We start from the raw sequence: 85,211 nt of genomic DNA on the forward strand, positions 1-85,211 counted from the left end.
AACAGGCCCGCCCCTTCAAGTGGACCAAGACCGCAGACCAGATCATCGACCGCATCTGCCGCTACTGCGACAGGATCTCCGGACCGGCTCACTAGCGCGCCATCTCCTCCTTCAGCGCCGCCAGGAACCGGTCCACGTCGTCCTCGGTCGTGTCGAAGGCGCACATCCAGCGCACGACCCCGGCGGCCTCGTCCCAGAAATAGAACCGGAACCGCTGCTGAAGACGCACGCTCACCTCGTGCGGGAGCCTGGCGAAGATGCCGTTGGCCTGCACCGGGTAGAGGATCTCCACCCCGTGCACCGACCGCACGCCCTCCGCGAGCCGCTGCGCCATCTCGTTGGCGTGACGGGCGTTGCGCAGCCACAGGTCCTTGGCGAACAGGGCCTCCAGCTGCACCGACACAAAGCGCATCTTCGACGCGAGCTGCATGGACAGCTTGCGCAGGTGCTTCATATGGCTGACGGCGTCCTGGTTGATCACGACGACCGCCTCGCCGAACAGCGCGCCGTTCTTCGTTCCGCCGAGGGAGAGGATGTCGACGCCGACCGCGTTGGTGAACGTCCGCATCGGCACATCCAGGGAGGCGGCCGCGTTGGCTATCCGGGAGCCGTCCAGGTGCACCTTCATACCGCGTGCGTGGGCGTGCTCGCAGATCGCGCGGATCTCGTCGGGCGTGTAGAGGGTGCCCAGTTCGGTGCTCTGGGTGATCGAGACGACCTGCGGCATGGCGCGGTGCTCGTCCTCCCAGCCGTACGCCTGCCGGTCGATCAGCTCGGGTGTGAGCTTGCCGTCGGGCGTGGGTACGGTGAGCAGCTTCAGGCCACCCATGCGCTCGGGGGCACCACCCTCGTCGACGTTGATGTGCGCGCTCTCCGCACAGATCACCGCGCCCCAGCGGTCGGTGACGGCCTGCAGCGCGACGACGTTCGCGCCGGTGCCGTTGAACACCGGGAACGCCTCGGCAGTGGAGCCGAAGTGGCTGCGGATGATCCGCTGGAGGTTATCGGTGTAGACGTCCTCGCCATACGCGACCTGGTGCCCGCCGTTGGCCACGGCCAAGGCGGCGAGCACCTCCGGATGGGCCCCGGCGTAGTTGTCACTGGCGAAACCGCGGACCTCCGGGTCGTGACGGCGACGCGCGTCGGTCTTGGGAGGGTTCACGGCTTCTCGGTCAGCCACAGACGTTTTCCGTTCACTTCCGCGGCGGGCTCGTCCCAGACGCCGGCGATGGCCTCGGCCAGGTCCTTGACGTCCGTGAAGCCCGCGAACTTCGCATTGGGGCGGTCCGCGCGCATCGCGTCGTGCACCAACGCCTTCACCACCAGGATGGCAGCCGCCGACGTCGGCCCCGCCTCGCCCCCGGCCTTGCGGAAGTAGTCGGCCATGGCCAGCGTCCACGCCTCGGCGGCGGCCTTGGCGGCGGCATAGGCGGCATTGCCCGCGGTGGGCTTGGTCGCGCCCGAGGCGCTGATCAGGACGTAGCGGCCGCGCTCGCTGCGCTGCAGCGCCTCGTGGAACGCGAGGGAGGTGTGCTGCACGGTACGCACGAGCAGGAGTTCGAGGAAGTCCCAGTCGTCGAGGCTGGTCTTGGTGAAGGTCTCGCTGCCGCGCCAGCCGCCGACCAGGTGCACCAGCCCGTCGACACGGCCGAAGTCCTTCTCCACATGGGTGGCCCAGTCGCGGGTGGACTGCAGATCGAGCAGGTCCACGGTGTCCCCGGTGACGGTGGAGCCGCCGAGCGCGTAGCGGGCCGCGTCGACGGCCTCCGCGAGCCGCTCGGGATCGTTGTCCGAGGCGACGACGGTCGCGCCCGCCTCGGCCAGCCTCAGCAGCGTCGCCCGGCCGGCGGCTCCGCCCGCGCCGGCCACCGCGATCACCGCGCCACTGAGTGGTCCGTTCCCGTTCCGCATGGTCCTCGCCTCCCGAACAGCGTCCGCTGCATCAGCCGTACCCACGGCGCGGGCGCTCACGCGGCGACTCGCTCGGCGGTCTCCGCGGTGATGCCCTTGGTGGAGGCGATCACGTTCTTCAGCTTCTTCTGGAGCGCCTCATAGAACATGCTCAGGGGAAACTCGTCCGGAAGCACGTCGTCCACGAGCTTGCGCGGCGGCTGGGTCAGGTCGAGGGCCTCGGGGCCCTTGGCCCACTTGGAGCCCGGATGCGGAGCGAGGTAGGTGGAGACCAGCTCGTAGGCGGCGAGCCAGTGCACGAGCTTGGGGCGGTCGATGCCGTCCCGGTACAGCGTCTCGATCTCGGCGCAGAGCTGGTTGGTGACCTGCGGCGCACGCTGCCAGTCGATGGAGAGCTTGTTGTCGGTCCAGCGCACCACGTCGTGCCTGTGCAGGTAGGCGAAGAGCAGTTGGCCGCCGAGGCCGTCGTAGTTGCGGACGCGCTCACCGGTGACCGGGAAGCGGAACATGCGGTCGAAGAGGACCGCGTACTGCACGTCACGCCCCTGCGGGAAGCCGTCGGCCTCCAGCGCCACGGCCTCCTTGAAGGCGGTGAGGTCGCAACGCAGCTCCTCCAGGCCGTACATCCAGAACGGCTGGCGCTGCTTGATCATGAACGGGTCGAACGGCAGGTCGCCGTGGCTGTGGGTGCGGTCGTGGACCATGTCCCAGAGGACGAACGCCTGCTGACAGCGCTGCTGGTCGTGCACCATCGCGGCGATGTCCTCGGGCAGTTCGAGGCCCAGGATGTCGACGGCCGCCGCGGTGACCCGGCGGAAGCGCGCGGCCTCGCGGTCGCAGAAGATACCGCCCCAGGAGAATCGTTCCGGCGCCTCGCGCACGGCGATGGTCTCCGGGAAGAGGACGGCCGAGTTGGTGTCGTAGCCGGCGGTGAAGTCCTCGAAGGTGATGCCGCAGAACAGAGGGTTGTCGTAGCGGGTGGCCTCCAGCTCGGCGAGCCACTCGGGCCACACCATGCGCAGGACGACCGCTTCGAGGTTGCGGTCGGGGTTGCCGTTCTGCGTGTACATCGGGAAGACGACCAGGTGCTGGAGGCCGTCCCGGCGGTCGGCAGCGGGCTGGAAGGCCAGCAGCGAGTCCAGGAAGTCGGGGACCTGGAAGCCCCCGTCGGCCCACCGGCGCAGGTCCTTGACGAGCGCCTCGTGGTAGGCGGCGTCATGCGGCAGCAGCGGCGAGAGTTCCTCGACGGTCCGCGTCACGACACTCACGGCCTCTTCGACGGCCGCGCGCTCGGGGGCGCCCTCGGCGGCGAAGTCGATCGAGCCGTCCTTGGCCTGCCATGGCCGGATCCGCTCCACGGCATCCTTGAGCACGGGCCAAGCCGGGTGGTCCACCACCACCTTGCCCTGCGGAGGAACATGCTCCTCCGAACCCACCTGCACAAGAATTTCCGTCATGACCCATCCTCCACGGGAGAACCTCAAGTAGGGACACCGTATGCGGGGAGTGTTTCTTCCAGCAAGAGGACGATCGGGAAATTATCCTGCCTTACCCTTCGGGCGCCGCTCTTTTTCCTGTCAGGAACCAACGGATGCGTGACATCCGTGAGACATCACCCGGACACCCGGGGGCCGCGACCCACCGTGGACAGCCATACGATTTCGGCCATCCCTGAGAGGCGGAGGGCGTCGGCGAGCGACCGGGAGCGACGGTCAACGGCCGTATGACGCGCCCACCCAGGGGTGACACCCGGCCGGCTCTGCCGATCCGGTTTCGCGCCGCGCCGTGCGCCCGTTGCCGTGTGTAGGACCGGGTTCACCGCACACCCGGGCCACTAGGCTGCGCCCTGCCGCGACGGAGCGGGAACCCCTCGCGGCAGCCGAGCCGCCGTCGACGGAAGCGAGTTGAACCTTGAACTTCCTCACCATCGGTCACCGCGGAGTCATGGGTGTCGAGCCCGAGAACACCCTTCGGTCCTTCGTCGCCGCCGAGCGCGCGGGCCTCGATGTGATCGAGCTCGATCTACATCTGAGCAAGGACGGCGCACTCGTGATCATGCATGACGCCGAAGTGGACCGCACGACCGACGGCACCGGGCCGATCGCCGAGAAGACCGTCGCCGAGCTGCGCGCGCTCGACGCGGGCCTCGGTGAGCGGGTCCCCGTCTTCGAGGAGGTCCTCGACGCGGTACGGACGCCGCTCCAGGCGAAGATCGAGGACGTGGCGGCGGCGCGGGCACTGGCCGAGGTCATGCACCGCCGGGATCTCGTCGGCCGCGTCGAGGTGTCGTCGTTCCACGCGGAGGCGGTCGCCGAGATCGCAAGGCTGGTGCCCGGTGTGCGCACCGCGCTGGTCGCCAGTCGCTACGGCACCGAGGTGGTGGAGGACGCTGTCGCGGCCGGTGCGCGGACGGTCTGCCTCAACATCCGCCGGCTGACCCTGGAGGTCGTCGAGCAGGCGCGCGAGGCGGACCTGAGGATCATCGGCTGGGTCGTGAACACCCTGGACCTTCTGCGGCTCGTCCGCGCGCTGGAACTGGACGGCGCGACCACGGACTACCCGGAGATCAAGCGCACCGGCCGCTTCACCGCCTGAGGTCCGCCCCGGTCGTGCGTACGGCAGCGGATCGATCGGTTCCACCTGCGCCCGATGCCGTACGACCTCCGCTTGACGCCGTACGACCCCCACTCGACGCCGTACGGCCGCCGTGGGCGACGTACCACCACGGACGCCGTACGGCCGCCGTGCGCCACGTACCACCACGGACGCCCCACGACCGCCCGCTCGTGCGGTGTCCGCCGTCGCCGCACGCCCGGCGCGCACATCGCCACGTCGCGCCGGGCACCGCGCCGGAGCTCAGACCAGCGGCTTGACCAGCAGCTCGAACCGAAGGTCGTCGCGCTGCGGGATGCCGAAGCGCTCGTCGCCGTACGGGAAGGGGCTCATCCGCCCCGTACGGCGGTAGCCGCGCCGCTCGTACCAGGCGATGAGGTCGTCCCGGACGGAGATCACCGTCATCTGCATCTCCTTCACACCCCAGACCTCGCGGGCCCAGCGCTCCGCCTCGGCGATCACCGTCTTGCCGAGGCCCTCGCCCTGGAGCGTCGGGTTGACCGCGAACATGCCGAAGTAGGCGTTGTCTCCCCGGTGTTCGAGCTGGCAGCAGGCGACGATCGCCCCGTCGCGCTCGACCGTGAGCAGCCGGCTGTCGGACGACTCGATGACCTGGAGAACACCCTCCGGGTCGGTCCGCTGGCCTTCCAGGATGTCCGCCTCGGTCGTCCATCCGGCCCGGCTGGCGTCGCCGCGGTACGCCGACTCGATCAGCGCGACCAGCGCGTCGACGTCGCCTTCGGTGGCGTCACGGAAGGTCAGACCGGTCGTGGCGGTGGCGGCGCTGTCCATGGGCTGCTTCTCCGATCAGTGGCGCGGCGCGGGCACCGATGAGCGTAACGCTCCCGCTAGGCTCCGTTTGCATGGTCCACGTACTGAACAGCCGCGTTCTGCTGCGCCCCACCGACCCTGAGCTTTCCCGTGCGTTCTACGGTGAGAAGCTCGGGCTCGCGGTATACCGGGAGTTCGGCACGGGACCGGAGCGCGGCGTCGTGTACTTCCTCGGCGGTGGCTTCCTGGAGGTCGCCGGCCGCGGTGAGGCACCGCCCTCCCCCGCGCTGAAGATCTGGATGCAGGTGCAGGACATCACGGCCGCACACGAGGAGCTGACCGGCGCCGGCGTGGAGATCGTGCGGCCCCCCGTCAAGGAGCCATGGGGGCTGATCGAGATGTGGATCGCGGACCCGGACGGCACCCAGATCGTGCTGGTGGAGATCCCCGCCGACCATCCGCTGCGCCACCGCCCCGGGATCTGATGCCGCCGGCCGGGCGGGGGCATAGCCTGCTGAAGGGGCGCATGGCGCGGGAGGACCCCATGAAGCTCGAGAAACCGGTGACCGGCGGACCCTGCTGGGCGGAGCTGGGGACCAGCGCTCTGGAGGCGGCCAAACGGTTCTACACCGAGCTGTTCGGCTGGCGTCCGGAGACGGACCCCCGGCAGGAGGCGGGCGGATACACGGTCGCCCGCCTCGGTGACGCGCCGGTCGCGGCCCTCGCCCCGCTGCACCAGGAGGCACAGCCGGTCGCCTGGAACGTGGCGTTCTCGGTGGAGGACGCCGATGCGGCGGCCGAGGCGGTGACGGCGGCGGGCGGCACGCTGATCCTGGGGCCGGTGGACGTCCACGAGGCGGGCCGTTTCACGGTCGTCCGCGATCCTGGCGGCGCGGCCTTCCAGATGTGGCAGCCGCGGGCCTTCGCCGGTGCGGGCCTGTTCAACGCCCCTGGTTCGCTCGGCTGGGTGGAGCTGCTGACCCGCGTCCCGGACCGGGTCACCGACTTCTACACGACGGTCTTCGGCTGGAGCGTGAACCCCTCCCCGCGCTACACGCAGTGGGGCATCGGCGGCGCCGATTTCGGCGGCATGCTGACCATGGGTGACGGATTCCCGCCCGAAGTCCCGTCGCACTGGCTGCCGTACTTCGCGACCGAGGACGTGGACGCCATGGCGTCCGTCGCGACGGGGGCGGACGGGAGCGTCCTCATGGAACCGACATCGCTGGCGGGCGGCCGGCGCATCGCCGTCCTGAGAGACCCGCAGGGGGCGCTGTTCGGCGTGTACGCGGCCGGTCACGAGAGCTAGGCGCACCACTCCCACGACGGGTCTGTCACGGGCCGGAGTCCCACGTGCAGGGCGTCGCCCGAGGCGGACGGTGTGAACCAGGTGCCGTCACCCAGCCTGGGTGGGCGGGCCGGTGACCGGCGGACGACGGGTAGGCGATCCGGAGGAGCCCACGCGTCCCCGCGGCGTCGACGAGCCGATGCCGGCCCTCACCCCGCTCCTCGTCGCCCTCGACGGTCGAGCCGGTCGGGGTCGTCTCGTCGAGGAAGCCGCCCGCCCGGTCCCGGCAGGGCAGCGCCTCGTCGTTGCCGGGCTCGGCACCGGGATGCCTGGGAACGGCGGTCCCGGCATCCCGCTCCGCGCCCTCCAGGACACGGCCGCGGGTGCCGCGCAGGGCCGGTGTGTCCTGGTCGTGGGTCACGGTGCGGTGCGCGCTCAGCCGCGTGAGGCGCCGAGCCGTCCCTCCAGTTGGGCCAGCAACTCTCCGAGTATCGCCGCGAGTTGGGACTGTTCATGGTCGTCGAGGCCGGAGAGGACCGCCGTCTCGTAGGTGAGCTGCTCGGGCAGGATGGCGTCGACCAGGTCGCGGCCCGCCTCGGTGAGACGGACATGGGCGACACGGCGGTCCCGGGTGTCCCCGCGCCGCTCGACCAGTCCGCGTTCGGTGAGCTGCTTGAGCCGCTTGGTGACGGCGGCGCCGGAGGAGAACGTCTCACGGGCGATCTCGCCGGGGGTCAGCTCGTGGCCCGTGCGCCGCAGGGTGCCGAGGACGTCGAACTCGGGCCGGGTGAGTCCGGCGCGGCGCAGCGGTGCGTCCTCGGCCTGCTGGAGCAGGGCGGCGCAGCGGTTGACCCGCCCGATGATCTCCATGGGGGCGGTGTCGATGTCGGGGCGGACGGCGTGCCACTGACGCACCACGGCGGCGACGGTGTCACTCGCGTGGCCGGGCCCGGCCGCGTTGCCGCCCTCAGGGCGCCCCACGGCAGCCGCGGCGGCTCCGGCCTGTGCCCCCGCCCCGACGGCTTTGCGTCCGCCCGCGCCCTCGCCGTCCGAGGCCGCCGCCCGTCCGTTCCCTGCCGTCATGCCCGTGTCCCTGCCGTCATGCCCGTGCGCCTTCCGAGGTGTGCAGACCCTGCCGCCGTACCGTCGCGGCGAGCGTACGGTGTCCGGCGTGTTCGGCGCGCAGCACGCGCTCCTCCGGCAGGGCGCGCTGCCACCACTCGCCGGCCGCCGCGTCGGCCGCCGCACGCAGGTCCACCACCGCGGCGGCGAGGCCCCGGCGCGCGGCCTCGAGGGCGCCCGGCTCGGGGTGCTCCGCGGCGACCACACCGGCCGCGCGCAGACGGGTCCGCTCCAGGGCGGCAAGCGCCTGTTCGATCCGGTCGCCGGCGCGCCGGTTGGTGACGGCGACCGCGGCGACGAAGCCGAGGAGCGCTCCGACGAGGGTGTCCAGGACCCGGTCGGCCATCAACGTGCCGGGCTCCTGGTAGCCGGCGAACTCGGTGATCAGCAGGGCCATCGGGGTCACACAGACGCTGCCGAGCCAGTAGTTGCGGCTGATCAGCGCCTCGGCGCCGAAGTTGAGGGCGAGGCCGCACAGCACGAGGGCCAGCCGGCTCTGGTGGGCGAGCGGCGCGATGGCCGCGAACAGCAGGACGCCGACCACGTTGCCGACGACGCGCTGGACGCCGCGGCTCCAGGTGAGGGTGACATTGGTCTGGTAGAGCGAGGCGGCGGTGACCAGGGCCCAGTAAGGGCGGCCGACGCCGAACGCGAGCGAGGCGTATCCGGCGAGGGCGCAGCCGATCGCGGTGCGCAGGGCGAGGGGGCCCAGCGGGCCGAGCCTGTGGTGCAGCGGGGGCGTCGGGCTGTGGAGTTCGGCCTCGACGCCGAGGAGTTCGTCGGCGGCCTCGCCGAGGTCGTCCGGCCGAGGCACCGGACCGGTCCCGCGCAGGGTGCGGGCCCAGACCCGCAGCCGCTCGGGGTCGCTGTCGGCGGGCGCCGCGAGCGCGACCTCGGCCCGGACGACGAGCCGCTCCAGGGCGCGCCGCGGCGCCGAGCGGGCCCCGGTGGACAGCAGCGACTGCCAGGCGGTGTGCACGGCGGCCGCGGCGCCGGCCCGGGCGGCGGCCGTACCGGTTTCGGTGAACGCGGCGGCCGCGCTCAGCGCGTGGGCGGTGGCCCGGCGCTCGGGTCCGTGGGGCCGCAGCAGGCCGGGGGCCATGCCGACGATCCAGGACCAGACACCCGCCGCGGCGGCGAGGGCGAGATGGCCGGGCACCTGACCCAGCGTCTGTGGGGCGAACAGGGACCCCGAGCTGATGAAGGCGAAGATCACGTTTCCCGGCGGCCCGATCCGAGTGGCGTCGCACAGCACCTTCTGTACGGCCGCGAGCAGGGCCCCGACCGTCACCAGCACCACCGCGTTCGCGGTGAGCGAGGCGGCGACCAGGGCGACGGCGAGTCCGCCGAGCATGCCGAGGACGACCAGGGCGAGGATGCGGGCGCGGGCCGCATACGGCCGGTTGTGCGCGTAGAGGGCGCAGAGCGCGCCCGCCATGGCGTAGACCGCGAGGTCGAGGCGGCCGAGGGCGAGCAGGATCAGGTTCGGCGGCGCGACCGCGACGACGACGCTCAGCGCGGGCTTGAACCAGATCTCCGACGGTCTGCCGAGGCGCAGCAGGCCGGACAGGGGAAGCGGGCGCACGCGGGGGGTTCTGGGGGTCGTCCTGCTCATGCCGATAAGTTTAGCAGGTGTTTTACTCGTAAAGGATATGGGGCTGCGGGGCCCCGGACCTGCGTCGCGTCCCCCGCGCTCCCCCGGCGTACCCCTGTGCGCTCGCTTGCGCACCCTCGGCGACGGGCATGCCCCCTGCGTCCGTCGCAGAGTCGAGCGGGGAGGTGCGCGATGCACGGACCGGCTTCGCCCGGCTGGCTGCTCGTCGCACTGTGCGCGGCGGCCGGGGCCTACTGTCTGCTGCGTATGCGCAGCGCCGTCGAGGAGCAGCGCCGGGCCGCGGGAGGCGAGGCGCTGATGGGGTTCGGCATGGCGGTGATGGCGGTGCCCGCGGCGGTCGCGATACCACCGCGGGGCGTCTGGATCGCCTACGCCCTCGTCTTCGGCGCGGCCGCCCTGCGCGCCCTGTGGGCGGCCCGGACGAGCGCCCATCATCTGCACCACCTGGTGGGTGCCGGGGCGATGGCCTACATGGCGGCGGCCATGGCGGCCTCGCCCGGACACCATGGCCACGGGGGCATTCCGCCGCTGACCGGGGCACTCCTGCTCTACTTCGCGGCCTATGTGCTGTGGTCGGGGGTGCGGCTGGTGCCGGTGGCCGCGGTGGCCACTGCGGCGGGTGCGCGACCTGTGGGCTGGAGCGACCGTCCCGAACTGGCCCGTGTGTGCAGACTGTCCATGGCCATCGCGATGCTGGCGATGCTCCTGACACTCTGAGCCACTCCGAGCCACACGCCGCGCGGGCGCACCGGCCCCGCGAGGGGCGGGCCCAACAAAACCGTGGCGTACGTCACTTTGCCGCGACAGTACGTATCCCGTGGCGCCGCCCGGCTCATAGGCTTCGGCCCATGATGGTCCCCGCGGCACTGTTGCTGCTCGGCGCCCTGACCGCCGTGCTCGCTCCGCGGCTGCTCGCCCGGGCGGACTGGCCGGACCGGGAACCGGTGGTCGCCCTGTGGGTGTGGCAGTGCGTGGTGGCGGCCGTACTGGTGTGCTGCGCGCTGTCGATGACCCTCAGCGCGGCCGCGGCCTGGGCCGCCGTACGGGGGCATGTCTTCGCCTCCGCACCGCACAGTGTCGTGGACGCCTATGCGCTGAGCACCGGAAGCCCGTGGGCCGCGACGACCGCCGTGGCCCTGGCGTGCGGCGGGGTGTGGACCGCGGCGATGCTGGTGCGGGAGGTCGTACGGGCACGGGCACGCCGTCGGCGCAGCAGGGCCGAACTGCTCGTGCGGGCGCCGCAGTTGCCCGGTGAGGAACCCGGCGGCGGCCGGCTGGTGGTCCTGGAGGGGGAGCGCCCGGACGCCTGGTGGCTGCCTGGAGCGACACCCCGGCTGGTCATCACCACGGCCGCGTTGCGCCGGCTCAAGGGCAGGCAACTGGAGGCGGTCCTCGCCCATGAGCAGGGCCACGCACGGGCCCGGCACGACTGGCTGCTGCACTCCTCGGCCGCACTGGGCTACGGGTTTCCGCAGGTGCCGGTCTTCGCCGCGTTCCGCGACGAGATGCACCGCCTGGTCGAACTCGCCGCCGACGACATGGCGTCGCGCCGCCACGGCCGCCTCACCACCGCGCTCGCGCTGGTGGAACTGAACGAGGGCCGGGGGGTGTTCGGGCCCTGCGCCACCCCGGAGGCCCATGTGCCGCAGCGTGTCCACCGCCTTCTCACTCCCCCGGACCGGCTGCCGGCGGCGCACCGGCTCAGGCTCACCGCGGCGGCGGCGCTCGTTCCGGTGATTCCGGTGCTGGTGGCGTTCGTACCGGGGCTGCGGGCCCTGGGGTAGCCAACGGTCGCGTAGACCGGGCAGCGGTTCCGAGTGGCGGGCGTACGTACGGCGCAATGGCCTCGTAGGCGTGGCGGCAGGGGCCCACCGAGCGCCCCGCTCCACCTGAGTGCGGTTCTTGACCCGCGCGGGCCGGTCACGAAGGATCGGCCCCATGGCGATCAAAGGTGTGCTCTTCGACTTCTCCGGGACCCTTTTCCGTATCGAGTCGACCGAGTCGTGGCTGCGCGCCACGATCACGGAAGCCGGACTGACCCTGCCGGAACCGGAGTTGGTCCACGTGGCCGCGCGGCTGGAGTCGGCGGGCGCGCTGGCCGGCGGCGCCCCTCCCGCGGCTCCCCTGCCGGACGACCTGGCCGCGCTGTGGGCGGTCCGGGACCGCAGCGCCGAGGCGCACCGGGCCGCGTACACCGGCCTCTCACGCCAGGTTCCGCTGCCGGACCCACGGCTCCACGACGCCTTGTACGACCGCCATATGACGCCTGCCGCCTGGCGGCCCTATCCCGACACGGGCGAGGTGCTCGGCGCGCTGCGCGAGCGGGGTGTGGCCGTCGGCGTGGTCAGCAACATCGGCTGGGACCTGCGCCCGATCTTCCGCGAGCACGGGCTCGACCGCTACGTGGACACATACCTGCTCTCGTTCGAACACGGGATCCAGAAGCCGGACACCCGGCTGTTCGCCCTCGCCTGCGACGCGCTGGGGCTGGCTCCGCAGCACACGCTGATGGTAGGGGACGACCGCCGCGCGGACGGCGGCGCGGCGGATCTGGGCTGCGCGGTCCACTTCGTCGACCACCGCCCGGTGGCCGAGCGCCCGGACGGGCTCCGTCCCGTGCTCGACCTGATCGCCTGAGCCGGCCGCCCGGCAGCGCTCAGCTCTCGTAGTCCTCTACCTGCGACGCCGGGCGGACGCGGGCGTCGTCCGGGTTCTCACCGAACTCCGCCTTGGCGCGGCGCTGGCGCAGCAGGTCCCAGCACTGGTCGAGCGCGCGTTCCAGTTCGGAGAGCCGCTCATGCTCCGTCGCGCTGTCGATCCGACCGGACTGCAGCGCGTCCCGCAGGCCGCGCTCCTCCTCCACCATCGCCGAGATCCGGGTCAGGATCTGATCTTGGTCCATGTGGGTACGCCTCCTCTGGGACTCGTGCCCACTCTAGGGACCGTTGGGCGCCACTGCGACACTTGTGCGAGGCCGCGACGCCGCGCACGAGTGCGGGGTAGGAGGCGCGAGTTCCGGTGTTGGTCGGGCGCGGGCGGGCGTGGCCGGCAGCGGGCTTGGCGGCACTCGGCGCGCAGGCACGGTCGGCACTCCGCCTGGATGCACGGTGGGCACTCGGCGCGGAGGCACGGTCGGCACTCGGCGCGCCGGAAGACTGTCCTCGAGGGACGCCCGGCGGATCGCGGACGTGGAGCGGGGGCACGAGGGCACTGGTGCCTGCCCTGGACCATCCCCCGTGTGGCCCAGGGCAGACGCCTCCGGAACCGGCCCGCACCGCCCGGGGCGCGGTCCGGATGCGCTGAGTATAGTTGGCTGACAGCCAGTCAACGCAGGAGTCCAGGATGTCCCCGCGCAGCGCCTCGGTCAATGAAGAATTGCGGCGGCGTTCCCGCGAGCGGCTTCTGCAGGCCGCGGTCGAGCTGGTCAGTGAGCGCGGCTACGACGCGACGACACTCGGCGACATCGCCGACCGCGCCGGTTCCGCCCGCGGCCTGGTGTCCTATTACTTTCCCAGCAAGCGGCAGCTCCTCCAGTCCGCCGTGCACCGCCTGATGCACCGCACCCTGGAGGAGGCCCTGGAACGCGAGCCGCGCACCGAGGACGGCCGAGAGCGGATGGCGCGGACCATCGACGCGATCCTCAGCCTGACGGTTCATCACCCCGTGCTGATGCGCCAGCACATGGCGGGGATCCTGCAGGCGGAGGGGTTTGTGCAGTGCCCTGAGCAGCAGCGGCTGGCGGAGCTGTTGCGGGACACGGTCGCCGGGCACGGGTCGCAGGACCCCGGCGCCGACTACCCGAAGCTACGGGCCCTGCTGATGGGCGCGGTCTACGCGGCTCTCGTGCCGGGAGCGCCGATGCCGCTGCCGGTACTGCGGGCCGAGTTGTTCCAACGGTACGGACTCGACTGGCGGACGGGGACTCCGCCGGACGCCGGGGGCGCGCGCGAGCCGCACGACAAGGACCTGTCGCGGTTCTTCGCGACGGAGAGCCGCGCCCCGGAGAAGAACGGCCCGGACGGCTAGCGGAGCAGCCCGGCCATGCAGCCTGTTGCCGCCGAACCTCCCCGCTCAGCGGCGACTATGACGCGGAGTCAGGAAACCGGCGTCGCGCGCCCCGCCGATCAGTTTCAGCGAGCCGCGGCGGCTGCGGCCCGTCGCGGACATCACCGCGAGCACCGGGTCGGTCCCCCGCCCTTGGGCCGCGAGGTACTCCTCGGCGACGAGACGCATCCCTTCGGCGCCGGACGGCCAGGCAGGGCGGTCACGGGCCGCGAGCGTCCCGGCGGACTCGGCCCGCACGTCGGCCCGCACGGCGGAGTGCGCGGCGCATGCCTCGAGCAGGGGTTCCTCGATCCAGTCGGCGAGCGCCGTCAGATCGTCGAGGGACAGGGGCGGCTGCGCCCTCACCTCCTCGATCTCCACGCATCCGCCGGCCGCCACCGCGAGGACGTCCACCCGTCCCCCTTCGGGCAGATCGAGCCGGACCGCGAACCACGACGTGACACTCCCGCACTCCTGCACTTCCCAGGCGGGCCACACGGACACCGGCCCATCCGAAGGGAAGTCGGATCGGAAGTGATCGGAAAAATCCCCGAAGGACGCTTCCAACATATACGCAACGTAAGCGAGCGATCACATACCATGCGAAGAGCCACGCACGGCAGGAATCCGCTCCGCACTCCGTCGGCCCAGTGCCACCACGTCCCTCCCCTCCCGTCGCGCGCGGTGCAATGCTGGAGCCACCAGCGATCTCCTCAGCGAGGGAGTTCCGCCGTGCTGAATGTCGCCGTCGTCGGCTCCGGGCCGAGCGGGGTCTACACCGCCCAGAGCCTCGTCCAGCAGGACCCAGAGGTACGCGTCGACGTCCTCGACCGGCTGCCCTGCCCCTACGGGCTGGTGCGCTACGGCGTGGCGCCCGACCACGAGAAGATCAAGTCGCTGCAGAACAACCTGCGCACGGTCCTGGAGCACGAGCGGATCCGTTTCCTCGGCGGTGTCGAGGTGGGCGCGGGCGGGGTGCCGCCCGCCCGGCTGCGCGAGCTCTACCACGCGGTGGTCTACTGCGTGGGTGCCGCGACCGACCGGCATCTGGGCATCCCGGGCGAGGAGCTGCCCGGCAGCTGGTCGGCGACGGAGTTCGTGTCCTGGTACAGCGCGCACCCGGACTCGGCCGCCGACGGCTTCGTGCTCGGCGCGCGGACTGCCGTGGTGATCGGCGTCGGGAACGTCGCGGTGGACGTGACCCGGATACTGGCCCGCGGGGTGAGGGAGCTGAGCCCCACCGACATGCCGCAGGCGGCGCTCACGGCGCTGGCCGCCAGCAAGGTCACGGAGGTCCACATGGTGGGCCGGCGCGGCCCCTCGCAGGCCCGGTTCACCACCAAGGAACTGCGCGAACTGGGCACTCTGCCGGACACCGAGGTGATCGTGGACGAGGAGGAGCTGGCGCTCGACCCGGCGTACCTCGACCCCTCCGGGCTGCCGGCCGCCCAGCGCCGAAACATCGAAGTGCTGCGCGCCTGGGCCGCGACACCGCCGCGCGGTGCCTCCCGCCGGATCCGGCTACGGTTCTTCCTGCGGCCGGTGGAGCTGCTCCCCGCCGGGGGCGCCTCCCCCCTCGAGCGAAGCCCGGAGTCCGGGGAAGGCCGGGTGGGCGCGGTGCGCTTCGAGCGGACTGTGCCCGACGGAGCCGGCGGGGTCAAGGGCACCGGGCGCTACGAGGACCTGGAGGCCCAGCTGGTGCTGCGTTCGGTCGGCTATCGCGGGGTGCCCCTGGAGGGGCTGCCGTTCGACGCGAAGAGCGGCACCGTGCCGCACTGTTCGGGACGGGTCCTGCGGGACGGGGCCGTCTCGCCGGGCGAGTATGTGGCCGGGTGGATCAAGCGGGGCCCGACCGGTGTGATCGGCACGAATCGCCCCTGCGCCAAGGAGACGGTTTCCTCGCTGCTCGAAGACGCCTCCGGGCTCATGGGGCGTGAGGTGCCCGAGGATGCGCTCCCGCTGCTGTGGGCCCACGGGCTCACCCCTGTCGAGTGGCCGGGGTGGCTGGCGATCGAGCGGGCGGAGGCCGAGCTGGGAGCGTCGCTCGGCCGGACGGTGGTGAAGCTCCCGGACTGGCGGTCCCTCATGACCGCCGCGCGGTGCGACGCACCTGTGACCGCCGCGCAGCACGACGCGCAGCGGCAACCGCCTCGAGATCAACAACCGGCTTAGACCGCCTGGCGTCCGGGGGCCGGCGCGGCGCCGGGCGCCGCAGCGGGTGCGGTCGCCGGGCGGCGTCGGTCGCGGTTCCGCACGGGGCGCGGGCGGCAGGTGCGGTCGCGGCACGCGTCGGTCGCGGTTCCGCACCGGGCGCACGGCAGGTGCGGTCGCCGGGCGGCGCCGGGCGCGGCAGCGGGTGCGGTCGCCGGGCGGCGCCGGGCGCGGTTCCGCACCGGGCGCGGGCGGCAGGTGCGGTCGCGGCACGCGTCGGTCGCCGCGGGCGGCGGTCCCCTCGCATCAGTCCGCGACCACGGGGCGGTCCCGCCGCGTCGGCCCGCCCGGGGCCCCGACCGTACCCGCCGCCGGGCCGGGTCAGCCCGTTGTGCGGCCCCACATCGGGCCGAACCGCGCCCAGGCCGCGTCCCACTGCGCCATGCGGCGCCGTTCCAGGCGCTCGCGGGCCATGCGTCCGCCCAGATACGGAACCGCCGCGACGCTCGCCCCGACCAGCACGCCGACCATCACCGCGCGCATTCGCGCCTCGGACCGGGAGGCGGGCCGGTTCACCAGAGAGCCGCTGCCGTCCGTCCACACGGTGACGGCCGCGCCCGTCCGGCTGCCGGCGGCCACACGCGCCTCGCCCGCATGGGAGCGGCCGTCGGTCCCGGTCCAGCGCACATCCGCCCACACACGTCCCCCACCGGACGCGGTCGCGGCCGTCGCCTTCGGCGCGTCCCGGGTGAGCAGGGCCACGACCGGGCGCCCCTCGGCCCGCTCCCGGGCCAGGCCGTGCTCCACGGAATGCGTCGCCGCCAGCCCCGTCAGCAGTCCCCCCACCACGGACACCACCCACACAGTGAGCAGGACCCAGGCCTCCAGCGTGTCGCTGCGGCGCCGCAGCGGGTTGCGCCGCCACCGCCACCACCACACCCTCGGACCGCGGAACGCCGTCATCGATGGCAGCCGCCTCATCGACGCCCTCCTTCTCACGCACGCACGGATACCCCCGAACGCCCTCCCCATACGGAAGCCGGGCCGCCGCTGCTCACACGACGTCCGCGGTGCCCGGGTCCATCTTCGGGCTCAATCCCTCTCCGTGGTCCGCCAACACGGCAGATGACCTGCGCGAACAAGGCGTCTCAGGGTGAGTGTCAGTGCCTGGGTGCAGACTGGCCCATGTCTGGGACAACGACGTTTCGGAGGTGGTCGGCATGGCCGAGGTACTGCTCACCGTGGGCACACGCAAGGGACTGTTCATCGCGCGGCGACGGGGCGGCGCATGGGAGTTCGACGACAGTCCGTACTTCAACGCGCAGGCGATCTACTCGGTCGCCATCGACACCCGCGGTCCGGCCCCGCGCCTGCTGGCCGGAGGGGACAGCTCGCACTGGGGGCCGTCCGTCTTCCACTCCGACGACCTGGGCCGCACCTGGACCGAGCCGACCCGGCCCGCCGTCAAGTTCCCCCCGGACACCGGCGCTTCACTGGAACGCGTGTGGCAGTTGCACCCGGCGGCCGCGGAGCCGGACGTCGTGTACGCGGGCACGGAGCCGGCCGCGTTGTACCGCTCGGAGGACCGCGGCGAGAGCTTCGAACTGGTGCGTCCTCTGTGGGAGCACCCGACGCGCGGCAGATGGGTACCGGGCGGCGGAGGCGAAGGCCTGCACACGGTGGTGACCGACAAGCGGGACCCGAAGGCCGTGACGGTCGCCGTGTCGACGGCCGGGGTGTTCCGGACCCGCGACGGCGGCGCGAGCTGGGAGCCGTCCAACTCCGGTGTGTCCGCGGTCTTCCTGCCCGATCCGAACCCGGAGTTCGGCCAGTGCGTACACAAGATCGCACAGGACGCGGCGGTCCCGGACCGGCTGTATCTGCAGAACCACTGGGGTGTCTACAGAAGCGACGACGGGGGCGCGCGCTGGACGGACATCGGAGGCGGACTGCCCTCCACGTTCGGATTCGCCGCGGCCGCCCATCCGCACCGCGGCGACACGGCGTATGTCTTCCCCATCAACGCGGACGCGGACCGGGTCCCGGCCGGCCACCGATGCCGCGTCTTCCGGACGGCGGACGCGGGCAGGAGCTGGGAGCCGCTCACATCCGGCCTGCCCGACCAGGACCACTACGGCACGGTGCTGCGCGACGCCCTGTGCACGGACGACGGGGATCCAGCGGGCGTGTACTTCGGCAATCGCAACGGCGAGTTGTACGCGTCGGCGGACGACGGCGACAGCTGGCAGCAGCTCGCCTCCCATCTGCCGGACGTGCTGTGCGTACGGGCGGCGGTGATCGCCTGATCCGGCACGGGCAGACGGCGATCCCTGAGACGGCCTCCCCGACGGCAGGTCGATGACACCCGAAGCGACCCTTGGCTGGAGAGGAGTACCTTGCGCTCGGTCAGATCCGCCCGCGCCCTGCGCGGTTCGTGACCTACACGATCATTCCCGGTCACCCTCGGACCACCGGTTGATCGCCGGTGTGCGCCCGGCAGTAGGGTGACGCCCGTGGCACCACGACCGTTGCATGAGATCGTCGAACCCGGCTGGGCGAAGGCCCTGGAGCCCGTGGCCGGAAGGATCGCCGAGATGGGCGACTTCCTGCGCGCGGAGATCGCCGCGGGGCGCACCTATCTCCCCGCCGGACCGAACGTCCTGCGGGCCTTCCAGCAGCCCTTCGACGACGTCCGGGTCCTGATCGTCGGGCAGGATCCCTACCCGACCCCGGGACACGCGGTGGGACTGTCCTTCTCGGTCGCCCCGGACGTCCGTCCGCTGCCGGGGAGCCTGATCAACATTTTCCGCGAGCTCAACACCGACCTGGGCCTGCCCCAGCCGTCCAACGGCGATCTCACGCCGTGGACCCGGCAGGGCGTGCTGTTGCTCAACCGGGCACTGACCACGGCCCCGCGCACTCCCGCGGCACACCGGGGCAAGGGCTGGGAAGAGGTCACCGAGCAGGCGATCCGGGCGCTGGCGGCGCGCGGAAAGCCGATGGTGTCCATTCTGTGGGGCCGTGACGCCCGCAATCTGCGGCCCCTGCTCGGCGAGTTGCCGTCGGTCGAGTCCGCGCATCCGTCGCCGATGTCGGCGGACCGGGGCTTTTTCGGCTCACGCCCGTTCAGCCGCGCCAACGACCTGTTGCTCAGGCAGGGCGCTCAGCCGGTGGACTGGCGTCTGCCGTAACACCTTCTTGCTTCCGGGGCGTGGGGCTTGGGGTGCCTGCGTACACGGGCGGAGGCGCTGTCCGCCCCGGGTGTGCCCGCGTGCGCCGCCACGTGCCCTGCTCCGGCGGCCCCCGAGTCGCCCTGACCGGTGGCCCGTTCCGCATGGGCGACCCGACGCACGGCGTCGTACGCGACACCGTGCCGGGCGCCGCGGCGGGGCCTCGCACTCGCACCCGTGTAAACCTGCTCAGACTGCCGTACGGCGAACAACTGCCGTACGCCGCGACCTGAACGGGCGTGTGATCCCCCTTGCCGGAAGTGAGCTGATGCTCCGGGTGCACGACGGGAAAGTCACACGGTATCGATCACTTCTCATCCGTACGTAACTCATCAGACAAAACCGGACGGATACCGCTCACCTGCACCCTCCCCGAACAGGGGAGCCCACAAAGCCAGTAGCATGCGGCGCCATGAGCTCCCCCACTGGGCCCGCGTCTGGCCTGCCTGTACGAATGCCGCGACCCCGCCAGCCAGGGCGGCACCGCCGCCCCGAACCGCTGGCGGCTCCCGAAGGCGCGCCCGCGCTCGTCCTCGCGGTGCCGGGCACGCCCAGTGCCGCGACGCGCAGCCTCGCCGAGGAGGTTGTGAGCATCGCGCGTTCCGAGCTGCCTGGTCTCGACGCGCGGATCGGTTACGTGGACGGGGACGAGTCCGAGTTCCCCACGCTGCAGTCCGTGCTCGCCCAGACCGCCGAGGAGCGCACCGCCCGCTATGAGCAGGCCGTCGCGGCCGGCGTGGAGGCGAAGGCGCCCGAGGGCCCCGTCGCCGTCGTGGTGCCCCTGCTGGCCGGTCCGGACAGCGCGCTGCTGCGCCAGGTCCGCCAGGCCGTGATGGACAGCCGCGTCGCGGCCGACCTCACCGACGCGCTCGGCCCGCACCCGCTGCTCGCCGAGGCGCTGCACGTGCGCCTGTCGGAGGCCGGCCTCGCCCGTGCCGACCGGGCCCGTCTGTTCACCGTGGCGACGGCCGCGGACGGCATCATCCTCGCGTCCGTGGGCGGCGAGGAGGCCGTGCAGGCGGCCGGGATCACAGGCATGCTGCTGGCCGCGCGGCTCGCCGTGCCGGTGATGGCGGCCGCGCTGGACCAGGAGGGCTCGATCGCGGCCGTCGCCGAGCAGCTACGCTCCTCGGGTTCGCAGCAGCTCGCGCTCGCCCCGTATCTGATCGGCCCGGAGCTCGAGGCCGGTCTGCTGAACGCGGCCGCCGAGGAGGCGGGCTGCCCCGCCGCCGAGGCCCTGGGCGCGTATCCGGCGATCGGCAAGCTGGCGCTCGCCAAGTACACGACGGCGCTCGGTATCGCCCCGCAGCAGCCGCAGGGCGCGCCGGTCCGCTGAGCCCCGCACACGAGCACCTGTACGTCCAAGGGCCCGCCTCCGTCACGGACGCGGGCCCTTTGCCTCACCGGCCCAGGACGGCTGCCGAAGGGCAGAGGAGAGACCGGGTCAGCCGAAGGCGACGCAGGAGGCCGCCGGCGCCTCCACCGACCCGCCGCGCCGCGGCAGTCCGGTCTCCCGGTCCAGCGCGAACCAGGTCACCTCTCCGGACCGTTCGTTGGCGACGTAGAGGAACTCCTCCGGCATGCCCTTCGACAGGGCGATCGCACGCGGCCAGACGCCCCCGCACGGCACCGCGGCCACCGGCCGCAGCCCGTCGCCCTCGACGGCGAGCACGGACAGCAGATCCTGTCCCCGGGTCGCGGTCCAGACGAAGCGCCCGTCGGGTGAGGCGACGATGCCCGACGGATAGGCGTCGCCCGTGGGCGGGTCCGGCAGCACCGGCGTCTCGGTGACCGGTTCGAGGAGTCCGGCCGCAGCGTCCCAGCGGCAGACGGTGATGGTTGGCGTCAGCTCGTTCAGAACGTAGGCGCGGTCGCCGTCCGGATGAAAGGCCAGATGGCGCGGGCCCGACCCGGCGGGCAGCGGCGTCTCCCGGTACAGCCGCAGGATCCCGTCCTGAAGTGCGCAGACGCGGACGGAGTCCGTGCCCAGGTCGACGCTGACGACCCAGCGGCCGCTCGGGTCGGGCTGCACCTGATGGGCATGGGGGCCCTCCTGCCGCCGCGGAACGGGCCCCGAGCCCTCGTGCCGGAGCACACCGGACGCGCTCTCCGCCAGAGCGCCCCCGGCGCGCAGGGGAACGGCGGTGACGCTGCCGGAGCCATAGTCGGCGGTCAGGACATGGCCGGCGTGCAGGCTCAGATGCGTGGGTCCGCCGCCGACGCGGACCGGTGGACCGGCGGGTTCGAGCCGGTCGCCGTCGAGACGGTACGCGGCGATCGCGCCGTCAGGTGTCTCGCTGACCGCGTACAGCATGTCCCCGGACAGAGCCAGCCAGGACGGGTCGGGCCGCCCCTTGTGCGCGCCGAGGACGGTCAGCGCTCCGTTGTCCGGATCGACGGCCGCCGTGAGGATGCCGCGCCCTCCCGCCGTCGTGAACGAGCCGATGTACGCCCGCCGCCCGCCGCCGTTGTACGCCCGCCGCCCGCCGCCGTCCGCCACTGCCGTCCCCTCTCGTCGACGCCTGCCGGACGACCGTAGCAGCAGGTCTAGACCAAGGGCGGTGCCGCCTGGGGGAAATCAGGCCCGGACCGGCGACGAGCCGCCGAGCGGCGCGGCCAGCGCTAGCAGAGCCCGTTCCAGGCCGTGGAGATGCCCGAGTGCCTGCTCGGCGCCCGGGTGGTGGCCGGGCAGGCCCGGATGTGCCGCGACGACACGCTCGGGCACCGCGCCGAACAGCGCCTCCACCGCGGCCTCGACACGCCGGCACGCGGCGGTGAGGCGGGCGTCGTGCGAGGCGTCGGGGTCGGCGGCCACGGCCACCAGGCCATGGGTCTCCCGGGCGCACACATCGAGCAGGGCGAGCACCTGCCAGGCCCGCGCCTTGCGGGCTCGCAGCGGATTCAGCGGGTGCACCAGGGGCGCGAGGGCCTGGCGTACCCGCCCCAGCAGTGCTTCCAACTCGGCGGCGCGGGACGCGGGGTCCGCCTCCGTGTCGCCCGCGAGCCGGCGCGCAGCCGCGGCGGTGCAGCCGTGCACGGCGTGCACGGCCCGGCGCACCCACCGGTCGGTGACCGCGTGCGTGGTGATCGGCAGGACCAGCGTGACGGCGAGCGCGGCACCGAGTGCCCCGACGCCCGTCTCGGCGAGGCGCAGGCCGAGCAGACCGGGGCGCAGGACGCCGAGCAGACCGTATAGCAGGCCGGCCATGACGGTGACGAAGAACATCATCCAGCTGTAGGACAGCGGTGCCGTGTAGAAGATCCCGAACACGCAGGCCGCGATGAGCACGGCCGTCGGTGCGGGCGCGCCATGAAGCGGCAGGGCGACCAGCAGCCCGGCGACGATGCCGGTCACCGTGCCGACCACACGCCGGAAGCCGCGGACCAGCGTCTCGCCGCGCGAGGCGGTGTTCACGAAGATCCACCAGGTGGTGCCGACGGCCCAGTACCAGCGCTCGTGCGACAGCACCTGACCCGCGGCCATCGCGAAAGCGCAGGCGGCCGTCGCCTGGAAGGCCTGCCGGGTGGCGGGCCTGGCCAGTCCCCGCCCGTCGAGCGGCGCGGGCACGGCGGGCAGCGGCGTACGGCGCTCGACGCACCACAGGCCGAACCGGACCGCCGCCGCGGCGGCCGCCGACAGCGTCACGGCCGCGAGCAGCTCCGGCAGCAGGGCCGGGACGGCGTGCAGGAACTGCGCGATGAAGAACGTCATGAAGGCGAAGATGCCGAGCGCGTTGCCCCGCGGCCCCCAGCGGCGGGCGTACACACCGGCGAAGACCACCGCGAGCCACGCCGCGTCCCGCTCCGCCGGCACCTCGTGCAGGACGGTCGCCAGCGTGAGGACGGGCAGTCCGGCGACGGGCAGCAGCGCGGTGGTGACCGCCTGGCCTCGCACCGCCGGGTCGGCGACCGTGAACAGCGCGAGGAGCGCGGCGAGCCCGCCGGTGATCGAGGCCGGCAGGGACAGCCCGGCCGACTCGCACAGGGCCACGGACAGGCCGATGCCGAGCACCGCGCGCAGCGAGACCCGCAGCCGGAAGAGCCCCGGATCCGGAGCCATGAACATCTTCTTCACCGTGGGAAATCCGCCCCCTGCATGTCTGTGTGCCCGCCCGGACATGGGAATGGCGCCGCGGGCACGGTTTCCGGCTTCGTCACCGGTCCTGCGCTGCGCGGCGCCATTGATACGCACAAGGAAAGCACCAGCGCGGCAGTGGCTCAAGCGGCCGGCTGTCCAGTGAGCCGTTGGTACAGTCGTACAAGATCCAGTCAGGTGAATGGGAGGCCAACGGACCATGGCCGTGGACGAACTCGACACCCGCATCCTGCGGCTGCTGATTCAGCAGCCACGTACCAGCGTGCGGGAGTACGCGCGGATCCTGGGCATCGCCCGCGGCACGCTGCAGGCCCGCCTGGACCGCCTGGAGCGCGACGGGGTGATCACCGGTACGGGGCCTTCCCTGTCGCCCGCCGCGCTCGGCCACCCGGTGCTCGCGTTTGTGCACATCGAGGTCACTCAGGGCCATCTGGACGACGTGGGCGACGCGCTCGCGGCCGTGCCGGAGATCGTCGAAGCGTTCTCGATCACCGGGGGCGGTGATCTGATGACCCGGGTCGTGGCACGCGACAACGAACACCTGGAGGACGTCATCCAGACGCTGATCAGCCTGCCGGGGGTCGTGCGCACCCGCACGGAGGTGGCGCTGCGCGAGCGTGTGCCGCATCGGCTGCTGCCGCTGGTGGAGTCGATCGGCCGTACGGCCGCGAGCTGACCGTCGGTGCCCCCGTGGACTGCGTGGCCCTGGAGGACGCCTCGCCCGGTGCCGGCGCCGCGCACACGGCCGGGATGCGGTGCATCGCCATCCCGTACGTCGCCGCGTAGGCCGATGATCCGCGTTCGCCACGGCGAGCCTGCCGCTGCGCGGCTGCCGGGCCGAGTTCGCGGCGCGCGCAGGGCCTCCGGCCGAACGGGCTCGCGGGTTCGAGGCCCGGGTCGCGGACCTGTATGAACGCGGCAAGGCCGTCAACGCGGCAGCCCGCTGGAGATCGACGCGGTGATCGATCCGGCCACGTCACGGGGGTGGATCCTCGCGGCGCTGGAGGGCTGGGAGGGGCCGGGGGACGAGCGGGGGCGCGGTTTCGTGGACACGCGGTGAGGCGAGGTTTCGCGGCGGCAACGCGCGGCGCCGGGGTCGATGCCGCGCCCCTACGACCGGCGGCGGGGCTTGCCGCGCCGGTTGCCCTGGGATCCGCCCGAACCGCTCCGCGCGCTCCCGCCCGTCGGCTTCCCCGCCTTTCCCGTCTTCCCCGCCGTCTTCCCCGCCGCCGGCTGGCGCCGGGCGCCGGCCGCGTCGGGGCGCGCCCGCTTCGGCTGCGCGGCGGCCTGAGCCGGAGTGCGCCCCCGCGTGCTGTTCACCGTCCGCCCCCGGACGATCCCGATGAAGTCCTCGACCAGGTCCGTGGTCGCGTCCTCGGGCCAGGAGAGGGCGACGCCCGACTGGGGAGCGTCCACCACGGGCCGGTAGGTGAGGTCCCGGCGGTGGTACAGCCGCGCCAGCGACTGCGGGACGACGAGGAGCCCCACACCCGCCGCCACCAGCTCGATCGCGTCCTCCGTCGTGGCGGGCCGCTCGAACGCGGGCTGTCCCGGCGGCTGCTCCCAGCCCAGGACGTCGTCGAGCGGGTGGAACACCACCTCGTCGGCGAGGTCCCCCAGGGACACCTCGTCCACGGCGGTCACCAGGTGGCCCTTGGGGACGACGACGACCGTGGTCTCGGTGTAGAGGGGGATCGCGCTGAAGAAGGTGCGGTCCACCGGCAGCCGTACGAGTCCCGCGTCGGCCGCGCGGTCGCGCAGCACGTCCTGGGCCTCCGCCGCCGGCACCTGGAGCAGGGCCAAGGGGACATCGGGCAGGCGCTCGTTCCAGATCCGCGCCCACTTGGCGGGCGTCACCCCGGGGACGTACGCCAGCCGGAACGAGGGGGGTACTTCCGAGCCTGTCACCCCGCCAGGTTACCGGGCGTGGTCAAAGGGCCCTTACCCGGCGGATAGTCTGGACACCATGAAGTCGCACCAGACCGCCCAGACGATGAAGCCCGCGACCGCGGCGAAGAAGCTGGGTGTGTACCTCCCCGCCACCCCCGCCGAGTTCCAGGAGGGTGTCGTCTCACGCACCGAGCTGAACGAGCTCCAGGCGAATCCGCCGCAGTGGCTGCGGGAGCTGCGACTCAACGGCCCGCACCCGCGCCCGGTGGTGGCGGCGAAGCTGGGCGTGTCCATCGCGGGTCTGACGCGCGGCGGGGTCACGGAGCCCCTCACCACCGAGCAGATCGAGACGCTCAAGCAGGAACGCCCCGAGTGGCTGGAGAAGGAGCGCGCCACCCAGGCCGAGGTCCGCAAGGAAGCCGCCCGCATCAAGAAGCGGAACGCCGAGCGCGCCGAACAGGACCGCCCGTCCCGTCCCTGACGTCCCCTCGGCTTCTGACCGCCGGGGCCGCCTTCCGGACCCCGGCGGTCAGGTCGTGCCGGGCCCGTGTTCCCCGTCGGTGGCCCGCGAAGCCTGCCGTAGCGGAAGCGGCCCCGTCCGCAGGGCGGTCCGTCCCTCGCGCCACGCCTTGAGCAGGCGCGCGGCGAGCCGGTCCTCGAGGAAGCCGGTGGCCCGGATGCCGAACACGATGTCCTCCTCCAGGCCGGGCTCGCTCTCCAGCAGCCCGCCGACCACCTCGTGGCGCACGACCTGCTCGTGGACGGCGTCCGCCACCACGTGCTCCTCGTAGAAGCGCGTGGCCGCCTCGCCCGCGCCGACCCGGCGCAGGGCCTCGGCCAGTCGGCGCGACCCCGGGGACGAGGTCACCTCCACGGCCGCGAAGTGGCCGGTCAGGGCACCCCTGAGGCTGCGGTGCAGGCCGAACAGCGACATCAGGTTGACCGTGGCGAGCAGCGCGGCGGGGGCGGCCTCCAGGTAGTGCCCGTAGGCCGTGTCGAGCCCCAGGTCCCGCATGAGGTCCGCGTAGAGTCCCGCGTGGATCTCCTCGGCCCGTCCCGCCCCGAACTCGTCGAACTCCACGGCCGCCATCGCCGCCTTGGCCCGCCCGTGAAGCCGGGGGATCACCCAGGCGTGCGGATCCGCCTCCTTCAGGTGGTACAGAGACCGCAGCGCCGCGTACTCCCGCAGGTGCTCCAGGCGGCCCTGGTCCTTGAGGAAGTGGGAGACGCCGGTGCCGTCGTCTGCGACCGGTTCGACCTGGAGTTCGTCGAGGGCCTCCCGGGCACTGGTGCCGGCGACGGGGACGTCCGCCCGTAGCGCGGTGTGAAACCGGTCTTCGAGGGCGCGGCGGAGGGCGAGGAGCGCGGGGTCCCATTCTCGGTCGTCGTCGACCCCGTCGAACCCCTGGTAGTGCAGTTCGTACAGCACATAGAGCGCGAGCTGGAGATCCTCCCCGTAGGGGTCGCCGTCCTCCGGCGGGACGGCGGGGGTCGCCGCGTCGCGCAGGGCTGCCACCACCGCGTGCGAGAGCGGTCCCCTGGCGTGCGGCAGAGACGGGCTGAACCGGCGTGGTTCGAGCCGGGCGATCGTCACTCGGGCGTCTCCTCTCGTGCGGGTCCGGGATCGTCCGCGGGCTTGCCCCGGCGGCGGTGGCTGGTGTCGCACCAGGGGTAGGTACGACTGCGCCGGCAGGTGCAGACGGCCACCTGAAACCGTCGGCTCACCACCCGCTCGCCGTCCGGACCGATGACCTCCACCGGCCCCTCGACCAGCAGCGGACCGTCACGATCGGCCCGGATGCGGCACACGCGGTCACGCCCGCGCGGCACGGCTTCACGTTCGTACGGCACGGACGACCACCAGCTCTTCCACCATGTCGTCGGCCATCAGGCCGCGCTGCCGCAGCCAGGTCAGCCGGGAGAGCAGTATCCGGCCGTAGGGCACCGTCGCACGGTCCGTGACGGTGGCGCTCAGTCCCACCTCGCTCAGCCGCGCGAGCGTGTCCTCGACCCCGCACAGCGCGGACTGCACCACGAGCAGGACACCCCGCGGACGCAGCAGCGTGGTCGTGGCGTCGCAGATGCGGTCCAGCACCATGCGGCCGTCCCGTCCGGCGTCCCAGGCGCGCGCGGCGCCCCGGGGAGCCGCCCGGCCCGGGGACGGGACATACGGCGGGTTGCTGACCACGAGGTCGAAGCTGCGTCCGGGCACCGCCGAGGTGAGGTCGCCGCGGCGTACGCTGATGTTCTGCCGGCTGAGCAGCGCGTTCACCCGGGTCGCGAGCACCGCCCGCCAGGAGATGTCGACCGCGGTGACGTGCGTGCCGAGCCGCGCGGCTGCCAGGGCGACGGCCCCGGAACCGGTCCCGAGGTCCAGGACGTCCGCCGCCGGGGCGAGCCGCTCCCGCTGCAGCGCCCGAATCAGCAGCCGGGTGTCCTGCTGGGGTTCGTACACACCCGGCGGGACCCACGCGGGAGACCGCGGGGCCGGGCAGCGGGCTTCTATGGTCATCGGCTCCTCCGTGGACGGCACGGAGCCCCGAGTCCCCAGCTGTGTCTGATCGACACCTGCGCCGCAGGAGGATCCGATCACCGGCGGCCTCAGCCTCCCGTGGCGAATCCGGGGAACAGGGTCATACCGCCGTCGACGTAGAGGGTGGCGCCGACGACGTAGTCCAGCAGGTCGGAGGCCAGCACGGCGACCGCCCTCGCGATGTCCTCCGGCTCGCCGACCCTGCCGTACGGGATCAGTCTCAGCAGGCTCGCCTCGGCGTCGGCGGTGTCCCAGGCGCCGCGGTTGATGGGGGTGCGGATCGCCCCCGGCGCGACCCCGTTGACCCGGATCCGGTGCGGTGCCAGCTCCTGGGCCATGGTTTCCATCATCATCAGGACGCCGCCCTTGGAGGCCGCGTAGTTCACATGGCCGGCCCAGGGGATGACCTGGTGCACCGAGCTCATGCAGATGATCTTCCCCGCGGACGACGACACCTCGGGGACCACTCCCCGGCGCAGGAACTCCTTGGTCACCTCCCGCGCGCACAGGAACTGCCCGGTGAGATTGACGTCCACGACCTTCTGCCACTGCGCGAGGGTCATGTCCGTGAGACGGGCGTCCCGCTGGAGACCCGCGTTGGCGACCAGGATGTCGACGGTGCCCAGCTCCTCCACCATGCGGGACACCATGCGGATGACCTGGTCCTCCTGGGAGACGTCCGTCTGGTGGGCGTAGGCGCGCACCCCGAAGGCCTCGATCTCCCGCACCACCTGGTCCGCGGCGTCGGCGTCGGAGACGTAGTTGACGACGACGTCGGCGCCCATCCGGCCCAGACCGATGGCGGTTGCCTTGCCGATCCCGGAGTTGGCGCCGGTGACCAACGCCTTCTGCCCCTTCAGGAGCGGAATGCCGCCGGTCTTCCGCGCCTCGTCCACGCTGGTGCCCACGTCTGCCTCCAGTCGCTGCCGCCCCGGAACACGGCCGGACCACCTGGGTTCTCCGGCCGGCCACCCCCTGACCACATCACTTCGGGCGGCGCTCGGCGCACCGCGAAACCCGACTCCCGCGCGCCTTCACTCCTTCGGCGTTGCGGAAGGAGGCAGTCCGACAGGGCGCCCGGACCTCCTGCGGCATTGCGGAAGGCGGCCTTCCAGCGGGGCGGTGGGGCCGGCGGCCATCCGGAACCAGGACCGCCCGGACTCGCCGCGCGCACCACCACCTCATGGGTCACATTGGGAGCATGGATCGCTATCCGCCGATCGCCGATCACGGGCTGGTGGGTGATCTGCAGACCGCTGCCCTGATCTCCGCGCAGGGTGTCGTGGACTGGTTCGCGGCTCCCCGGTTCGACTCGCCCAGTGTCTTCGCGGCCCTGCTGGACCACGACCACGGAGGCTACTTCCGGTTGGCCCCGGTGGGCGCGGATGGCGGGACCTGGCGGCAGCTCTACTATCCGGACAGCGCCGTGCTGGTGACCCGGTTCATGTCGGCCGACGGCGTGGGCGAAGTGATCGACTGCATGCCCGTCAAGAGCCCGCACCGGGCCACTGACCGCCACGCCCTGGTGCGGGCCGTGCGGACCGTGCGCGGCACCGTCCGCTTCGCCTTGGAGTGCCGTCCCCGGTTCGACTACGCGCGGGCCACGCACAGCCTCCAACTGCGGGAGGACGCCGCGTCCTTCCACTCCGCCGCCATCACCGCCCATCTGCAGAGCACCTTCCCGCTGCGGCGCGACGGCGAGGACGTCATCGGCGAGGTGATACTGAAAGAAGGCCAGGTCTCCGCCACGGTCTTCACCGTCTGCGAGCCGGGCGGGTCCGCGCCCCCGCCGCCCATCGAGGAGCAACTGTCCGACGAGGTCCGGGAGACCATCGGCTTCTGGCAGCGATGGGTCCGCACCTCCCGCTACCGGGGACGGTGGCCGGACATGGTGCACCGCTCGGCCATCACGCTGAAACTGCTCACCTACGCCCCCACCGGAGCCCCGATCGCCGCCGCCACCATGGGCCTGCCGGAACAGATCGGCGGGGAACGCAACTGGGACTACCGCTACACCTGGGTCCGGGACGGTTCACTGTCGGTGCGTGCCCTGCTCGACCTCGGCTTCGTCGAGGAGGCGAACGCCTTCGTGCAGTGGCTGGGGGACCGGCTGCAGGACCAGGCGGGGCCCGACGGAGAACCGCTCCAGGTCATGTACCGGGTCGACGGGGACCCTCATCTGCCCGAGGAGCTCCTGACGCACCTCGAGGGCTATCAGGGCTCCTCACCGGTCCGGGCCGGGAATGCCGCGGCCGACCAGCTCCAGCTGGACATCTACGGCGAGGCCCTGTACGCGCTGTCCGAGAGCCGCAAGATCGGCACACATGTGGGCTACCACGGCTGGAAGGGACTCTGCCAGACCCTGGACTGGCTCGCCGGCTCCTGGGATCGGCCCGACGAGGGCATCTGGGAGACCCGCGGCGGCCGCAAGGACTTCACCTACAGCCGGGTGATGTGCTGGGTGGCGTTCGACTGCGGTCTGCGGCTGGCCCAGGAGTGGCGACGGCCGGCGGACACCGCGCTCTGGACCGCCGTCCGCGACACCATCCTCGACCAGGTCATGGAGCGCGGCTGGAGCAAGGAGAAACAGGCGCTGGTCCAGCACTACGACTCCGATGTCCTGGACGCGTCGCTGCTCCTGCTCCCCCGGCTGAAATTCCTCGCCCCGCTGAGCCCGGGCTGGCTGAACACACTGGACACCATCGACCGGACACTGGTCTCCGACAGCCTGGTGTACCGGTACGACCCGGCCTCCTCCCCCGACGGGCTGCGCGGTGCGGAAGGCACCTTCAGCCTCTGCACCTTCCTCTACGTCGACGCCCTGGCCCGCTCGGGCCAACTGGCCAAGGCGCGTTACACGTTCGAGAAGATGCAGACCTACTCCAACCACGTCGGCCTGTTCGCCGAGGAGATCGGCCCCGGCGGCGAGCAGCTGGGCAACTTCCCCCAGGCCTTCACCCATCTCTCGCTCATCATGGCCGCCTCCTCCCTCGACGAGGCCCTCGACGAGGCCACCGACCGGCCCCTCCTCCCGCCGGACGACGAGAAGGCACCCCTATGGCGCACCACCCCGGTATGAGCGATCCGCTCGCACTCAGCCTGGACGACTTCGAGGCGCTGTACCGGCGCCTGCACGGAGCGGGCGGCGCCGGCCCCACCCCCCGAGGGGCTCTGGACCGGATCACGCCGGAGCTGATACGGCGCGCGGCGGACGAAGTCCGCACCGGACGGACCGTGTCGATGGCCGCACCGGTGGAAATGCGGCAGGAACCCGACTGTCCCGACCCGGCCCGGCACTGGCTGACCGCTCCGGCCCCGCCCGAATCGCCCGCCGACGGACTGCACTTCGCCAAGGACCGGCTGGCGATGAACATGCACAGCAACGTCGACAGCCACCTCGACGCGCTGTGCCACGTCATCTGGGAGGGAGCCCTGTACGGCGGCACTCCGCCGAGCACCCTCACACCGTCCGGAGCCACCGCGCTCTCCGTCGACCTGGCACGCGACGGCATCGTCGGACGCGGAGTCCTGCTGGACATCCCCGCGCTGCACGGGATGCCGTGGCTCGAACCCGGCGCCCAGGTGACCACCGAGGACCTCGTGGCCGCGGAAGCCGCACAGAACGTCCGGGTGGAGCCGGGAGACCTGCTGTTCGTGCGGGTGGGTCACCGCCGGCGCCGCAGGGCCATGGGTCCCTGGGACGCCGCACACGAGCGGGCCGGACTCCACCCCACGGCGATGGAGTTCCTCGCCGAGCGGGAGGTCGCGGTCCTGGGCTGCGACAGCAACAGCGACGCCGCGCCGAGCGCGGTCCCCGAAGTCGCCTTCCCGATCCATGTGCTCGCCGTGCACGCCATGGGTGTGCACCTGCTGGACTATCTGCAGTTCGAGGACCTCACGCCGCTCTGCGCCGAACGGGGGCGCTGGTCCTTCCTCTGCGTCGTCGCCCCACTTCGGATCCCGGGGGCCACCGGATCCCCCGTCAATCCGATCGCCGTCCTGTGAAGGGGGGAGCCGGGGCCGGCCGTTCGAGCCGCGCACCGTGCGCATGAAGTCCGAGCCGCGCGGCCCCGGCCGGGTCGCGCGGCCGCTCGTCCCTCCGCTCTCCTCGCCCTCGACGTCACGCGGCAGCGCCCCGGCCCCTCAGGCGGCCACGGCGCCGTCGCGGTGGATCGGCGTCCCGGAACCGGTCAGCGGTACGCCGCTGCCGCCTCGCCGGGCCGCCACGATCTCCGCCGCGATCGACAGTGCGGTCTCCTCGGGTGTACGCGCCCCGAGATCGAGCCCGATCGGCGACCTCAGCCGGGCCAGCTCCCGCCCGCTCACCCCTGCTTCACGCAGTTGTCGGGTGCGGTCCTCGTGGGTGCGGCGCGAGCCCATGGCGCCGACGTAGGCGACCGGCAGCCGCAGGGCCGCCCTCAGCAGCGGTACATCGAACTTGGCGTCGTGGGTGAGCACGCAGAGGACCGTGCGTGGATCGGTCGCGGTGCGCTGGAGATAGCGGTGCGGCCAGTCCACCACGATGTCGTCCGCCTCGGGGAAGCGGGCTCGCGTGGCGAAGACGGGGCGGGCGTCGCACACGGTCACGTGGTAGCCGAGGAACTTGCCCATCCGCACGAGCGCCGCGGCGAAGTCGATCGCGCCGAAGACGATCATGCGAGGCGCCGGGACGCTCGACTCGACGAACAGGGTGAGACCGCCCGGGCAGTGCGATCCGTCCTCGGAGATCTCGACCGTGCCGGTGCGACCGGTGTCCAGCAGCGCGCGGGCCTCGGCCGCCGCCGTCCGGTCCAGCTCCTCACGCCCCCCGAGCCCGCCCGCGCGGGATCCGTCGGGCCGGACCTGCAGGGCCCTGCCGAGAAGTTCGGCCGGGCCCCGGACGATTCGCGCGAGAGCCACCGGCTCGCCGCGTCCGGCCGCCGCCAGCACCGAGCGGTACACCGCCGTGGCGGGCGCCCGCGCATCGATCGGGGTGACCAGGACGTCGATGACGCCGCCGCAGGTCAGGCCTACGGCGAAGGCGTCCTCGTCGCTGTAGCCGAACCGTTCGAGGACGCTCTCGCCGTCACTCAGCGCCTGGCGGCACAGCTCGTACACCGCCCCCTCGACACAGCCGCCGGAGACCGAGCCGATGACCGTCCCGTCGCTGTCGACGGCGAGGGCCGCGCCCGGGTCACGCGGTGCGCTGCCGCCGACGGCCACGACGGTCGCCACGGCGAAGGACCGGCCCTGCGCGGCCCAGCGGTTCAGCTCCTCGGCGATGTCAAGCATGCGTCGCTCCGCTGTCGGCCGACAGGACGCGGTCGGGCCGGATGGGCAGGTTCCGGTGGCGGACGCCGGTGGCGTGCCAGACCGCGTTGGCGATCGCCGCCGCGGCGCCCACGATGCCGATCTCGCCGACGCCCTTGATCCCGACCGGGTCGTCCGGGTCCGGGTCGTCGATCCAGTCGGCCTCGATGAGCGGCACATCCGCGTGGGTGGCGACGTGATAGCCCGCGAGGTCGGCTCCCACGTGACCGCCCGAGGCCCGCTCCCTGACGGCTTCTTCGTGCAGGGCCATGGAGATGCCCCAGATCATGCCTCCGACGAACTGGCTGCGTGCGGTGAGCGGGTTGACCACCCGGCCCGCCGCGAAGATGCCGAGCATGCGCCGCACCCGTACCTCGCCGGTGGTGACGTCCACCGCGACCTCGGCGAACTGCGCCCCGAAGGAGTGCCGTTCCTTGCTCGCAAGGGCCCCGATGGCCGCGGAGGTGTCGGACCGTACGGTGATTCCCTCCGGGGGGATGCCCGCCCCGAGGGCGAGCCGTTCCCTCAGCTCACCGGCCGCGGCCTGGACGGCCCAGGCCCAGGAGCGGGTGCCCATCGAGCCGCCGGCGATCATCGCCGGCCCGAAGTCGCTGTCCCCGATGCGCACGCGGACGCGGTCCGGCGCCACGTCGAGCGCGTCGGCGGCGACCAGGGTGAGCGCGGTCCGCGCGCCCGTTCCGATGTCCGAGGCCGCGATCCGCACGGTGAAGGTGCCGTCCGGCTCCGCCGTGAGGGCCGCCGTGGACGGGCCGGCTCCCGACGGGAAGGAGGCGGCCGCGGTGCCGGTGCCGAGCAGCCAGCGCCCGTCGCGGCGCCGGCCGGGACGCGGATCCCGCTCCGCCCAGCCGAACCGCCGGGCGCCCTCGTGGAAGCAGGCGAGCAGATTGCGGCTGCTGAACGGCAGCCCGGACATGGGGCCCCGCTCGGGCTCGTTGCGTGCGCGCAGCTCGATCGGGTCGATGCCGCACTTCTCGGCGAGTTCGTCGAGCGCGGCCTCCAGGGCGAACGACCCGGGCGCCTCGCCCGGCGCCCGCATCCAGGTCGGGGTCGGCACATCGAGCCGTACGACCCGGTTGGCCGTGTGATGGGCCTCCGCGTCGTACATCACCCGGGCCGGTGCGGCGCCCGGCTCGACGAATTCGTGCACGGTGGAGGTGAGGTTCAGACAGCGGTGTTCCAGCGCTCGCAGCCGCCCGTCGGCGTCGGCGCCGAGCCGGACCCGCTGTGTCGTGGGGCTGCGGTAGCCGGCCAGCGAGAACATCTGACGGCGCGTCATGACAACGCGCACCGGACGCTGGAGAACGGTGGCGGCCATCACGGCGGCCACCTGGTGGGCGCGGACGCCCTTGCTGCCGAAGCCTCCGCCGATGTGCTCGGACCGCACCCGCACCGAGGCCGGGTCGAGTGAGAACAGCTTCGCGAGTTCGCCCGCGACCCAGGTGGTGCCCTGGTTGGAGTCGACGACTTCGAGCCGCCCGCCGTCCCAGTGGGCCGTCGCCGCGTGCGGCTCCATCGGGTTGTGGTGCTCTTCCGGGGTGGTGTACTCGGCGTCCACGACGACGGTGGAGGCGGCGAGCGCGGCCTGGAGGTCGCCCTTCTCCGCCACCCCCGGCATATGACCGTCCACGGCGTAGGCGTCCGGGTGTCCGGCGAAGAAGGCGACGTCGTGCGGTTCCTGCTCGTAGTGCACCACGAGGGCTTCGGCGGCCTCCCTGGCCTGCTCGGACGTCTCGGCGACGACCAGCGCGACCGGCCAGCCCAGGTGCGGCACCCGGTCGTGCTGGAAGAGGGCCACGCTCGGGTCCGGCCGGACGCCGAGCATGCCGACGTAGTCGCAGTCGACGCGGGGAGCGCTCTCGTGGTGCAGGACGGTGAGGACGCCGGGCATGGCGAGGACCGGGGCGGTCTCGACGGAGCGGACGCGGCCGCGGGCGACGGTGGACAGGACCAGCCAGCCGTGAGCGAGCCCGGCGAAGGGGATCTCGCCCGCGTAGCGGGCCGCTCCGGTGACCTTGTCCCTGCCCTCCACACGGGTGTGCGCCGTGCCGACGGAGCCCCGCGTCGTCGTGGTGCCGGTCGTGGCGGTGGTCATCGGGCGGCCTCCTCGGCGAGTTCGGTCAGCACGGCCACCACGAGGTTGCGCATGAGCGTGACCTTGTATCCGTTGTGCGGCAGCGGCTTCGCCGCCGCCAGTTCGGCGTCCGCGGCGGCGGCGAACGTCTCGGTGTCGGCCGGTGCCCCGGTGAGCACCCGCTCGGCCGTCCGGGCCCGCCAGGGACGGGACGCGACCGCGCCGAAGGCGAGCCGCACCTCGTCCACGACGCCGTCGCGCACATCGAGCGCGGCGGCGATCGAACCGATCGCGAACGCGTACGAGGCGCGCTCGCGCACCTTGCGGTAGCGGGAGCGGGCGGCGACCGGGGCGGGCGGCAGCGTGACACCGGTGATCAGCGCGCCCGCCGGCAGGGCGGTCTCCCGGTGCGGGGTGTCACCGACGGGCAGATAGAACTCGGTCAGCGGCAACTCGCCGGGCCCGTCCGCCGTTTGGTACGAGACCACGGCGTCGAAGGCGGTCAGAGCCACGCCCATGTCCGAGGGGTGGACGGCCACGCAGTGGTCGGAGGCGCCCAGGATGGCATGGTTGCGGTGCTCGCCCTCGACTGCGGGACAGCCGCTGCCGGGAAGGCGTTTGTTGCAGGGGCGGGTCACATCGGTGAAGTAGCCGCAGCGAGTGCGCTGGAGCAGATTGCCGCCGACCGTGGCCATGTTGCGCAGTTGCCCGGAGGCGCCGGCCAGCACCGCCTGGGCCAACGCCGGGTAGCGCCTGCGGACTTCGGGGTGGCCCGCGAGGTCGCTGTTGGTGACGGTCGCGCCGATGCGCAGTCCGCCTTCCGGTGTCGACTCGATCCGGTCCAGGGGGAGTTCCCGTACGTCGACGAGCCGGGTGGGCCGCTCGATCCCGGTCTTCATCAGGTCGACGAGGTTGGTGCCGCCGGCGAGGAAGCGCGCGTCCGGATCGGCACCGAGCAGCGCGACCGCGCCGGCGATGTCGGACACCCTCTGATAGCCGAACTCCCTCATGCCACCGCCTCCGTGGCCTCGTCGGCCCCGGCCCGGACGGCGGCCGCCCGGGCGACGGCCTGGACGATCGACACATACGCTCCGCAGCGGCACAGATTGCCGCTCATCCGTTCCCGGATCTCGTCGGCCGTCAGCGGCGGCGGGCCCGCTTCGGGCCGTACGTCGTCGGTGACGGCGCTGGGCCAGCCCGCAGCGTGTTCCTCGATCACCGCGATGGCCGAGCAGATCTGCCCCGGAGTGCAGTAGCCGCACTGGAAGCCGTCGAAGTCGAGGAACGCCTGCTGCACCGGATGCAGCCGCTCCCCCTCGGCCACCCCTTCGATGGTGGTGATCTCACGTCCCTCGGCGGCCACCGCCAGGTTCAGACAGGAAACCGCCCGGCGCCCGTCGATCAGCACCGTGCACGCACCGCACTGTCCCTGGTCACACCCCTTCTTCGTACCGGTCAGATCGAGACGCTCGCGCAGGGCGTCGAGCAGGGTGGTGCGGTGGTCGACGGTCAGTTGGTGCTTCTCGCCGTTGATGTTCAAGGTGATGGCGCTGTACGTCGACGCGGGGGCTGGGGCCATGATCAGCCTTCTTTCGCATATCCGGGATCCGGAAGGCGTTCGAGGTGGGGGGTCCGGCGGGCAGATTCAGGAGACGGTGAGCGGCGCTGGTACGGGCGATGCACGGAGAAAAACATGCTCGAGGGACGGCGGCGCCGAAGACGACGGCCCCTGCCGTTCGCATCGACGGTGTCCGCCGCTATGGTGGAGCTAACCGGACAGCTGTCCGCTATTGCAAGAACTTAACGGACAGCTGTCCGCTTAGCAAGACCGGGTTCGGCCAGGAGCCTGGGAGGAGGACGTGTGCAGCAGAAGAAGGACGCACCCCAGCGCTCGGACGCACAGCGCAATCGCGAGCGCATCCTGCAAGTGGCACTGGCCGAGCTGACGCGCTGCGCGGACTCCCCGCTGAGCGTGATCGCCAGGAAGGCGGGCGTCGGGCAGGGCACGTTCTACCGCAACTTCCCCAATCGCGAGGCACTCGTCCTCGAGATCTACCGCTACGAGATGCAGCAGGTCGCCGACAGCGCGGCCCAGTTGCTCGGCAGCCGGGAACCCGATCGGGCACTGCGGGAATGGATGGACCGCCTGGCCGAGTTCGCCATGGCCAAGGCCGGGCTGGCGGGCGCGATCCGCCAGGCCACCAGCGCCCCGGGCAGCCGGCCGAAGCCGGGGCACGCCCCGGTGACCTCCGCGGCCGAACTCCTGCTCCGCGCCAACGAGGAGGCGGGCACCATCCGCCCGGGAGTCACCGCGGAGGACTTCTTCCTGGCCATCGCCGGCCTGTGGCAGATCGACCCCCGCGGCGACTGGCGGCCACAGGCCGCCCGGCTCCTGGACCTCGTGATGGACGGCCTGCGCGTGGGAGCGCCGGGGCGCTCAATGCGTGGACAGAGCTGCGTCACGCCCGGCAGAGTGGCCGCCCGTGACGAGTAGTGAGCTGTGGACCCATGCGACCGCCGAACGCTACGACGCCGAGGAGAACGAGATGTCCTCGGCCGCCGTTCTCGGTCCCACTCTCGCCTTCCTCACCGAACTCGCCGGGGGCGGCCGGGCGCTGGAGTTCGCCATCGGCACCGGACGCGTGGGTGTCCCACTCCGGGAACGCGGCGTTCCGGTGGTGGGCATCGAACTGTCCGAGCACATGGCAGCGGTCCTGCGGCGCAAGATCGACGAGGACACCCTCCCGGTCGTCATCGGGGACATGGCCACGACGGTCGTCCCGGGCGAGTTCACCTTGGTCTATCTCGTCTACAACACCATCACGAACCTGCTCACCCAGGACGAGCAGGTCGAGTGCTTCCGTAACGCCGCGCGTCACCTGGCACCCGGCGGCCGGTTCGTCATCGAGCTGGGCGTGCCACCTCTGCGGTTCCTGCCGCCCGGCCAGGTGGCGGTGCCGTTCGACGTCTCCGAACGACACCTCGGCTTCGACACCTTCGACCTCGTCGAACAGATCCTCGTCTCGCACCACCTCACCCGCGACGGCGACGACGGCCGCTACCGCCGCGACAGTTCCCGGCACCGGTACGCGTGGCCGGCGGAGCTGGACCTGATGGCACGGATCGCGGGGCTCGAGCTGGAACGGCGCGTCGCGGACTGGGACGGGGCGCCGTTCGCCCAGGATTCCTCGAAGCACATCTCCGTGTGGCGCAAGCCGGCCTGAAGCCTGCCGACAGACGGTTCGCCGCCTCTCATGGACACCACCGCCGGCAGTGTCCACCGGCACCTTGCCGGTAGCCCTGATGTTTCACTGGACGGCTGGGCACAGCCATACCTTTCCAGGCCGTGGATGTCGCACTCCGACACCAACGGGGTCGCAGCGGGCGTAGCCGTTTAGTATCAATCGATACCGTATCGAATGAAGTATTCTGGCCTCATGGCCGCTGACGTTCCTCACCGAACCACCGCCTCGCACGCGACCGACCGCCCCGGGGATACGTCGCCTTTCGCTCTCGGCCTGCTGCTGCGCCGGGCGCACTGGCGCGCGGCCGCGGTGATGGGGAAGGCGCTTCGGCCGCACGGCATCGAGTTGCGGCATTTCGCGGTGCTGATCGAGCTGGTCAATCACGGGCCCACGGTGCAGCGGGATTTGGCGGCGGCGACGGGGTCGGACAAGGCTGGAATCATGCGGGTCGTGGACGACCTGGAGCGGAAGGGTCTGGCCGTACGCAAGACCGTTCCGGGGGACCGGCGGGTGCGGGCAGTGGAGATCACCCCTCAGGGGCTGGAGCTCTTCGACGCAGTCCATGTGACGGCGGAGCCGCTGGCTGAGCGTCTGATTGCCGAGCTGGGACCCGGCGAGACCGAGAAGCTGACGGACCTGCTGACCCGGCTTGCCCATCCGGCAGACGACGAGGCGTAAGCGCACCGGCCGTCGGCCGCGTCGGCGCGCCTGGTCTCACGCGGCTTCCGCGGCGAAGGCGGCCTTGAGGGCTGCGGCCATCGCCTCTGCGCGCCGACCCGACGGCGCGCGGCTGGTCAGGGCTTCGTTGCCGACGGGGCCGAGTCGTCCGCGCGGGTGCGGCGCCGCATGGCCGGTGGCGTGCTTTTCACCCTCGCCGAGCATCATCGTCGTCTGGATGCGCGCCCTGCCGACAGGTCGAACACCGGCCGCCCTCGAGGCGGCCGGGAGCACCTGCCGCGGGTACAGGGCGCCACGGGCACCGTCAACGAGGGCGCACGCACCGAGGACCGCGTGTGACCTCCTGGGGGCCGAGCAGGAGCACGCCGTCCAGGCACACCTTGAGGGTCGAGGGAACCGAGAAGTTGTACAGGGGGCGCCCGCCAGGACGGCGTCCGCCTGCTCCGGCTCAGCTGGGGACTCATCCAAGATTGTTTCACTCGATATTATATTGAGTGATACCATCTTGGGTGTAACGAAGACAGGCTCACGGAGCGGATGGAGGCGGGCGATCATGGACGTCTATGAGGCCGTCACGAGCCGACGGGCGGTGCGCGGGTTCACCGACCGGCCCGTCCCGAGGCAGACGCTGGAACGGGTACTGTCCGCTGCGGCCTGGGCGCCGTCCGGATCGAACATCCAGCCGTGGCACATCTACGTGCTGACCGGCGCACCGCTGGCCGAACTCAAAAAGCGCGCCGGCGAGCGTCTGGCCTCGGGTGATCCCTGGGACGAGCCGGAGTACGAGCAGTACCCGCCCGCGCTGAAGTCCCCGTATCGCGAGCGCCGATCCGCCTTCGGCGAGCAGCGCTACGGCGCCCTCGGCATTCCGCGCGAAGACCTGGAGGCGCGCCAGCGGGCCGCCGCTGCGAACTGGAACTGCTTCGGCGCGCCCGCCGCCCTGTTCTGCTACATCGACCGCGACATGGGCCGACCTCAATGGTCCGACGTCGGCATGTATCTGCAGACCGTCATGCTGCTGCTCCGCGCCGAAGGGCTGCACAGTTGCCCACAGATGGCCTGGGCGAAGTTCCACAAGACCGTCGCGGAGGTCCTGTCACCTCCGGACGAGCTCATCCTCTTCTGCGGGATGTCGATCGGGTTTGAAGACGTCACGGCAAGTGACCCCCGTGTGGCCCGGGCTCCACTCGACGAGACGGCCGTGTTCGTCGACGGCCGCTGACACCCCCCGGCTTCAGCCGATCAAGGCGTCGTTTCCTGTCGCGCCCACAAGCAGTCCACATGCCATGTTGCGCATGAGAAACCAACGAAAGGTGTGTCATGAAGATCGCAGTCATCGGCGGTACCGGACTGATCGGCTCGCAGGTCGTCAAGAATCTGGCCGCCGCCGGGCACGAGGCGGTACCGCACTCGAAGTCCACCGGAGTCGACGTCATCAGCGGCCAGGGACTCGACGAGGCGGTGGCGGGAGCCGACGTCGTCGTCAATCTGACGAACTCCCCGACCTTCGACGACGCCTCCCTGGCGTTCTTCCGGACCTCGATGGACGCCCTTCTGGCCGCGGCCCGCAAGGGTGGCGTCGGCCACTTCGTCATCCTCTCGATCGTTGGCGCGGACCGGGTGCCGGAGCTGGACTACTACCGGGCCAAGGTGCTCCAAGAGAAGCTCCTCGCGGCCGGTCCGATCCCCTACTCGATCGTCCGGGCGACGCAGTTCATGGAGTTCATGGACGCCGTCCTGTCCTGGACGGCTGACGGCGACACCGTCCGGTTGCCCGCCACGCCCCTCCAGCCGATCGCCGCCAAGGACGTGGCCGCTGCGGTGGCGGAGGTCGCCGCGGGCGCCCCGCTGAACGGCGTCCGCAACATCGCCGGTCCCGAGATCCTCGCCCTGGACGAGCTGGGCCGGATCACTCTGTCCCACAAGGGCGACAAGCGCACCGTCGTCACAGACCCCACCGCCGGCATGTTCGCCGTCGTCAAGGGCGATGTCCTCACCGACAAGGACGCCCACCTCGCCCCCACCCGCTATAGAGACTGGCTCTAGAACGCGCACGGTGGCCGCACGGTGGCGCACAGGGTGCTACTCACTCCTCAGCGCCGTCGCCGTTCCCGTCTTCGCCGCCCACCCCCGCGGGCAACAGCGCTCCCGCCGTGGCGATCACCAGGCCGCCCAGGACCGGCACGACCAGGAAGATCCATGACGTGAGTTCGTCGCCGCAGCGATCGTAGGCATGGGCATCGTGATTCCCACCGGAGCCGCGTGCCTCGAAGCAGTCGGGGGTGCGGGTGGCCTTTGCCGCAGGCCGTAGGTGTCGTAGGTGGTGGCGCGTGTCGCGGCCGACAGCTCCTGGAACGCTCCGGGAGCAACCCGCTCCCCCAAGCCCCTTCGAGACCACCGCACTTCACGCCCTGACCAGGCAAAGCGGCAACGCACCCGGGGTCGATCCCGCCCGAAGTTACTTCGGGACGAAGAGGTCGCGTGCGATGGACGTGCCGAATTCAGGCGTAAGCCCGGCAGCTGAGCCGATTCGTCGCTCGCACTGTGCGGTGGTCGTCAGCCAGCCGCCTTGGCGATGATGCGCTCCATCTCCTCTCGGTCGAAGGCCCGCAGAGTCGTGGAACGGACGTTGCCCGCTCCACCGAGCTGCAGAAGCGCTGCTGTGGCCGTTTCGTCATCGGGCGCCTCGACAATGGCCACGAGGTCATATGGACCGACGGTCCAGTAGATACTCAGGAGCTTCGCCCCGAGCTTCTGTACCGCTGAGCCGAAGGTCTCGGCGCGCTTCGCGGTGTCCTTGTAGCTTCGAACGCCTTGATCAGTCCAACTCAGCAAAGCGACGTACGTCGGCATGTTCTTCCACCTTCACGAGGAGACACATCGCGAGTTCAAGCCTGGGCATCTGGTCCAGAACCCGCACGAGATACGCGCCCGAACGAGAACATGAGCGACCACAACCGGGGCTCACGGACGGATCACGCACGAGCCCAGGGATACTCGGTACGGCCGGAATTCGACGCTACGCTCCCCTCACGGGCATCAGCCCAGGAAGCTCAGCCGCACCTGACGGTTGGGATTATCCCTGTTTGTGTCCACCAGGCACACCGACTGCCAGGTTCCGAGTTCGAGCCGGCCGCCGACCACCGGCAGGGTCGCGTGGGGCGGGACGAAGGCCGGGACTACATGGTCGCGGCCGTGGCCGGGGCTGCCGTGACGGTGCTGCCAGCGGTCGTCGGCCGGGAGTAGCGTATGGAGCGCGGCGAGGAGGTCCTCGTCGCTGCCGGAGCCGGTTTCGATGATCGCCACACCGGCGGTGGCGTGCGGCACGAAGACATTCAGAAGGCCGTCCCGGCCCGCCGCGGTCTCGCGCAGGAAGTTTTCGCACTCCCGGGTGAGATCGACGACCGTCTCACCGGAACCGGAGGCCACATTCAGGACACGGGTGCTGAAGGCATCGGACATGTCTTCATCCTCACCCATGTCACCGGATCCACACCGGCCGGTCATCGGTCCGGTGGTGCGCCGGGCCGGGCAGCGCCCCCGGACGCACTCGCACGCGAGGCGGCAGCGCCCGTCGGGGGGTGTGCCGCTGCTCGGCCAGGCGGGAGAGGCCCGGGAAGATCTCCGACCCCGGTGCGGTTGTGGAAACGTGAACAACATCGGGGTGCACGACGTCGACGTGGTGGTCATAGGCGCGGGTCAGGCCGGACTGTCCAGCGCCTATCACCTGCGGCGCACCGGTTTCGAGCCGGATCGCGACTTCGTGGTGCTGGACCACGCTCCGGGTCCGGGCGGCGCCTGGCAGTTCCGATGGCCCTCGCTGACCTTCGGCAAGGTCCACGGGATGCACGCACTGCCCGGCATGGAACTGATGGACGCGGATCCGGCGCGGCCGTCGTCCGAGGTCGTCACCGAGTACTTCGACCGCTATGAGCGCGCCTTCGACCTGAGTGTGCGGCGGCCGGCCGACGTCCGGGCCGTGCGCGAGGGAACGGGCGGGCGACTGCTCGTCGAGACGTCGGCCGGGATCTGGGCCCCACGGGCGCTGATCAACGCGACCGGGACCTGGGACCGGCCCTTCTGGCCGCGCTACCCCGGCCAGGAGACCTTCCGGGGACGGCAGTTGCACACGGCCCGGTACCCCGGCCCGGAGGAGTTCGCCGGGCGGCGTGTCATCGTCGTCGGTGGTGGCGCGTCCGGTACCCAGCATCTGATGGAGATCGCCCCGTATGCCGCCGCGACCACCTGGGTGACCCGGCGTCCCCCGGTCTTCAGGGAGGGTCCGTTCACGGAGGAGGTGGGGCGGGCGGCCGTCGCGCTCGTGGAGGAGCGGGTGCGGCAGGGGCTGCCGCCGCGCAGTGTGGTCTCGGTGACCGGACTGCCGCTCAATGACGCGGTCCGGCAGGCGATCGCGGACGGGGTCCTGGACCGGCAGCCGATGTTCGACCGGATGGTGCCGGACGGCGTGGAGTGGGCGAACGGGCGGCACGTGGAGGCGGATGTGATCCTGTGGGCGACCGGCTTCCGGGCGGCGATCGACCATCTCGCCCCGCTGCGGCTGCGCGAGCAGGGCGGCGGCATCCGGGTCGAGGGCACACGCGCGGTCGCCGACCCACGGATCCATCTGGTCGGATACGGGCCGTCGGCCAGCACGATCGGCGCCAACCGGGCGGGACGCGCGGCCGTGCTGGGCATCCGGCGGCTGCTGGCGGGAGAACCGGCGCAAGAGGCGGGAGAACCGGCCGCCGTGGCCTGAGGGAACCACAGCGGCGGTCGTCACCGCGGGACCCCTTCCGGACGTCCGCGCCGACGCCGCAGGTGGCGCCCTGTTCCTACCGCGCGGCGCGCAGCCGGTTGAATTCGGCGACGTTCCGCTGCTGCTCCTCGTAGCTCGCCGTGAACCGTGTGTCGCCCGGCTTGACCGTGACGAAGTACAGCCAGTTGCCCGGTGCCGGGTTGAGCGTGGCGCGCATCGCGTCCTCGCCCGGGTTGGAGATCGGCGTCGGCGGCAGGCCCACGCTCCGGTACGAGTTGTAGGGGCTCGCGATCTTCGTGTCTCTGACGCTGGTGTGCAGTGTCGAACGCTTCAGGGCGTAGTTGAGGGTCGAGTCCATCTGCAGCGGCATGCCTCGCTCCAGGCGGTTGAAGACCACCCGGGCCACCTTGGCCATGTCGGCCTTGGCCGCCGCCTCGGCCTGCACGATGCTGGCGATCGTGACGGCCTGGTAGCCGGTCAGGGCGTGGCGCTGGGCGCCCGCGGTGATCGTGCCGCCGCCGAACCTCTCGTTCGCGGTGTCGACCATGTACCGCAGCACGGACTCGGGGGAGGCTCCCTTCTGGAGGGGATAGGAGGCCGGGAACAGGTACCCCTCGGGGTTGCCCTGAGCGTCCCGCGGCAGCTTGAGGTGAGCCTTGGGCAGGGACTTCCTGGCCGAACCGGGCGGCACTCCGAGAGCCTTGTCGATGGCCGCGTAGATCTGGCCCGTGCGCCAGCCCTCCGGGATCACCAGGCCCACGTGCGGGGCCTTTCCGTCGCTCCGGGTGGTCACCAGCGGGACCGCCATGACGGTGGCCGTCACGGCGATTCCGGTTCCGACGAGGGCGGCCCGGCTCCGGCGCGTCAGTCCGGTCTTGCTGCGGGGCGGCGTGGTCGTCTGCATGGCCGCACCGTATCCCGCCCAACGGGAAAAACCTGGCATATCGTCATCTGGTCGGCTCCAGTCGGGCGTCCCTCCGGACCAGCCCCGCATACCGGCCGTCGAGCTCCAACAGCTCCTCGTGCGTGCCCCGTTCGACCGTGCGCCCGGAGTCGAGGACCACGATCTGGTCGGCCCCCCGGATGGTGGACAGCCGATGGGCGATGGTGAGCGTGGTCCGATCGGCGGACAGCGCGTCGATGGCCTCCTGGACCGCGTGCTCGGTGCGGGTGTCGAGGGCGCTGGTCGCCTCGTCGAGAATGAGCACGGGCGGATCCCGCAGGATGGTGCGGGCGATGGCGAGCCGCTGCTTCTCGCCGCCCGAGAAGCGGTGTCCGCGCTCACCGACAACCGTGTCGTACCCGTCGGGCAGTGCCGCGATGTGGTCGTGGATCTGGGCGGCCTTCGCCGCCGCGTACAGCTCCTCGTCGGTCGCGCCGGGCTTCGCGAAGCGCAGGTTGTCGGCGACCGAGGCATGGAAGAGATAGGTCTCCTGGGACACGACGCCGACCGCGCGGGCGAGTGTGTCGAAGTCCAGGTCCCGGACGTCGACGCCGTCGAGCGTGACCCGCCCGCCCGTCACGTCGTACAGCCTCGGCACCAGATAGCTGAGCGTGGACTTCCCGGAGCCGGTGGGTCCGACGACGGCGAGACTGGAGCCCGCCGGGACGGTGATGTCGATGTCCTCGAGGATCGGACCGCTGTTGTCGTCGTAGTGGAACTCGACGCCCTCGAAGCGGACCTCGCCCTTGACCTGGTCGAGATGGACCGGGTTCTCCGACTCGGTGATGTCGATGGGCAGGTCGAGGTACTCGAAGATGCGCTGGAAGAGCGCCAGCGAGGTCTGGATCTGCACACCGGTGGACAGCAGGCTGACGGTCGGCCGGAACAGGCCCTGCTGAAGCGAGACGAACGCCACCAGCGTGCCGAGCGAGATGGACGGGCCGCCGAGCCGGAGTGCCATGCCCGCCGTCCAGTAGATGACGGCCGGCATGGCGGCCATGACGATGGTGATCACGGCCATGCGCCAGCGGCCCGCCATGTTCGACTTCACCTCGAGGTCGACCAGGCGCTCGGACTCGCCCGCGAAGGACCGGGTGAGCGAGTCGGCACGACCCATGGTGCGGCCGAGCAGGATGCCGCTGACGGAGAGCGACTCGGTGACGGTGGCGGCCATCGCGGCCATCTGCTTCTGGCGCTGCGTGGCGATCTTCTTGCGTTCGTTGCCGACGCGCCGGCTGATCCAGACGAACAGCGGCAGCAGGAGCAGCGAGACGACGGTGAGCCGCCACTCGAGGGCGACCATCGCGACGACGGTCGCGACGACGCTGGTGAGGTTGGAGACCAGCGAGGTGGCGGTGGAGGTGACGGTCGCCTGCATGCCGCCGATGTCGTTGGCGATGCGGGACTGGACCTCGCCCGTGCGGGTCCGGGTGAAGAAGGCGAGCGACATGCGCTGCAGTCGGCCGTAGACGGCGGTGCGCAGGTCGTGCATGACGCGCTGGCCGACCGTCGTGGAGATGAGGGTCTGCAGCACGCCGAAGACGCTGGTGACGACGGCGCTCAGGATCATGCCGAGGGCGAGCAGGCTCAGCAGTCCGGTCCGGCGCTGCGGAATCGCGACGTCCAGGGTCTGCTTGAGCAGGAACGGTGTGGCGACGGAGACCAGTGACGCTGCGCCGACGAGCAGGCCCACGACGGCGAGCCGGCCACTGTACGGCTTGAAGAGGCGGAGGATGCGGCGCACCTGCCGCGGCTGGTCGGACGCGCCGTCGTGGGACGGGGTCCAGGTGGGTTTTTCGGGATGCATGGGCTCCTACGGAGGTCGGGCAGCGGCCGGAGCACGACGACACTGCGGGCATCGGCACACGAGGACACGATGCGGGACGATCGATCACGGATCTCACGGATCTCACGGATCTTAGCTCATTGTTACCTATACTCACAATGAACGAGGTCCTGATATTGTTCCCACATGACCATCGCCGACCCCGAGGGCCTGCTCGCCGAGCAACTGCTGCGGCTCACCCGCCGTGTGCACCGCATCCAGAAGCGCCATCTGGAGCGGTCCGACCTGGGCATCACTCCGGCCCAGTCCCGGCTGCTGCGCACGCTCGCCCACTTCGGCTCGCCGCCCCGGATGGCGGACCTGGCCGAACGTCTTGAAGTGGTGCCACGGGCGGTGACCACGCTGGTCGACGGCCTGGAGGCGAGCGGCAGGGTGCGCCGGGTGCCCGATCCCAGCAATCGGCGGGTGATCCGGATCGAGGTGACGGAGCAGGGCCGCGAGGCGCTGCGGGCTCTGCGCGCCGCGCGCAGAGCCGCGGCGGAGGAGATCCTGGCCCCGCTGACGGACGAGCAGCGCGAAGTACTCGGAGGGCTGCTCGACACGCTGGTCGACGGCGGCGACGCGCCCTTCGCCCCCGGACCCGGGAATCGCTGCTGACCGCGCCGCCGCTCCCGACAGCCACCGCACCCGACGCTCTCCTTCTTATCCTCGGCAGGCGTCGTGGTTGTCGGTGAGCACCCCCTGAACCGTCGTCAGCCGCCGGTCGTAGCAGCCCCGTGAGCCATACAGCCGGTAGCGCTCGCTCGTCGTGCCGACCGCGTGCCGCTGTTCGCGCGGCACATTGGTCGTGTAGGCGGCGTCGCCGGTGTAGGTGTCGTCGAGCCGGGACCACGCGCCGCGCCCGCCTCCGTGGCTCTCGACGAGCGCGGCCCGGTCACCGAGCGTCAGGACGGTACGGAGCCGTCCGTCCGCGCCGATGGTCGTCGTGCCGTCCATCGTGTACGTGCGCTGGGTGCGCGTCGTGTGGACCGGGCCGGTTCCGTGGACGGTCACGGTCTCGTCGTCCGTCCAGGTGGCGTCGAGACCGTCCCGGTCCTCGTCCTCGGTCCAGCGGTGCACGGAGGTGCTGGCCAGCGTCCGGCTGACCGTGGTGGTCACCCGGCCGTGGGAGGTGTCGACGTACCCCGCGACCGTGAGCCGGTGACCGCCCTCGGTGTCCAGCCGGTTCTCCGGGCCGGGGGTGTACACCGGGGAGCCGGCGGGCTCGCTCGCCTGATGGGTGGTCAGCCGGCCGGTGACGTGATCGCTCTTCGCGTCCTGCCAGAGCAGGACGTTCACGGGGGTGCTCCAGCCGGTCCGCCCGGCGGGCACACCGACGACGGAGACCTCGACCCGGTGCGGCCGGCCGTCGTCGAGGACCCCGGCGAACGGCGTCAGGTCATAGGTGATCGGCTTGACGTCGAAGGCGCGTGGTCCCGGGATCACGTACCAGAGGAAGGGGTTGGACCAGCCGCCGGTCCACACGTTCGGGAACGGCGCCGCGATACCGGCGAGCCGGCCGTCGACCGTGATCCGCACCTCGCGGTAGGGGCCGCCCGCCGCCTTGCAGGAGTACGGCGCCGGGTCGGGCACCGTGAGGTACCAGAACTCCTCGCAGCCGCCGCCAGATCCGGTGGCGTACACCTCCGCGACGATGCGTTCGCTGTTGCGGGGTGTGGTCAGCGTGCCGTCCTGGAGGGTGACAACACGGTCGGGGGTGTGCGCGGGCCTGCCCGTGTAGAACGTCAGTGTGACCTTGACGTCGATGACCCCCGTATAGGTGTCGTCGACGACGTTGCCGATGAGCATCTCCACGTCGCGGCTCTGCCGGAACGTCTCGCTGTACCGGGTGACGTCCTTCTCGACGGACCACCCGATGCCGTCCGGCGACGGCTCCGGCGTGGATGTGCGGAGGATCTCGACCCCGCCGACGTGCAGATAGCCGAGGCGGTCGAACTGCCGTCCCTTGACCTTGCCGTCGAGGCGCAGCACGACCTTGCTCCAGCGGTCGCCGCAACCGCTCGGCGGGGTGTACGTGCCCCGATAGGGAGTGAAGTCCCGGAACTGCGTCTCGGCGAGGGTGACCTCACAGGACGGGGAGTGCGGCCGTGCGACCGGCGGGGCCGCCGTCAGCGGGTCGTGCCAGTCGGTGCCGAACTCCGCGGGCGGGACCGCGGCGGCCGAGGCGGGGCCCGCTCCCAGAAGGAGACTCACCGCCAGAAGCGATGCGGAAAGCATGGACATGATAATCCGGCTTCTCATGTCCCGTGTTTCTACGGGGAGTCGGCGCGGTCCGCAACGAGCACTCCGGGCCACCCGATGGCGGTGCACCGGCGTCCGGCGGACCGGCTAGACCTTCAGGGTCTCCCTGTCCCCCATCACCACCACGGGATACCAGGCCGGGTCGAGCGTCCGCAGCAGGTACTCCATTCCGGACTCGGGCAGGGTGACGCAGGCCGACGTGCCGTCACCGTGGTCCACGTGCAGCCAGATACCGCCGCCCCTCCCGTCACCCTGGGGCCGGGTCGGGTCGTTCGGCGGAGTTCCCCTGAACCGGTTGTAGTCGATGGCGATGACATAGTCGAAGTCGTGCCGGTGAGCCTCGCCCCACCCCTTCGGCACGTCGTAGGCCTCGCTCTGGTCGTACGGGAGCCGGGTGCCCGGATCCTCGAGAACACCTCCGGCGTCGCTGAGCGTGAACACACCCATGGGCGTGCGCAGATCATCCTCGTGGTGGACCGTCGTCCACCCCCTCCTGCCGTTGTGCCCCCGCCACCGCCCGATCTCGTTCCAGGCGTCGTCATCGCCCTTCTCGTAGAGCACGATCGTGCAGTCCGGCGAGTCCTCATCGTCCCCGTAGACCGCGAGAACCTGGCGCGACGCGTCGGGGATGAACCGCTGAAGCCGGTCGCCTACCCCCGGGACGCGCTCTGGGTCGGCCGTGGGCGCGAAGGTCGCCGAGAGCCTCGGATTCACCGGGCCCGGCGACGCTACCCCTGGGAATCCCGCATCTGACGACGGCACAACTTCCCCTGCGGACACATGCGACGACGGCGGGGCTCCACCGGGGAATCCCACGTCCGACGACGGCACCGCTCCCCCGGCAGCCCCCGGATCCGGCGACGGCACCGCTCCCCCGGCACCCCCCGGATCCGACGACGGCACGCCTCCGCCGGTACTTCGGGGATCCGTCGTGTGGGTGGAGGGTCGCCCGGCGCTGTTGCCCGGGCCACCCCCCTTCACTCCGTGGCCCTCCGTACCCCAACCGCCGCACGCCGACAGGGACATCACCAGCACGCCGCAGGCCGCCGTCACAGCTCGCGTACGCACCGCACCGCCTACCTCACCCGTACTCATGCGACATATCGTCACATTATCTGCTGAATAATGGCTTTCCTGTCTCCGCTTTTCACCCGCCTGCCGGAGGGGCCGGAACTCACCGTCCGGGCCGGAAAACCGTTTGCTTTCGCCCACCCTCCGACGCGACCCTTTCACAGCTTGTTACGGGTCTACGCGGATGATCGGGGACACTCACCGGCCCGAACATCGCACCGCAGCCCCCGTCCATTCCCTGACACGAGCCACTGGGACGCCATGCAGATTCACGACCTTCCGTATCCCGACCCGGGTGTGCCGGACGCCCGCTCAGGTGCCCGATTCCTGTGGTGGCTCGGCCGCAACCAGCTGGGTGGACAGCTCAAAGCGCTCGCCTGGGGGTTGCTGCACTTCCTGTCCGTCTCCGGACTGCCGTTCTGCGTCGGTCTCGCGGTCCAGGCGGTCGTCGAGCGCTCGGGCGCCCGGCTCACCCTGACCGGGGGACTGCTCCTGCTGTGCGGAGCGGGCGTCGCGCTGGGTGACACCATGCTGCACCGCACCGCGGTCACCAACTGGATCACCGCGGCCGCACGCGTCCAGCAACTCCTGGCCCACCGCACGGCCCAGCTCGGCTCCGCCCTGACCCGACGCGTGGCGGCCGGTGAGGTCGTCGCCGTGTCCACCGGCGACGTCGAGAAGATCGGCTGGTTCGTGGAGGCCGTCTCCCGCTTCAGCGCGGCGGCACTCACCGTCGTGGCGGTCTGCGTCTCTCTCGTCGTGTACCAGCCCGCGCTCGGTGTCGTCGTGGCCGTGGGCGTCCCGGTGCTGGCACTCGCCGTGCTGCCGCTGCTGCCGCGGGCCACCCGGCGCGCCGACACCCAGCGGGAGAAGGCGGGCCGTGCCACCGAACTGGCCTCGGACACCGTCGCGGGCCTCAGGGTGCTCAGGGGCATCGGCGGCGAGGAACTGTTCCTCGAGCGCTACCGCAGGGCCTCCCAGGAGGTCCGCACCGCGGCCGTGCGCAGCGCCAGGATGTGGTCGCTGATCTCGGCGATCCAGGTGCTGCTGCCGGGGCTGCTGATGATCGCGGTCGTCTGGCGCGGTGTGCAGCTGGCCCGCGAGGGCCGCATCGCCGTCGGTGAGCTGGTCACCGTGTACAGCGCCGTCATGCTGCTCACCTACCCACTGCGGCATTTCGAGGAGATCGCCATGGCGTACTCCTTCTCCCGTCCCTCCGCCCGGCGTGCGGCCCGGGTGCTGTCGCTGGAGCGGGCCACGGAATCCGGCGTCTCCCGCGAGGCCGTGGTTCCGGACGGGGATCTGTACGACCCGCGGACCGGGCTGCTCGCGCCCGCGGGGCGGCTGACCGCCGTGGTCTGCGGCGATCCGGACGCGGCGGGCGTACTCGCCGAACGGCTGGGCGGCCACCCCACGGAGCAGGGCGTCTCGGTACTCCTGGGCGGTGTGCCACTGGACGAACTGCCGCTCGACTCGGCCCGTACCGCGGTCCTCGTCCAGGACAAGGACCCGGTGCTGCTGTCGGGCTCTCTGCGTGAACTGCTCGACGTTCCGGCCTCGGGCGCGGTCGGCGCCCGGGAGGCGCTCGCCGCCGCGCAGTGCGCTGATGTCCTGGACGCGCTCATCCAGGGGTCACCGGCCACGGAGGACCCGATGGATGCGCGGATCACGGAGCGCGGCCGGTCGCTGTCCGGCGGCCAGCGCCAGCGACTCGCGCTGGCCCGGTCACTGATCACCGACCCGCCGGTGCTCGTCCTGGACGAGCCGACGTCGGCCGTCGACTCACACACCGAGGCGCGGATCGCCGAGGGCGTCCGCAGGCTGCGGGCGGGCCGTACGACGGTCGTGTTCACCTCGTCGCCGCTGCTCCTGGACCACGCGGACCGGGTCGTGCTGGTGCACGAGGGCGAGGTCGCGGCGGTCGGTCCGCACCGGGACCTCGTGCAGAGCGAGCCGCGGTACCGCGCGGTGGTGACCCGGGAGATCGACGCCGAGACCGCCGCACACGGCGACGCGCTCGCCGAGCTGGAAGAACTGAACGACATGGATGAAATGGACACGCTGGAAGGGATCGAGGAGAGCGCATGATCGGCGTGACGCCACCGGCGTACGACCCGGCGGCCCCGACGGCGGCGACCACGCTGCCCGTCGGCGCCCCCGCGACCGTGCGCGCCTACGTGGCCGAACTGTTCAGCCGGCACCGCCGGGCCTTCCTGCTTCTGATCGCCGTCAACACGGTCTCCGTCATCGCGTCGATGGCCGGCCCTTATCTGCTCGGCGGCCTTGTGGAACGCCTGTCGGACGGCGCGCGGGACCTCCACCTGCAGCGCACCGCCGCGCTCTTCGTCCTCGCCCTCGTGATCCAGGCCGTGTTCGTACGGCTGGTACGGCTGCACGGCGCCGTTCTCGGCGAGCGGATGCTCGCCGATCTGCGGGAGGACTTCCTCGTACGGGCGGTGGGACTGCCGCCGGGAGTCCTGGAACGGGCCGGCACCGGCGATCTGCTGTCCCGGATCACCACCGACATCGACCGGCTGGCCAACGCCATGCGCGAGGCCGTGCCGCAGCTGGCCATCGGCGTCGTCTGGGCGACGCTGCTGCTCGGCGGCCTGACCGTCACGGCTCCCCCACTCGCCCCGGCCGTGCTCGTCGCCGTGCCCCTGCTGGTGATCGGCTGCCGCTGGTACTTCCGGCGGGCTCCCTCGGCCTACCGCTCCGAGGCCGCCGGGTACGCCGCCGTGGCCGCCGTCCTCGCCGAGACCGTGGACGCCGGGCGCACCGTGGAGGCCCACCGGCTCGGCGCCCGGCGCATCGACCTGTCGAACCGGCGGATCAAGGAATGGACGGCCTGGGAGCGGTACACCCTGTGGCTGCGGACGGTGCTCTTCCCCGTCATCAACATCACGCATATCACGGTCCTGTCCTCGGTCCTGATGATCGGCGGGGCGTTCGTCCTGCAGGGCTGGATCGGCATCGGCCAGCTGACGACGGGCGCCCTCATCGCGCAGATGCTCGTCGACCCGGTCGGACTCATCCTTCGCTGGTACGACGAGTTGCAGGTCGCCCAGGTGTCGCTGGCCCGGCTGGTCGGTGTGCGCGACATCGAGCCCCAGGCGGGCGACGCTTCCGTCACCCCCGACGGGCACGACGTCGAGGCCGACAAGGTGCGCTTCGGCTACCTTCCGGGAGTCGACGTGCTGCATCGCGTCTCCCTGGAGGTCGCGCCCGGCACCCGGCTCGCCCTCGTCGGCCCCTCCGGCGCGGGCAAGTCCACCCTCGGCCGGCTGCTCGCCGGGATCTACGCGCCCCGGGACGGCCGGATCACCCTCGGCGGGGCCGAACTCTCCCGGATGCCGGCGGAACGGGTGCGCTCGCACGTGGCCCTCGTCAACCAGGAGCACCACGTCTTCGTGGGCTCCCTGCGCGACAACCTGCTGCTGGCGCGCACGGACGCCGTCGACGCCGAGCTGTGGGCCGCGCTGGGCGCGGTGGACGCGCACGGCTGGGCACGCGCCCTGGACGACGGTCTGGACACCGAGGTGGGCTCCGGCGGTCTGGCCCTCACTCCGGCGCAGGCGCAACAGATCGCGCTGGCCCGCCTGGTGCTCGCCGACCCGCACACCCTGGTCCTGGACGAGGCGACCTCCCTTCTGGATCCCCGGGCGGCCCGCCACCTGGAGCGCTCCCTGGCACGCGTCCTGGACGGACGCACGGTCGTCGCGATCGCGCACAGGCTGCACACGGCCCATGACGCCGACGTGATCGCCGTCGTCGAGGACGGGCGGATCAGTGAGCTGGGCAGCCATGACGACCTGGTCGCCGCGGATGGAGCGTACGCGGCCCTGTGGCGGTCATGGCACGGCTGATACCGCCCCAGCCCACCGTGTGAGGCGGCCGGGGTCCCGGGGCCGCCGAGCGGGACCCGGGCCGCCTCCCACGCCCCAGGCCTCCGTGTCACCCCTGCCGTTGCGCGCAGGCGAAGGGGGGTGGAAGGCTGGATCTCGGAAGCGGCGAGGGGAGCGCGTCCGAACCGTCCGGTTCCGCGCAGCGCGGCCCGCGCCCGGCAGTCCCTCGTGTCCGGCGCCGCCATGCGGCGGTGCCCGGTCCGTCCCAGCACTTGGAGGTATCCCGTGGACAGCACCGACGGTTGGGGAGACGAGGTCTACCAGCCCGACGGATCCGAGGTGCAGGACGACGCGGGGCTTCTCGACGCCGAGGACACACTGGAGAACGACGGGGTGAACAACCCCCTCGAACGTGGCTGGTCACCGCCGGAGCGGCCGTGGGCGGTGGACCACGTCGGCGTGACCGCGGCCGAGGGACACGACGGCGAGACACTGGACCAGCGCCTCGCCGAGGAAGTCCCCGACATCGTGATCCCGGACGGCGACGACATCGGCGACTGGGCCGACGGTGAGGGCGAGCCCCTGGACAACGAGGTCGGCGGTCCCCGCTCCGGCCGGCTCGTCGCCCCCGACGAAGGGGCGCACGAGGACGAGGAGAGCGGACTGGTCGCCACGGATGTCGGCATCGACGGCGCCGCGGCCTCGGCGGAGGAGGCGGCCGTACACATAGTCGACGAGGACTTCCTGTCCGGCTGATCCCGCCGGTGCCCGCCCCACACCAGGAGCAGCCATGCAGCAGGACAAGCAGCCCGACTACCACCCCGTCGTCTTCCGAGACCGGTCCGCCGGCTACGCCTTCCTCACCCGGTCCACCGCGACCAGTGACCAGACCATCGAGTGGGACGACGGCGAGACCTACCCGGTCGTGGACGTCGAGATCTCCTCCGAGAGCCACCCCTTCTACACGGGCAGGGCGCGGACAGTGGACTCGGAGGGGCGCGTCGCCCGGTTCGAGCGGCGGTACGGCACCGCGGAAGGGACGGCCGACAGGGACGGAACGGCCTGAGCCGGCCGACGCACCGGCCCGGCCGCCGCTGCGCCCGTGATTCGGTCCTCTCCCTCACCAGCCGGAGGTCCGAGCAGGAGCGCCGAGCCGCAGGGGCGGACCGGCTTGTATGGGTACCGGAACGGCCGGCCCGCCGCACCGTGGCCGGCAGGCCGCGCTCCGGGACAGGCGGGCGGCGCGCCGGGGACCGGCAGTCCGTCGCACCGGGTCGTGACCGCCAGGCCACCGCGCCGGGACCGGCAGGCCCCATGCCGGGGTCGGCAGCCCGGCGTGCCGAGACCGGTCTCAGATGAGGTTGAGCGCGGCCGCGCAGCCCACCCCGCCGAGCAGCATGAACACCGGCGTCAGGACCTTCAGCTCGACCCAGCTGCCCGCCCGGAACCGCATCACCTTCGGCGGGCCCACCGGGTACCAGCGCTTGCGGCCCACCGGTATCGGCCAGAGGATCGGGCAGCCGGAGACCGTCAGCGCGTCCCCGATGTCGTGTACCAGGGCACCCAGGATGATGGGCAGGCCGAGCCACAGGTACTGCTGGCCCGGCGCGGTGAAGAGCCAGTCCGACCCCTTGCCGGGCTGGTCGAGTATGCCCGCGAGAATCCAGGCACTCGTCGCGGCCAGCAGCCACACCAGCACATCGCTGCTCGAACCACGCGCCGCCCGCCACAGCAGTCCCTCGATGGCCAGCACCATGTGCACGAAGAGGATGGCCAGCACCGCCCACCGGCCGCCGGTGATGGCCGCGACCGAGGTGCCCGCGCCGATGAGCACCGCCCACAGCCAGGTGTGGGTCAGTGTGCGGTGGCCGCCGGACCGGCGCGCGTCCCCGGGCTTCCTGGTCGACTTGTACACGGCGTACGACAGCTTGTCGACGATCTCGCACAGCCAGCGGGAGACGGGTCCGAAGGACCGCGAGATGGTGGCCGCCTTGTGGTCCAGATCCGGAGCGAGCGCGGCACCCGCGCAGATCAGCGCGCCGACGAGGAGGACCGGCCAGGGCATGGGGTGACCCGCTGCTGCGGCGGCCGCCCCCACCCCGAGCCAGGCCGCGGCCCCCGACAGTGAGTGTGCTGGTCCCATCATGGCCGCTTCCCGCCCCATTTCTCTTGCAGCGCTGTCCGGTTGTCCCCGTGCGCTGACGCGTCATCGGCGCCACAGCGTAGCGTTCGTGATCTTGGCGAGGACATCCGATTCCCCCCTCGGGTGGAAGGCCAGGCAAGATGGGGGCGTGACCCTCATCGATCAGCTCCCGCAGACCGCAGACCCCGACGCCCTCTACGAAGCCTTCGAGTCGTGGGCCGGGGAGCGCGGCCTCACCCTCTATCCGCACCAGGAGGAGGCGCTGATCGAGGTGGTCTCGGGGGCGAACGTGATCGTGTCGACCCCCACCGGGTCCGGCAAGAGCATGATCGCCGCGGGCGCTCATTTCGCGGCGCTCGCCCGGGACGAGGTCACCTTCTACACCGCGCCGATCAAGGCGCTCGTCTCGGAGAAGTTCTTCGAGCTGTGCAAGCTCTTCGGCACCGAGAACGTCGGCATGCTGACCGGTGACGCCTCCGTCAATGCCGACGCTCCTGTGATCTGTTGCACAGCCGAGGTCCTGGCGTCCATCGCGCTGCGCGACGGCAGGCAGGCCGACGTCGGCCAGGTCGTGATGGATGAGTTCCACTTCTACGCGGAGGGCGACCGCGGCTGGGCCTGGCAGATTCCCATCCTCGAACTGCCCCAGGCGCAGTTCGTCCTGATGTCGGCGACGCTCGGCGACGTCTCGATGTTCGAGAAGGACCTCACCCGCCGTACCGGCCGGCCGACGGCGGTGGTCCGCTCGGCGACCCGTCCGGTGCCGCTCTCGTACGAGTACCGGCTCACCCCGCTCACCGATACCCTCACCGAACTCCTCCAGACCCGGCAGGCCCCGGTCTACATCGTCCACTTCACCCAGGCGCAGGCCGTGGAGCGAGCCCAGGCGCTGATGAGCATCAACATGTGCTCGCGCGAGGAGAAGGACGAGATCGCCGAGCTGATCGGCAACTTCCGCTTCACCACCAAGTTCGGCCGCAACCTCTCCCGTTACGTGCGGCACGGCATCGGCGTCCACCACGCCGGCATGCTGCCCAAGTACCGCCGCCTGGTGGAGAAACTCGCCCAGGCCGGTCTGCTGAAGGTCATCTGCGGCACGGACACCCTGGGGGTCGGCGTCAACGTCCCCATCAGGACGGTGCTGTTCACCGCTTTGACCAAGTACGACGGGAACCGCGTACGTACCCTGCGCGCCCGTGAGTTCCACCAGATCGCGGGCCGCGCCGGGCGCGCGGGCTTCGACACGGCCGGGCTCGTCGTCGCCCAGGCGCCGGAGCACGTCATCGAGAACGAGAAGGCGCTCGCCAAGGCCGGCGACGACCCGAAGAAGCGCCGCAAGGTGGTGCGCAAGAAGGCACCGGAGGGCTTCGTCGGGTGGACGGAGAACACCTTCGAGAAGCTGATCGCCTCCGAACCGGAGCCGCTCACATCCCGCTTCCGGGTCACCCACACGATGCTGCTCTCCGTGATCGCCCGGCCGGGCAACGCCTTCCAGGCGATGCGCCATCTGCTGGAGGACAACCACGAGCCGCGCAAGCAGCAGCTGCGGCATATCCGGCGGGCGATCGCGATCTACCGCTCGCTGCTGGACGGCGGAATCGTCGAGAAGCTCGACAAGCCCGACGCCACCGGCCGTATCGTGCGCCTCACGGTCGACCTTCAGCAGGACTTCGCGCTCAACCAGCCGCTGTCGACCTTCGCCCTGGCCGCGTTCGAACTCCTCGACCCGGAGTCCCCGTCCTACGCTCTCGACATGGTCTCCGTCGTCGAGTCCACCCTGGACGACCCGCGGCAGATCCTGGCGGCCCAGCAGAACAGGGCGCGCGGCGAGGCCGTCGCCGCGATGAAGGCGGACGGCGTCGAGTACGAGGAGCGCATGGAACGGCTCCAGGACGTGACGTACCCCAAGCCGCTGGAGGAGCTGCTCTTCCACGCGTACAACACGTACCGCAAGAGCCACCCGTGGGTCGGTGACCATCCGCTGTCGCCGAAGTCGGTCATCCGCGACATGTACGAACGGGCACTGTCCTTCACGGAGTTCGTCTCCTTCTACGAGCTCGCCCGCACCGAGGGCATCGTGCTGCGCTATCTGGCCAGCGCCTACAAGGCCCTCGATCACACCGTCCCGGACGACCTGAAATCGGACGACCTGGAGGACCTGATCGCCTGGCTGGGCGAGATGGTGCGCCAGGTCGACTCCAGCCTGCTGGACGAGTGGGAGCAGCTGGCCAACCCGGAGGAAATGACGGCCGAGGAGGCCCAGGAGAAGGCCGACCAGGTCAAGCCGGTCACCGCGAACGCCCGCGCCTTCCGCGTCCTGGTACGCAACGCGATGTTCCGCCGTGTGGAGCTCGCCGCCCTCGACCGGATCGACGACCTCGGCGAGATGGACGCCGAGGCCGGCTGGGATGCCGAGGCCTGGGGCGCTGCCATGGACAAGTACTGGGACGAGTACGACGAACTCGGCACCGGCCCCGATGCCCGCGGCCCGAAGCTGCTGCTGATCGAGGAGGAGCCGGGGAACGGGCTGTGGCGGGTCCGCCAGATCTTCGCCGACCCCAACGGCGATCACGACTGGGGAATCAGCGCGGAGATCGACCTTGCGGCTTCCGACGCCGAGGGCCGCGCCGTCGTCCGCGTCACCGACGTCGGCCAGCTGTGAGCACAGGAGAAACCCACTCATGACGAACCCAGCCGAGAGGCTCGTCGACCTGCTCGACCTCGAGCAGATCGAGGTCAACATCTTCCGCGGTCGCAGCCCCCAGGAGTCCCTGCAACGGGTCTTCGGCGGCCAGGTGGCCGGCCAGGCGCTGGTCGCGGCCGGCCGCACGACGGACGGCGAGCGGCCGGTGCACTCCCTGCACGCGTACTTTCTGCGCCCCGGCATCCCGGGCATGCCCATCGTGTACCAGGTCGAACGGGTCCGTGACGGGAGGTCCTTCACAACCCGCCGGGTCACCGCCGTGCAGCGGGGCCGCACGATCTTCAATCTGACCGCCTCCTTCCACAAGCCTGAAGAGGGGAGCTTCGAGCACCAGTTGCCGCCGGCCCGCGAGGTCCCGGATCCGGAGTCGCTGCCGACGGTGGCGCAGGAGCTGAAGGAGCATCTGGGCGCACTGCCCGAGACGCTGGAGCGGATGGCCCGGCGCCAGCCCTTCGACATCCGCTATGTGGACCGGCTGCGCTGGCGCGCCGAGGACATCAAGGAAGCCGAGCCGCGCAGCGCCGTCTGGATGCGCGCCGTGGGTCCGCTGGGGGACGACCCGCTGGTGCACACCTGCGCGCTCACGTACGCGAGCGACATGACACTCCTGGACGCCGTCCGTATCCCGATCGAACCCCTGTGGGGGCCGCGTGGCTTCGACATGGCGTCGCTGGACCACGCCATGTGGTTCCATCGGCCGTTCCGCGCGGACGAGTGGTTCCTGTACGACCAGGAGTCCCCGATCGCGGTGGGTGGCCGTGGCCTGGCCCGGGGCCGCATCTACGACCTCCATGGGCGCCTGCTCGTCTCGGTCGTCCAGGAAGGACTGTTCCGCAGACTCGAGCAGTGACGTCCGGGGCGTTCCCCGGCGCCCGGCCGACCGCGGCCTACGGTCAGGTGTCTCTGCGACGAATCCACCCGAGCATGCCACGCGGCCGCGTCGGTTCCGGCCGCATGGCCGAGGCCTGATCGAGTGGAGCGCTGCCGGGCACACCCACGGCCTCACCACAGGGCGCCGGCGAGCGGGCAGGAACGGTGAGCTGAGCGTCCGGCGGCCCCGGCGTCGGCCTCGGAGCGGGCCGGTGCCGGCGGGCCTCGATCAACGCCTGTGCCAGCTCGGCCCGGAGCCAGTCGATCTCGTCGGAATCCTGCGCCGTCATGATCCGTGCCGCGATCGGAGCCGCGGGCGAATCAGGCGCCGGCTGCCCGCGCCGGGCGGGCCGGAGGCGGTCCAGATGGCCGCGCTCGTACGGATCACGGACGATCTCCGCCGTCTGGACCGGATCCAGCAGGGATGCCACGACAGCGGCCTTCGCCCAGGGGTCCTCCGCCTGGCGCAGCTCGAAGCCGAAGTGCCGTCCGCGCCAGTTGCGGGGCCGCAGATCCACTCCCGCCTCCAACTGACCGCGCAGCCCCTCCGGCGTCCGGCCGGTCAGCAGCCGGGCGTTCTCCGGCGCGGAGGCGAACTGGCGTAGCTCCTCGGCGAGATACAGCCAGACTACGGCCCGGTAGCGGTTCACATACCAGTTCACCGGGACCACCAGGCCCAGGCGGGCGAGCCGGGTGAACCGGCCCGGGGTCACTCCCAACAGGGCCGCGCCGTCCCTGGTGCCCACGGTCTCGACCCGTTCCCGCAGCGCCTCGGGGAATCCCTGCTCCGCACGCACGCGGTCGATCTCCGCGTATGTGACGCGGCGGCCCCCTCCTCCCTCGTCCAGAATGGTCCGTACACGCCCGAGCCGGACGGCAAGGTCGAACTCGCCTCGCTTGAGGTCCAGTTCCTGTGCCGCGCGGCTCAACGCCAGCGATGAACGGCGGGAGGCGCGGCCTGTGAAGGTGCCTACAGCTTCGGCGCGAGTGGATGTCATCGTGTGTCCGGACATGGCGGTCTCCCCCGTGGATGCCCTCGCGGACACTGTGTGCATCCGCTTCGGAAAGTGCATCCGCTTTCGGAAAAAACCGTAGCCCGATCGCCAGATCCGGGAGATTGCCTGTGGATAACTCCGCCCGCAGCTCGTTTCCGCAGGTCACATGCCACATGGTCTTGGTTCGCGGGTGTCGGCCGCCCAAGGTCCGGGGTGGTGTCCGCCTCGCGGTCAGAGGTCCACGGTCGGCGTGTGGTCCCGCTGCCGCTCGTCCACGGACAGGTGCTCCCCCACCTGGTTCACGAGCAGCGTCATCTCGTACGCGATCTGCCCGATGTCGGCCTCGGCGGCGCTGAGCACGCACAGACAGCTGCCGGGACCGGCCGCCGTCACGAACAGGATCGCGTCATCGAACTCGATCATGGTCTGGCGGACCTGGCCCGCTCCGAAGTGGCGGCCCGAGCCCTTGGCCAGGCTGTGCAGCCCGGACGACACCGCGGCAAGATGCTCGGCGTCCTCACGCCGCAGCCCGGTGCTCGTGCCGGCCACCAGTCCGTCGTTGGACAGCACCAGCGCATGCCGTATGTGCTCTACGCGCTCGGTCAGATCGTCCAGAAGCCAGCCGAGTCCGGTGTTCTGAGCCATGGTCCTCTCTCCCCGTGAGGTCGCTCCCCCTCGCCGGAGGATCCGGTCAGCCAGCCTTCACCACAGCCGCCCTCGCGGCAAGCAGGATGGACACATGGCACAGAAGATGACCGACGAACAGTGGCGGGCATTCGTCTCCCACGGCACCCGCACGGGGAAACTGTCCACCGTCCGGGCCGACGGCAGTCCACATGTGGCACCGATCTGGTTCCTGCTGGACGGCGAGAACGTGGTCTTCAACACCGGAAAGGAGACGGTGAAGGGGCGGAATCTCCTCCGTGACGGGCGGGTCGCCCTCTGCGTGGACGACGACCGTCCCCCGTACGACTTCGTCCTGCTGCAGGGACGGGCCGAGTTGTCGGAGAACCTCGACGAGGTGCGGTACTGGGCGACCCGGCTCGGCGCCCGGTACATGGGCGAGGAGCGGGCTGAGGAGTTCGGCGCTCGCAACGGTGTTCCGGGGGAACTCCTGGTCCGGGTGCGGGTCGAGAAGGTGCTGGCGTACACGGCCGTCGCCGAATAGCGCCGTCAGCTCACGGAGTCGAGCAGCCGGGCGGTATGCATCCGCCCGGCGTACTCGACGAGGCGGATCAGCACCTCCTTCCCGGAGTCACGGTCCCGCGCGTCGCAGAGCACCACGGGCGTACCCCGGTCGAGGTCGAGGGCGCGTGACACGTCGTGGGCGCCGTAGGCGCGGGCTCCCGCGAAGCAGTTGACGGCGACGACGAACGGGATGCGCCGGTGCTCGAAGTAGTCGACCGCGGGGAAGCAGTCCTCGAGCCGCCGGGTGTCCGCGAGGACGACGGCCCCGAGGGCGCCCTGGGAGAGCTCGTCCCACAGGAACCAGAAGCGGTCCTGGCCCGGTGTGCCGAAGAGATAGAGCGAGAGCCCGGGCCGGATGGTGATGCGTCCGAAGTCCATGGCGACCGTCGTGGTGACCTTCTGGTCGACGCCATCGGTATCGTCCACGGACTGTCCGGCTTCGCTCAGCAACTCCTCGGTGCGCAACGGCCGGATCTCACTGACCGCCCCCACCAGGGTGGTCTTGCCCACGCCGAATCCGCCGGCGACCAGGATCTTCAACGCCAGGTCGGCCGTCTCGGCCTCGGGGGCGTCGGGGAGCTCGGAGACCATCGATCACTTCTCTCGGGAATGCCGACAACGGTCGACTTCAGTACATCCGTGCGGGTTCAGCATCATGACAACTGCGGTCGGCCTTCGAGGGGGTAAGCAGGCATTTGACCGATCCGATCGGTTCTCGTCCATGCGATGTCCGAAGGGGTGCACAACTCGGCGCCTCTACCCGACTCCTACGAGGACAGCTCATCGTCTACAGCGCCCTCAAGCCCGCGATGACCTCACGCAGAATGCGCTCATCGGGCAGTTGGGCCGGCGGCACGGGACGGCTGACCCTGACAAAGCCCCGTTCCAGGAGATCCCCGACGAGCACCCTGACGACGCCCACGGGCAGGTCCGTGTCCGCGGCGAGTTCGGCGACGGACTGTGTCTCGATGCGGCACCCATCGAGCAGAGCGCGGTGCTCGGGGCCCAGTGAGGTGTCGCCATCGGGGTCGGGAGCGCCGGTCTCCAGCGAGACGAGAGCGATGAGGTCGAAGGGCACCCCGGTGGGTCCCGACCTGGTCCGGCCGCCCGTCATTGCATAGGGACGGACGAGCGGCCCCGCCTCGTGGTCGTACCACTGGGTGCCCGGCCGCTGCCGGGTACCTGTTGTGTCCTCGGTCATCCCCGACCACCTTCGGTCCTCATCCGGCGGCCGGCGGATGCTCGGCCATCCGGGGCGGTGTGCGGAGGTGCTCACCGACTCGTTTGACCAGCCGGGCCATCTCGTAGGCCACCAGGCCGATATCCGCCGTGGCGGCGGTCAGAACGGCGAGACAGGAGCCGTCACCCGCGGCCGCCACGAAGAGGAAGCCCTCGTCCATCTCCACCATGGTCTGGCGCACTCCGCCGACGCCGAAGTGGCGTCCCGCGCCCTTGGCCAGGCTGTGGAATCCGGACGCGACAGCGGCCAGGTGCTCCGCGTCCTCACGGCTGAGGCCACGGGAGGCGCCGACCGCCAGGCCGTCGTTCGAGAGCACCACGGCATGCCGTACCTCGGCCGCGCGCAGCACCAGGTCGTCCAGAAGCCAGTCGAGTTCGCCCGACCGCTGGGGGGACCTCGTACCAGGGTCGTGGATCATGCGGGGTCTCCTTCGCTGCTGTCACCCAGGGGGCCTGCCGTGCGACCGGGGGAACGGCCACCGCCACGTACCCATCCGTCGCGGTAGGCGGTCATGCGGTCCCGTACCAGTTCGGGGGAGCGTTCGTCATCGCGTGGTACGTCGGCATCGCCGGTGGTCCGCTCCGATGGGCGTTGCCCGCGCAGTTGAGGGGCGAGGCTGGCCTGCCGTACGCGGCGCGGGAGGTCCTCGGAGACAGCGGAGTCGTCCGCGGCCCGGTGCAACCGCAGGGTGGCCACCGCGGGCGGGGTGCCGGCCGGCGCCTCTGTCGTGGCCCGTACCGGCACGGGCCGTTCCGCGGTCTGCTCGACGGGCTCCTCGGGTACCGGGCTCGCGGCCACGCGCGCGTACCGGCTTTCCTCGTGCCGTTCGGTGTCGAGGTGACGAGGGGAGCCTTCCGTCGTGTCGCCGTGCAGGAGGGTCGTCGGCAGGAGGACGACGGCGGTCGTGCCGCCGTAGGGCGAGTTCCGCAGATGCACCTTGATGTCATGCCGGGAGGCGAGCCTGCTGACGACGAAGAGGCCCAGCCGGTCGCTGTCGAACAGATCGAGGGCCTCGGACTGCTCGATGCGCCGGTTGGCCTCGGCGAGTGTCTCCTCGCCCATGCCGAGTCCCCGGTCCTCGACCTCGATGGCGTATCCGTTGCCCACCGCCTCTCCGCTGACGCGCACCCGCGTGTGGGGCGGCGAGAACTGGGCGGCGTTCTCGATGATCTCGGCGAGGAGGTGGGTGAGGTCGGCGACCGCGGCGCCGACCACCGAGACCTCGGAGAGTTGCCGTCCCTCCACGCGCGCGTAGTCCTCGACTTCGGAGAGGGCCGCGCGGACGACGTTGGTCAGCGAGACGGGCATCCGCCAGGCCCGGCCCGGCGCGGCTCCGGACAGGATGATGAGGCTCTCGGCATGCCGGCGCATGCGCGTGGTCAGGTGGTCGAGCCGGAACAGGTCGCTCAATTCGCCCGGGTCCTCGGAGCGGCGCTCCATGCTGTCGAGAAGGTGGAGCTGGCGGTGCACCAGGACCTGGCTGCGTCGGGCGAGGTTGACGAAGACCCCGGAGATGCCGCTGGCGAGTTCCGCGCGTTCGGCGGCGGCGTGCAGGGCAGCGCGGTGCACGGTTCCCAGGGCCTCGGCGACCTGTCCGATCTCGTCCTCGGCGGGGGGACCCAGCGGCGCCTCGGCGTCCACGTCGATCTCCTCGCCCGCGCGCAGCTTCCGCATGGCCTGCGGGAGTTTGCGCCGGGCGATCTCCAGGGCGCCGTTGCGCAGGCTGACCAGTTCGACGACGAGTCCGCGTCCGATGCGTACGGAGATGACGAGCGACGCGGTCACGGCGACGAGCCCCAGCAGCACGGCGCCGCCGGCCGGGGTGAGCAGTCCGCGGGTGAACGGGTCGGCCCGGCGCGCCACGCCCCGCCCCGCGTCCGCTTCGATGGTTCTCATGCCGTCCTGCACGCGCGCGTGGGCCGGGTTCCAGACGCCTTCGGGAGCGGCCTCGACGGCCGCCCTGCCGGGCCGGGCTGCCAGGACCCTGTCCTCGGCGGCGCCGACCTCGGCATACGCGCCGCTCTGCGCGAGCCGGTGCCAGGCGGTCCGTTCGCCGCCGCGCAGGTCGGCGACGGCGGAGGCGGTCAGGGTGCGGCGTGTGTCGGCGGCGCCGGTGAACAGCCGCAGGCGTTCGCCGTCCAGGGTGGCCGCGAGACGGGCGCTGGAGAGCACCGCGTCCTCCTGGGAAAGCGATTCCGCCGCGCGGGAGAACTCGAGCAGTACGCGCGCGTCGGAGCCGAGACCGGCGTCCTGGACACCGGTGAGCGCGCCGCTCACCGAGAAGGCCGTGGTGATGGTGCCGGTGTACTGCCCGTATGTCTCGTCCCAGCCGACCCGGTGGGCGAGTACATCGCTGCGCAGGGAACCCAGGCGTTCCGCTTCGGTGACGAAGGTCTCGAGGCGATCGGGCACTCCGGAGGGGAGGTCGGTGCCGTCGGCGACGGTGTTGTGGTCGCCGAGCCGCAACCTGGCCACGGCCCGGTCGGTCCGTACCGCCCGGGCCTTGAGGTCGTTCTCCTGTTCGGCCGCGGGGTCGGTCGCGTAGCGCACCGCGGCCACGCGTTCGCTCTGAAGGGCGGCGACCGCGTCCGCGAGCGGGGCGCGCACGGTGGAGTCCACCTCTTGCAACCGGCGCAGCCGGGCGACGTCCTGGGCGGTGCTGACGGTGGCATACGCCCAGAGGGCGAGCAGGGAGATCACGGGCACCATCAGCAGACAGACGATCTTGGCCCGGACGGTGCGGGGGCGCACACCCCACCGCCGCGGGCGGAGCGGTGGGGCGGACGCCTCGGGGCCATCGGCCTCGTCGGTGTCCACGCGCTCGTCGGCAGGCGGTCCGGCGTGTGCGCGCCGGCCCCGGGCCGGTGGCGGGGCCGACGTGTCGGCGGCGGCCGTGGGGGTCCTACGGGGTGTACGCATGGCCTCCTCGATCGGGTGGGGCGGGACGTGCCGTCGGGGGCCCGATGTCACCGGGCGGCCCGATGTCACCGGGCGGCGCTCTCGGCCGGTCGCTGGGCCGAAGCGGAGGCCTCACGCTCGCCCGCGGTCGGCGACAGGGCGACGAACGCCGAGGTCAGAAAGAGATAGGCCCCGAGGACGACGGCGAGGGGGAAGATGAACTGCATGGCCGTGGCCCCGGGTAGGGCCTGCACGGACGGCGAGACCCGAACGCTCACCGCGAACATCCCGGTGTAGTGCATGGAGCTGACCGCCGCCCCCATGACGAGCGAGGCGACGGCGACCGCGACGGGAGACCTGACGTTGAGGCCCGCCCACAAGGCCGCGGTCGCGGTGACCACCGCGATCACGACGGAGGCCGCGACGAGCGCGGGGTCGTAGCGCACCGTCCCGTGCAGCCGCAGCGCGGCCATGCCCAGGTAGTGCATGCTCGCCACGCCCAGGCCGGTGGTGAGGCCGCCGAGCAGGAGCGCCCGGATCCGGTCCCGGCTGTAGCCGACGGCGAAGATGCCTGCGCCGACGACCACGATGGCGACGAGCAGACTCAGGATGGTCAACGGCACGTCGTAGCGGATCTCTGTGCCGCTGACGCCGAAGCCGAGCATGGCCACGAAGTGCATGGTCCAGATGCCGGTGCCGATCGCCGAGGCAGCGGTCAGGAGCCAGTTGCGGCGCGACCTGCCGGTGGCGCCGAGCGCCCGGACGGTGCAGCGCAGCCCGAGGGCAGCGCCTATGCACGCCATGACGTAAGACAACACGGGGGTCAGCCAACCGAATGTGGCGTGGTCCAGATGTCCCATGGCCCGGGGACGGTAGTCCTGACGAGGGAGCGCACCGGGGGCGCATTTCGAAAAGTGGTGCAATCTGATCCGGGCAGCCCCTGGAACGATCGCCACACGCCCGTACCTGTGCGCAGAAGTATCCCTGACGGAGGTGAGGAATGATGCGGAACATGAGCGACGACCACACACACGTCCAGGAGTTCTTCACCGCGCGGGCAGCCGACTGGGACAGGCGCTTCCCCGATGACGGCCCGGCCTACGCGGCGGCGGTCGCCGCTCTCGGGCTGCACGAGGGTGACCGCGTGCTCGACGCCGGCTGCGGCACGGGGCGGGCCCTGCCGCCGCTGCGCGCGGCCGTAGGGCCGTCGGGAGTGGTCCTGGCGGCCGATCTCACCCCGGCGATGCTGGAGGCCGCCGTACGGGCCGGACGGGACCGCGACGGACGGCTGCTGCTCGCCGACGTGGCCGCGCTGCCGTTGCGCACGGAGTCCCTCGACGCGGTCTTCGCGGCGGGCTTGATCGCTCATCTCCCCGCGCCGGCCCGGAATCTGAGGGAGTTGGCCCGCGTGGTGCGGCCCGGCGGCCTGCTGGCGCTCTTCCATCCGATCGGCCGGGCGGCCCTCGCGGCCCACCAGGGCCGGCAGCTCACCGCCGACGATCTGCGTGCCGAGCCCAACCTCCGTCCGCTGCTGGAGGGTTCCTGCTGGCGCATGACGTCGTACGTCGACGAGGACGCCCGCTTCCTCGCCCTGGCCGTCCGCGAGGGCTGAGCCTCAGCGGATCCCCGCGACCTCGGCGACCAGAGCGTCGGGGTGGTCGAACATGACGTTGTGCCCGGCGCCGGGGACGGTCACCACGTGGACACCCGCGGCCTCCAGGCCTTCCCTGCCGTCGAGTTCGCCGCTCAGCTCGCCCTGGAGGTACACCCGGTCCACCGTCAGCTTCTCCAGCAGTCGCCGCATGGTGGGGTTGGTGCCGCGCACGAGGTTCACTGCCGTGCGGTGCAGGGCGCGCGGGTCGGAGAGACGCATGGTCGCCGCCCAGGTGGGGCCGATCTCGCGGAGCACGCGCGCGTGGCCGCCGGCTGCGACGTACTCGTCCTCCGTGTACCGGGAGATACCGCTGCTCCCGGCCCCGAGCGGCGGGTTCGGATCGAGGTTGGCCTCGATGAGCACCAGCCGTGATACGAGATCGGGCCGACGGTGGGCGAGCACGATGGCGACGGAACCGCCCATGCTGTGCGCGACGAGTTCCGCCCCGGCGACCTGCGCCTGGTCCAGTGCGGCGGCCAGCGCGTCGGCGTGGTCCTCGAGGGTGTACGCGAAGTCCGCGGGGCGGTCGCTGATCCCATGTCCCGGAAGGTCGACGAAGAGGGTCCTGCGTCCGGCGAGTTCGGGCCGTGCCGCTATGTGCGCGTGGTACACCGTCGAGGCCGCGCCCAGTCCGTGCACGTAGACGCGCGCGGGCAGCGTTCCGGGCGTCTCGGTCCAGCGGATCAGGCTCCCCTTGCCGTCGAACTCCGCCTGCTGCATCGGTCTCTCCTCTGCGCTTGTCTCGATCCCATCCGCCCGGCAGGATACATCGTAACCGAGGTATCACACGATGGATGCATCACGCGCTGGAGGTATTACGGGGCCGCGGCAGAATACGGGCATGCTGGAACTCGCCATCCTCGGATTTCTGTACGATGCCCCGCTACACGGCTATGAGCTGCGCAAACGCATCACCGCGCTGACGGGACACGTCCGTCCCGTCGCCGAGAGCACGCTCTATCCCGCGATCAAGCGCCTGGAGAAGTCCGGGCTGCTGGCGCGGACGACGGAGCCGGGCTCCGTGGCCGCTCCGCGTCACGTCCTGACGCTCACCGACGACGGCAGGCAGGAGCTGCGCCACCGGCTCGCGGAACCCGCGCAGCGCGACATCAGCGACGAGAACCGATGGTTCACGGTGCTCGCCTTCCTCAGGCACTTGGAGGACCCGGCGGCTCAAGCCGCCGTCCTGCGCCGCCGGCTCGCCTTCCTGGAGGAACCCTCGAGCTTCTTCTACGAGGGCGACCGGCCGTTGCGCGCCGAGGAGCTGGACGATCCCTTCAGACGCGGCATCCTCACGATCGCGCGGGCCACGAGCCGGGCCGAGCTGGCCTGGCTGGGCACGACACTCGAGTCGCTCGAGGGGAGCGGTGCGTCCGGTTGACGCGGCGGAAGCGGCGCGGTTCGAGTCGCGTGAAGCTCTTCACGGTCCCGTCCCCCTTCTGCCGGCGAAGTTTCAACTCTAGGTTGACAAGCGGCAGATGCACGTCGGCGAGGGCAACCCCCGGGGGGAAGGTGGTCGGCATGTTCGGCAGGATCCGCAAGTCGGTCGGCAGAATCGTCAAGTCCCCGGGCACGGGGACGGGCCTGGGCACGGAGAGGCGCACGCACAACCTGTTCGAGGCGGCTGCCGCCTATGTCTCGGCGCGTGCCGAGGACGACCAGGACCGCGTGGACGAGGTCGTGGCGTGGGTGTCGCCGGAGGCCCTGTCGTTCGGCGTGAACGAGCTGGCGTGCCGGGCCGTCATCGCCCTTGCACGGGAGCGTGGCGAGTCACCTTCGGCGGTCGCACGCACGCTGCTCGGCCTCCCGGCCGTCTGAGGCCCGGCCCACTTGGCCGTTTCGCCCCGATCCCGCCGGAGAACTGCGATTACTCATGCGATTCGCACTCGTGACAACCGGCTCGCGGGCGCATTAGGGTGCGCCGACGGACGAACGACAGGGAGGGTGGGATGGCCGGGACGGACGAGGACGCCGTCGCCGCCGAGGACGACGCGCTGTATGTGCTGACGGCGGCTCTGCTGACGCCCGCGCAGTTCCCCAGCGTGCTCGGCGACGACTATCCGGATGCCTGCGCGGCGCTCGACCTGCCGCCCGTGGCCGACGGGTACGGCCTCGTGCTCGGTCAGGACGGCGACGGTGCGCGCTGGACCGTCGTCATCGACGATGTGTCTCTGGTGGCCGTGGCGATCGCCTCCTGGGACTGCGGCATGGAGTACGAGCTGTCGCCGGACGAGCGGACGGTCGTCGCCGCACTGCCGGGGTGGCCGCTGGCGGTGGCCGTCGCGGCACCGGGTGTGCCCGCACCGCACGACCCCGCCCCCGGACTCGCCGACCGCGAGCCGCTCTCCCCGCCGGACACCAGCATCTGGGGCCCGGCCCAACGGCGCCTTGGGGCCGACGAGATCGCACTCCAGTGGACGCTGTGGCGCGATCAGGTCGACGACACCTTCTTCGCATCCGCAGACGGCGGGAAACCGGCCGGGGAGGAGACGCAGAACGCCGGGGAAAGCGGCGACGAGAAGGCCCCGGTCGGCGTCCGCCGTGTCCTCGCGGAGGCGCACGGCTACGTCGACGCTCCCCCGCCACTGGGCCGTATCCGCTCCTCGTTCGCGCCCGGCGACGCGCGCACCCTGCGCGCCGACGGGCCCGGCTGGTCCATGGTGGCCAGAACTGACGACATCGCGTTCGTACTGCTCGACGAGAAGCCCGGCGAGGTTCTCCTTGTGGGCCGTGGCCCGAAGCTGCCCGGACTGCTCGAGGCGCTGGACAAACTGGCGGTCCGCCCGGCCTGAGGCGGGTCAGGGGCCGCCGGAGTAAGCCGGTCGCGACACGGAGGCCCGCGTTGGGTCCTCAGCCCACACGGCCGTCGGTCCCCATAGGGCCCGCACCCATAGCCGGTGGGCTTCCGGGCTCGCAGCATGGGCACCCACCCGGCTCCCGTCCCGTCCCGGAGGCTCCCCATGCGCCTGTCCCGAAGCATCGCGCTCTTCGCCGCCGCCCTGCTGACCTCCGCCCTCACCGGCCCCGCGGCGGCGGTCGGCGGCGGCCACTGCGCACGGCAGGAGCAGGTGCGGGTGCCGGGTTCGGCCCTCCAGCAAAGCGCCTGTCTGGACGACCTGACGACATCAGGACTCGCGGGCACGCCGTATACGGACATGGCCGACCAGGCCGGGCTGACGGCCAGGGCGACCCGCAATCCGTCGGGCGTTCCGGGACTCCAGATCGACGGGTACTTCCCGGACGACTCGTACGTCAACACCACGCACGGCTGGCGGCACGACGCACAGTTCGTGATCCGGCTGCCGGACCGATGGAACGGCGGCCTCATCGTGACGGCAGCCCCCGGCACGCGCAAGCAGTACGCGGCCGACACGGCGATCTCCGACCGCGTGCTCGCCCAGGGCTACGCGTACGCGGCGACCGACAAGGGCAACAGCGGGCCGGACTTCTACCGTGACGGGAGCCGGCCCGGCGATGCCGTCGCCGAATGGAACCGGCGCACGACCCAGCTCACGCTCGCCGCGAAGCGGACGGTGACCGAGCGCTACGGGCGCGCTCCCCGGCGTACGTACATGACCGGCATCAGCAACGGTGGCTACCTCACACGCTGGCAACTGGAGCACCATCCCGAACTGTACGACGGCGGCGTGGACTGGGAGGGCGCGCTGTGGACGGCGGAGGGCCCGAGCCTGCTGACGTCGCTGCCGGTGACGGTGGCCCGGACATTGGGCTCGGCGCGGGACGAGGACCTCTACGCCGCAGGGTTCCCGCGTGGGTCGGAGTTCCTGTGGCCTTACCACGAGACGGCGTACTGGGGTGTCACCCAGAAGATCTATCGCGCCGAGTTCGACCCCTCGTACGACACCGCCTGTCCCGGTGCGTCCGCCGGGTCCACGGCAGAGCAGATCCTTGCTCCCTGCGCCTCGGATGCGGGCTACGACTACGCGGCGCGGCCCGCGTCCGTGCACCGCGCGGTGGCCCGGGTCGCTCTGACGGGGCGGATCGGCAAACCGTTGATCACGCTGCACGGTGACCTGGACGTGCTGCTGCCCAAGGCCACGGACTCGGACGTGTACACGCGGATGGTGCGGGAGAACGGGCGAGGGCCGCTGCACCGCTTCTACACCATCGAGGGCGGCACCCATGTCGACGGGCTGTACGACTCGTATCCCGATCGGCTGCGGCCGATCCTGCCCTGCTACCGGGCGGCCTTCGACGCGCTCACCGCGTGGGTGGAGCGGGGCGACCGACCGCCCGCGGACCGTACCGTCGGCAGGCCCGCGGGTGGCGACGTGGTCGACTCCTGCGCTCTGGCGGGGCGAGCGGCGGGCCGCTAGCCCCTCAGCGGCCGAGTTCCTTGCGTGTCACACGGCGCAGCCTGCGCCGCTGGGAGGGGTCCAGGGTGAGGTACGCGGCCGTGGGGACTCCCAGGATGATCAGGAGGGAGGCCCACCAGGGGAGCCATATCAACAGGAGAAGCCCGACCAGCGCTCCCCCCGCGGCGATCTTCGCGTTCTTCGACATGTGTCGCCTCCTTCGCGGCCAGTGCCGCTCTCTGCTACGAGAACGGGTGCGTCCCACGCGCGGTTCCGGCCACGGCCCTGAGATGCCCCTGAGCGGCACCCCCACTCTTCCCTGAGAAGCCCGCCCCGTCATCCTCAGGCGCCGGCGGGCTGCGCCACGCCGAAGGCCGGTGGCCGCCGTCGCCCCGCCGGGCCGACGCGGCACGCGGCACGCGGCACGCGGCACGCAGCCACCGTGCCGCCGGGCCCGCCGGTCGTTCGGGGCTCCCTCGTGCCGATGCCCGGCCATCGCGCCCGTCCCGAGCGGTCCGCGCCTCATGCACCCGGGGCGGGGTGTCGATCCGATCGACGGGCGCCATCCGGCGTTCACCGAGTCGTCGCCCGGCGTTCGGTACCGGGGCCAACTCTGGCCGCTGTCAACGAACTTGCGTCCCAGGAGGCCCCGATGTCCCCGCATGCAGCCGGTCGACGCCGTGTGCACCGCTCCGTCGCCGCGAGCGTACCGCTCGCGGTCATGGCCGCCCTCGCGGTCTCCGGCACCGCGAGCGCGCACAACGACCAGCCGAAGGTGACGCGCACCGCCACGCTCGGAGACATCCCGCTGGGCGCGTTCAGCAACGCGTTGCTGAAGGGCACGGTGGACGACGACCACGGCATCGACCTCGGTGGGATCGGCAGCGACATCTACCCCGCGGGCCGCAAGGGCGAGTTCTGGACCGTGACGGACCGGGGGCCCAACGGCCAGATCAAGGTGGACGGCAAGAAGCGCCGCACCTTCCCGGTGCCCGGCTTCGACCCGGCGATCGTGAAGATCCGCGTCTGCGGCGACACCGTGAGGGTACTCGACGCGCTACCGATCACCACCTCCTCCGGCAAGCCCGTCACCGGGTTGCCCAACCAGCCGGGCCGGGACGAGGCCCCGTACTCCTACGACGCTCAGAAGGCGCTCGCGTACAACCCGAACGGCCTCGACACCGAGGGCATCGTGCGGTCCGAGGACGGCAGCTTCTGGCTCGTCGACGAGTACGGGCCGTCGCTGATCCACGTCTCCGCGCGTGGGAAGGTCCTCACCAGATACGTGCCCAAGGGGCTGAACCTGGCCGGCACCGACTATCCGGTCGTCGAGGCCCTGCCGTCGGTCCTGCTGCACCGGAAGATCAACCGGGGCTTCGAAGGACTCGCCCAACTCCCCGACGGTGACCTGGTGATGGCCCTGCAGAGCCCGCTCTCCCTGCCCGATGGAGACGCGGGGGACGCCTCGCGCACCACACGTCTGCTGCGCTTCTCCCCGAAGAAGCGGGCCGTGACCGCGGAGTACGCGTACCGGTTCGACCCGGTGGGCGTGGTCGACCCCGGCGAGGACGACACGTCCGAGCTGAAGATCTCGTCCGTGGTGGCCGTCGGAGGCGACCGGCTGCTCGTCGAGGAGCGCACCGACAGGGCGGCCCGACTCCAGCTGGTCCGGCTCACGCGGAGTGCGGACATCCTGGGCGGACGCTATGACGACGACACCACCTCCCCCTCCCTGGAGCAGCTCGACGACCCGGCCGCCTCCGGCGTTCCGGTGCCGGCCAAGCGGCTGGTCGTCGATCTCGGCAAGGTCGAGGGAGTACCCGGGAAGATCGAGGGTGTCGCCCGCGTGGATCACCACACACTCGCCCTCGTCAACGACAACGACTTCGGGATGACGGACGGTTCGGGCGCGTTCGACGCGCAGGGCCGGCTCGTCGACAGCGGCATCAAGACGACGGTGGTGTACGTGCGACTGCCCGAGGGCATCTGAGCCGCGTCGCCGTCCGCCACGCGCGTGTGCTCCGCGCTTCAGGATCCACGCGCGCGTGGCGCACTCGCGCGAAGCGGGCACCGCATCGGCGCCGCCGCTCGCCGCCCGCCCGGCGCGCGCCTGCTCACGGCGTCGCCACGGGGTTCGCGAAGAGCGACTCGATGTCGCTCGGCATGACGCTCGGAAAGCCGCTGGGCAGCTGGGTGGGAAAGCCCGAGGGAAGCTTGGTCGGCAGGCCCGAGGCAAGCCCCGAGGGCAGGGCAGTGGGCAGACCGGAGGGAAGCCCCGAGGGCAGCGCGGTGGGCAGGCCGGAGGGGATGCCCAGGGACGGGGCGGCCGGGCCGCTCGTGCTCCCGCCGCTCCCTGGCGGGGGCTTCTCCCTCGAGGATCCCCCACCGCTGGTCATCACCAGGACCACGACGACGATCCCCACCGCCACGATCACGGCGAGCACGAGGAAAAGCGCGGGGCGGCGCGGGCCGGGCGCTCCGGCCGGCCCCGAAGGCGGCCCGGGCGGCAGTCCGTCACCGCCACCCGACGGCCACTGGCGGCCGCCCCACGCCCCAGGGCCGCCGCCCCACGCCCCAGGGCCGCCGCCCGGCGCCCCGGACCCGCCGCCAGGCGCCGGACCATAGCCCTCGGGCCGTCGGCTCTCTGGGGACACTCCAGAGCCCCACGGCGGCGGACCGTGACTTCCGGGCGGCGGACCGAACCCGCCGTCATCCCAAGGTGGTGTGTCTCCCGGCGGCCGAGGCGGCATGGTCATACCGTCAAGAGTCACCTCGAAACGGCCACGGCGCGACCCCTCCAGGGAAGTTGATGCGGACTCATGTCACGGATGGCACGATTCCGCGTCATTACGCGCGGGTCCCGGCGCGCGCCAAGAGGCCGTCGTGATCAGCCACGGGCGCCGAGCAGATGATCCATGGCCAGCTGGTCCAGGCGCTCGAAGGCCATTCCCCGCACGGCGGCCGCCTCCGCATCGAACTCCTCGAAGGCGCTGCGGTCCGCGAGCAGCGCCTGCAGCCCGTCCGCGGCGGTCGGCTGCGCCAGCTGGTCCAGCCGGGAGGCGCGCAGGGCCTCCCGGACCTCCGGGTCGGCGCGGAAGGCGGCCGAACGCTCCTTCAGGATGAGGTAGTTGCGCATGCACCCCGCCGCCGACGCCCACACGCCGTCGAGGTCCTCGGTCCGCGGCGGCTTGAAGTCGAAGTGGCGCGGCCCGCGGTAGCCGGCGCTCTCCAGGAGGTCGACCAGCCAGAAGGCGGCCCGAAGATCACCCGCGCCGAAGCGCAGGTCCTGGTCGTACTTGATGCCGGACTGACCGTTGAGGTCGATGTGGAAGAGTTTGCCCGCCCACAGGGCCTGGGCGATGCCGTGCGGGAAATTGAGTCCCGCCATCTGCTCGTGCCCCACCTCGGGGTTGACGCCGTACAGCTCCGGGCGCTCCAGGCGCTCGATGAAGGCGAGAGCGTGACCGACCGTCGGCAGCAGGATGTCGCCGCGCGGCTCGTTCGGCTTGGGCTCGATGGCGAAGCGCAGGTCGTACCCCTGGGAGGTGACGTACTCCCCGAGGAGGTCGAAGGCCTCCTTCATGCGGTCGAGCGCGACGCGCACGTCCTTGGCCGCCCCGGACTCGGCGCCTTCCCGGCCGCCCCAGGCGACGTACGTCCTGGCGCCGAGTTCCGCCGCCAGGTCGATGTTGCGGATGGTCTTGCGCAACGCGTAGCGCCGGACGTCCCGGTCGTTGGCGGTGAAGGCGCCGTCCTTGAAGACGGGGTGGGTGAAGAGGTTGGTGGTGGCCATCGGCACGGTCATGCCGGTCGTGTCGAGCGCCTGGCGGAAGCGCTTGATGTGCGCCTCGCGCTCGCTGTCCGAGGACCCGAACGGGATCAGGTCGTCGTCGTGGAAGGTCACGCCGTAGGCCCCGAGCTCGGCGAGGCGCTGCACCGTCTCGGCCGGGTCCAGTGCGCGCCGGGTGGCGTCGCCGAACGGGTCCCTTCCCTGCCAGCCGACGGTCCACAGGCCGAAGGTGAACCTGTCCTCGGGGGTGGGCTGGTAGCTCATGCCGCGGCTCCTTGCTCGCTGAGACTATTTCGTCATGGCGCTTAACAAATTAGTATGCGAGGGCATCCCTGGGAAGAGACGATGCGTCCTCGTACGGGGACTGCGTACGGTGACGAGGGGCGGTCCCCGGGCCGCGCCGGCCCCGGCACGCCCCACCAACAGGCCACATCCCGCGAGCCGCGGAAGAGGGAGAGCCCGATGTCAGCAGCCGATGGTCCGCTTGTCGTCGGGGTGGACTCATCCACCCAGTCCACCAAGGTCCTGGTCGTCGACGCATCGACCGGACGGGTGGTGGCGAGCGGCCAGGCACCCCACACCGTCTCGTCCGGGGCCAGCCGCGAGAGCGACCCCCGCCAGTGGTGGGACGCCCTGTGCGAGGCCCTGCACCAGTGCGGCGAGGCTGCCCACGAGGCCGCTGCGGTGTCCGTCGGCGGCCAGCAGCACGGTCTGGTCGCCCTGGACGCACACGGTGACCCGGTGCGTCCGGCCTTGCTGTGGAACGACGTGCGCTCCGCGCCGCAGGCCCGCCGCCTAATCGAGGAGCTGGGCGGCCCCAAGGCCTGGGCGGAGCGCACGGGAAGCGTGCCCGGCCCGTCCTTCACGGTCACGAAGTGGGCCTGGCTGGCCGAGCACGAGCCGGAGGCCGTCCGCGCGACGGCGGCCGTGCGGCTGCCTCACGACTATCTGACCGAACGCCTGACCGGACAGGGCACCACCGACCGTGGTGACGCCTCCGGCACCGGCTGGTGGGCCTCCGCGACCGAGTCGTACGACGAGGAGATCCTCGCCCTCGCGGGCCTGGACTCCACCCTGCTGCCGCGCGTCGTCCGGCCCGGCGAGGTGGCGGGCACCGTGCGCGACGCCCATGACCTGCCCTTCTCCAAGGGCACCCTGGTCGCTCCGGGCACCGGTGACAACGCCGCGGCCGCGATGGGCCTCGGGCTGCGGCCCGGGACTCCGGTACTGAGCCTCGGCACCTCCGGCACGGTGTACGCCGTCTCGAAGCGGCGGCCCACGGACCCGACCGGCACCGTCGCGGGCTTCGCGGACGCGCACGGCGACTGGCTGCCGTTGGCCTGCACCCTGAACTGCACGCTCGCCGTCGACCGGATCGCCACCCTGCTGGGCCTGGACCGTGAAGCGGTCGAGCCGGGTTCGGGAGTGACGCTGCTCCCCTACCTCGACGGTGAGCGCACCCCGGACCTCCCGCACGCATCGGGCCTGCTGCACGGCCTGCGCCACGACACGGCCCCGGGGCAACTGCTGCAAGCCGCCTACGACGGCGCGGTGCACTCGCTGCTCGGCGCCCTCGACCTGGTGCTCGACGCGGACGCGGACCGCACGGCTCCGCTGCTGCTCATCGGCGGCGGCGCCCGGGGAACGGCGTGGCAGCAGACCGTGCGACGGCTGTCCGGGCGTCCCGTGCAGGTACCCGAGGCCAGGGAACTCGTCGCCCTGGGCGCCGCCGCACAGGCCGCCGGACTGCTGACCGGTGAGGACCCGGCCGCCGTCGCCCGGCGCTGGGACACCGCCCGTGGCCCGGTGCTGGAGGCGGTGGAGCGGGACGAGGCGACCCTGGCCAGGATCGCCGGGGTACTCTCCGACGCGGCCCCGCTGCTGGAGCGGGAGCCGGGCCGGCACTGACGGGATCCGAGGGAGGCATGACCGCACCGCTGCACGAAGCCCATCCGTCCAGCCCCGGCAGGCGGGTCCCCGACACACAGCAGGGCATGCGCCGCCGCAATCTGGCGCGCGTCATGCACACCATGAGCGCCGAGGGGCCCCTGTCCCGCGCCGCGGTCGCCTCGCGCATCGGGCTGACCCGGGCGGCGGTCTCCACCCTGGTCGACGAACTGATCCGGGCGGGGCTGATCGAGGAGCTGGGGCCGGAGCGTCCCGGCCGGGTGGGGCGCCCGGGGTCCGCCCTGGCCCTCAGCGGACGCGGTCCGGCGGGAATCGGCGCCGAGATCGGGGTGGATCACCTGGCGGTGTGTGCGGTGGATCTGCGCGGGAGCATACGGGCACGGGCGGTGCGGCACGGAACGAACCGGGGCCGCCCCCCACGGCCGGTACTCGGCGAACTGACGGAACTGGTACGACAGGTCGTCACCGATGCTGCCGGGGAAGGGTTGTGGCCTGCGGGCCTGGCGGTCGCGGTCCCGGGTCTGGTGGCGCGCGACGCCCGGACCGTGGTCCGCGCCCCCAACCTCGACTGGCACGACGTCGACCTCGGCCCGCTCCTGCCGTCCGAACTGCCCTTGACCGTGGACAACGAGGCCAACTTCGGCTCGCTCGCGGAACTCTGGCTGGGGGACGACACACCACGCGACTTCCTGCATGTCTCGGCGGAGATCGGCATCGGCGGTGCGGTCGTCGTGGACGGACGGCTGCTGCGGGGCACCCGCGGTTTCGCCGGCGAGCTGGGGCATGTGCCCGTACGCCCGGAGGGGCCCAGGTGCGCGTGCGGCGGGCGTGGCTGCCTGGAGCAGTACGCCGGTGAGGAAGCCGTGCTGCGCGCTGCCGGGCTGTCGCCGGGTGAGGACCGCGTGGAGCTGCTGGCCGAACGCGCCGCGCAGGGCGACCAGAACGTACGCCGGGCCCTGCGTGGCGCCGGGACCGCGCTCGGCATCGCGCTGACCGGGGCGGTCAATCTGCTGGACCCCCAGGCCGTCGTGCTCGGCGGGGCGCTGGCCGCGCTCGCGCCCTGGCTGCTGCCGTCGCTGGAACGGGAGCTGGCGCGCCGCACCGCCGGACCCGCATGTGCCGTGACCGTCTCATGTCTGGGGCCGGAGGGACCGCTGCTGGGCGCCGCGCACTCGGTGGTGCGGGCGGTGCTCGACGATCCGGCTGCGGTGGCCCGACAGACGTGAGGGGGTCGCCCGGGCCGCTGTCGCACGGCGCCCCGGCCGGCCCGCCTTCCCTCCAACGGGTGGCGCAGATATCCACAGTTCCGCCGTTGTCCACCGAGGACACCGCGCACCCGCTGCGCGACCGCCCGGCACCGTAACGTGATGCACACACGACGCAGCCGTCGGGCGGCGGTTGCACGCGAGTCGAATCGGGGGGTTCACATGACGGGCGAGACGGTTCACGTCCACACCGGCGACTGCACACGCGGGAGTCGCGCCGCGCGGGGCACGGCCGGACCCACACGCGAGGCACGGCGAGATCCATACCTGATCCCGCGAAACAACGGCCGCACCGAGGCGTTGAGTACACGAGACACGAGATCGATACATTTCGGAACTTCGGATACGAAAGGCGCTCTCTTCGTGGAACGAGCGGAGTCGCAGCGAACCAACTCATGCACCAGCAGACGACGGCTGCTGAAGGGCGCGGCTCTCGCCGCGATCCCCTACGTGCTGCTCCCGCCGGCTCCGGCCCGCGCCCGGCCCCGGTCCGTCGATCACCCCCGCGCCGACTGGCTCTCCGCGGCCCCCACCAACTACACGGCCGCGGACCGGCCCGTGAGCCAGCCGCTGGACCGCGTCATCATCCATGTGACGCAGGCGACTTACACCAACACCCTGGGCATCTTCAAAAACCCCCGGAAGAAAGTGTCCGCGCACTACGTCGTCCGCTCGGCGGACGGGCACATCGCGCAGTGCGTCCGCGAGCAGGACATCGCCTGGCACGCGGGCAACTGGGACTACAACACACGCAGCATCGGCATCGAGCACGAAGGGTGGGTGGAACAGCCCGGATACTTCACGCACGCCCTGTACGAGGGGTCGGCCAGACTCACGGCGGCCATCTGCACGCGGTACGGCATCCCGAGGGACCGAGCCCACATCATCGGCCACTACGAGGTCCCCGGGACGGACCACACCGACCCTGGGCCGAACTGGGACTGGACGCACTACATGAGACTCGTGAACCTCGCCTGACCCGGAAGGCAGCACAGTTGACCGACCGAGCGCAGGGGCACGGGTCCGGGACCGGGGCGGCCCCCGGCCCCAATCGGGTGGATGCCTGTCGAGACGGTTGTCGGCAACCCCGACGGGAGTGACGATGTCCCCGACCGTATCGCCGTCCCGGGAGGCCGCATTGACCGATCCGTGGGTCGCGCTGCAGCCGGGGACCGATCCCGTCGAGCGGGTGCGGGAGCTGCGTCGCGCTCACGAGACGTTCACGGCGGCGGGCACGGTCGCCCGAAAGGTGCGCCCTGTGGTGGCTGACTCGTGGCGGCGTTCGGCGCGGGCGGGTGTCGGGCCGGACGGCACGGCGCCCGTGGAACTGACGGACGGCGACCTCGGCTCCTACCGGACGGAACACCCGCTGGCACGTGTGATGCCGCTGATCCGCGAACTGATGGGCCCGTTCGCGTCGGACGGCGAACATCTGCTGGCGGTGTGCGACGCCCAGGGCAGGCTGCTCTGGGTCGAGGGCGACCCGGCGACACGGCGGCGGGCGGACCGGATGAACTTCGTGCCGGGAGCCCGCTGGGCGGAGTCGGCGGTCGGGACGAACGCACCGGGGACGGCCGTCGCGGTGGACCGGCCGGTGCAGGTGTTCGCGGCCGAGCACTTCATCCGCCGGGTCCAGCCGTGGACCTGCGCGGCGGCGCCGGTCCACGATCCGCGCACGGGCCGGGTGCTCGGCGCGCTGGACATCACCGGCGGGGACGGGCTCGCGCACCCGCACAGTCTGGGTTTCGTCCAGGCGGTGGCGCGGGCGGCCGAGTCCCAGCTGACGCTGCTCTCGCCGACCGAGGCCCCGGCGGACACGGTGGAGCTGACCGCGCTGGGCCGCGATGAGGCGCGGCTGCGCATACCCGGCCGGCAGATCCGGCTCAGTCGCCGCCACAGCGAGATCGTGGTGCTGCTGGCCCGGCATCCGGAGGGGCTCGGCGGAGACGAGCTGCTGTGCGCGCTGTACGAGGACGAGTCGGTGACACCCGTGACGCTGCGTGCCGAGATGGCACGACTGCGCCGAATAATCGGGCCCGGCCTGCTGGCCTCACGCCCCTATCGGCTGACTGCCCCGGTGGAGTCCGATGTCGCGGTCGTGGAGCGTCGGCTGGCGGCGGGGGCGCTCGCGGAGGCCGTAGTCGCGTACCCGGGACCGTTGCTGCCGGCTTCGCTGGCCCCGGCGGTGGCGCTGCTGCGGCGCAGGCTGGCCGACGGGCTGCGGACGGCGCTTATCGCCCGCCGCGACCCCGGCCTGCTGGCCGACTGGGCTCACGCACCATGGGGAGAGGATGATCTGGACGCCTGGCGGGCGCTCGCGGCGGTGCGGCCGACAGCGGCCGTACGGGCGCGCCTCGACGAGCTGGAGTCGGAGCTGGCGGCACCGGCGGGGTGGGCACGTCCGAGGGCATCTCGCGGAGGTGCCGGACGGCAGAGCAGCCTGCCGCCCGGCGCCCCGCGCCCGTACACATAAGGCCCTCGAAGGCCACGAAGACATGAAGGCATGAAGGCATGAAGAAGCGACCAAGCTACGACGCAAAGCCATGAACACCGCGACACCCGCGAGATGACGGCCGGGACGCAACGTACTCGCAACGTCCGCATGCCTAGCCTCGCGCCGAGAGCTGCCCAACGGCGGGCAGCGCTTTCCCGGGAGGCAGACCCGCATGACCCGTTACGCAGCGCCCGGCACCGAGGGCGCGATCGTCTCCTACCAGGCGCGCTACGACCACTTCATCGGCGGCGACTACGTACCGCCGGCCCGTGGCCAGTACTTCGAGAATCCGACTCCGGTCAGCGGACAGCCGTTCACGGAGATCGCTCGGGGCACCGTCGAGGATGTGGAGCGTGCGCTGGACGCGGCACACGCCGCCGCTCCCGCCTGGGGCCGTACGTCGGCGACCGAGCGCTCCGACATCCTCCGGAAGATCGCCGACCGGATGGAGGCCAACCTGGAGAAGCTCGCGGTGGCCGAGAGCTGGGAGAACGGCAAGCCGATCCGGGAGACCCTGGCCGCGGACATTCCGCTCGCCATCGACCACTTCCGCTACTTCGCAGGCGCGATCCGGGCCCAGGAGGGTTCGCTGGGCGAGATCGACGACGACACGGTGGCGTACCACTTCCACGAGCCGCTCGGCGTGGTCGCGCAGATCATCCCCTGGAACTTCCCCATCCTCATGGCCACATGGAAGCTCGCACCGGCCCTGGCTGCCGGCAACGCGGTCGTCCTCAAGCCGGCCGAGCAGACCCCGGCGTCCATCCACTACTGGCTGAGCCTGGTCGCCGACCTGTTGCCGCCGGGTGTGGTGAACATCGTGAACGGCTTCGGCGTGGAGGCGGGCAAGCCGCTGGCCTCCAGCCCGCGCGTCGCCAAGGTCGCGTTCACGGGTGAGACCACGACGGGTCGGCTCATCATGCAGTACGCCTCGGAGAACATCACTCCGGTGACGCTGGAGCTCGGCGGCAAGTCCCCGAACATCTTCTTCGACGACGTCTGGTCGGCGAACGACGACTTCCGCGACAAGGCCCTGGAAGGCTTCACGATGTTCGCGCTCAACCAGGGCGAGGTCTGCACCTGCCCGTCACGGGCGCTGGTGCAGCGGGGCCACTACGCCGAGTTCATGGAGGCGGCCGTCGCCCGCACGGAGCTGATCAAGACCGGCCACCCGCTGGACACGGACACGATGATCGGCGCGCAGGCTTCGAACGACCAGCTCGAGAAGATCCTCTCGTATCTGGACATCGGCCGCCAGGAAGGCGCCAAGGTCCTCACGGGCGGTGAACGCATCGAGCACGACGGCGAGTTGAAGGGCGGTTACTACGTCCAGCCGACGATCTTCGAGGGCGACAACCGGATGCGGATCTTCCAGGAGGAGATCTTCGGCCCGGTGGTGTCGGTGACGTCGTTCCACGACTTCGACGACGCCATCAAGATCGCCAACGACACGCTGTACGGGCTCGGAGCCGGCGTGTGGACGCGTGACGGCAACACCGCATACCGCGCGGGCCGCGCCATCCAGGCGGGCCGCGTCTGGACCAACTGCTACCACGCGTACCCGGCGCACGCCGCGTTCGGCGGTTACAAGGGCTCGGGCATCGGCCGCGAGAACCACAAGATGATGTTGGAGCACTACCAGCAGACGAAGAATCTGCTGGTGTCATACTCGCCGAAGAAGCTCGGCTTCTTCTAGAGGCACGAGGAAAGGCGCCTGACCTGGGGTTTCACCCGTCAGGCGCCCTTCGTGCAACCCGCTCTCGACCGGGCCCGACTTGCGTACTAACTCCCAATTCCTCCCACGACTGCACCCCTCCTGACCAGTGCTTCCGGACCAGTCACGGACCAAACCCCCGGTTCAGCCCTCGGGTACGTCACCTTGACTGACGCGCTGCCACTCGTTCATGGACTGCTCGATGAGACGGTTCGCCTGCTCTCGAAGGCCGTCAAGGAACTTGGCGTAGTGGCGAAAGAGAACCTCGATGCTCTGGCCGGCGCGGCGGGCGCACTCGGCCGGGTCCACTCCGGAGTAGAGCCAGAACGAGATCCCGGCGTGACGGAGATCGTAAGGCCGCTTGGCCAGGCGAGAAGTGCGCTCAGTACGGGTCAGGGCGTATTCCCGGGCCCGCGCCCATGTGATGCCGTAGGCGGCAGCGTCCACGTAGTTGCCAGCCTGGTTCCGGAAAAGTCGACCGTCAGGTGCCACGTCGAACCGATTCACATGGGCACGCAGCATGCGTACGAACTGCGGCGGGATGGGAACAGGCCGCGTCGCGCTTGCCGCGCGACGCTTGAGCGAGTGCACCTCGTGCACCTCACCGTCGTCGGTCCACCCCTTGCCAGACGTGACGACCCCGCCAGAGAGGTTCAGCATGCCCCATCCCGTCTTCGGCAAGTGGCATTGCTCGATCCGAAGGTGGATGACCTCTGCTGGCCGCATAGCCGCGAAGTACATGCAACCGAAGAATGCTTCAAGATGAGGACCCCGCCCCCGCTGGCGAGCAACGGCCTCGAGCAGCCGAAGCACCTGGGCCGGATTGGGAACGGCGGCCGGATCCACCTCCTCACTGACTGCTGGCGCTTGCCACCGGAGCCCTTTGAGGGGGTTTTCTGCGAAGTACCCCTTCTCCACCGCAGTGTTGAGAGCTTCGTTGAACGCAGCCCTCTTGCGTCGGGCTGTTTTAGCCGCAGCCGCCTTGCCGTCCAGCTTGCGGCACATCGCATCGAGGGCCCGCCTCAGAACGTCGGCTTCCGCGAGGGCGCTGACCGGCAGCGAGTTGCGCTTCATCCAGTCCAGCGCATGGAGCCACTCCTCGGTGGGCTCGCACTCCCAAGCTTTCTTGTTGAATGCCCACGAGTACAGGGCACGCCGCAGTACCCGCGGATCGGAATACGCTGCGCCGGGGCGTACCAGGGCGGGCGTGACCGTAGCGAAGGCATCAGCCAGGGTGCGGCGAGTGTTCCCTGGCGTGCGCTCCCATCTTTGCTCGATGTATTCGTGCACCAGGTCGTACCACGTAGTGCGCTGCTTGATGGACCGCAACTCGGATGCTGGCAGACCTGTGTGCTCGTCAAACGGCTCACCCTCGCGCGCGGCTGTCATCAGCTTCGCACGCCGGCTGTCAGCAAGCGCGAACGCGATGAAGGACTCAGACTTCTCTCGCCCGTTAACCGTCCACCGAATCTGGAAAGGCTTGCGCCGGTCGGGGCGCTCACGTATCTCCCAGAAGCGGATGTTATAACTCATCGCCATCCAGGCGTATCCCTTTCACACGCATCCCACCACGCATCCAGATCGGCGCGGCGGCAGCGCAGTTCACCATTGGGCAGCTTGATCATTCGGGGTGCCTGACCGCGAGCGCGCAGGCGATAGAAAGCCGACGGGCTCATCCTGATTTCCGCTAGGACCTCGGCGAGCTTGAGCGCAGGTGGACGAGCCATTGATGTTTCCTCGGATGTTCCAGATATGTCGGCGGCCCAAGCAGCAGTGCTCGACTTGCACCCACTCCGCCGCAACTGATGGGCGAACTCTGTCAGTTACGGGGACTACTGGTCGCCGACATGAAGGGCCATGGTGTCCGAACGGCTCCACCGCCAAGCACAGCCGCTGAGAACACCTCAATGGTCGTCACGATCGCCGGTTTGGCCAACCGCCGATCGTGGTCTATGTTGCGCCCCGCAGGGCAACTCACGGACGATTGCAACGGACGAAACGCAGGGGGCCAATCGGCGCGATCGGAGAACAAGGCCGCGCCGTCCGTCACGAACACCCCGAGTCCGTTGTCAACGCGGTCGCACAAACACAGAGGCACAGCGCCGGGGAGGAGCGGCGCAATCCTCTCGCTCCGATGTGGTCCATACGTTCAGGGCACCAAGTGTCGAGCAGATGGGGGCGTTGAATCGGACCGATCGGAGAGCGGCATTCGACAGGGGTGCTCCTTGGGTCGGGGCCTCCGCGATGAGGCCGAGCAGCGCGAGGTGTCGGACGTCGTCATGGCCGACGTGCAGGTCGGCCTGGAATCCTGAATCCCGCCACTGACCTGGCATTTTCCGGGACGTTGTACGTTGACATATTCCCAGAGGAGGTTCCAGTCCTTCGGGGCTGTTTCTCGTCTGCCGTGGGCGAATGCCGAGCCGCGGGAAGGCCAACCGAAAGACGCAGGGGGCGTTCCGTCGGAGAAGAGGGGCAAGGCGTGCTCCTCCTTCACCTGACTCGGTCGCACCTTGATGTCGATGTGCACGATGCCAGGGACCAGCCCGGACGAGCGGCCGACAACCTCCGAAAAGAAGGCGGCGGAGGTCGCCGGCTACGCTGCAGACATACCAGTGGAGGGCGCAGGCAATTGGGGAGCGAAGTGAAACTGAAGAGCTACAACACCTGAGAGGTCGTTTTCTCCCGATGTTTCATCCCGAAATTGGTGTTTGATTCCGTGATGTCGGGTCGCGCCAGGAGATGGTGGCTTCGCCGGTGAGGCG

At 71.4% G+C, this 85,211-nt stretch carries 83 protein-coding genes and 2 pseudogenes; 42 read left to right on the top strand and 43 right to left on the bottom strand.

Annotated features, from left to right (window positions below):
• Positions 1–91: 91 nt before the first annotated feature.
• The 3 genes from ACIP94_RS35600 to ACIP94_RS35610 are packed head-to-tail and all read right to left on the bottom strand — an operon-like array spanning position 92 to position 3,368.
• Positions 92–1,162 carry a threonine aldolase family protein gene (locus ACIP94_RS35600; RefSeq protein WP_402435317.1) on the bottom strand — a complete coding sequence of 357 codons (1,071 nt, stop codon included), beginning with the start codon at positions 1,160–1,162 and terminating at the stop codon, positions 92–94.
• Entirely contained in the window at positions 1,159–1,911 is a 753-nt protein-coding gene (locus ACIP94_RS35605) for an SDR family NAD(P)-dependent oxidoreductase (RefSeq protein ID WP_402435320.1), read from the bottom strand. The genes ACIP94_RS35600 and ACIP94_RS35605 overlap by 4 nt, the downstream gene beginning before the upstream one ends.
• Before the next feature lie 56 nt (positions 1,912–1,967).
• Positions 1,968–3,368 carry a DUF6421 family protein gene (locus tag ACIP94_RS35610; RefSeq protein ID WP_402435323.1) on the bottom strand — a complete coding sequence of 467 codons (1,401 nt, stop codon included), beginning with the start codon at positions 3,366–3,368 and terminating at the stop codon, positions 1,968–1,970.
• Positions 3,369–3,822: 454 nt separating this feature from the next.
• Between ACIP94_RS35610 and ACIP94_RS35615 the strand changes: the two genes are divergently transcribed.
• Positions 3,823–4,506, top strand: coding sequence for a glycerophosphodiester phosphodiesterase (locus tag ACIP94_RS35615; RefSeq protein WP_402435326.1), 684 nt, complete (start codon positions 3,823–3,825; stop codon positions 4,504–4,506).
• 261 nt (positions 4,507–4,767) lie between these two features.
• On the opposite strand, the gene ACIP94_RS35620 is transcribed toward ACIP94_RS35615, so the two are convergent.
• On the bottom strand, positions 4,768–5,316 hold the full coding sequence (locus ACIP94_RS35620) for a GNAT family N-acetyltransferase (protein ID WP_402435329.1): 549 nt from the start codon (positions 5,314–5,316) through the stop codon (positions 4,768–4,770).
• 71 nt (positions 5,317–5,387) lie between these two features.
• Between ACIP94_RS35620 and ACIP94_RS35625 the strand changes: the two genes are divergently transcribed.
• Entirely contained in the window at positions 5,388–5,780 is a 393-nt protein-coding gene (locus tag ACIP94_RS35625) for a VOC family protein (protein WP_402435332.1), read from the top strand.
• A 59-nt stretch (positions 5,781–5,839) separates the two neighbouring features.
• Positions 5,840–6,604, top strand: a complete 765-nt coding sequence (locus tag ACIP94_RS35630; RefSeq protein ID WP_402435335.1) for a VOC family protein — start codon at positions 5,840–5,842, stop codon at positions 6,602–6,604.
• Between the two features lie 25 nt (positions 6,605–6,629).
• Here ACIP94_RS35630 and ACIP94_RS35635 read toward each other — a convergent pair whose 3' ends face one another.
• Genes ACIP94_RS35635 through ACIP94_RS35645 form a run of 3 tightly spaced genes read right to left on the bottom strand, consistent with a single transcriptional unit; the run spans position 6,630 to position 9,320 of the window.
• On the bottom strand, positions 6,630–7,004 hold the full coding sequence (locus ACIP94_RS35635; protein WP_402435338.1) for a hypothetical protein: 375 nt from the start codon (positions 7,002–7,004) through the stop codon (positions 6,630–6,632).
• A gap of 14 nt (positions 7,005–7,018) precedes the next feature.
• Positions 7,019–7,666 (bottom strand): MarR family winged helix-turn-helix transcriptional regulator, encoded by a 648-nt coding sequence (locus tag ACIP94_RS35640; protein WP_402435340.1) that lies wholly within the window; start codon positions 7,664–7,666, stop codon positions 7,019–7,021.
• A 16-nt stretch (positions 7,667–7,682) separates the two neighbouring features.
• Complete coding sequence (locus ACIP94_RS35645; protein ID WP_402435343.1) at positions 7,683–9,320, bottom strand: FUSC family protein; 1,638 nt, start codon at positions 9,318–9,320, stop codon at positions 7,683–7,685.
• A gap of 171 nt (positions 9,321–9,491) precedes the next feature.
• Between ACIP94_RS35645 and ACIP94_RS35650 the strand changes: the two genes are divergently transcribed.
• From ACIP94_RS35650 to ACIP94_RS35660, 3 genes are all read left to right on the top strand, one after another.
• On the top strand, positions 9,492–10,037 hold the full coding sequence (locus ACIP94_RS35650) for a DUF5134 domain-containing protein (protein WP_402435346.1): 546 nt from the start codon (positions 9,492–9,494) through the stop codon (positions 10,035–10,037).
• Between the two features lie 131 nt (positions 10,038–10,168).
• Entirely contained in the window at positions 10,169–11,104 is a 936-nt protein-coding gene (locus ACIP94_RS35655; RefSeq protein ID WP_402435350.1) for a M56 family metallopeptidase, read from the top strand.
• 154 nt (positions 11,105–11,258) lie between these two features.
• The gene (locus ACIP94_RS35660; protein ID WP_402435353.1) at positions 11,259–11,957 is read left to right on the top strand and encodes an HAD family hydrolase; all 699 of its coding nucleotides are present in this window, start codon (positions 11,259–11,261) and stop codon (positions 11,955–11,957) included.
• 19 nt (positions 11,958–11,976) lie between these two features.
• On the opposite strand, the gene ACIP94_RS35665 is transcribed toward ACIP94_RS35660, so the two are convergent.
• Positions 11,977–12,222: a DUF2630 family protein gene (locus ACIP94_RS35665; protein ID WP_402435356.1), complete on the bottom strand. Its 246-nt coding sequence runs from the start codon at positions 12,220–12,222 to the stop codon at positions 11,977–11,979.
• A 440-nt stretch (positions 12,223–12,662) separates the two neighbouring features.
• Between ACIP94_RS35665 and ACIP94_RS35670 the strand changes: the two genes are divergently transcribed.
• Complete coding sequence (locus tag ACIP94_RS35670; RefSeq protein ID WP_402435359.1) at positions 12,663–13,346, top strand: TetR/AcrR family transcriptional regulator; 684 nt, start codon at positions 12,663–12,665, stop codon at positions 13,344–13,346.
• 45 nt (positions 13,347–13,391) lie between these two features.
• On the opposite strand, the gene ACIP94_RS35675 is transcribed toward ACIP94_RS35670, so the two are convergent.
• The gene (locus ACIP94_RS35675; RefSeq protein WP_402435362.1) at positions 13,392–13,868 is read right to left on the bottom strand and encodes a DUF6214 family protein; all 477 of its coding nucleotides are present in this window, start codon (positions 13,866–13,868) and stop codon (positions 13,392–13,394) included.
• Positions 13,869–14,096: 228 nt separating this feature from the next.
• On the opposite strand from ACIP94_RS35675, the gene ACIP94_RS35680 reads away from it, so the two are divergent.
• Positions 14,097–15,536 (top strand): FAD-dependent oxidoreductase, encoded by a 1,440-nt coding sequence (locus ACIP94_RS35680; protein ID WP_402435366.1) that lies wholly within the window; start codon positions 14,097–14,099, stop codon positions 15,534–15,536.
• A gap of 360 nt (positions 15,537–15,896) precedes the next feature.
• Here ACIP94_RS35680 and ACIP94_RS35685 read toward each other — a convergent pair whose 3' ends face one another.
• Complete coding sequence (locus ACIP94_RS35685) at positions 15,897–16,478, bottom strand: hypothetical protein (protein WP_402435552.1); 582 nt, start codon at positions 16,476–16,478, stop codon at positions 15,897–15,899.
• Positions 16,479–16,678: 200 nt separating this feature from the next.
• Between ACIP94_RS35685 and ACIP94_RS35690 the strand changes: the two genes are divergently transcribed.
• From ACIP94_RS35690 to ACIP94_RS35705, 4 genes are all read left to right on the top strand, one after another.
• Positions 16,679–17,821: a WD40/YVTN/BNR-like repeat-containing protein gene (locus ACIP94_RS35690; protein WP_402435369.1), complete on the top strand. Its 1,143-nt coding sequence runs from the start codon at positions 16,679–16,681 to the stop codon at positions 17,819–17,821.
• Positions 17,822–18,028: 207 nt separating this feature from the next.
• Positions 18,029–18,706, top strand: coding sequence for a uracil-DNA glycosylase (locus ACIP94_RS35695; protein WP_402435372.1), 678 nt, complete (start codon positions 18,029–18,031; stop codon positions 18,704–18,706).
• An 80-nt stretch (positions 18,707–18,786) separates the two neighbouring features.
• The gene (locus ACIP94_RS35700; protein ID WP_402435375.1) at positions 18,787–18,978 is read left to right on the top strand and encodes a hypothetical protein; all 192 of its coding nucleotides are present in this window, start codon (positions 18,787–18,789) and stop codon (positions 18,976–18,978) included.
• A gap of 179 nt (positions 18,979–19,157) precedes the next feature.
• On the top strand, positions 19,158–20,081 hold the full coding sequence (locus tag ACIP94_RS35705; RefSeq protein WP_402435378.1) for a sirohydrochlorin chelatase: 924 nt from the start codon (positions 19,158–19,160) through the stop codon (positions 20,079–20,081).
• 108 nt (positions 20,082–20,189) lie between these two features.
• Here the strand turns inward: ACIP94_RS35705 and ACIP94_RS35710 are convergent, their stop codons facing one another.
• Positions 20,190–21,245 carry a lactonase family protein gene (locus tag ACIP94_RS35710; protein WP_402435381.1) on the bottom strand — a complete coding sequence of 352 codons (1,056 nt, stop codon included), beginning with the start codon at positions 21,243–21,245 and terminating at the stop codon, positions 20,190–20,192.
• A gap of 78 nt (positions 21,246–21,323) precedes the next feature.
• Entirely contained in the window at positions 21,324–22,811 is a 1,488-nt protein-coding gene (locus tag ACIP94_RS35715; RefSeq protein ID WP_402435383.1) for an FUSC family protein, read from the bottom strand.
• A 229-nt stretch (positions 22,812–23,040) separates the two neighbouring features.
• Between ACIP94_RS35715 and ACIP94_RS35720 the strand changes: the two genes are divergently transcribed.
• Together ACIP94_RS35720 and ACIP94_RS35725 are read left to right on the top strand one after the other, a co-directional pair.
• Positions 23,041–23,517, top strand: a complete 477-nt coding sequence (locus ACIP94_RS35720; protein WP_402435555.1) for an Lrp/AsnC family transcriptional regulator — start codon at positions 23,041–23,043, stop codon at positions 23,515–23,517.
• Between the two features lie 8 nt (positions 23,518–23,525).
• Positions 23,526–23,803 (top strand): annotated as a pseudogene (locus tag ACIP94_RS35725) (hypothetical protein); the annotation flags it as partial.
• A 148-nt stretch (positions 23,804–23,951) separates the two neighbouring features.
• Here ACIP94_RS35725 and ACIP94_RS35730 read toward each other — a convergent pair.
• Positions 23,952–24,749 (bottom strand): LysR family substrate-binding domain-containing protein, encoded by a 798-nt coding sequence (locus ACIP94_RS35730; protein ID WP_402435386.1) that lies wholly within the window; start codon positions 24,747–24,749, stop codon positions 23,952–23,954.
• 58 nt (positions 24,750–24,807) lie between these two features.
• Between ACIP94_RS35730 and ACIP94_RS35735 the strand changes: the two genes are divergently transcribed.
• Complete coding sequence (locus ACIP94_RS35735; protein WP_402435389.1) at positions 24,808–25,212, top strand: DUF5997 family protein; 405 nt, start codon at positions 24,808–24,810, stop codon at positions 25,210–25,212.
• Between the two features lie 48 nt (positions 25,213–25,260).
• On the opposite strand, the gene ACIP94_RS35740 is transcribed toward ACIP94_RS35735, so the two are convergent.
• The 4 genes from ACIP94_RS35740 to ACIP94_RS35755 all read right to left on the bottom strand — a co-directional run bounded on the left by ACIP94_RS35740 (position 25,261) and on the right by ACIP94_RS35755 (position 28,172).
• Positions 25,261–26,325: an iron-containing redox enzyme family protein gene (locus ACIP94_RS35740; RefSeq protein ID WP_402435391.1), complete on the bottom strand. Its 1,065-nt coding sequence runs from the start codon at positions 26,323–26,325 to the stop codon at positions 25,261–25,263.
• On the bottom strand, positions 26,322–26,582 hold the full coding sequence (locus ACIP94_RS35745; protein ID WP_402435394.1) for a CDGSH iron-sulfur domain-containing protein: 261 nt from the start codon (positions 26,580–26,582) through the stop codon (positions 26,322–26,324). The genes ACIP94_RS35740 and ACIP94_RS35745 overlap by 4 nt, the downstream gene beginning before the upstream one ends.
• On the bottom strand, positions 26,566–27,243 hold the full coding sequence (locus tag ACIP94_RS35750) for a HemK2/MTQ2 family protein methyltransferase (protein WP_402435397.1): 678 nt from the start codon (positions 27,241–27,243) through the stop codon (positions 26,566–26,568). Before ACIP94_RS35750 ends, ACIP94_RS35745 begins: the two co-directional genes overlap by 17 nt.
• A gap of 89 nt (positions 27,244–27,332) precedes the next feature.
• Positions 27,333–28,172, bottom strand: a complete 840-nt coding sequence (locus tag ACIP94_RS35755; RefSeq protein ID WP_402435400.1) for an SDR family oxidoreductase — start codon at positions 28,170–28,172, stop codon at positions 27,333–27,335.
• 293 nt (positions 28,173–28,465) lie between these two features.
• Between ACIP94_RS35755 and ACIP94_RS35760 the strand changes: the two genes are divergently transcribed.
• Complete coding sequence (locus ACIP94_RS35760; protein WP_402435403.1) at positions 28,466–30,343, top strand: glycoside hydrolase family 15 protein; 1,878 nt, start codon at positions 28,466–28,468, stop codon at positions 30,341–30,343.
• A complete protein-coding gene (locus ACIP94_RS35765; protein WP_402435406.1) occupies positions 30,340–31,269 on the top strand; it encodes a cyclase family protein in 930 nt (309 codons plus the stop codon). Before ACIP94_RS35760 ends, ACIP94_RS35765 begins: the two co-directional genes overlap by 4 nt.
• 138 nt (positions 31,270–31,407) lie before the next feature.
• Here the strand turns inward: ACIP94_RS35765 and ACIP94_RS35770 are convergent, their stop codons facing one another.
• Genes ACIP94_RS35770 through ACIP94_RS35785 form a run of 4 tightly spaced genes read right to left on the bottom strand, consistent with a single transcriptional unit; the run spans position 31,408 to position 36,224 of the window.
• A complete protein-coding gene (locus tag ACIP94_RS35770) occupies positions 31,408–32,535 on the bottom strand; it encodes an XdhC family protein (RefSeq protein WP_402435411.1) in 1,128 nt (375 codons plus the stop codon).
• Positions 32,528–34,666, bottom strand: coding sequence for a xanthine dehydrogenase family protein molybdopterin-binding subunit (locus ACIP94_RS35775; protein WP_402435414.1), 2,139 nt, complete (start codon positions 34,664–34,666; stop codon positions 32,528–32,530). Before ACIP94_RS35775 ends, ACIP94_RS35770 begins: the two co-directional genes overlap by 8 nt.
• Positions 34,663–35,655 (bottom strand): FAD binding domain-containing protein, encoded by a 993-nt coding sequence (locus ACIP94_RS35780; RefSeq protein ID WP_402435417.1) that lies wholly within the window; start codon positions 35,653–35,655, stop codon positions 34,663–34,665. The genes ACIP94_RS35775 and ACIP94_RS35780 overlap by 4 nt, the downstream gene beginning before the upstream one ends.
• A complete protein-coding gene (locus ACIP94_RS35785; protein WP_402435420.1) occupies positions 35,652–36,224 on the bottom strand; it encodes a 2Fe-2S iron-sulfur cluster-binding protein in 573 nt (190 codons plus the stop codon). Before ACIP94_RS35785 ends, ACIP94_RS35780 begins: the two co-directional genes overlap by 4 nt.
• A 282-nt stretch (positions 36,225–36,506) precedes the next feature.
• On the opposite strand from ACIP94_RS35785, the gene ACIP94_RS35790 reads away from it, so the two are divergent.
• From ACIP94_RS35790 to ACIP94_RS35800, 3 genes are all read left to right on the top strand, one after another.
• On the top strand, positions 36,507–37,139 hold the full coding sequence (locus ACIP94_RS35790; protein WP_402435423.1) for a TetR/AcrR family transcriptional regulator: 633 nt from the start codon (positions 36,507–36,509) through the stop codon (positions 37,137–37,139).
• Positions 37,129–37,869: a class I SAM-dependent DNA methyltransferase gene (locus tag ACIP94_RS35795; RefSeq protein WP_402435427.1), complete on the top strand. Its 741-nt coding sequence runs from the start codon at positions 37,129–37,131 to the stop codon at positions 37,867–37,869. The genes ACIP94_RS35790 and ACIP94_RS35795 overlap by 11 nt, the downstream gene beginning before the upstream one ends.
• A gap of 213 nt (positions 37,870–38,082) precedes the next feature.
• Positions 38,083–38,568, top strand: a complete 486-nt coding sequence (locus tag ACIP94_RS35800; RefSeq protein WP_402435430.1) for a MarR family winged helix-turn-helix transcriptional regulator — start codon at positions 38,083–38,085, stop codon at positions 38,566–38,568.
• 36 nt (positions 38,569–38,604) lie between these two features.
• Here ACIP94_RS35800 and ACIP94_RS35805 read toward each other — a convergent pair whose 3' ends face one another.
• On the bottom strand, positions 38,605–38,775 hold the full coding sequence (locus ACIP94_RS35805; RefSeq protein WP_402435433.1) for a hypothetical protein: 171 nt from the start codon (positions 38,773–38,775) through the stop codon (positions 38,605–38,607).
• A gap of 142 nt (positions 38,776–38,917) precedes the next feature.
• A pseudogene (locus tag ACIP94_RS35810) lies at positions 38,918–39,018 on the bottom strand (FMN-dependent NADH-azoreductase); the annotation flags it as partial.
• A 103-nt stretch (positions 39,019–39,121) separates the two neighbouring features.
• Between ACIP94_RS35810 and ACIP94_RS35815 the strand changes: the two are divergent.
• Both ACIP94_RS35815 and ACIP94_RS35820 read left to right on the top strand, forming a co-directional pair.
• Positions 39,122–39,790, top strand: a complete 669-nt coding sequence (locus tag ACIP94_RS35815; protein WP_402435436.1) for a nitroreductase — start codon at positions 39,122–39,124, stop codon at positions 39,788–39,790.
• Between the two features lie 98 nt (positions 39,791–39,888).
• Positions 39,889–40,614 (top strand): SDR family oxidoreductase, encoded by a 726-nt coding sequence (locus tag ACIP94_RS35820; RefSeq protein ID WP_402435438.1) that lies wholly within the window; start codon positions 39,889–39,891, stop codon positions 40,612–40,614.
• Between the two features lie 510 nt (positions 40,615–41,124).
• On the opposite strand, the gene ACIP94_RS35825 is transcribed toward ACIP94_RS35820, so the two are convergent.
• Positions 41,125–41,421 carry a GYD domain-containing protein gene (locus ACIP94_RS35825; RefSeq protein ID WP_402435441.1) on the bottom strand — a complete coding sequence of 99 codons (297 nt, stop codon included), beginning with the start codon at positions 41,419–41,421 and terminating at the stop codon, positions 41,125–41,127.
• 186 nt (positions 41,422–41,607) lie between these two features.
• Positions 41,608–42,030 carry a secondary thiamine-phosphate synthase enzyme YjbQ gene (locus tag ACIP94_RS35830; protein WP_402435444.1) on the bottom strand — a complete coding sequence of 141 codons (423 nt, stop codon included), beginning with the start codon at positions 42,028–42,030 and terminating at the stop codon, positions 41,608–41,610.
• 187 nt (positions 42,031–42,217) lie between these two features.
• On the opposite strand from ACIP94_RS35830, the gene ACIP94_RS35835 reads away from it, so the two are divergent.
• Complete coding sequence (locus ACIP94_RS35835) at positions 42,218–43,324, top strand: NAD(P)-binding domain-containing protein (protein WP_402435447.1); 1,107 nt, start codon at positions 42,218–42,220, stop codon at positions 43,322–43,324.
• A 76-nt stretch (positions 43,325–43,400) separates the two neighbouring features.
• On the opposite strand, the gene mltG is transcribed toward ACIP94_RS35835, so the two are convergent.
• Together mltG and ACIP94_RS35845 are read right to left on the bottom strand one after the other, a co-directional pair.
• Positions 43,401–44,228, bottom strand: a complete 828-nt coding sequence (gene mltG, locus ACIP94_RS35840; protein WP_402435450.1) for an endolytic transglycosylase MltG — start codon at positions 44,226–44,228, stop codon at positions 43,401–43,403.
• Between the two features lie 43 nt (positions 44,229–44,271).
• Entirely contained in the window at positions 44,272–46,074 is a 1,803-nt protein-coding gene (locus ACIP94_RS35845; RefSeq protein ID WP_402435453.1) for an ABC transporter ATP-binding protein, read from the bottom strand.
• Between the two features lie 165 nt (positions 46,075–46,239).
• Between ACIP94_RS35845 and ACIP94_RS35850 the strand changes: the two genes are divergently transcribed.
• Positions 46,240–46,710 carry a MarR family winged helix-turn-helix transcriptional regulator gene (locus ACIP94_RS35850; RefSeq protein WP_402435456.1) on the top strand — a complete coding sequence of 157 codons (471 nt, stop codon included), beginning with the start codon at positions 46,240–46,242 and terminating at the stop codon, positions 46,708–46,710.
• A gap of 45 nt (positions 46,711–46,755) precedes the next feature.
• Here ACIP94_RS35850 and ACIP94_RS35855 read toward each other — a convergent pair whose 3' ends face one another.
• Positions 46,756–48,354, bottom strand: a complete 1,599-nt coding sequence (locus ACIP94_RS35855) for a peptide-N4-asparagine amidase (protein ID WP_402435459.1) — start codon at positions 48,352–48,354, stop codon at positions 46,756–46,758.
• Positions 48,355–48,441: 87 nt separating this feature from the next.
• Positions 48,442–49,116: a hypothetical protein gene (locus tag ACIP94_RS35860; RefSeq protein WP_402435462.1), complete on the bottom strand. Its 675-nt coding sequence runs from the start codon at positions 49,114–49,116 to the stop codon at positions 48,442–48,444.
• Between the two features lie 570 nt (positions 49,117–49,686).
• Between ACIP94_RS35860 and ACIP94_RS35865 the strand changes: the two genes are divergently transcribed.
• From ACIP94_RS35865 to ACIP94_RS35880, 4 genes are all read left to right on the top strand, one after another.
• Positions 49,687–51,513 carry an ABC transporter transmembrane domain-containing protein gene (locus ACIP94_RS35865; RefSeq protein ID WP_402435465.1) on the top strand — a complete coding sequence of 609 codons (1,827 nt, stop codon included), beginning with the start codon at positions 49,687–49,689 and terminating at the stop codon, positions 51,511–51,513.
• Positions 51,510–53,291: an ABC transporter ATP-binding protein gene (locus ACIP94_RS35870; protein WP_402435468.1), complete on the top strand. Its 1,782-nt coding sequence runs from the start codon at positions 51,510–51,512 to the stop codon at positions 53,289–53,291. The genes ACIP94_RS35865 and ACIP94_RS35870 overlap by 4 nt, the downstream gene beginning before the upstream one ends.
• A gap of 264 nt (positions 53,292–53,555) precedes the next feature.
• Entirely contained in the window at positions 53,556–54,026 is a 471-nt protein-coding gene (locus tag ACIP94_RS35875; RefSeq protein WP_402435471.1) for a DUF5709 domain-containing protein, read from the top strand.
• Positions 54,027–54,060: 34 nt separating this feature from the next.
• Positions 54,061–54,336 carry a type B 50S ribosomal protein L31 gene (locus ACIP94_RS35880; protein ID WP_402435474.1) on the top strand — a complete coding sequence of 92 codons (276 nt, stop codon included), beginning with the start codon at positions 54,061–54,063 and terminating at the stop codon, positions 54,334–54,336.
• 285 nt (positions 54,337–54,621) lie between these two features.
• On the opposite strand, the gene ACIP94_RS35885 is transcribed toward ACIP94_RS35880, so the two are convergent.
• A complete protein-coding gene (locus ACIP94_RS35885) occupies positions 54,622–55,416 on the bottom strand; it encodes a metal-dependent hydrolase (RefSeq protein WP_402435478.1) in 795 nt (264 codons plus the stop codon).
• A gap of 145 nt (positions 55,417–55,561) precedes the next feature.
• On the opposite strand from ACIP94_RS35885, the gene ACIP94_RS35890 reads away from it, so the two are divergent.
• A complete protein-coding gene (locus tag ACIP94_RS35890; protein WP_402435480.1) occupies positions 55,562–58,075 on the top strand; it encodes a DEAD/DEAH box helicase in 2,514 nt (837 codons plus the stop codon).
• Positions 58,076–58,094: 19 nt separating this feature from the next.
• On the top strand, positions 58,095–58,967 hold the full coding sequence (locus ACIP94_RS35895) for an acyl-CoA thioesterase (RefSeq protein ID WP_402435483.1): 873 nt from the start codon (positions 58,095–58,097) through the stop codon (positions 58,965–58,967).
• A gap of 43 nt (positions 58,968–59,010) precedes the next feature.
• Here the strand turns inward: ACIP94_RS35895 and ACIP94_RS35900 are convergent, their stop codons facing one another.
• A complete protein-coding gene (locus tag ACIP94_RS35900) occupies positions 59,011–60,000 on the bottom strand; it encodes a DUF6397 family protein (RefSeq protein ID WP_402435487.1) in 990 nt (329 codons plus the stop codon).
• A gap of 213 nt (positions 60,001–60,213) precedes the next feature.
• A complete protein-coding gene (locus ACIP94_RS35905) occupies positions 60,214–60,627 on the bottom strand; it encodes a roadblock/LC7 domain-containing protein (RefSeq protein ID WP_402435490.1) in 414 nt (137 codons plus the stop codon).
• A gap of 94 nt (positions 60,628–60,721) precedes the next feature.
• Between ACIP94_RS35905 and ACIP94_RS35910 the strand changes: the two genes are divergently transcribed.
• Positions 60,722–61,150 (top strand): PPOX class F420-dependent oxidoreductase, encoded by a 429-nt coding sequence (locus ACIP94_RS35910; RefSeq protein WP_402435493.1) that lies wholly within the window; start codon positions 60,722–60,724, stop codon positions 61,148–61,150.
• Between the two features lie 5 nt (positions 61,151–61,155).
• Here the strand turns inward: ACIP94_RS35910 and ACIP94_RS35915 are convergent, their stop codons facing one another.
• The 5 genes from ACIP94_RS35915 to ACIP94_RS35935 all read right to left on the bottom strand — a co-directional run bounded on the left by ACIP94_RS35915 (position 61,156) and on the right by ACIP94_RS35935 (position 66,168).
• Complete coding sequence (locus ACIP94_RS35915) at positions 61,156–61,761, bottom strand: GTP-binding protein (RefSeq protein WP_402435496.1); 606 nt, start codon at positions 61,759–61,761, stop codon at positions 61,156–61,158.
• Positions 61,762–61,957: 196 nt separating this feature from the next.
• Positions 61,958–62,371 carry a DUF742 domain-containing protein gene (locus ACIP94_RS35920; RefSeq protein WP_402435499.1) on the bottom strand — a complete coding sequence of 138 codons (414 nt, stop codon included), beginning with the start codon at positions 62,369–62,371 and terminating at the stop codon, positions 61,958–61,960.
• Positions 62,372–62,390: 19 nt separating this feature from the next.
• Entirely contained in the window at positions 62,391–62,828 is a 438-nt protein-coding gene (locus ACIP94_RS35925) for a roadblock/LC7 domain-containing protein (protein WP_402435502.1), read from the bottom strand.
• The gene (locus ACIP94_RS35930; RefSeq protein ID WP_402435504.1) at positions 62,825–65,329 is read right to left on the bottom strand and encodes a nitrate- and nitrite sensing domain-containing protein; all 2,505 of its coding nucleotides are present in this window, start codon (positions 65,327–65,329) and stop codon (positions 62,825–62,827) included. The genes ACIP94_RS35925 and ACIP94_RS35930 overlap by 4 nt, the downstream gene beginning before the upstream one ends.
• 65 nt (positions 65,330–65,394) lie before the next feature.
• Positions 65,395–66,168, bottom strand: coding sequence for an MHYT domain-containing protein (locus ACIP94_RS35935; protein WP_402435507.1), 774 nt, complete (start codon positions 66,166–66,168; stop codon positions 65,395–65,397).
• A gap of 152 nt (positions 66,169–66,320) precedes the next feature.
• On the opposite strand from ACIP94_RS35935, the gene ACIP94_RS35940 reads away from it, so the two are divergent.
• Entirely contained in the window at positions 66,321–66,920 is a 600-nt protein-coding gene (locus tag ACIP94_RS35940) for a class I SAM-dependent methyltransferase (protein WP_402435509.1), read from the top strand.
• Between the two features lie 3 nt (positions 66,921–66,923).
• Here ACIP94_RS35940 and ACIP94_RS35945 read toward each other — a convergent pair whose 3' ends face one another.
• Positions 66,924–67,682: an alpha/beta fold hydrolase gene (locus tag ACIP94_RS35945; RefSeq protein WP_402435511.1), complete on the bottom strand. Its 759-nt coding sequence runs from the start codon at positions 67,680–67,682 to the stop codon at positions 66,924–66,926.
• A 121-nt stretch (positions 67,683–67,803) separates the two neighbouring features.
• On the opposite strand from ACIP94_RS35945, the gene ACIP94_RS35950 reads away from it, so the two are divergent.
• The 4 genes from ACIP94_RS35950 to ACIP94_RS35965 all read left to right on the top strand — a co-directional run bounded on the left by ACIP94_RS35950 (position 67,804) and on the right by ACIP94_RS35965 (position 71,299).
• On the top strand, positions 67,804–68,343 hold the full coding sequence (locus ACIP94_RS35950) for a PadR family transcriptional regulator (protein ID WP_402435514.1): 540 nt from the start codon (positions 67,804–67,806) through the stop codon (positions 68,341–68,343).
• Between the two features lie 140 nt (positions 68,344–68,483).
• Positions 68,484–68,780: a hypothetical protein gene (locus tag ACIP94_RS35955; protein WP_402435517.1), complete on the top strand. Its 297-nt coding sequence runs from the start codon at positions 68,484–68,486 to the stop codon at positions 68,778–68,780.
• A gap of 131 nt (positions 68,781–68,911) precedes the next feature.
• Entirely contained in the window at positions 68,912–69,754 is an 843-nt protein-coding gene (locus tag ACIP94_RS35960) for a hypothetical protein (protein WP_402435520.1), read from the top strand.
• Between the two features lie 168 nt (positions 69,755–69,922).
• Positions 69,923–71,299 carry a tannase/feruloyl esterase family alpha/beta hydrolase gene (locus tag ACIP94_RS35965; protein ID WP_402435522.1) on the top strand — a complete coding sequence of 459 codons (1,377 nt, stop codon included), beginning with the start codon at positions 69,923–69,925 and terminating at the stop codon, positions 71,297–71,299.
• Between the two features lie 4 nt (positions 71,300–71,303).
• Here the strand turns inward: ACIP94_RS35965 and ACIP94_RS35970 are convergent, their stop codons facing one another.
• Positions 71,304–71,486, bottom strand: coding sequence for a hypothetical protein (locus ACIP94_RS35970; RefSeq protein ID WP_402435525.1), 183 nt, complete (start codon positions 71,484–71,486; stop codon positions 71,304–71,306).
• A gap of 444 nt (positions 71,487–71,930) precedes the next feature.
• On the opposite strand from ACIP94_RS35970, the gene ACIP94_RS35975 reads away from it, so the two are divergent.
• Complete coding sequence (locus ACIP94_RS35975) at positions 71,931–73,268, top strand: esterase-like activity of phytase family protein (RefSeq protein WP_402435527.1); 1,338 nt, start codon at positions 71,931–71,933, stop codon at positions 73,266–73,268.
• A gap of 124 nt (positions 73,269–73,392) precedes the next feature.
• Here ACIP94_RS35975 and ACIP94_RS35980 read toward each other — a convergent pair whose 3' ends face one another.
• Both ACIP94_RS35980 and xylA read right to left on the bottom strand, forming a co-directional pair.
• A complete protein-coding gene (locus ACIP94_RS35980; protein ID WP_402435530.1) occupies positions 73,393–73,722 on the bottom strand; it encodes a hypothetical protein in 330 nt (109 codons plus the stop codon).
• 443 nt (positions 73,723–74,165) lie between these two features.
• Positions 74,166–75,332: a xylose isomerase gene (gene xylA / locus ACIP94_RS35985; protein ID WP_402435533.1), complete on the bottom strand. Its 1,167-nt coding sequence runs from the start codon at positions 75,330–75,332 to the stop codon at positions 74,166–74,168.
• A 198-nt stretch (positions 75,333–75,530) separates the two neighbouring features.
• Between xylA and xylB the strand changes: the two genes are divergently transcribed.
• The 5 genes from xylB (at position 75,531) to ACIP94_RS36010 (ending at position 82,431) form a co-directional block, all read left to right on the top strand.
• Positions 75,531–76,976: a xylulokinase gene (gene xylB, locus ACIP94_RS35990; RefSeq protein WP_402435536.1), complete on the top strand. Its 1,446-nt coding sequence runs from the start codon at positions 75,531–75,533 to the stop codon at positions 76,974–76,976.
• A gap of 17 nt (positions 76,977–76,993) precedes the next feature.
• Positions 76,994–78,202 (top strand): ROK family protein, encoded by a 1,209-nt coding sequence (locus ACIP94_RS35995; protein WP_402435539.1) that lies wholly within the window; start codon positions 76,994–76,996, stop codon positions 78,200–78,202.
• Between the two features lie 402 nt (positions 78,203–78,604).
• Positions 78,605–79,219 carry an N-acetylmuramoyl-L-alanine amidase gene (locus tag ACIP94_RS36000; RefSeq protein WP_402435543.1) on the top strand — a complete coding sequence of 205 codons (615 nt, stop codon included), beginning with the start codon at positions 78,605–78,607 and terminating at the stop codon, positions 79,217–79,219.
• A 124-nt stretch (positions 79,220–79,343) separates the two neighbouring features.
• Positions 79,344–80,714, top strand: coding sequence for a GAF domain-containing protein (locus ACIP94_RS36005; RefSeq protein ID WP_402435546.1), 1,371 nt, complete (start codon positions 79,344–79,346; stop codon positions 80,712–80,714).
• Between the two features lie 193 nt (positions 80,715–80,907).
• Positions 80,908–82,431: an aldehyde dehydrogenase family protein gene (locus tag ACIP94_RS36010; RefSeq protein WP_402435549.1), complete on the top strand. Its 1,524-nt coding sequence runs from the start codon at positions 80,908–80,910 to the stop codon at positions 82,429–82,431.
• Between the two features lie 162 nt (positions 82,432–82,593).
• Here ACIP94_RS36010 and ACIP94_RS36015 read toward each other — a convergent pair whose 3' ends face one another.
• Positions 82,594–83,988 (bottom strand): integrase, encoded by a 1,395-nt coding sequence (locus ACIP94_RS36015; RefSeq protein ID WP_073946052.1) that lies wholly within the window; start codon positions 83,986–83,988, stop codon positions 82,594–82,596.
• Positions 83,979–84,176 (bottom strand): AlpA family transcriptional regulator, encoded by a 198-nt coding sequence (locus tag ACIP94_RS36020; RefSeq protein WP_073946053.1) that lies wholly within the window; start codon positions 84,174–84,176, stop codon positions 83,979–83,981. Before ACIP94_RS36020 ends, ACIP94_RS36015 begins: the two co-directional genes overlap by 10 nt.
• Between the last annotated feature and the right edge of the window lie 1,035 nt (positions 84,177–85,211).

Origin of the sequence: Streptomyces sp. NPDC093261 (genome assembly GCF_044753645.1) — a bacterium.
Lineage (GTDB): Bacteria > Actinomycetota > Actinomycetes > Streptomycetales > Streptomycetaceae > Streptomyces.

Excerpts from the sequence above, each read along its gene's own strand:
- ACIP94_RS35935 (WP_402435507.1), bottom strand. The coding sequence starts at position 66,168 with ATGGGACATCTGGACCACGCCACATTCGGTTGGCTGACCCCCGTGTTG.
- ACIP94_RS36010 (WP_402435549.1), top strand. The coding sequence starts at position 80,908 with ATGACCCGTTACGCAGCGCCCGGCACCGAGGGCGCGATCGTCTCCTAC.
- ACIP94_RS35925 (WP_402435502.1), bottom strand. The coding sequence starts at position 62,828 with ATGATCCACGACCCTGGTACGAGGTCCCCCCAGCGGTCGGGCGAACTC.
- ACIP94_RS35735 (WP_402435389.1), top strand. The coding sequence starts at position 24,808 with ATGAAGTCGCACCAGACCGCCCAGACGATGAAGCCCGCGACCGCGGCG.
- ACIP94_RS35945 (WP_402435511.1), bottom strand. The coding sequence starts at position 67,682 with ATGCAGCAGGCGGAGTTCGACGGCAAGGGGAGCCTGATCCGCTGGACC.
- ACIP94_RS35620 (WP_402435329.1), bottom strand. The coding sequence starts at position 5,316 with ATGGACAGCGCCGCCACCGCCACGACCGGTCTGACCTTCCGTGACGCC.
- mltG (WP_402435450.1), bottom strand. The coding sequence starts at position 44,228 with ATGCAGACGACCACGCCGCCCCGCAGCAAGACCGGACTGACGCGCCGG.
- ACIP94_RS35880 (WP_402435474.1), top strand. The coding sequence starts at position 54,061 with ATGCAGCAGGACAAGCAGCCCGACTACCACCCCGTCGTCTTCCGAGAC.
- ACIP94_RS35915 (WP_402435496.1), bottom strand. The coding sequence starts at position 61,761 with ATGGTCTCCGAGCTCCCCGACGCCCCCGAGGCCGAGACGGCCGACCTG.
- ACIP94_RS35655 (WP_402435350.1), top strand. The coding sequence starts at position 10,169 with ATGATGGTCCCCGCGGCACTGTTGCTGCTCGGCGCCCTGACCGCCGTG.
- ACIP94_RS35775 (WP_402435414.1), bottom strand. The coding sequence starts at position 34,666 with ATGACCACCGCCACGACCGGCACCACGACGACGCGGGGCTCCGTCGGC.
- ACIP94_RS35930 (WP_402435504.1), bottom strand. The coding sequence starts at position 65,329 with ATGCGTACACCCCGTAGGACCCCCACGGCCGCCGCCGACACGTCGGCC.
- ACIP94_RS35845 (WP_402435453.1), bottom strand. The coding sequence starts at position 46,074 with ATGCATCCCGAAAAACCCACCTGGACCCCGTCCCACGACGGCGCGTCC.
- ACIP94_RS35910 (WP_402435493.1), top strand. The coding sequence starts at position 60,722 with ATGGCACAGAAGATGACCGACGAACAGTGGCGGGCATTCGTCTCCCAC.
- ACIP94_RS35670 (WP_402435359.1), top strand. The coding sequence starts at position 12,663 with ATGTCCCCGCGCAGCGCCTCGGTCAATGAAGAATTGCGGCGGCGTTCC.
- ACIP94_RS35905 (WP_402435490.1), bottom strand. The coding sequence starts at position 60,627 with ATGGCTCAGAACACCGGACTCGGCTGGCTTCTGGACGATCTGACCGAG.
- ACIP94_RS35660 (WP_402435353.1), top strand. The coding sequence starts at position 11,259 with ATGGCGATCAAAGGTGTGCTCTTCGACTTCTCCGGGACCCTTTTCCGT.
- ACIP94_RS35760 (WP_402435403.1), top strand. The coding sequence starts at position 28,466 with ATGGATCGCTATCCGCCGATCGCCGATCACGGGCTGGTGGGTGATCTG.
- ACIP94_RS35780 (WP_402435417.1), bottom strand. The coding sequence starts at position 35,655 with ATGAGGGAGTTCGGCTATCAGAGGGTGTCCGACATCGCCGGCGCGGTC.
- ACIP94_RS35720 (WP_402435555.1), top strand. The coding sequence starts at position 23,041 with ATGGCCGTGGACGAACTCGACACCCGCATCCTGCGGCTGCTGATTCAG.
- ACIP94_RS35705 (WP_402435378.1), top strand. The coding sequence starts at position 19,158 with ATGAGCTCCCCCACTGGGCCCGCGTCTGGCCTGCCTGTACGAATGCCG.
- ACIP94_RS35940 (WP_402435509.1), top strand. The coding sequence starts at position 66,321 with ATGAGCGACGACCACACACACGTCCAGGAGTTCTTCACCGCGCGGGCA.
- ACIP94_RS35770 (WP_402435411.1), bottom strand. The coding sequence starts at position 32,535 with ATGCTTGACATCGCCGAGGAGCTGAACCGCTGGGCCGCGCAGGGCCGG.
- ACIP94_RS35805 (WP_402435433.1), bottom strand. The coding sequence starts at position 38,775 with ATGATGCTCGGCGAGGGTGAAAAGCACGCCACCGGCCATGCGGCGCCG.
- ACIP94_RS35870 (WP_402435468.1), top strand. The coding sequence starts at position 51,510 with ATGATCGGCGTGACGCCACCGGCGTACGACCCGGCGGCCCCGACGGCG.
- ACIP94_RS35715 (WP_402435383.1), bottom strand. The coding sequence starts at position 22,811 with ATGTTCATGGCTCCGGATCCGGGGCTCTTCCGGCTGCGGGTCTCGCTG.
- ACIP94_RS35950 (WP_402435514.1), top strand. The coding sequence starts at position 67,804 with ATGCTGGAACTCGCCATCCTCGGATTTCTGTACGATGCCCCGCTACAC.
- ACIP94_RS35750 (WP_402435397.1), bottom strand. The coding sequence starts at position 27,243 with ATGACCATAGAAGCCCGCTGCCCGGCCCCGCGGTCTCCCGCGTGGGTC.
- ACIP94_RS35970 (WP_402435525.1), bottom strand. The coding sequence starts at position 71,486 with ATGTCGAAGAACGCGAAGATCGCCGCGGGGGGAGCGCTGGTCGGGCTT.
- ACIP94_RS35665 (WP_402435356.1), bottom strand. The coding sequence starts at position 12,222 with ATGGACCAAGATCAGATCCTGACCCGGATCTCGGCGATGGTGGAGGAG.
- ACIP94_RS35630 (WP_402435335.1), top strand. The coding sequence starts at position 5,840 with ATGAAGCTCGAGAAACCGGTGACCGGCGGACCCTGCTGGGCGGAGCTG.
- ACIP94_RS36020 (WP_073946053.1), bottom strand. The coding sequence starts at position 84,176 with ATGGCTCGTCCACCTGCGCTCAAGCTCGCCGAGGTCCTAGCGGAAATC.
- ACIP94_RS35640 (WP_402435340.1), bottom strand. The coding sequence starts at position 7,666 with ATGACGGCAGGGAACGGACGGGCGGCGGCCTCGGACGGCGAGGGCGCG.
- ACIP94_RS35685 (WP_402435552.1), bottom strand. The coding sequence starts at position 16,478 with ATGACGGCGTTCCGCGGTCCGAGGGTGTGGTGGTGGCGGTGGCGGCGC.
- ACIP94_RS36015 (WP_073946052.1), bottom strand. The coding sequence starts at position 83,988 with ATGGCGATGAGTTATAACATCCGCTTCTGGGAGATACGTGAGCGCCCC.
- ACIP94_RS35960 (WP_402435520.1), top strand. The coding sequence starts at position 68,912 with ATGGCCGGGACGGACGAGGACGCCGTCGCCGCCGAGGACGACGCGCTG.
- ACIP94_RS35885 (WP_402435478.1), bottom strand. The coding sequence starts at position 55,416 with ATGATGGGACCAGCACACTCACTGTCGGGGGCCGCGGCCTGGCTCGGG.
- ACIP94_RS35815 (WP_402435436.1), top strand. The coding sequence starts at position 39,122 with ATGGACGTCTATGAGGCCGTCACGAGCCGACGGGCGGTGCGCGGGTTC.
- ACIP94_RS35865 (WP_402435465.1), top strand. The coding sequence starts at position 49,687 with ATGCAGATTCACGACCTTCCGTATCCCGACCCGGGTGTGCCGGACGCC.
- ACIP94_RS35955 (WP_402435517.1), top strand. The coding sequence starts at position 68,484 with ATGTTCGGCAGGATCCGCAAGTCGGTCGGCAGAATCGTCAAGTCCCCG.
- ACIP94_RS35825 (WP_402435441.1), bottom strand. The coding sequence starts at position 41,421 with ATGCCGACGTACGTCGCTTTGCTGAGTTGGACTGATCAAGGCGTTCGA.
- ACIP94_RS35920 (WP_402435499.1), bottom strand. The coding sequence starts at position 62,371 with ATGACCGAGGACACAACAGGTACCCGGCAGCGGCCGGGCACCCAGTGG.
- ACIP94_RS35995 (WP_402435539.1), top strand. The coding sequence starts at position 76,994 with ATGACCGCACCGCTGCACGAAGCCCATCCGTCCAGCCCCGGCAGGCGG.
- ACIP94_RS35820 (WP_402435438.1), top strand. The coding sequence starts at position 39,889 with ATGAAGATCGCAGTCATCGGCGGTACCGGACTGATCGGCTCGCAGGTC.
- ACIP94_RS35605 (WP_402435320.1), bottom strand. The coding sequence starts at position 1,911 with ATGCGGAACGGGAACGGACCACTCAGTGGCGCGGTGATCGCGGTGGCC.
- xylA (WP_402435533.1), bottom strand. The coding sequence starts at position 75,332 with ATGAGCTACCAGCCCACCCCCGAGGACAGGTTCACCTTCGGCCTGTGG.
- ACIP94_RS35625 (WP_402435332.1), top strand. The coding sequence starts at position 5,388 with ATGGTCCACGTACTGAACAGCCGCGTTCTGCTGCGCCCCACCGACCCT.
- ACIP94_RS35975 (WP_402435527.1), top strand. The coding sequence starts at position 71,931 with ATGTCCCCGCATGCAGCCGGTCGACGCCGTGTGCACCGCTCCGTCGCC.
- ACIP94_RS35830 (WP_402435444.1), bottom strand. The coding sequence starts at position 42,030 with ATGTCCGATGCCTTCAGCACCCGTGTCCTGAATGTGGCCTCCGGTTCC.
- ACIP94_RS35855 (WP_402435459.1), bottom strand. The coding sequence starts at position 48,354 with ATGAGAAGCCGGATTATCATGTCCATGCTTTCCGCATCGCTTCTGGCG.
- ACIP94_RS35895 (WP_402435483.1), top strand. The coding sequence starts at position 58,095 with ATGACGAACCCAGCCGAGAGGCTCGTCGACCTGCTCGACCTCGAGCAG.
- ACIP94_RS35645 (WP_402435343.1), bottom strand. The coding sequence starts at position 9,320 with ATGAGCAGGACGACCCCCAGAACCCCCCGCGTGCGCCCGCTTCCCCTG.
- ACIP94_RS36005 (WP_402435546.1), top strand. The coding sequence starts at position 79,344 with ATGTCCCCGACCGTATCGCCGTCCCGGGAGGCCGCATTGACCGATCCG.
- ACIP94_RS35850 (WP_402435456.1), top strand. The coding sequence starts at position 46,240 with ATGACCATCGCCGACCCCGAGGGCCTGCTCGCCGAGCAACTGCTGCGG.
- ACIP94_RS35965 (WP_402435522.1), top strand. The coding sequence starts at position 69,923 with ATGCGCCTGTCCCGAAGCATCGCGCTCTTCGCCGCCGCCCTGCTGACC.
- ACIP94_RS35800 (WP_402435430.1), top strand. The coding sequence starts at position 38,083 with ATGGCCGCTGACGTTCCTCACCGAACCACCGCCTCGCACGCGACCGAC.
- ACIP94_RS35900 (WP_402435487.1), bottom strand. The coding sequence starts at position 60,000 with ATGTCCGGACACACGATGACATCCACTCGCGCCGAAGCTGTAGGCACC.
- xylB (WP_402435536.1), top strand. The coding sequence starts at position 75,531 with ATGTCAGCAGCCGATGGTCCGCTTGTCGTCGGGGTGGACTCATCCACC.
- ACIP94_RS35765 (WP_402435406.1), top strand. The coding sequence starts at position 30,340 with ATGAGCGATCCGCTCGCACTCAGCCTGGACGACTTCGAGGCGCTGTAC.
- ACIP94_RS35650 (WP_402435346.1), top strand. The coding sequence starts at position 9,492 with ATGCACGGACCGGCTTCGCCCGGCTGGCTGCTCGTCGCACTGTGCGCG.
- ACIP94_RS35785 (WP_402435420.1), bottom strand. The coding sequence starts at position 36,224 with ATGGCCCCAGCCCCCGCGTCGACGTACAGCGCCATCACCTTGAACATC.
- ACIP94_RS35610 (WP_402435323.1), bottom strand. The coding sequence starts at position 3,368 with ATGACGGAAATTCTTGTGCAGGTGGGTTCGGAGGAGCATGTTCCTCCG.